Source organism: Halorubrum sp. T3 (assembly GCF_000296615.1).
GTDB classification, from domain to species: Archaea; Halobacteriota; Halobacteria; order Halobacteriales; family Haloferacaceae; genus Halorubrum; species Halorubrum ruber.
This window is the reverse complement of sequence record NZ_JH815330.1, coordinates 632,202-745,044: the sequence shown is the minus strand read 5'-3', so window position 1 is coordinate 745,044 and position 112,843 is coordinate 632,202. Positions and strand designations below refer to the sequence as shown.

The 112,843-nt window shown below is 68.9% G+C and carries 107 protein-coding genes, 1 tRNA gene and 2 pseudogenes (2 of these 110 only partly in view); 57 read left to right on the top strand and 53 right to left on the bottom strand.

Features of this window, described 5'->3' with window-relative positions:
- A protein-coding gene (locus tag B378_RS0112805) for a hypothetical protein (RefSeq protein ID WP_017344171.1) crosses the window boundary here: on the top strand, positions 1 to 207 show its final stretch. The gene continues 231 nt to the left of window position 1, outside the view; 207 of the gene's 438 nt are visible here — the last part of the coding sequence; its start codon lies beyond the left edge, outside the window; the stop codon is at positions 205 to 207.
- 37 nt (positions 208 to 244) lie between these two features.
- Here the strand turns inward: B378_RS0112805 and B378_RS0112800 are convergent, their stop codons facing one another.
- A complete protein-coding gene (locus tag B378_RS0112800; RefSeq protein ID WP_017344170.1) occupies positions 245 to 796 on the bottom strand; it encodes a hypothetical protein in 552 nt (183 codons plus the stop codon).
- A gap of 134 nt (positions 797 to 930) precedes the next feature.
- Here B378_RS0112800 and B378_RS0112795 point away from each other — a divergent pair, with 134 nt between their 5' ends.
- Complete coding sequence (locus tag B378_RS0112795) at positions 931 to 3,705, top strand: AAA domain-containing protein (protein ID WP_017344169.1); 2,775 nt, start codon at positions 931 to 933, stop codon at positions 3,703 to 3,705.
- Between the two features lie 69 nt (positions 3,706 to 3,774).
- On the top strand, positions 3,775 to 4,332 hold the full coding sequence (locus B378_RS0112790) for a diadenylate cyclase (protein WP_017344168.1): 558 nt from the start codon (positions 3,775 to 3,777) through the stop codon (positions 4,330 to 4,332).
- Between the two features lie 26 nt (positions 4,333 to 4,358).
- Here the strand turns inward: B378_RS0112790 and B378_RS0112785 are convergent, their stop codons facing one another.
- On the bottom strand, positions 4,359 to 5,063 hold the full coding sequence (locus tag B378_RS0112785) for a DUF47 domain-containing protein (protein WP_017344167.1): 705 nt from the start codon (positions 5,061 to 5,063) through the stop codon (positions 4,359 to 4,361).
- A 97-nt stretch (positions 5,064 to 5,160) separates the two neighbouring features.
- Entirely contained in the window at positions 5,161 to 6,207 is a 1,047-nt protein-coding gene (locus B378_RS0112780; protein ID WP_017344166.1) for a phosphoribosylaminoimidazolesuccinocarboxamide synthase, read from the bottom strand.
- 168 nt (positions 6,208 to 6,375) lie between these two features.
- Here B378_RS0112780 and B378_RS0112775 point away from each other — a divergent pair, with 168 nt between their 5' ends.
- Entirely contained in the window at positions 6,376 to 7,017 is a 642-nt protein-coding gene (locus B378_RS0112775) for a tRNA (cytidine(56)-2'-O)-methyltransferase (RefSeq protein WP_017344165.1), read from the top strand.
- 6 nt (positions 7,018 to 7,023) lie between these two features.
- Here B378_RS0112775 and B378_RS0112770 read toward each other — a convergent pair whose 3' ends face one another.
- Positions 7,024 to 8,511 (bottom strand): ATPase domain-containing protein, encoded by a 1,488-nt coding sequence (locus tag B378_RS0112770; protein ID WP_017344164.1) that lies wholly within the window; start codon positions 8,509 to 8,511, stop codon positions 7,024 to 7,026.
- Positions 8,512 to 8,583: 72 nt separating this feature from the next.
- On the opposite strand from B378_RS0112770, the gene B378_RS0112765 reads away from it, so the two are divergent.
- Positions 8,584 to 10,104, top strand: coding sequence for an ATP-binding protein (locus B378_RS0112765; RefSeq protein WP_017344163.1), 1,521 nt, complete (start codon positions 8,584 to 8,586; stop codon positions 10,102 to 10,104).
- Between the two features lie 28 nt (positions 10,105 to 10,132).
- Here the strand turns inward: B378_RS0112765 and B378_RS0112760 are convergent, their stop codons facing one another.
- Complete coding sequence (locus B378_RS0112760) at positions 10,133 to 11,098, bottom strand: hypothetical protein (protein ID WP_017344162.1); 966 nt, start codon at positions 11,096 to 11,098, stop codon at positions 10,133 to 10,135.
- Between the two features lie 148 nt (positions 11,099 to 11,246).
- On the opposite strand from B378_RS0112760, the gene B378_RS0112755 reads away from it, so the two are divergent.
- The 5 genes from B378_RS0112755 to B378_RS0112730 all read left to right on the top strand — a co-directional run bounded on the left by B378_RS0112755 (position 11,247) and on the right by B378_RS0112730 (position 15,462).
- Positions 11,247 to 11,771 (top strand): transcription factor, encoded by a 525-nt coding sequence (locus B378_RS0112755; RefSeq protein WP_017344161.1) that lies wholly within the window; start codon positions 11,247 to 11,249, stop codon positions 11,769 to 11,771.
- Positions 11,771 to 12,466, top strand: coding sequence for a DUF2110 family protein (locus B378_RS0112750; RefSeq protein ID WP_017344160.1), 696 nt, complete (start codon positions 11,771 to 11,773; stop codon positions 12,464 to 12,466). The genes B378_RS0112755 and B378_RS0112750 overlap by 1 nt, the downstream gene beginning before the upstream one ends.
- Before the next feature lie 15 nt (positions 12,467 to 12,481).
- Complete coding sequence (locus B378_RS0112745; protein ID WP_017344159.1) at positions 12,482 to 13,261, top strand: DUF5803 family protein; 780 nt, start codon at positions 12,482 to 12,484, stop codon at positions 13,259 to 13,261.
- Between the two features lie 75 nt (positions 13,262 to 13,336).
- Positions 13,337 to 14,035, top strand: a complete 699-nt coding sequence (locus tag B378_RS0112740) for a molybdopterin-binding protein (protein ID WP_017344158.1) — start codon at positions 13,337 to 13,339, stop codon at positions 14,033 to 14,035.
- 272 nt (positions 14,036 to 14,307) lie between these two features.
- Entirely contained in the window at positions 14,308 to 15,462 is a 1,155-nt protein-coding gene (locus tag B378_RS0112730; protein WP_017344157.1) for an ATP-NAD kinase family protein, read from the top strand.
- 228 nt (positions 15,463 to 15,690) lie between these two features.
- On the opposite strand, the gene B378_RS0112725 is transcribed toward B378_RS0112730, so the two are convergent.
- Together B378_RS0112725 and B378_RS0112720 are read right to left on the bottom strand one after the other, a co-directional pair.
- Entirely contained in the window at positions 15,691 to 17,382 is a 1,692-nt protein-coding gene (locus B378_RS0112725; protein WP_026046285.1) for a Na+/H+ antiporter NhaC family protein, read from the bottom strand.
- A 255-nt stretch (positions 17,383 to 17,637) separates the two neighbouring features.
- Positions 17,638 to 18,288 carry a LysE family translocator gene (locus B378_RS0112720; protein ID WP_017344155.1) on the bottom strand — a complete coding sequence of 217 codons (651 nt, stop codon included), beginning with the start codon at positions 18,286 to 18,288 and terminating at the stop codon, positions 17,638 to 17,640.
- A 421-nt stretch (positions 18,289 to 18,709) separates the two neighbouring features.
- Between B378_RS0112720 and B378_RS0112710 the strand changes: the two genes are divergently transcribed.
- Complete coding sequence (locus B378_RS0112710; protein WP_017344153.1) at positions 18,710 to 19,273, top strand: maltose acetyltransferase domain-containing protein; 564 nt, start codon at positions 18,710 to 18,712, stop codon at positions 19,271 to 19,273.
- Positions 19,274 to 19,276: 3 nt separating this feature from the next.
- On the opposite strand, the gene prs is transcribed toward B378_RS0112710, so the two are convergent.
- Positions 19,277 to 20,137 carry a ribose-phosphate diphosphokinase gene (gene prs, locus B378_RS0112705; protein WP_017344152.1) on the bottom strand — a complete coding sequence of 287 codons (861 nt, stop codon included), beginning with the start codon at positions 20,135 to 20,137 and terminating at the stop codon, positions 19,277 to 19,279.
- Between the two features lie 158 nt (positions 20,138 to 20,295).
- Here prs and B378_RS0112700 point away from each other — a divergent pair, with 158 nt between their 5' ends.
- A complete protein-coding gene (locus B378_RS0112700; RefSeq protein WP_017344151.1) occupies positions 20,296 to 20,952 on the top strand; it encodes an HVO_0476 family zinc finger protein in 657 nt (218 codons plus the stop codon).
- A 665-nt stretch (positions 20,953 to 21,617) separates the two neighbouring features.
- Here the strand turns inward: B378_RS0112700 and B378_RS0112695 are convergent.
- Complete coding sequence (locus tag B378_RS0112695) at positions 21,618 to 21,827, bottom strand: DUF1328 domain-containing protein (protein WP_017344150.1); 210 nt, start codon at positions 21,825 to 21,827, stop codon at positions 21,618 to 21,620.
- An 87-nt stretch (positions 21,828 to 21,914) separates the two neighbouring features.
- On the opposite strand from B378_RS0112695, the gene B378_RS0112690 reads away from it, so the two are divergent.
- The 4 genes from B378_RS0112690 (at position 21,915) to B378_RS0112675 (ending at position 25,884) form a co-directional block, all read left to right on the top strand.
- Entirely contained in the window at positions 21,915 to 22,118 is a 204-nt protein-coding gene (locus tag B378_RS0112690) for a hypothetical protein (RefSeq protein WP_017344149.1), read from the top strand.
- Between the two features lie 119 nt (positions 22,119 to 22,237).
- A complete protein-coding gene (locus B378_RS0112685) occupies positions 22,238 to 22,543 on the top strand; it encodes a putative quinol monooxygenase (RefSeq protein ID WP_017344148.1) in 306 nt (101 codons plus the stop codon).
- Positions 22,544 to 22,643: 100 nt separating this feature from the next.
- The gene (locus tag B378_RS0112680; protein ID WP_017344147.1) at positions 22,644 to 24,302 is read left to right on the top strand and encodes a gamma-glutamyltransferase family protein; all 1,659 of its coding nucleotides are present in this window, start codon (positions 22,644 to 22,646) and stop codon (positions 24,300 to 24,302) included.
- 208 nt (positions 24,303 to 24,510) lie between these two features.
- Entirely contained in the window at positions 24,511 to 25,884 is a 1,374-nt protein-coding gene (locus B378_RS0112675) for an ABC transporter substrate-binding protein (RefSeq protein ID WP_017344146.1), read from the top strand.
- Positions 25,885 to 26,020: 136 nt separating this feature from the next.
- On the opposite strand, the gene B378_RS0112670 is transcribed toward B378_RS0112675, so the two are convergent.
- The 3 genes from B378_RS0112670 to B378_RS0112660 are packed head-to-tail and all read right to left on the bottom strand — an operon-like array spanning position 26,021 to position 27,957.
- Entirely contained in the window at positions 26,021 to 26,431 is a 411-nt protein-coding gene (locus tag B378_RS0112670) for a DoxX family protein (RefSeq protein WP_017344145.1), read from the bottom strand.
- 60 nt (positions 26,432 to 26,491) lie between these two features.
- A complete protein-coding gene (locus B378_RS0112665; RefSeq protein ID WP_017344144.1) occupies positions 26,492 to 27,349 on the bottom strand; it encodes a hypothetical protein in 858 nt (285 codons plus the stop codon).
- A 14-nt stretch (positions 27,350 to 27,363) separates the two neighbouring features.
- A complete protein-coding gene (locus B378_RS0112660) occupies positions 27,364 to 27,957 on the bottom strand; it encodes a DJ-1/PfpI family protein (RefSeq protein ID WP_017344143.1) in 594 nt (197 codons plus the stop codon).
- A gap of 283 nt (positions 27,958 to 28,240) precedes the next feature.
- Here B378_RS0112660 and B378_RS17545 point away from each other — a divergent pair.
- Positions 28,241 to 29,131 (top strand): annotated as a pseudogene (locus B378_RS17545) (AAA family ATPase); the annotation flags it as partial.
- A gap of 442 nt (positions 29,132 to 29,573) precedes the next feature.
- On the opposite strand, the gene B378_RS0112650 reads toward B378_RS17545, so the two are convergent.
- From B378_RS0112650 to B378_RS0112640, 3 genes are read right to left on the bottom strand one after another with little or no spacing between them, the layout of a single operon-like run.
- On the bottom strand, positions 29,574 to 31,298 hold the full coding sequence (locus B378_RS0112650) for a carboxypeptidase-like regulatory domain-containing protein (RefSeq protein ID WP_017344142.1): 1,725 nt from the start codon (positions 31,296 to 31,298) through the stop codon (positions 29,574 to 29,576).
- A 6-nt stretch (positions 31,299 to 31,304) separates the two neighbouring features.
- A complete protein-coding gene (locus B378_RS0112645) occupies positions 31,305 to 32,747 on the bottom strand; it encodes a hypothetical protein (RefSeq protein WP_017344141.1) in 1,443 nt (480 codons plus the stop codon).
- Between the two features lie 5 nt (positions 32,748 to 32,752).
- On the bottom strand, positions 32,753 to 35,905 hold the full coding sequence (locus tag B378_RS0112640; protein ID WP_017344140.1) for a tubulin-like doman-containing protein: 3,153 nt from the start codon (positions 35,903 to 35,905) through the stop codon (positions 32,753 to 32,755).
- A gap of 658 nt (positions 35,906 to 36,563) precedes the next feature.
- On the opposite strand from B378_RS0112640, the gene B378_RS0112635 reads away from it, so the two are divergent.
- Positions 36,564 to 37,454: a hypothetical protein gene (locus tag B378_RS0112635; RefSeq protein WP_017344139.1), complete on the top strand. Its 891-nt coding sequence runs from the start codon at positions 36,564 to 36,566 to the stop codon at positions 37,452 to 37,454.
- A gap of 32 nt (positions 37,455 to 37,486) precedes the next feature.
- Here the strand turns inward: B378_RS0112635 and B378_RS0112630 are convergent, their stop codons facing one another.
- Complete coding sequence (locus B378_RS0112630) at positions 37,487 to 38,389, bottom strand: acyltransferase (RefSeq protein ID WP_017344138.1); 903 nt, start codon at positions 38,387 to 38,389, stop codon at positions 37,487 to 37,489.
- Between the two features lie 63 nt (positions 38,390 to 38,452).
- Positions 38,453 to 38,641: a hypothetical protein gene (locus B378_RS0112625; RefSeq protein WP_017344137.1), complete on the bottom strand. Its 189-nt coding sequence runs from the start codon at positions 38,639 to 38,641 to the stop codon at positions 38,453 to 38,455.
- Positions 38,642 to 38,786: 145 nt separating this feature from the next.
- Here B378_RS0112625 and B378_RS0112620 point away from each other — a divergent pair, with 145 nt between their 5' ends.
- Positions 38,787 to 39,860, top strand: a complete 1,074-nt coding sequence (locus B378_RS0112620; protein WP_017344136.1) for an aldo/keto reductase — start codon at positions 38,787 to 38,789, stop codon at positions 39,858 to 39,860.
- A 772-nt stretch (positions 39,861 to 40,632) separates the two neighbouring features.
- Here the strand turns inward: B378_RS0112620 and B378_RS15920 are convergent.
- Positions 40,633 to 41,931, bottom strand: a pseudogene (locus tag B378_RS15920) (RNA-guided endonuclease InsQ/TnpB family protein).
- Between the two features lie 353 nt (positions 41,932 to 42,284).
- Between B378_RS15920 and B378_RS0112610 the strand changes: the two are divergent.
- Both B378_RS0112610 and B378_RS0112605 read left to right on the top strand, forming a co-directional pair.
- A complete protein-coding gene (locus B378_RS0112610) occupies positions 42,285 to 43,025 on the top strand; it encodes a helix-turn-helix domain-containing protein (protein ID WP_017344133.1) in 741 nt (246 codons plus the stop codon).
- A gap of 47 nt (positions 43,026 to 43,072) precedes the next feature.
- Positions 43,073 to 43,264 (top strand): hypothetical protein, encoded by a 192-nt coding sequence (locus tag B378_RS0112605; protein ID WP_017344132.1) that lies wholly within the window; start codon positions 43,073 to 43,075, stop codon positions 43,262 to 43,264.
- Between the two features lie 65 nt (positions 43,265 to 43,329).
- Here B378_RS0112605 and B378_RS0112600 read toward each other — a convergent pair whose 3' ends face one another.
- The 3 genes from B378_RS0112600 to B378_RS0112590 form a co-directional block, all read right to left on the bottom strand.
- The gene (locus B378_RS0112600) at positions 43,330 to 44,724 is read right to left on the bottom strand and encodes a M28 family peptidase (protein WP_017344131.1); all 1,395 of its coding nucleotides are present in this window, start codon (positions 44,722 to 44,724) and stop codon (positions 43,330 to 43,332) included.
- Between the two features lie 54 nt (positions 44,725 to 44,778).
- Complete coding sequence (locus B378_RS0112595; RefSeq protein WP_017344130.1) at positions 44,779 to 45,486, bottom strand: DUF2270 domain-containing protein; 708 nt, start codon at positions 45,484 to 45,486, stop codon at positions 44,779 to 44,781.
- 69 nt (positions 45,487 to 45,555) lie between these two features.
- Entirely contained in the window at positions 45,556 to 45,891 is a 336-nt protein-coding gene (locus tag B378_RS0112590) for a hypothetical protein (protein WP_017344129.1), read from the bottom strand.
- A 104-nt stretch (positions 45,892 to 45,995) separates the two neighbouring features.
- Here B378_RS0112590 and B378_RS0112585 point away from each other — a divergent pair, with 104 nt between their 5' ends.
- Positions 45,996 to 47,900 (top strand): ATP-binding protein, encoded by a 1,905-nt coding sequence (locus tag B378_RS0112585; RefSeq protein ID WP_017344128.1) that lies wholly within the window; start codon positions 45,996 to 45,998, stop codon positions 47,898 to 47,900.
- Between the two features lie 103 nt (positions 47,901 to 48,003).
- Positions 48,004 to 48,459, top strand: coding sequence for a universal stress protein (locus tag B378_RS0112580; RefSeq protein WP_017344127.1), 456 nt, complete (start codon positions 48,004 to 48,006; stop codon positions 48,457 to 48,459).
- A gap of 30 nt (positions 48,460 to 48,489) precedes the next feature.
- Here the strand turns inward: B378_RS0112580 and B378_RS0112575 are convergent, their stop codons facing one another.
- Positions 48,490 to 48,777, bottom strand: coding sequence for a hypothetical protein (locus B378_RS0112575; RefSeq protein ID WP_017344126.1), 288 nt, complete (start codon positions 48,775 to 48,777; stop codon positions 48,490 to 48,492).
- 107 nt (positions 48,778 to 48,884) lie between these two features.
- On the opposite strand from B378_RS0112575, the gene B378_RS0112570 reads away from it, so the two are divergent.
- Complete coding sequence (locus B378_RS0112570; RefSeq protein ID WP_017344125.1) at positions 48,885 to 49,616, top strand: DUF4013 domain-containing protein; 732 nt, start codon at positions 48,885 to 48,887, stop codon at positions 49,614 to 49,616.
- A gap of 109 nt (positions 49,617 to 49,725) precedes the next feature.
- Here B378_RS0112570 and B378_RS0112565 read toward each other — a convergent pair whose 3' ends face one another.
- From B378_RS0112565 to B378_RS0112550, 5 genes are all read right to left on the bottom strand, one after another.
- Positions 49,726 to 50,202: a 50S ribosomal protein L11 gene (locus tag B378_RS0112565; RefSeq protein WP_004596863.1), complete on the bottom strand. Its 477-nt coding sequence runs from the start codon at positions 50,200 to 50,202 to the stop codon at positions 49,726 to 49,728.
- A 134-nt stretch (positions 50,203 to 50,336) separates the two neighbouring features.
- The gene (locus B378_RS16510) at positions 50,337 to 50,540 is read right to left on the bottom strand and encodes a hypothetical protein (RefSeq protein WP_082224274.1); all 204 of its coding nucleotides are present in this window, start codon (positions 50,538 to 50,540) and stop codon (positions 50,337 to 50,339) included.
- A gap of 296 nt (positions 50,541 to 50,836) precedes the next feature.
- Positions 50,837 to 52,213, bottom strand: a complete 1,377-nt coding sequence (locus tag B378_RS0112560; protein WP_017344124.1) for an MFS transporter — start codon at positions 52,211 to 52,213, stop codon at positions 50,837 to 50,839.
- A complete protein-coding gene (locus tag B378_RS0112555) occupies positions 52,210 to 52,926 on the bottom strand; it encodes a TetR/AcrR family transcriptional regulator (RefSeq protein WP_017344123.1) in 717 nt (238 codons plus the stop codon). The genes B378_RS0112560 and B378_RS0112555 overlap by 4 nt, the downstream gene beginning before the upstream one ends.
- A gap of 172 nt (positions 52,927 to 53,098) precedes the next feature.
- A complete protein-coding gene (locus B378_RS0112550; RefSeq protein WP_004596869.1) occupies positions 53,099 to 53,293 on the bottom strand; it encodes a cold-shock protein in 195 nt (64 codons plus the stop codon).
- Positions 53,294 to 53,496: 203 nt separating this feature from the next.
- Here B378_RS0112550 and sdhC point away from each other — a divergent pair, with 203 nt between their 5' ends.
- From sdhC to B378_RS0112520, 6 genes are all read left to right on the top strand, one after another.
- Entirely contained in the window at positions 53,497 to 53,922 is a 426-nt protein-coding gene (gene sdhC / locus B378_RS0112545; RefSeq protein ID WP_017344122.1) for a succinate dehydrogenase, cytochrome b556 subunit, read from the top strand.
- Position 53,923: 1 nt separating this feature from the next.
- Entirely contained in the window at positions 53,924 to 54,295 is a 372-nt protein-coding gene (locus B378_RS0112540) for a succinate dehydrogenase hydrophobic membrane anchor subunit (RefSeq protein WP_004596874.1), read from the top strand.
- A 7-nt stretch (positions 54,296 to 54,302) separates the two neighbouring features.
- Complete coding sequence (locus B378_RS0112535; protein WP_017344121.1) at positions 54,303 to 55,187, top strand: succinate dehydrogenase/fumarate reductase iron-sulfur subunit; 885 nt, start codon at positions 54,303 to 54,305, stop codon at positions 55,185 to 55,187.
- Positions 55,188 to 55,240: 53 nt separating this feature from the next.
- Positions 55,241 to 57,070: an FAD-binding protein gene (locus B378_RS0112530; RefSeq protein ID WP_017344120.1), complete on the top strand. Its 1,830-nt coding sequence runs from the start codon at positions 55,241 to 55,243 to the stop codon at positions 57,068 to 57,070.
- Positions 57,071 to 57,371: 301 nt separating this feature from the next.
- On the top strand, positions 57,372 to 57,599 hold the full coding sequence (locus B378_RS0112525) for a hypothetical protein (protein ID WP_007345225.1): 228 nt from the start codon (positions 57,372 to 57,374) through the stop codon (positions 57,597 to 57,599).
- Between the two features lie 68 nt (positions 57,600 to 57,667).
- Entirely contained in the window at positions 57,668 to 58,303 is a 636-nt protein-coding gene (locus B378_RS0112520) for a uracil-DNA glycosylase family protein (protein ID WP_017344119.1), read from the top strand.
- A 27-nt stretch (positions 58,304 to 58,330) separates the two neighbouring features.
- On the opposite strand, the gene B378_RS0112515 is transcribed toward B378_RS0112520, so the two are convergent.
- Positions 58,331 to 59,506 (bottom strand): NAD-binding protein, encoded by a 1,176-nt coding sequence (locus B378_RS0112515; RefSeq protein ID WP_017344118.1) that lies wholly within the window; start codon positions 59,504 to 59,506, stop codon positions 58,331 to 58,333.
- A 139-nt stretch (positions 59,507 to 59,645) separates the two neighbouring features.
- On the opposite strand from B378_RS0112515, the gene B378_RS0112510 reads away from it, so the two are divergent.
- The 4 genes from B378_RS0112510 (at position 59,646) to B378_RS0112495 (ending at position 63,816) form a co-directional block, all read left to right on the top strand.
- On the top strand, positions 59,646 to 60,914 hold the full coding sequence (locus B378_RS0112510; RefSeq protein ID WP_017344117.1) for a potassium channel family protein: 1,269 nt from the start codon (positions 59,646 to 59,648) through the stop codon (positions 60,912 to 60,914).
- Complete coding sequence (locus B378_RS0112505; RefSeq protein ID WP_017344116.1) at positions 60,911 to 62,335, top strand: hypothetical protein; 1,425 nt, start codon at positions 60,911 to 60,913, stop codon at positions 62,333 to 62,335. The genes B378_RS0112510 and B378_RS0112505 overlap by 4 nt, the downstream gene beginning before the upstream one ends.
- A gap of 22 nt (positions 62,336 to 62,357) precedes the next feature.
- Complete coding sequence (locus B378_RS0112500; RefSeq protein WP_017344115.1) at positions 62,358 to 62,630, top strand: ubiquitin-like small modifier protein 1; 273 nt, start codon at positions 62,358 to 62,360, stop codon at positions 62,628 to 62,630.
- Between the two features lie 73 nt (positions 62,631 to 62,703).
- A complete protein-coding gene (locus B378_RS0112495; RefSeq protein ID WP_017344114.1) occupies positions 62,704 to 63,816 on the top strand; it encodes a deoxyhypusine synthase in 1,113 nt (370 codons plus the stop codon).
- A 492-nt stretch (positions 63,817 to 64,308) separates the two neighbouring features.
- Here B378_RS0112495 and B378_RS0112490 read toward each other — a convergent pair whose 3' ends face one another.
- The 5 genes from B378_RS0112490 to B378_RS0112470 all read right to left on the bottom strand — a co-directional run bounded on the left by B378_RS0112490 (position 64,309) and on the right by B378_RS0112470 (position 68,220).
- On the bottom strand, positions 64,309 to 65,343 hold the full coding sequence (locus B378_RS0112490; RefSeq protein ID WP_017344113.1) for an LLM class flavin-dependent oxidoreductase: 1,035 nt from the start codon (positions 65,341 to 65,343) through the stop codon (positions 64,309 to 64,311).
- Positions 65,344 to 65,769: 426 nt separating this feature from the next.
- A complete protein-coding gene (locus tag B378_RS0112485; RefSeq protein ID WP_017344112.1) occupies positions 65,770 to 65,946 on the bottom strand; it encodes a 50S ribosomal protein L37e in 177 nt (58 codons plus the stop codon).
- On the bottom strand, positions 65,943 to 66,185 hold the full coding sequence (locus B378_RS0112480; RefSeq protein WP_017344111.1) for an LSM domain-containing protein: 243 nt from the start codon (positions 66,183 to 66,185) through the stop codon (positions 65,943 to 65,945). Before B378_RS0112480 ends, B378_RS0112485 begins: the two co-directional genes overlap by 4 nt.
- 74 nt (positions 66,186 to 66,259) lie before the next feature.
- On the bottom strand, positions 66,260 to 67,573 hold the full coding sequence (locus B378_RS0112475; RefSeq protein WP_026046284.1) for a hypothetical protein: 1,314 nt from the start codon (positions 67,571 to 67,573) through the stop codon (positions 66,260 to 66,262).
- Positions 67,570 to 68,220, bottom strand: a complete 651-nt coding sequence (locus B378_RS0112470; RefSeq protein ID WP_017344110.1) for a hypothetical protein — start codon at positions 68,218 to 68,220, stop codon at positions 67,570 to 67,572. Before B378_RS0112470 ends, B378_RS0112475 begins: the two co-directional genes overlap by 4 nt.
- 285 nt (positions 68,221 to 68,505) lie before the next feature.
- On the opposite strand from B378_RS0112470, the gene B378_RS0112465 reads away from it, so the two are divergent.
- Genes B378_RS0112465 through B378_RS0112455 form a run of 3 tightly spaced genes read left to right on the top strand, consistent with a single transcriptional unit; the run spans position 68,506 to position 71,861 of the window.
- Entirely contained in the window at positions 68,506 to 69,858 is a 1,353-nt protein-coding gene (locus tag B378_RS0112465; protein WP_026046283.1) for a ribonuclease J, read from the top strand.
- Positions 69,855 to 70,901, top strand: a complete 1,047-nt coding sequence (idsA3, locus tag B378_RS0112460) for a geranylfarnesyl diphosphate synthase (protein WP_017344108.1) — start codon at positions 69,855 to 69,857, stop codon at positions 70,899 to 70,901. Before B378_RS0112465 ends, idsA3 begins: the two co-directional genes overlap by 4 nt.
- A gap of 45 nt (positions 70,902 to 70,946) precedes the next feature.
- The gene (locus tag B378_RS0112455) at positions 70,947 to 71,861 is read left to right on the top strand and encodes a DMT family transporter (RefSeq protein WP_017344107.1); all 915 of its coding nucleotides are present in this window, start codon (positions 70,947 to 70,949) and stop codon (positions 71,859 to 71,861) included.
- A 63-nt stretch (positions 71,862 to 71,924) separates the two neighbouring features.
- On the opposite strand, the gene B378_RS0112450 is transcribed toward B378_RS0112455, so the two are convergent.
- The 4 genes from B378_RS0112450 to B378_RS0112435 all read right to left on the bottom strand — a co-directional run bounded on the left by B378_RS0112450 (position 71,925) and on the right by B378_RS0112435 (position 76,042).
- A complete protein-coding gene (locus B378_RS0112450) occupies positions 71,925 to 72,998 on the bottom strand; it encodes a hypothetical protein (protein ID WP_017344106.1) in 1,074 nt (357 codons plus the stop codon).
- The gene (locus B378_RS0112445; protein WP_017344105.1) at positions 72,995 to 74,176 is read right to left on the bottom strand and encodes a S49 family peptidase; all 1,182 of its coding nucleotides are present in this window, start codon (positions 74,174 to 74,176) and stop codon (positions 72,995 to 72,997) included. Before B378_RS0112445 ends, B378_RS0112450 begins: the two co-directional genes overlap by 4 nt.
- 121 nt (positions 74,177 to 74,297) lie before the next feature.
- Positions 74,298 to 75,491 carry a hypothetical protein gene (locus tag B378_RS0112440; protein WP_017344104.1) on the bottom strand — a complete coding sequence of 398 codons (1,194 nt, stop codon included), beginning with the start codon at positions 75,489 to 75,491 and terminating at the stop codon, positions 74,298 to 74,300.
- 83 nt (positions 75,492 to 75,574) lie between these two features.
- Positions 75,575 to 76,042, bottom strand: coding sequence for a peroxiredoxin (locus tag B378_RS0112435; RefSeq protein WP_017344103.1), 468 nt, complete (start codon positions 76,040 to 76,042; stop codon positions 75,575 to 75,577).
- A 74-nt stretch (positions 76,043 to 76,116) separates the two neighbouring features.
- Between B378_RS0112435 and B378_RS0112430 the strand changes: the two genes are divergently transcribed.
- Positions 76,117 to 78,168 (top strand): histidine kinase N-terminal 7TM domain-containing protein, encoded by a 2,052-nt coding sequence (locus B378_RS0112430; RefSeq protein ID WP_020480114.1) that lies wholly within the window; start codon positions 76,117 to 76,119, stop codon positions 78,166 to 78,168.
- 6 nt (positions 78,169 to 78,174) lie between these two features.
- On the opposite strand, the gene B378_RS0112425 is transcribed toward B378_RS0112430, so the two are convergent.
- Entirely contained in the window at positions 78,175 to 78,501 is a 327-nt protein-coding gene (locus B378_RS0112425; RefSeq protein WP_020480113.1) for a CGCGG family rSAM-modified RiPP protein, read from the bottom strand.
- 119 nt (positions 78,502 to 78,620) lie between these two features.
- Between B378_RS0112425 and map the strand changes: the two genes are divergently transcribed.
- Together map and B378_RS0112415 are read left to right on the top strand one after the other, a co-directional pair.
- Positions 78,621 to 79,529, top strand: coding sequence for a type II methionyl aminopeptidase (gene map, locus B378_RS0112420; RefSeq protein WP_017344102.1), 909 nt, complete (start codon positions 78,621 to 78,623; stop codon positions 79,527 to 79,529).
- The gene (locus B378_RS0112415; RefSeq protein WP_017344101.1) at positions 79,529 to 80,080 is read left to right on the top strand and encodes an HIT domain-containing protein; all 552 of its coding nucleotides are present in this window, start codon (positions 79,529 to 79,531) and stop codon (positions 80,078 to 80,080) included. The genes map and B378_RS0112415 overlap by 1 nt, the downstream gene beginning before the upstream one ends.
- Positions 80,081 to 80,559: 479 nt before the next feature.
- On the opposite strand, the gene B378_RS0112410 is transcribed toward B378_RS0112415, so the two are convergent.
- From B378_RS0112410 to B378_RS0112400, 3 genes are all read right to left on the bottom strand, one after another.
- Positions 80,560 to 81,312 carry a phosphate ABC transporter ATP-binding protein gene (locus B378_RS0112410; RefSeq protein WP_017344100.1) on the bottom strand — a complete coding sequence of 251 codons (753 nt, stop codon included), beginning with the start codon at positions 81,310 to 81,312 and terminating at the stop codon, positions 80,560 to 80,562.
- The gene (locus B378_RS0112405; RefSeq protein WP_026046282.1) at positions 81,312 to 82,025 is read right to left on the bottom strand and encodes an ABC transporter permease; all 714 of its coding nucleotides are present in this window, start codon (positions 82,023 to 82,025) and stop codon (positions 81,312 to 81,314) included. Before B378_RS0112405 ends, B378_RS0112410 begins: the two co-directional genes overlap by 1 nt.
- 71 nt (positions 82,026 to 82,096) lie before the next feature.
- The gene (locus tag B378_RS0112400; protein ID WP_017344098.1) at positions 82,097 to 83,092 is read right to left on the bottom strand and encodes a substrate-binding domain-containing protein; all 996 of its coding nucleotides are present in this window, start codon (positions 83,090 to 83,092) and stop codon (positions 82,097 to 82,099) included.
- 104 nt (positions 83,093 to 83,196) lie between these two features.
- Between B378_RS0112400 and B378_RS0112395 the strand changes: the two genes are divergently transcribed.
- Positions 83,197 to 84,006 (top strand): hypothetical protein, encoded by an 810-nt coding sequence (locus B378_RS0112395; RefSeq protein ID WP_017344097.1) that lies wholly within the window; start codon positions 83,197 to 83,199, stop codon positions 84,004 to 84,006.
- 92 nt (positions 84,007 to 84,098) lie between these two features.
- Positions 84,099 to 85,775 (top strand): tryptophan--tRNA ligase, encoded by a 1,677-nt coding sequence (locus B378_RS0112390; protein ID WP_017344096.1) that lies wholly within the window; start codon positions 84,099 to 84,101, stop codon positions 85,773 to 85,775.
- A gap of 366 nt (positions 85,776 to 86,141) precedes the next feature.
- Here B378_RS0112390 and B378_RS0112385 read toward each other — a convergent pair whose 3' ends face one another.
- Positions 86,142 to 86,504 (bottom strand): DUF5518 domain-containing protein, encoded by a 363-nt coding sequence (locus B378_RS0112385; protein WP_017344095.1) that lies wholly within the window; start codon positions 86,502 to 86,504, stop codon positions 86,142 to 86,144.
- 168 nt (positions 86,505 to 86,672) lie between these two features.
- On the opposite strand from B378_RS0112385, the gene B378_RS0112380 reads away from it, so the two are divergent.
- The gene (locus B378_RS0112380; protein ID WP_017344094.1) at positions 86,673 to 88,712 is read left to right on the top strand and encodes an ATP-binding protein; all 2,040 of its coding nucleotides are present in this window, start codon (positions 86,673 to 86,675) and stop codon (positions 88,710 to 88,712) included.
- Between the two features lie 6 nt (positions 88,713 to 88,718).
- Here the strand turns inward: B378_RS0112380 and B378_RS0112375 are convergent, their stop codons facing one another.
- The 3 genes from B378_RS0112375 to B378_RS0112365 all read right to left on the bottom strand — a co-directional run bounded on the left by B378_RS0112375 (position 88,719) and on the right by B378_RS0112365 (position 90,960).
- Positions 88,719 to 89,654 carry an acetamidase/formamidase family protein gene (locus B378_RS0112375; RefSeq protein ID WP_017344093.1) on the bottom strand — a complete coding sequence of 312 codons (936 nt, stop codon included), beginning with the start codon at positions 89,652 to 89,654 and terminating at the stop codon, positions 88,719 to 88,721.
- A gap of 97 nt (positions 89,655 to 89,751) precedes the next feature.
- Positions 89,752 to 90,600: a universal stress protein gene (locus B378_RS0112370; protein WP_017344092.1), complete on the bottom strand. Its 849-nt coding sequence runs from the start codon at positions 90,598 to 90,600 to the stop codon at positions 89,752 to 89,754.
- A gap of 63 nt (positions 90,601 to 90,663) precedes the next feature.
- Positions 90,664 to 90,960 (bottom strand): hypothetical protein, encoded by a 297-nt coding sequence (locus B378_RS0112365; RefSeq protein ID WP_026046281.1) that lies wholly within the window; start codon positions 90,958 to 90,960, stop codon positions 90,664 to 90,666.
- Between the two features lie 122 nt (positions 90,961 to 91,082).
- Between B378_RS0112365 and B378_RS0112360 the strand changes: the two genes are divergently transcribed.
- Entirely contained in the window at positions 91,083 to 91,328 is a 246-nt protein-coding gene (locus B378_RS0112360) for a sulfurtransferase TusA family protein (protein ID WP_004596950.1), read from the top strand.
- Between the two features lie 2 nt (positions 91,329 to 91,330).
- Entirely contained in the window at positions 91,331 to 91,714 is a 384-nt protein-coding gene (locus B378_RS0112355; protein WP_004596952.1) for a DsrE family protein, read from the top strand.
- Positions 91,715 to 92,052: 338 nt separating this feature from the next.
- Here B378_RS0112355 and B378_RS0112350 read toward each other — a convergent pair whose 3' ends face one another.
- Entirely contained in the window at positions 92,053 to 92,451 is a 399-nt protein-coding gene (locus tag B378_RS0112350) for a helix-turn-helix domain-containing protein (protein ID WP_017344090.1), read from the bottom strand.
- Positions 92,452 to 92,569: 118 nt separating this feature from the next.
- Positions 92,570 to 93,367, bottom strand: coding sequence for an archaeal proteasome endopeptidase complex subunit alpha (gene psmA / locus B378_RS0112345; RefSeq protein ID WP_026046280.1), 798 nt, complete (start codon positions 93,365 to 93,367; stop codon positions 92,570 to 92,572).
- 232 nt (positions 93,368 to 93,599) lie between these two features.
- Between psmA and B378_RS0112340 the strand changes: the two genes are divergently transcribed.
- The 5 genes from B378_RS0112340 to B378_RS0112320 all read left to right on the top strand — a co-directional run bounded on the left by B378_RS0112340 (position 93,600) and on the right by B378_RS0112320 (position 98,437).
- Positions 93,600 to 95,063 (top strand): hypothetical protein, encoded by a 1,464-nt coding sequence (locus B378_RS0112340; RefSeq protein ID WP_017344088.1) that lies wholly within the window; start codon positions 93,600 to 93,602, stop codon positions 95,061 to 95,063.
- Positions 95,060 to 95,839, top strand: a complete 780-nt coding sequence (locus B378_RS0112335; protein WP_017344087.1) for an ABC transporter ATP-binding protein — start codon at positions 95,060 to 95,062, stop codon at positions 95,837 to 95,839. The genes B378_RS0112340 and B378_RS0112335 overlap by 4 nt, the downstream gene beginning before the upstream one ends.
- Positions 95,836 to 97,008, top strand: coding sequence for an ABC transporter permease (locus B378_RS0112330; RefSeq protein WP_017344086.1), 1,173 nt, complete (start codon positions 95,836 to 95,838; stop codon positions 97,006 to 97,008). The genes B378_RS0112335 and B378_RS0112330 overlap by 4 nt, the downstream gene beginning before the upstream one ends.
- Positions 97,009 to 97,455: 447 nt before the next feature.
- Positions 97,456 to 97,863, top strand: a complete 408-nt coding sequence (locus B378_RS0112325; RefSeq protein WP_026046279.1) for a hypothetical protein — start codon at positions 97,456 to 97,458, stop codon at positions 97,861 to 97,863.
- Positions 97,864 to 97,960: 97 nt separating this feature from the next.
- Entirely contained in the window at positions 97,961 to 98,437 is a 477-nt protein-coding gene (locus tag B378_RS0112320; protein WP_017344084.1) for a hypothetical protein, read from the top strand.
- Positions 98,438 to 98,792: 355 nt separating this feature from the next.
- Here the strand turns inward: B378_RS0112320 and pdxS are convergent, their stop codons facing one another.
- Entirely contained in the window at positions 98,793 to 99,701 is a 909-nt protein-coding gene (gene pdxS / locus B378_RS0112315) for a pyridoxal 5'-phosphate synthase lyase subunit PdxS (protein ID WP_008367482.1), read from the bottom strand.
- A gap of 139 nt (positions 99,702 to 99,840) precedes the next feature.
- Between pdxS and B378_RS0112310 the strand changes: the two genes are divergently transcribed.
- Positions 99,841 to 100,527, top strand: a complete 687-nt coding sequence (locus B378_RS0112310) for a molybdenum cofactor guanylyltransferase (RefSeq protein WP_017344083.1) — start codon at positions 99,841 to 99,843, stop codon at positions 100,525 to 100,527.
- Positions 100,528 to 100,554: 27 nt separating this feature from the next.
- On the opposite strand, the gene B378_RS0112305 is transcribed toward B378_RS0112310, so the two are convergent.
- On the bottom strand, positions 100,555 to 101,112 hold the full coding sequence (locus B378_RS0112305) for a DnaJ domain-containing protein (RefSeq protein WP_017344082.1): 558 nt from the start codon (positions 101,110 to 101,112) through the stop codon (positions 100,555 to 100,557).
- 109 nt (positions 101,113 to 101,221) lie between these two features.
- Between B378_RS0112305 and mutS the strand changes: the two genes are divergently transcribed.
- From mutS to B378_RS0112290, 3 genes are all read left to right on the top strand, one after another.
- Positions 101,222 to 104,125 carry a DNA mismatch repair protein MutS gene (mutS, locus tag B378_RS0112300; RefSeq protein ID WP_017344081.1) on the top strand — a complete coding sequence of 968 codons (2,904 nt, stop codon included), beginning with the start codon at positions 101,222 to 101,224 and terminating at the stop codon, positions 104,123 to 104,125.
- A complete protein-coding gene (gene mutL / locus B378_RS0112295) occupies positions 104,115 to 105,944 on the top strand; it encodes a DNA mismatch repair endonuclease MutL (RefSeq protein WP_017344080.1) in 1,830 nt (609 codons plus the stop codon). Before mutS ends, mutL begins: the two co-directional genes overlap by 11 nt.
- A 104-nt stretch (positions 105,945 to 106,048) precedes the next feature.
- Positions 106,049 to 106,570, top strand: coding sequence for a hypothetical protein (locus tag B378_RS0112290; RefSeq protein WP_017344079.1), 522 nt, complete (start codon positions 106,049 to 106,051; stop codon positions 106,568 to 106,570).
- A gap of 38 nt (positions 106,571 to 106,608) precedes the next feature.
- On the opposite strand, the gene B378_RS0112285 is transcribed toward B378_RS0112290, so the two are convergent.
- Together B378_RS0112285 and B378_RS0112280 are read right to left on the bottom strand one after the other, a co-directional pair.
- Positions 106,609 to 107,844, bottom strand: a complete 1,236-nt coding sequence (locus B378_RS0112285; RefSeq protein ID WP_017344078.1) for a mechanosensitive ion channel family protein — start codon at positions 107,842 to 107,844, stop codon at positions 106,609 to 106,611.
- 106 nt (positions 107,845 to 107,950) lie between these two features.
- On the bottom strand, positions 107,951 to 109,339 hold the full coding sequence (locus tag B378_RS0112280) for a hypothetical protein (protein ID WP_017344077.1): 1,389 nt from the start codon (positions 109,337 to 109,339) through the stop codon (positions 107,951 to 107,953).
- 194 nt (positions 109,340 to 109,533) lie between these two features.
- On the opposite strand from B378_RS0112280, the gene B378_RS16840 reads away from it, so the two are divergent.
- The 3 genes from B378_RS16840 (at position 109,534) to B378_RS16835 (ending at position 110,735) form a co-directional block, all read left to right on the top strand.
- A tRNA-Met gene (locus tag B378_RS16840) sits at positions 109,534 to 109,687 on the top strand.
- Positions 109,688 to 109,889: 202 nt separating this feature from the next.
- The gene (locus B378_RS17540) at positions 109,890 to 110,108 is read left to right on the top strand and encodes a UPF0175 family protein (RefSeq protein WP_082224272.1); all 219 of its coding nucleotides are present in this window, start codon (positions 109,890 to 109,892) and stop codon (positions 110,106 to 110,108) included.
- 6 nt (positions 110,109 to 110,114) lie between these two features.
- Positions 110,115 to 110,735 carry a hypothetical protein gene (locus B378_RS16835; RefSeq protein ID WP_155118216.1) on the top strand — a complete coding sequence of 207 codons (621 nt, stop codon included), beginning with the start codon at positions 110,115 to 110,117 and terminating at the stop codon, positions 110,733 to 110,735.
- Between the two features lie 255 nt (positions 110,736 to 110,990).
- Here the strand turns inward: B378_RS16835 and B378_RS0112265 are convergent, their stop codons facing one another.
- A complete protein-coding gene (locus tag B378_RS0112265; protein WP_017344075.1) occupies positions 110,991 to 112,631 on the bottom strand; it encodes a hypothetical protein in 1,641 nt (546 codons plus the stop codon).
- A gap of 125 nt (positions 112,632 to 112,756) precedes the next feature.
- A protein-coding gene (locus B378_RS0112260) for a metal-dependent hydrolase (RefSeq protein WP_026046278.1) crosses the window boundary here: on the bottom strand, positions 112,757 to 112,843 show its 3' end. It continues 408 nt past the right edge of the window; only the last 87 of its 495 coding nucleotides appear in the window; the start codon falls outside the window, past its right edge; the stop codon is at positions 112,757 to 112,759.

Below are 112,843 nucleotides of genomic sequence, written 5' to 3'. Positions count from 1 at the left end.
TCGATCCACTACGTCGAAGACCGGAGTGACGACCGTTGGGAGTGTCGGTGGGATCGCCACCCGAACGCCCACGACGCTCGGGTCCACTTCCACGAGCCGCCGACCGGCGCCGAGGTGTCCGGCCTTGACCTGCCGTCGCTCCACCCCCTCGAAGTGTACTCGACGGCGTTCGACGCGATCGAACGGCGCGTCGAATCGCTGTGGTGAGGGGGTCGCTCGGACCGACTTTCCGACTGCGCCGGCCTCAGTGGAACCCGCGGTCGACGTCGTCGTCCTCGATCAGGTCGTCGAGCTCCGAGGTGAGCAGCTCCTCGGCCTCGTCGAAGGTGTCGGAGAGCTCGTCGAGCTCGTCGGGGCGGCCGTCGAACTCGTACTCCATCGGACCAAACGCGGGCGATTCGACCGCCTCCATCACGTCCTCGAAGAGGTGGTCGGGGTCGGTCGGCGCCTCGGCGTGGACCCGCAGCGCCTCCGTGAGCCGCGTCGCCATCTCCTCGGCGTGCTCCTCGTCCTCGGGCGCCGACTGAACCGCGAACCGGCCGTCGCTGTCGGCGTCCGGGAGGAGCGGGTCGAGCTCGTCGTCGACCTTGCGAGCGACCTGTGCGCCCACGCCGCGGAGGTCGCGCGGGTTCTTCGCGTACGTCTTCAGGTGGTAGAGGCCGACGCTCGGGTGGCCGAAGTAGAGGTCCTCGCCGAGGCCGCCCTCGCGGGAGCCGGCGACCGCCCGCCAGCCGTCGGGGTCGGTCGAGTCGCTCGCGACGTCCGCGAGGATGTCGTCCCAGTCTCGTACGCGCATGTCGGTCGACTCATCGGTCGCGCGAGCGCAAGAGCGTGTCGGTGCCGGCGGATCGGGACGGACGGAGTCGCGCGCGGTCGACGGCCGACCGCCCCCACCGACAGCGTTTTTCGGGGCCGCCGCCGAGCGGGGACGTGAACGTTCGCGGGCCGATCGTCTCCGTCGGGGAGGCGCGGACGGTGTCGACGTCGTACGGCGAGCGCGACCTCCGCGAGCTGCGGGTCCGGCCCGACCGCGGCGCGGGCGATCCGGTCGACGTGACGCTGTGGGGGAAGTGGACGGAGACGGCCGAGCACGCTGAACCGGGGATGGAACTGCTCGTCACCGACCCGGAAGAAGACGAGTACCGCGGCGAGACGGGATACGCGACGACCGACGAGTCGTGGGTCGTCCTCCAGCCCGACTTCCTCGTCGACGTGACCGGGATCCGGTCGTGGGTCCAGTGCCCGCGGATGTACTATTTAAATAAGCTCTCCGGGGTCCCGCTCAACTACCCGGTCGTCAAGGGGACGATCGTCCACGAGGTGTTCGGGGACCTGCTCCGAGGCGTGGAGCTGGAGGAGTCGATCGAGGACCGCGTCGCGGAGGCCGGCCTCGAACTCGGCCTCCTCGGCTACGAGACGGAGGAGGTCGAAGATGAGGTGCGCCGCAACGCCGCCGCCGTCGAGGGGTGGCTCGCGCAGGGCACCCTGAGCGACGAGGACACGTGGCGCTCGGAGTTCACGCTCATCTCGCCCACGTTCGGTTTAAAAGGGCGGGCGGACGCGCTCCGACGCGGCACCCCCGTCGAGCTGAAGACCGGGAAGAACACCAAGCGGGAGCCGCGGTTCCACGACAAGGTTCAGGCGGCCTGCTACGCGCTCATGCTCGACGAGCGCGGCGTCGATCCGGACATCGGGACGCTGCTGTACACGAAGAACACCGCCCTCGACCGCAACGAGGAGTCGGGCGACCTCGCGCCCGCCAAGGAGTTCACCGTCGGGCGGGGCTTCCTGGAGTTCGTCGTGCGCGAGCGCAACGCCCTCGCCGCGATGGAGTGGCGCGCGCTCAACGACCCCGGCGAGCGCCCCACCGTCCCGACGGGGTACGAGGCGGACGCGACGTGCAGCTACTGCTTCGAGCAGGACACGTGTATGGTCGTCTCCGGCCGCCTCGATCAGGAGTCGAAGGCAGGGCAGGTCGGGACGCCCGTGCCCGACGCGGAGCGCGACTACTTCGACCGCTTCTACGTCGCCTTGGAGGAGGAGCGCCGCGAGACTCACGCCGAGTACCGGAAGCTGTGGGAGCAGACCCCGGAGGAGCGGGCGGCCGACGACCGCGCGCTGATCGACCTCGAACCGGTCGCGCAGACGGAGATCGACGACGCGCGCTGGGAGCTCCGCGCCCGGAAGCCCGGCGACGCCGTCTCGAAGCTCCGCGAGGGCGACGTGGCGCTCGCGAGCGACGGCGACCCAGTCTCCGGCCACGCCGAACTCGGGCGGATCACCGAACTCGGGAAAGACGAGGTCGTCGTCGAGACGGACGAGCCGGTCGAGCTGCGCCGGCTCGACGTCTACCCCTCCGAGATCTCCGTCGACCGATCGCTCACCGCGCTCCACGACGCCGTGCTGAAGGGCGACCCCGACCGCAAGGACGTGATCTTCGGCCGGCGCGAACCGGAGTTCCGGGACCCGGCCGAGCGCCCGCCGGGCAGTCCCGGGAGCGGCGACGCGGACGGCCCGGACGCGCCCGAGGCGTACATCGACAACAACGCGTCCCAGAACGAGGCGGTCGAACTCGCGGTCGACGCCGAGGACCTGGCGCTGATCCACGGGCCGCCGGGCACCGGGAAGACGTACACCATCGCGCGGACGATCCGGGCGCTCGTGGCGGAGGGGAACCGGGTGCTGCTGTCGGCGTTCACGAACCGCGCGGTCGACAACGCCCTCGAAGCGCTGCGCGACCAGGGGTTCGAGGACTGGGTCGCGTCTTCGCGACCAGATGGAGCCGGTGAAACCGGCGGAATCCTGCGCGTCGGCACCGAGACCGGCGTCCGCGGTGACATGCAGGACGTGCGGCTCGTCCAGCGCGGTGAGCCGAACGCGAAGGCGGCCGAGCTGCGGGACGCACCGGTCGTCGCCGCAACGACCGCTGCCTGCGGCTCCCGGGTCATGCGCGAGTGCGAGTTCGACGTGGCGCTCGTCGACGAGGCCTCCCAGCTCACGGAGCCCGGAACCCACGCCGCGATCAACCGCGCGGACCGGTTCGTCCTCGTCGGCGACCACGAGCAGCTCCCGCCGGTCGTCCGCGCCGAGAACGACCTCCAGACCTCCCTCTTCCAGCGCCTCATCGAAGAGTATCCGGACGCGAGCGTGATGCTCGACCGCCAGTACCGGATGAGCCAGCGCATCCAGGCGTTCGCCTCCGCGGAGTTCTACGACGGCGCGCTCCGGCCCGCCACGCCCGAAGTGGCCGGGCAGACGCTCGCGGATCTCGGCGTCGACCCCGACGCGCTCGCGCCCGAGCTGACGGGCGGCGTGGGGTTCGTCGACCCCGACGGCGAGCGCGACGGCAACCGGAACGTCCGCGAGGCCGAGCGCGTCGCCGCGGTCGTCGACGCCTACGTCGCCGCCGGCGTCGATCCGGACGACATCGGCGTCATCGCCCCGTTCCGCGCGCAGGTCGCGGAGATCGGTCGCCGGACCGACGTGACCGTCGACACCGTCGACCGCTTCCAGGGCTCCTCGAAGGAGGTCATCCTCGTCTCCTTCGTCGCGACCGGCGACCTCGACGGCCCCATCTTCGAGGACCACCGCCGGATAAACGTCGCGCTCACCCGGGCGAAAAAGCAGCTGACGCTCGTCGGCGACGCCGACGCGCTCGGCTCCGACCCATTCTACGAGCGGGTGCTCGACTGGGCGCGGCGGTGAGGCGAGCGGCGGCGAATTCGACCCCACGAGCGTTTAACACGCCTCCGCCCCTATCGACGGTAGAGCCGAATGGAAGAACTCGATCAGGTGTTGAAGAAGTACGCCACCAGTCAGGATCTCATGGACCAGATCCGATACGTGGCCGAGGCGTTGAGCATGGAGTTCGACAAGTGGGACGACCAGTACGTGAGCGGTCCGAGCCTGTACTTCCTCGTCGTCGCCGAGACCGACTTCGAGTCGTACACCGACCCGCTGGGAGAGAACGTCTGGCCGACCGACCGGTGTAAGATCGTGCTCGACTCGCCGGAGGCGTTTCGGCGGGTCGCCGAGGACGTCGGGTTCAGCCGCGACGGCGCGATCGTCGTGACGGGCGACGGGACGATCCAGCGACAGATGGTCCGAGTCCGAAGCCCTCACCACGCGGAGGTACCGGGAGTCGCGGAGCTCGAGTACCCCGACTGGATGGGAACCAAACACATGAGCGCCCTGGAGACGTCGCTCCGGCAGAACGTCCTGTGGGCGATCACGCTCAGCGAGGAAGACGGCCGCGTCACCACGTACCTCGACGGCACGTATCAGGACTACCCCCGCGAGGAGATCGGCGGTCGGTGGCGGCCCGGGGGGTAGCTGCGCCGCGGCCGACGCGCCGCGCGCTACTCGCCGTCCGTCTCGGTCACGATCCCCGGCTCCTTGCTCGCGATAACGACGATCCGGTCGGTGAGGTCCTCGATCGTGTTCGCCAGCTCGTCCAACAGGACCGCGAGCTCGCGGTAGACGAGCGGCTGGTCGATAGAGCCGTCGGCGAACGCCGTCTCGATGGCGTCGTTGCGGAGCTCGTCGCACTCGCTTTCGAGCGCGCGAATCGACGCTATCCCCTCGGCGAGCGTCTCCGTGGCGTCGGCGCGGGCGAGTCCCCTGACGAACCCCTCGACGACGTCGGCGAGGACGACCGTCATCTCGGCGATCCGGTCGGCCATCTCGCGCATGTCGTCGAACGGTTCGACGCCGGCCGCGGGGCGCATCATCGCCACCTCTTGGACGATCCGCTCGGTGTGGTTCGCGACCACGTCGAGCTCGTTGTAGAAGTCGAGCAGCGCGGACTCGTTGAAGTTGATCCGCGTGTTCAACAGGCCGATGTCGTCCGGTCCGGCGTCGGTGATGAGCGCCCTGATCTCGCGGACGAGCTCGTCACACTCGCTTTCGACCGCGGCGATCTCGTCGACCGTCTCGTCGAACGCGCCCTCGGTCGCGTACGCATCGAGCGCTCGCGGGAGGAGCGCGACGCAGTCGTCGATTCGGTCGAGATACGCGACCGTCCGGTTCTCGAGCCGTTCCCCGAAGTCGGCGTCGGTGGTCATGCGCGGAACCACGCGCGTCGGCGGTAAAGAGGTTCCCTCGCGTTTCGTCGATCGTGAGGGTTTGACGGCGACTCGCAGCGGATTTGCCGCCCCCGGCCTACAGCGCGTCGACCGCGTCGAGCGCCGCCTCGATGTCGGGTACGTCGAACCACTCGCGGTCGGTGTACGCGTTCGTCCCGGCCGCGTACATCTCGGAGACGGCCGCGACGACCGCGGGCGGCAGCGGGTCGGGCGACTCGTCGCAGAGCTCGCGCCAGTCGTCGATGTCGCGGCCCGCCACCGACTCCTTCGCCTCCTTCACGGCCGCGACCCAGTCGGGGTCGTTCGCCTTGTACCACTGGCGGACGACCTCCTTCGAGATCCCGCGCCCGCCGTAGGAGAACCGGTTCTCGTCGAACGTGCCGACCACGTCGGCGACCCGGAGCTCGCCGTCGACGTAGAGGCACTCGATCTTCCCGTCCTCGTGGACGAAGCCGGCCGCCTCGGCGCGCTCGGTGACGACGCGGTTCACCTCTCGCGCGAGGGACTCGAGGGCGTCGACGTCGGCGACGCCCGCGACCGCGTCGGCCTCCGCGCGGGTCAGGTAGCGGTCCTGTTGCTCGTACTTCGTCGAGAACTCCACGACCGGCTCGGGGAGGTCGACCGGCTCGTCGGGCCACTCGCCGTCGCCCCCCGCGAGGTCGTCAAGGCCGAAATCCGCGGGCTCCCTGCGGCGCCGGAGGCTGGAGCCGACGGGGACGCGGTTGCGGAACACCACTTCGAGGGGGACGAGGTAGTTCTCGCCGCCCGCGGCGTGGAAGGCGTCGTAGTCGTAGCCGGCGTGCGGCCCCTCGTACGGGAGGTCGGGGACCTGCGTCAGGTCGATGGCCATCTCCGTCGGCGGCGCGCTCGCCTCGTCGAGCGGGACGACATCGCCGGAGTCGGCGTCCGCGACCCCTCGGTAGTGGGTCGGGACCCCCTCGCGCTCCAGCAGTTCGAAGTTGAACGCGCCCATCGCGCAGAGGCTCGCGCCCTTGTCCGGGATCGCGTCGGGCATCTGCCCCCAGTCGAACACCGAGTAGGCGTCCGTGAAGACGAACCGCCCACGGCCGAGCCCGTCGGCGGTCGCCGGCTCGTCGACGCGGAACTCCTTGACGCTCGTCATGCCGCATACCGCGACCGCCTCCCACAAGAAGGTTTCAGTTACGTGGTCACCTCGTCGTATTTCTCTCCGCTTCGATCCACGTCTGCGGATCAGACTGAGCGCAGCGAGGCTCGTCGCCGGCGCGCTTGCATCGAAAGCGACACCCGACTCGCCCGCGCAGGCGGTAGCATGAACGATGCGCGCGAGGTCGTCGTCCTCCGGTACGGTCACCGGCCGGGGCGCGACGACCGCATGACGACGCACGTCGGGCTCACGGCGCGGGCGCTCGGCGCCGACCGGGTGATACTCCCCGACAACGCGGGGCAGTCCGCGGAGACCGTCCGGGACATCACCGACCGCTTCGGCGGGCCGTTCGCGGTCGAACTGCGCGACGACCAGAAGGCATTCGTCGGGAACTTCGACGGGGTCGTCGTCCACCTCACGATGTACGGCGAGCGCGTCCAGGACGTGGAGGACGACGTTCGCGAGGCGGTCGGTCTCGACCGGCCCGAGGTCGTCGAGGAGGCGTCGCCGCCGCGCGACCTCCTCGTCGTGGTCGGCGGCGAGAAGGTCCCGTGGGCGCTGTACGAGCGCGCCGACTTCAACGTGGGCGTGACGAACCAGCCCCACTCGGAGGTCGCCGGGCTCGCCGTCTTCCTCGACCGCCTGTTCGACGGCGCGGAGCTGGACCGCGAGTGGGCGGACGCCGACCGCCGCGTCGTCCCGGAGGCGACCGCGAAGACCGTGGTCGACGCGGAATCCGGAGCCGCCGAGGACGACACCGGGGAGTCTCCGGACGGCGACGGGTCCGACGCCGCCGACCCGAGCTGATCCGCGCTACTCGCCGCGGCGGTCCGCGTCCCGTTCGGACCCGCGCTCGACGACCTCGGGCGTGCCGCTCAGGATGCCGCGAAGTCCCGACATCGGCTCGCCGACGGTGATCCCGTGTTCCGTGATCCTGAACTCGCGGATCGTGCGCTCGAAGTCGCTCGTCCGCTTTTTTAAGACGCCGATCGCCTTCCGGATCTCGCCGTCGACCTCCAGGTGACGGAGGAACACGATGTTGTCGGCGAGGTAGCTGACGTTCTCCATCGTCGCGCGGAACTGACCGGTGACGTTCCGCGTCTCGTCGATGAACACGCCCGTCACCCCGGCGTTCTTCAGGTAGCGGCCGAGCGCGTGCATCTGCTGGAGCATCTGGTCGTCGCCGCCGCGGAGCGTCAGCCGGTAGCCGGAGATGCCGTCGATCATGACGATGTCGGCGTCCCGCCCCTCGACCTCGTCGCGGACCATCCGCGCGAACTCCTGTGGCGACCGCTCTAACGCTTCCACTTCGACCACCTCAAGGGTCCCCTTCTCCATCATCTGGTCCACCGGGATGTTGACCGCCCGCGACCGGGCGAGGAACGTCCCCCTCGTCTCCTCGAACAGGTAGATGACGGAGCGTTCGCCCCGGCCCGCGGCCTCCTTCATGAACTGCGTGCTGAGGGTCGTCTTCCCCACGCCGGTCGGCCCGCTCACGATGCTGACGGTGCCGCGCTCGATGCCGCCGTGGAGCAGCTCGTCGACCTCCGGAATGCCGGAAGAGATCTGCTCGAACCGGCCGTCGCCCGCGTTGCGCACACCGGGCTGGAGCGCCGGATACACCTCGATCCCCGAGTCGGTGACCCGGTAGGCGTGGTCGCCGCCCTGCGTCGCCGAGCCGCGGAACTTCGGGACGCTCACCGTCTTGCCGTACGACGCGGCGTCCAGTCGGATCGTCCCGTCCGTGATGAACTCCAAGTCGTCCGTCGGCAGCGACTCGGTGTTCTGGACGGTGAACAGCACCGTCGCCCCGCGGTCCTTTAAAAACCGCATGAACCCGACCACCTGCTTCCGGAACTGGTAGTCGTCGGACAGCAGGAAGCGGAGCTGGGTCAGCGGGTCGACGACGACGCGGTCCGGGTCGACCGCGGTGACGCCCTCGACGATGCGGTCGGTCAGCGGCTCGCGTTCGACCTCCGCCGGCTCGAACACCTCGTACGACTCGTCCTCGACGAACGCGTCGGCGCCCGGACTCAGATCGAGGAACTCGATCGCGTCGGTGTCGAAGCCGAGCGCGGCCGCGTTCGCCTTCAGGTCGCGGAGGTCCTCCTCGAGGTTGACGAACAGCGCCGTCTCCCCCTCGTCGACGCCCTGCTGGAGGAAGTGGAGGCTCAAGATCGTCTTCCCGCTCCCGGCCTGCCCGCGGATCATGTAACTCCGTTCGGGAACGAGGCCGCCGGACAGAATCTCATCGAGCCCGGCGATGCCGGTCGACGCTCGCTCGGCCGTTGGCGATGTCATACCACCCCGGTCGGCCGCGACCGCCATATATATGGGTAGTTCTTAGTGCGTTCCCTGCCTCGTTGAAACGAGATGGATTCGGAGTCGGGTCCGACTGTCGCTGGTGTCGACAGCGACGGGTCCGACCCCGGCGAGGCGGTCGGCGACAACGTCCGAACCGCCGATCGCGTGCGCGGGGAGACGCCGACCGCGGGCGGCGACGCGACGGTCCTTCTCCTGATGGACGCCGACCGCGACCGCGACCTGCTCGCCGAGGCGCTGGGCGAGCGCTATCGGATCCGGACCGGGAGCGACCCGTCCGCGCTCGACGGCGAGTTCGACTGCTGCGTCCTCGACGCGAAGGCCTTCGACGCCGCCGGCGACGCGCTGGACTCCCGGCGCGAGCGCGCAGATCCCGCGTTCCTTCCGTTCGTGCTGTTGGTGAGCGAGGGGTCTCGGGGGCGGCCGGCCGACCGCGCGTGGGATCGCGTCGACGACGTCATCGAGCTGCCGGTCGGCCGACGGGCGCTCCTCACGCGGGTCTCGAACCTGATCGAGCGCCGGACCACCTCGCTCCGCCTCAGGCGGACCGTCGCGGAGCTGCGGCTCACGGAGCGAGCGATGGACGAGGCCCCCGTAGGAATCACCCTCGCGCGGGCGACGGACGGCGACGACAACCCGCTCGCGTACCTCAACGAGGAGTTCGAGGCGCTGACCGGCTACGGCGAGGAGCGGCTCGGCGAGGACTGCCGATTCCTCCAAGGTCCCGACACGGCCGACGAGACGACCGACGAGATCCGGGCAGGACTCGACGAGGAGCGGTCGGTCGACGTGGACATCCTCAACTACCGAGCGAACGGACAGAAGTTCTGGAACCGGCTCCAGATCGAGCCCCTACAAAACGAGGCGGGCGAGACCACGCACTTCGTCGGGTTCCAGACGGACATCACCGAACGGAAGATCCGCGAGCGGCGCCTGGAGGTGATGGCCCGGGTGCTCAACCACAACCTCCGGAACAAGATGAACCTCATCACGGGGTACGCGGGCCTGCTCCGAAACGGTCCCGACGAGGAGTCGCAACGCCGGGCGCTCGACGTGATCTCCGAGACGGCTGCGGACCTCACGGGGATCGCGGAGGCGGTTCAGAAAGTCGACGAGACGGTCTCGGCGCCCGCGCTCGACGCCCCGATCGACCTCCGCGACGAGCTGATCGAACTCCGGAACCGGATGCGGAGCCGCTACCCGGACGCCGAGGTGAGCCTGACGCTCCCGGACGACGACCCGATAGAGGCGACGGTCGTCGGCCTCCCGGTCGCCGTGGCGGAGGCGGTCGAGAACGCCGTGAAGCACAACGACGCGCCGTCGCCGTCGGTCGAGGTGCGCGTCGAGCGCAGTCCGCCGGGGTGGGTCGCGATCGAGGTCGAGGACGACGGCCCCGGGATCCCGGACCACGAGACGCAGGTGTTAGTGGCGGGCGAGACGTCGCTGACCCACGCCGACCGGCTCGGCATCTGGCTCATGTACTGGGTCGTGGCGAAGGCGGGCGGCGAGTTCGACGTCGACACCACGGAGAGCGGGACGACGATCCGGATCGAAGTGCCGGTCGATCCCTGATCGGGGGGCGAGCCCGCCGCGCGGCCGCCTACAGCGCCCGCTTCGAGCGGAGCCGCGCGAGCCGCGTCCGCGCCTCCTGGCGGCTCGTCCCGCGCACGCGACCCGTCTCGGCGTCGGCCATGGAGACGAAGGAGAGCCGGTCGAGGAGCGGCGGCCAGTCGCCGGCGCCCGCGGCGTCGCCGGCGAACGCGACCGCGTTGCCGAGCCCGTTCCGCTCCTCGCTCCCGGCCCGCGCGACCAGCGCGTCCGCGGCGCGCCGCCCGCCGGCGACAGCGAGTCGATCGCCGACCGTCGCGGGGATCCACGCCGGGAGGAGCAAGAGCCAGCAGCAGACCCCGGCGGCCGCGTACGCCCACGACGGGACGCGCTCGCGGTCCGGCTCGTAGCCGTGGATCCGGTTGACGCGCCGGTCCGCGGCGGTGCGGTCTCCGCGCCGTCCCACGAGCAGCGTCGCGAGCAGCGCCGCGGTCTCGACGGCCGCCAGCGCCGGGAGCGTCGCGGTCGTGAGCAGCGCCTGCCGCGTCCGGATCCGCACCAGCGCGTGGCGCAGCGCGGCGTCGCGGTCGGCCTTCGGGAGGGCGAGCAGCCGCGTCGAGACCACGAGCCGCGACCCGCGGTAGCCGTCCGTCGCAGCGACGTTCGCGGCGTCGGCGCGGACCGCGGTCACCTCGGGCGCGTCGACGCCGACCTCGGCCGCGAGCGTCTCGACGCGGTCGGCGACGAAGTCGGCGCGGCGGTCGTCGAGGTCGGCGGCGGGGAGCCGCGCGATCCGCCTGTCGACGAGGACCGGGCCGAGCATCGCCGAAGCAGCGGGACCGACGACGACCGCGGCGAGCAGTCCCCCGGGCGCGCCGAGTGGGACGAGCCCGAGCCCGCCGGGGCCGAGCAGCGCGGCGAGCGGGACCAGCGGGACCGCCGCCAGCACCGCCGGGACCGCGAGGAGCGCGAGGGCCCCGAGCGCGCGTCGCCCCCGTCCGTCCACCGAGTCTGCCATACGGGCGAGTGTGAGCCACGGCCCGTAAAGCTCTGCCGGACCCGCGGGTCGGCCGCGGGGTCCGAAGGGTGATCGCTCCGGGATCGTGCGAGGAGCGCGACCGCGCCTTTCGGAGGTTTTAACCGGATTCCACCACCAGTTTCCCGTAATGGCTTTTGAGGATCTACTGAACGACCCCGTCATCCAGAAGTACCTCCACGAGCTGGTGGGGCCGACGGGGATGCCGGTCGCGGCCGCGCCGCCCGACGGCGAGGTCACCGACGAGGAGCTGGCCGAGGAGTTAGGCTTAGAGCTCAACGACGTGCGGCGCGCGCTGTTCATCCTGTACGAGAACGACCTGGCGACGTACCGGCGCGTCCGCGACGAGGACTCCGGGTGGCTCACGTACCTGTGGACGTTCCACTACGACAACATCCCGGAGAACCTCCAGGAGGAGATGTACCGACTGCTCGAGGCCTTAGAGGAGCGCGAGGAGTACGAGCGCACCCACGAGTTCTACCTCTGTGAGGTGTGTTCGATCCGCTTCGAGTTCGGCGAGGCGATGGACTTCGGCTTCGAGTGCCCCGAGTGCGGCTCGCCGCTCGAAGCGATGGACAACGACCGGCTCCGCGACGCGATGGACCAGCGCATCGAGGCGCTGCGCGACGAGCTCAACGTGGACGTGACCGGCTGATGGTCGTCCTCGCAACCAAGTGCTACGTCGAGGGCGACGCCCGCGAGCGCGCCCTCGACGGCATGAACTCGCTCGTCGCCAACGACGTGGGCGAGCTCGACGTCGACTGGCAGGTGGGCGTCCGCGACGACGACTTCGTCCAGATCGACGTGACGGGCGAGGACGCGCCGGTCGCGCGCAACGTCCTCGCGGAGACGTGGGGCGAGATCGTCGCCCACGACGGCGGCCTCGAAGCGGGCGAGGAGTACGTCGGGACGCTCGAGTCGTGGGACGACGTCGGGTTCACGCTCGACGCCGGCGTCGACGTGTTCGTCCCGGCCGACGAGCTCGGGCTCGGCGTCGGCTCGCCGGAGCAGGTCGTCGAGCGGTTTGGCCTCGTCCAGCACCTCCCGATGCGGTTCGTTTACGGCGGCGACGCCGGTGACCCGGACGCGGAGCCGAGTCGGCTCGCCGACGCGGAGCGCGACCGCCTGTACGACTGGCAGCGCGGCGACGGCCGGGTGAACGTCAACTCGGCGACGCGCGGCGAGACGCGCGCGACGGTGAACCGCGCGGGCCACGCGCAGGACATCGTCACCGTCGAGCGGCTCGGCCTCCTCGAACAGAGCATCGTCTGCGCGGAAGGCACCGACCCGCCGGGACTGCTGGCCGCCATCGGCTCGTACCTCCCGGCCGAGATGCGCTGTGTGGTCTAACCAGATCCGAGAACCGTGAACAGACGCTTCGCGCTCGCGGCGGCGGCGATCGCCCTCCTCGCGGTCAGCGCCGGCTGCCTCGGCTACGCGACCGGCGGCGGCGAGGTGACGAACGAGACGCTCGACGCCGAGCCGCCCCGCGAGTACGAGTTCGACACGGACCGCGACGCCGCGTTCACCCTCTCGACGGACGCGAGGTACACCGCCGTGTACGCGGTCGGCGACCGGGAGGAGATCCGGCTGTACGAGCAGACGCCGTACGCGGGCGACCAGCCCCTGGAGTTCGAGGCGTTCCGGTATCGGTACCCCGACGGCGAGGTGATCACGGGCAGCGAGTTCCGCGCCCGCGGCGGCGAGATCGAGCGGACGACCGACGAGACGTGGATCCGGTTCGCGGACGACATGGCCGGCGGGGAGGCGGCGTTCTCGGGCGCCGGGTCGCCGCGCCGGTTCACGATGCGCGCCTACGTCGAGGGGTCGTACGCCGTGACGCTCCCGCCGGGCTTCACCACGGAGTTCCCGATCGTCGGCCACGTGTCGCCGCGTGACCACTCCGTCGAGGCGGTCGGCGACCGCGACCGGATCGTCTGGGACGGGGTGTCGGGCGGCTCGATCGTCGTCCAGTCGTACCGCGAGGGCGACTTAGTGGTGTTCGGCGTCATCCTCGTGATCGGAGCGGTCGCCGCGGTCGCCGGGACGGTCTACTTCCGGCGACAGCTGGAGGCGCTCCGCGAGCGCCGCCGCGACCTCGGTTTGGGCGTCTACGACGACGATGACGACGACGGCTTGCTCTGACGGCCGCGGACGCGTCGATCCCCGAACGCCGCCCGCGCCGCGGTCCTTTTCTACCGCGCGGCGCTTGCGTTCGGTATGAACGCCGCCGTCGTCACCGTCGGGGACGAGCTCCTCGTCGGGGACACCGAGAACACGAACGCCACCTGGCTCTGCGACCGTCTCGACGCGCGGGGCGTCGCCGTCCGGCGCGTGACAGTCGTGCCGGACGAGGTGAGCGAAATCGCGCGCGTCGTCAACGAGTACCACGCCGAGTACGACGCGGTGATCGTCACCGGCGGTCTCGGGCCGACGCACGACGACGTGACGATGGAGGCGGTCGCGGCCGCGTTCGGCCGCGACCTCGTCGAGAACGAGGAGGCGGCCGCGTGGCTCGCCGAGCGCGGGTACAGCGGGAGCGACCTCGCGGCGGAGACGACGCACCTCCCCGCCGACTGCCGGCCGCTGCCGAACGAGGCCGGAGTCGCGCCGGGCGCGGTCGTCGAGTCCGTCTACGTCCTGCCCGGCGTCCCGACGGAGATGAAGGCGATGTTCGAGCTGGTCGCAGACGAGTTCGCGGGGACGCGAACCCACGTTCTCACGGTCGACGTCGACGAGCCGGAGAGCGAGCTGCTCGACCGGTTCGCGTCGCTGCGAGAGCGGTTCGACGTGCGCGTCGGCTCCTACCCGGGCGAGGTCGTGACCGTGAAGATCACCGCCGAGAGCGAGGCGGAGGCCGAACTCGCCGCGGCGTGGATCCGCGAGCACACGGACGCGGTCGAGGAAGAGTCCGCCTGACGGTACAGGTGCGAGCGCTCTGCCTAGCGGTACAGGTACGCGACCCACACGGCGACGAGCGCGAGGCTCGCGAGCAGGACCGCGCCCGCGGTCGCGCTGATCGGCAGCGGCTCCGTCACGGCGGCTTCGAGGATCATGTGCCGGGATTGTCTTGGGGGCGTCTTAAGCGTTGATTCTCGCGCGACCCGTTCGTCCGCAGTCGGCCCCGCCGTCGGCGACCCGCGGCTTCCGGACGCGTCCCGTTTAAGAGTCCAGCGCGGTGAACGTCGGGTATGCACGTGGGGATCGTCGTGAATCCGGTCGCCGGCATGGGCGGCCGCGTCGGACTGAAGGGGACCGACGGGAAGGTGGCGGAGGCGGTCGAGCGCGGCGCGGAGCCCCGGGCGCCGGACCGAGCGAAGCGCATGCTCGACCGGCTGGCCGCGGTCGCCCCCGAGACGGAAGTCTCCGTCGCCGCGGACCCGATGGGCGAGTCGATCGTCCGCGAGGCGGGCTTCGGTCCCGTCCGCGTCGTCGACCCCTTCGACGGCGAGGGCTCGGAGTCGACTGTGCCCCCCGAGCCGACGGGGACGACCGCGGCCCACACCGCCGCGGTCGTGCGGGCGTTCGCGGGGAACGACGGGGACGGAGCGGCCGCGGCCGAGACCGAAGCGAGCGGCGGCGACCCCGTGGACCTCGTTCTGTTCGTCGGAGGCGACGGCACCGCCGCGGACGTCGCGGCCGCGCTGGAGGGGACGGACGTGCCGATGCTCGGCGTTCCCGCGGGCGTGAAGGTGTACTCCTCCGTCTTCGCCGTCTCGCCGGAGGACGCCGCCGAGGTCGCGGCGTCGTTCTCGCGGACCGAGCGCCGCGAGGTGATGGACATCGACGAGGACGCCTACCGCGAGGGGGAGGTCAACCCGACGCTCCGCGGGGTGGCGCACGTCCCGGTCGCCGAGGATCTCCAGTCGTCGAAACAGACGGCGAGCGGCACCGTCGAGTCGCTGGCAGAGGGCGTGGCGGCCGACATCCGCGGTCGCGACGGCGACGGCGTCACCTTCGTTCTCGGCCCGGGGTCGACAGTGGGGGCGATCAAAGACGAGCTCGGCTTCGAGCCGTCGCCGATCGGCGTCGACGTGTGGCGCGACGGCGAGGTGATCGTCCGCGACGCGACGGAGGCGGCGATCCTCGACGCGCTCGGCGAGGAGAACGTGGTCGTCGTCTCGCCCATCGGCGGGCAGGGGTTCGTCTTCGGCCGCGGCAACCCCCAGATCTCGCCGGCCGTGATCCGGCGCTGCGACCTCCGGATCGTCGCCTCGCGCGCCAAGCTCGACGACGTGCGCGCGCTCCGCGTCGACACCGACGAGCCAGACCTCGACGACGAGCTCGCGGGCTGGGTCCGCGTCCGCGTCGGGAAGTTCGAGACGCGGATGATGAAGATCGTCTGACCGGGCCATGCCGCCTCCCGTCGGAGCCGCTTCGAGCGGACAACGCACCGGGACGGCTGTGCGGCGGGCAGGCGGACGGAAGGCTTCGCCGAGAGGGTAGTTCGTCCGACTTGTGACCGCAGCGAGGACGCATCTGCCGGACCATCGCTCGGTAATCGAAGACGTGGACGCGAAGCCGGTGCTGGAAGGCAGCCGGAACGCGGAAAACGGTCAGTGGTCGAGCTCGGTTCAGGTGCCTATCGCGGCGAACGTGAACACGAGCGCGAGGTACGCGGCGACGATGACGACCGCCAACACCGGGACCAGTGAGAAGTGGTTGTGGCTCCCGTTATTGCCGTCGACCTCACCGCGCTCGACGGCGTCAACGTCGACTTCGCCGGATTCGATGGCGTCGGCAGATGGCATTACCTCGGGGAGTCCCTTGCGTCTGGCGTCGAACTTATTGAGGACGAGCACTGCGGCCGCCGTCAGAACGAGCGCTAGTGGCAAGGCGACGTAGGCTGTCTGGAGGCCCAGACCGTATAGTATGAGCACGAACACCGTGACCACCGCGGCAGTTCCCGCGAACGGTATCTGGGTATTGACGTGGTCGATGTGATCAGAGCCCGAGAAGATCGACGACATGACCGTCGTGTCACTGATTGGCGAGCTGTGATCGCCGTAGATGGCGCCGCCGAACAGCACCCCAACGAGCACGGGGAGAATAGAGGGGCCGACCAGTTCATACCCCAGCGGGATTGCCAGGGGGGTCAGAATGGCCATCGTTCCCCAGGAGGTACCGGTCGTGAAGGCTACGAACATCGCCGCGAGGAAGATGATCACCGGGAGGAAGGTCCCGGGAATGCCGCTGCCGACCATCGCGTCGACGATGACCTGCGCGGTGCCGACCCTCTCGGCGGCTAAGCCGATCGACCACGCCAGCACGATAATCGCGATGGCGATGTTCATCGTTTTGAATCCCTGGATGATGGTGTCGCTGGCCGTTTCGAGGTCCATCGTCCGGTAGCCGAGCGCGCCGATAAAGCCGGACACCATGAACGCGAAGGAACCGTACAGCAGACCGAGGGCCACGTCGGTCTCCTGGAACGCCTCCGAGATGCTGACGCCAGGGTTGTGGCCACCACCGAGCCACCACATCGAGACCAGGCTAACGACGAGCAACACCAAGATAGGGCCGAAGAAATTCACGAGCGTCGGATTCTTATCGCTGGGTTCGCCGACGTCCTGCGAGACGTCCGACAGCGGCGTCGCGTCCTCCCGAATGGTCCGACCGGTGGAACGCGCCCGCCACTCGGCGTCGAGCATCGGACCGAAGAACCGCTGGGTGATCGCGATGAACCCGACCATGAAGAACGCCATGAAACAGTAGATGTTCCACGGGATGCTCTGGAGGAACAGTCCGAATGGCGTCATCCCGAGTTCCGAGGCAGTGATCGTGGCAGCCTCGAAGCCGGCGATAATCATCGATACCTGATACCCGATCCAAGACGACACCGGCCCGAACGTCGCCACGGGCGAGGTCGTCGAGTCGAGCGCGTAGGCGTGCATCTCTCGGGAGGAGCGGTTCTCCTGAGCGAGATCCCGCGTGGCGTTGCCCGTGACAATCGTGCTGGTGTATGAGCTGAAGAAGATGAACACCCCGATGAGCCAGGTGAGGATCTGCGACTCGCGGGCGCTGTCGACTCGGTCGCCGATCCACTGCTCCAGTGCCAGAATGCCCCCAGAGCGGTGAATGAACGCCGCGCCCGCCCCCATGAACATGATGAGGATGATGAACTTCGTGTTGAACGGCGACCGAAACACCTCAACGAGCCAGTCCATAGTGAGTGCTGTCGCGGCGATAGGATTCCACCCGGCCACGATCATCGCACCGATCCAGACGCCGGCGAACAGGGACACTAACACCTGCCGTGTCGTCATCGCCAGTACGATTGCGAGAAGTGGCGGTGCCAACGCCAACAGACCGTAAGTTGTGGTGGTCACAGACAGGATTGAATATTGGTCCATGAAAAATATTCGTATATATCTACAACGGCTTCCGTGAGATACCGGAATATCCTGAACGCTCCTCGGTCGAAATACATCATAATTCGAGTTCGCTCTGGCCGTGCGAGAGACTGAGCGAGGGTCTCGCGCGCTGAGGCCGTGCGAATAGGATTGTCAAGAGTTTCGGGGTTACGTTCCGGGCTGCTTCTCGGTTAGCAGTTTCAGCCCGAACCCGATCAGTACGCTACCGCTCGCGTACTGGATGAATCTAGAAACCGTCTCGGAGTCAACGATAATGTGCCGTACCCGACTGGCGAACGCGACCACGATCAGGAGGTACAGGACGCTGAGAGTGGCGTAGGTCAGCCCCAGAATCGACATCTGGAGAGATACGCTTGCGGTCCGAGAGATGAACTGCGGGAAGAACGCGAGGACGAAGACGGCAACCTTCGGATTGGAGACGTTGATCGTCACTGCTTGCCTGTATGAGCGTCTAAGCGAGGAGTTCGTTTCTGAGATGGTATTCCGAATCTCGAACTCCTCGTCGTGTCGGAACGCCTGAACGCCCAGGTAGACGAGATAGGCGACGCCGAGGTACTTCACGACGGTGTATGTAAGCGCCGAGGTTCGGAGGATCGCGGCTAATCCGAGTACCGCTGCCGTCGTGTGAACGAGGATTCCTGTGGCCGTTCCGCACGCGGCGGCCGCCCCGGCATAGCGCCCGCGACGGAGACTCTCCGTCAAGGTGTATATCGTATCCGGGCCGGGAGAAAGAATGACCACTATCGCCGCCGAAACAAACGTGACAAGGGTTGTGTGGTCAAAAACGAGTACGTTCATTTAAAAGAGGCCACTACGGGATTTTCAGCCCGACAATACGGGATGATTTCCTGTCAAAACCGTCAACGCGGAGTGGGGATCTGTATTCAGCACAGATATGCTATCGGCTACTGCAGATTTCAACGAAGCCGAATAAAAAGCGTTTGATCCTCCCACGACCTCGGGGAGCAGTCTGCTCTGTTGATTCCGAGGACGACACGGCTACCGCAGTATCTGAGGGAGTGATTGTTCGTGTCTCGGTCGACGAAGCGTAGATCGATCAGTTCGGTAGCCCCGAACTTCGTACCTCCCTGCTGAGACTCCGTCACGAGATAGCGGTAGACCATAGCCGTCGGCCGGCGACACGCGACTCGATTTATAAATGCCGACCGTTGACGCCGCCGACAGACAGGCCTTTGTCGCTCGCAGCGCCGGGAGTCGTATGGGACGCGAGAAGGAGCGGATGCTCGCCGGTGAGGCGTACGACCCGTCGGCCCCCGAACTGGTCGCCGACCGGCGGCGCGCACGGGACCGCTGCCGCCGGTACAACGACACCGCGCCGACGGAGACCGACCGCCGGGATCGCCTGCTCAGCGAGCTGTTCGGCGACGTCGGAGACGACGCGACGATCCTACCGCCGTTCCGCTGCGACTACGGGTACAACGTCGGCGTCGGCGACGGCTTCTTCGCGAACTACGGCTGCGTCTTCTTAGACGTCGCACCGGTCGCGTTCGGCGAGAACTGTCAGCTCGGGCCGGGCGTCCACGTCTACACCGCGACGCACCCGATCGACCCCGAGGAGCGCGCGGCCGGGCTGGAGTTCGGCGACCCCGTCACGGTCGGCGACGACGTCTGGATCGGGGGCCGGGCGGTGCTCACGCCCGGGGTCGAGGTCGGCGACGGCGCGGTCGTCGCGGCCGGCGCCGTGGTGGTGGACGACGTGCCGGCGCGGACGGTGGTCGGCGGCAACCCGGCCGAGACGATCCGAGAAATCGACGACGAGTGACCTCTACCGCGAGTCCAGCGCGTCGGCCACCGCGGGCGCGACGCTGACGACGCTACAGCCGCGCTCGACGGTGTCGGTGCCCACGATCCGGTCGACGCCGGCGGCGCGGAGCTTCGTCACCGCGTTGGCCGCGAGGACCGGGTGGACGCAGGCGGTCAGCACCCGCGCGGCGCCGCGGTCGGTGAGGACGGCGACCGACTCGCTCATCGTGGAACCGGTCGCGATGATGTCGTCGACGACGACCACGTCGCGGTCGGCGACCGGCGCGTCGGAGGGCGACACCGCGACGGCGCCCGTCTCGCGGTCGCGGTGCTTCTCGAAGTAGTCCGTCTCGCCGGCGCCGTAGGCGTCGCGGACGGTGGCGGCCGCGTCGATCGCCCCTTCGTCCGGCGCGAGGAAGAGCGGGTCGTCGAGGTCGGCCGGGAGCGGAGCCGCGAGGACGCCCGCGGCGTCGACCGCCTCGGCGGGGACGTCGAAGAAGTCGGCGACGGTCGTCTCGTGGGGGTTGACGAGGACGACGCGGTCGGTCCCGGTCGAGATCGCCCGCGCCATCGCGCGGGCCGAGACCGGCTCGCCGTCGCCGAAGGAGTCGTCCTGGCGGGCGTACCCCATATAGGGGACAACGGTCGTCACGTCCGCGGCGCCGGCCTCGCGGACGGCGTCCTGGAGCTGGAGCAGTTCGACCCACGCCTCGTCGGAGTCGGTCGCGGCGACGATCACGGCCTCGTCGGCGTCGAAGTCGGGCACCGCGGCGAGCCCCTCCCCGTCCGGGAACCGGTCGTATGTCGGGGTGGCGAGCGCCCGGCCCGTCTCCGCGGCGAGCGCGGCCGCGAGCTGCTGCGAGCTGGACCCGGGTACGATCATGGGCGACCGTTCCGCGGACTCCGGTAAACCAGTTTCCTTACCGCGCGGCCGCCCCGCGCTCCCTCGCCCGCCACCGAGACGCCGCGCGCCACGCGAGCGCGACCCACACCGGCCCCACAGGGGCGGATATTTACGGGCGCGGCGGGTACGAGCGCCCAATGAGCGACACCGAAGCCGGCGCGCGCGTCGGACTCCCCTGTCCGTCGTGTTCGCCCGACGAGCCGACCGTCCACGAGGTCCTCAGCCCGGGCGGGCAGGCCACCGTTCGCTGTACCGAGTGCGACCACACCCACAAAACCGAGATTCCGGAGGAGGAGACCGTCGCCGTCACGATCGTCGTCTCGCAGGACGGCGACTCGTTCACGACGACGATGGACGTGCCCGCCGAGGGCGACGTCGGCACCGGCGAGGAGTTCGTCGTCGACACGGACGAGGCGCTGATGCAGGTGCGGATCACCGGGATCGAACTCGGCCCGGAGAACCGCGTCGAGGAGGCCGACATCACCGACGTGGAGACGCTGTGGACCCGCGCGGTCGACAACGTCGCGGTCCCCGTCACGCTCCACCCGAAGGACGGCGAGGCGGACCAGACCCGCTCGCTGCGGGTGAACGTCCCTGGCGACTACGAGTTCACCGTCGACGAGACCGTCGAGTTCGGCGAGGAGGAGTTCACCGTCGAGGGGCTCCAGATCCGCGAGGACGCCCCCGAGTACCGCCACGAGAAGCTCGACCACCCGGGCGACCTCGCCTACGCGAAGGACCTCAAGCGGGTGTACGCCCGCGACGAGACGCTCACCGCGTGGTCGGCCTGGTAGGCGCGGCGCGCTCGCCGCGGTCGACCTGGTCACCTCGACCCGGCCGGCGAAAGCTCGTACCAACATAAACAATTATGAAGGATACGCTCGTTAGTCGAGTCGTGCCACCCGTAGTACACGACTGACGCACGCTCGACGGCGGGGACGACGGCCGGTCCCGGCGGTCCGAGCACGCGCGAGGCGACCGAGACCGAACCGACGACCGACCGATCGGGTCCATCGACGAACCCGGGCGACGACGGTGCGACCGACGCCGACGACGGGACCGACGACCTGCCGACCGCCGCCGAGGCGGTCGCCAAGTGTGCGGGGACGTTCGACCCGTCCGACACCCGGCGGATCGCGAACGGAACCGACCGCTGGAACGAGTACGCCGGCTCGTCGCACTGACCGCGCGGCCGGATCCTTTTATTCGGCGGCGCGACTACCGACGAGCGGCCGATGACGAACCACCGCTCCGAGCCGGACTCGGCACCCGGCGACGACGAGCCCTATGAGTGCCGAGGCCACACCTTCTGAACCGACGCCGAGTGAGCGGCGGCTACGCGAGCCTCGGTAGCATTTTCACGGTCCGAGAGCGGCGAAAATCCGGGCGCTTCGACGGAAATCGCCGTCTCAGACGAGGGGCGAAACCGCCCCGACCGCCGGTCGCGTCGGGCGACCGATCAGAGGACGAACGAGACGACCGCGAGCACGACGAAGATGATGACGAGCCACTTGGCGATGGTCATGCTCAGGCCGGCGACCCCGCTGGCGCCGGCGATCGCCGCGACGATCGCGAGGACCAGGAAGGCGATCGCCAGTCCGATCAGGTCCCCGCCGAACTGTAGGGGGGCGAGCACGGCACCGTCGTGAACCACTTGGGCCGGGTTCATACGCTATCGACCGCCGCCACCCGGTTAGTTATTCGAGGGCTATCGCGCGGACGAATTGTTTTCACGCCCGTGTGCGAGTCGGCACCCATGAGTCACCGCTGCCCAGACTGCGCCGTCACGATGGAGGAAGTCAGGTTCGGAATGGGCGACGCCTGGAACGCCTACGTCGAGACGGGCGAGAAGCGGGCGGGGCTGCTCGGCAAGCTCGGCGTGAACGAACACAAGGGCCTGACGACGGTGATGTGTCCCGAGTGCGGACTGGTGCGGCACTACGTCGAGTTCGAGGGGTGACGCGGGGGCGTCGCACCGGTCGACGTGTGCCCCCAGCCCGTCGATGGTAGCTCAGGCTTCGCGTCCGGATACCCGGTGTCACGGGTGTTTTACGCGTCGCAGCCCTCCGATCTACAGGAATGTCCGACTCCGAGTACGCGCTCCAGGCGCGGCTGGAAGCCAAACCCGAGAAGGCCGGCGAGGTGGCCGAGTTCCTCGAGTCCGCGCTGCCCGCGGCCGAGGCCGAGGAGCAGACGACGACGTGGTTCGCGCTGCGGCTCGACGAGACCACGTTCGGCATCTTCGACACGTTCCCGAACGAGGAGGGCCGGCAGGCGCACCTCGACGGCGAGATCGCGGCGGAGCTGTTCGAACGCGCCGACGAGCTGTTCGCCGAGGAGCCGCAGGTCGACGAGATCGACGTGCTGGCGGCCAAACACTCCTAAGCAGTCCGCGGTCGCAGCCGCGTGTCCCGCCGACCGCGGCGGACCGACACCGGACACATCCGGTCGGGGCTTTATTCACTCGCGCGCCGGACGAGTTCGTATGGAGCCAGACTTAGACCGATTCACGTCGCGCCGGTCGACCGTGTACGGCCAGCGCGGCGTGGTGGCGACCAGTCAGCCGCTCGCGAGCGAGGCGGGGATCGAAGTCCTCCGCGAGGGGGGGAACGCGTTCGACGCCGCGGTCGCGACCGCCGCCGCGCTCAACGTCGTCGAGCCCACCTCGACCGGGCTCGGGGGCGACGTGTTCGCACTGTATCGGACCGCCGACGGCGAGGTCGGCGCGATGCGCTCGTGCGGCGGGGCGCCCGCGGACGCGACGATCGAGAACGTCAAGGCGGCGCTCGCCGAGGACGACGACGCCGATTCCTATTACCCCGACGACGGCGGCTACGCGGTCGACGACGCGGGCGAGGCTGGGATGCCCTTTTACGGCCCGCACGCGGTCACGGTCCCCGGGACGGCGCGCGGCTGGGAGGCGACCGTCGAGGAGCTGGGCCGGCTCAGCCTCGCGGACGCGCTCGCGCCGGCCATCCGCTACGCGACGGAGGGGTACCCGGTGTCCGAGGTCATCGCCTCCTACTGGGCGAGCGCCGACGCGCTGTTCACCGACGACCACGCCCGCGAGGCGTTCCTGTTCGACGGCGAGCCGCCGGACGTCGGGCAGACGGTGACGCTCCCGCGGCTCGGCGAGTCCATGCGGAAGATCGCCGAGGAGGGCGCCGATGTCGTCTACGAGGGCGAGATCGCCGAGGCGATCGCCGACGAGGTCCAGTCGCAGGGCGGGTTCATGACCGTCGACGACCTCGCCGACTTCGAGGTCGAGTGGCCGGATCCGGTGTCGACCACCTACAACGGCGCCGAGGTGTACGAGCTCCCGCCGAACAACCAGGGGCTCATCGCCTTAGAGGCGCTCAACGTCGCCGCCGAACTCGGTGCGGGCGAGTACGACTACGACTCGCCGGAGCGCGTCCACTACTTCGCCGAGGCATTGAAGAGAGCCTTCCACGACGGCCACCGCTACATCACCGACCCCGAGTACGAGGAGGTCCCGCCGCTCGCGTCGAGCGAGTGGGCCGCCGAGCGCGCCGCCGGCGTCGGCGAGACCGCCTCGCACGACGTCTCCTTCGGCGTGCCGAACGCGAACGCCGAGGACGCCGACACCGTCCTCCTCACCGTCGCCGACGACGCGGGCAACGTCGTCTCCTACATCAACTCGCGGTTCGCCGGCTTCGGCTCCGGCCTGGTCGCCGGCGACACCGGCATCGCCCTCCAGAACCGCGGCGCGTCCTTCTCGCTCGACCCGGAGCACCCGAACAGTCTCGAACCCGGCAAGCGCCCCTTCCACACGCTCATCCCGGGCGTCGTTCGGTTCGACGAGGACGACTGGGCCGCCTTCGGCGTGATGGGCGGCTACATGCAGCCGCAGGGCCACGTCCAGGTGATCTCGAACATCGTCGACTACGACATGCCGCTCCAGCGTGCGCTCGACGAGCCGCGGTGGCGCTACCGCGAGAGCGGCGAACTGGGGCTCGAACCGCACTTCGACGACGACGCCGCGGCGAAGCTCGTCCGGAAGGACCACGACGTGCGGACGCTCTCGCCGGTCATGTTCGGCGGCGCGCAGATCGCCCGGAACCGGGACGGGGTCCTGTCGGCCGCCACCGAGCCCCGGAAAGACGGGAACGCGCAGGGGTACTGAGTTCGGGCGAGCGCGGCCGCGGCACCGATCGATTTCTTATCAGCGTACGAGAATGAGGGTCGTTTTCGCGCTCGGGAGTCGATCGGCGAACGGTTGGTAGAGCGCACCTGTACGGGACAGAACCGGCCTGATGCGTCCGAGTTCCGCCGGGGTCGTATTTGTGGCCGTGGATACACTTATAATGACTCGTATGGTATACGCTCACAGAATGACGCGAAGAATCCAGCGACGCGACGTACTCAGGGGCGCCGGAGCGGTCGGAATCGCGGGGCTCGCCGGCTGTTCGACGGAGAGCGGCGACGGGAGCGACGGCTCTGACGGCGGCGACGGCGGTGACGGCTCCGACGGAAGCGACGGCGGCGACGGCGGTGACGGCTCCGACGTCCCCGACGCCGTGATGGTGGTCGGCTTCCCGCAGTCCGGCATTCAGCTGTTCCGCGACTTCTACTCGGAGTTCGCCGACAGCGCGCCGGACCTCGACATCATCGTCCCCGACGGGCTGATCGACGCCGACCTCCCCGGCGAGGTCGACAACGACATGAACAACGTCATCGGCACCGCGCCCTCCGCGGGCGGCCCCGGCGCGGAGTTCTTCGCGGAGTCGTATCAGGAGGAGTACGGCGAGGAACCGGGCGTGTTCACCTCGCAGGCGTTCGACGCGATGGCGGTGGAGATCCTCGCGGCGACCGCCGCGGGCGAGAACGACGGGGCGGCGATCCGCGACCGTGTCCGGACCGTCGCCAACCCCGGCGGCGAGGAGTTCGGTCCCGCGGACCTCCCCGAGGCCGTCGAGACGGTCGCCGCCGGCGACCCTGTCCAGTACGTGGGCGCGTCCTCCAGCGTCAACTTCGATGTCAACGGCGACATGGCCACCGCCGCCTACGACATCATCGACTTCCAAGACGGCGAGCTCGTCACCCTGGACACCGTCGAGTTCGGGAACGACCTCACCGAGGAGGACCGGAACGCGACCGCGGCCGAGCCCGTCGGCGTGGACTCATTCACGGCTCGCATCGGCGTGCTGATGCCGGAGACGGGCGACCTCGGGCCGCTCGGCGGTCCGATCCGCGACGGGGCGCTGCTGGCCGCGACGCAGGTCAACGACGCCGGCCTCAACGTCGATGTCGAGACGCGGGTTGAGGACACCCAGACCAACCCGCAGGCCGGTATCTCCGGCGCGAACGCCCTCGTCAACGCCGGCTTCGCCGCCGTCGTCGGCCCGGCCTCCTCGAACGTCAACCTCCAGGTCGCGGACGAGGTGTTCATCCCGAACGGCGTCGTCGGTATCTCCCCGTCCTCGACCGACCCGAACGTGACGGACTTAGACGACAACGACTACATCTTCCGGACCGCGCCCTCGGACCTGCTCCAGGGGCCCGCGATGGCGGACCTCGCCGTGGGCGACAACGTCGGCGCCGAGAGCTCAGGGACGTTGTACCTCAACGACGCCTACGGGCAGTCGCTCGAGGAGGCGTACGTGAACGCGTTCCAGGAGCGCGACGGGACGATCACTCAGCGCGTCTCCTTCGAGCCGAACCAGCCGACGTACACCAGCCAGTGGTCGAGCGTGCTGAACGAGTAGGAGTCTGCCCGAGCCGTTCGCCGATTTTTCGCGACTTGTGAGCCGCCGCGCTCGTCGACGAGCGGTGGAGCTGTGGAGGTCGATCCCGAGAGTGATTTATAAGTCGACTCGGCGGCGCGTCGTGCCTCGCCGCCGGTCACTTCTTGTACGCCTCGCGAAGGAACACCAGGGCCCCGCCCAGCATCGCGAGGTTGCCGAAGAAGGCGAGCCGCTCGCCGCTCTTGTCGCCCTCGTCGGCGTTCCAGAAGTCGTGCATCGTCGCGGTCACGACGGTCAGGAACGCGACCGCCGCGCCGGTCGCAATCCGGGGGACGCGCCAGAGCGCGATACCGAGGCCGGCGACCACCATCATACCGGAAGCGAACGGCGCGGCGACGTCCGGCATCGGGACCCCCGCCGACTCGGCGTACTCGATCGTGTCGTCCATGTCGCGGAAGTCCTCCGAGGCCTGCGCGGCGAGGCCGACGCCGAGCAGGACGCGGCCGAGCCGCGACGGCGCGCCGCGGTCTGCCGCCTCGTCGCTCGTCTCTGGGTCTTCGTCGCTCATACCTCCCGCAACGGCGCCGCGCCTCATAAATCGCGGTGGCGACGGGAGCGGTACGCTTCGTCAGATCCCGTCGATCCGCGCCAGCACCCGGCTCGTCGCCGGCGCGTCGAAGGCCATCGGGCGTCGCCACCAGGGGCCCTTCCCGGAGTCGCTCGACAGGTCGGTGATGGTCGGGTTCGCTTCGCTCCCGGCGTCGGGCGCGCTCAGCGGGACGACGCGGTCGAAGAGCCCGGACGCGTCGGGGTCGCCGACCGCGACCACGCGGGCGTCGAACGGGTCCCGCTTCAGGTGCGCGTTCGTCGGCGCGGCCGCCACCGCGGCCGCGCGGTCGACGACACCGTCGTCGCCCTCGTCGTCGTCCGTCGCCGAGAGCACGCGATCGACCCGCATCCCGGCGAAGAGGTACGCGCCCCAGTCGGGCGCGAGGTCGGCATCGACGGCGACTCCTCGCTCGCGGAGCCACGCGCCGTCGCGCTCGTCGGCGTCCGCGTCGCCGTCGCGCTCGTCGGCGTCCGCAGCCTCGGGGCGGTCGTCCCCCGGGCCCTTCCACCCGTGCGGTCGCAGCGTGAGCGTCGCGTAGAAGAGGAGCCAGTCGCCGGGGACGAGGTCAGCGATCCGGCCTGCCTTCACGCCGTACGGGTCGCCGTAGGTCGCCCGTTCGCGGCCGTGAACCCCCGGGAACTCGGGGTCCGCGTGGACGGGGGTCTCACGCAGCCCCTCGGGGACCGCGAAGGGGAGGTTGAGGTCGCCGTACGTCGGGAGCGGCTCGTCGACCGGGAACCCTTCGCGGGCCAGCGTCGACGCCGACTCCGGGATCGGGACGTACGTGAACGAGCCGTCGGGGTAGACGGGGCCGCGGAACCCCGGTTCGTTCGTGTTGGCGGCGACGTTGACGGCGAGTGCGCGGGGGTCGGACACGAAAAGCGAAGAGTTCAGTCGGCCGTCGCCGCGGCCCCTTCGTGTTCGATCTCGGTCCCGAGGAGGTCGAGGAACTGCGCGATCCACTCGGGGTGGTCGGGCCACGCCTGCCCGGTGACGAGGTTGCCGTCGGTCGTCACGCCGTCGACCCACGAGCAGCCGGCGGCCTCGACCTCGGGCCTGACGGCCGGGTACGCCGTCATCTCGTAGCCGTCGAGCACGCCCGCCGCCGCGAGGATCTGCGGGCCGTGACAGATCGACGCGACGGGCTTGTCGGCCTCGAAGAAGTGCCGCACCACGTCGAGCACCTCGTCGTAGCCGCGGAGGTATTCGGGGGCGCGTCCGCCGGGGACGACCAGGGCGTCGTAGTCGCTCGGATCCACGTCGTCGAACCCGTGCGTGAGCTCGAAGTCGTGGCCGCGGGTTTCCAAGTACGTCTGGTCGCCACGGAAGTCGTGTATCGCGGTCTTGACCGTCTCGCCGCTCTCCTTGTCCGGACAGACGGCGTGGACCTCGTGGCCCACCGCCTGAAGCGCCTGAAACGGGACCATGATTTCGTAGTCCTCGCCGAAGTCGCCGACGATCAGCAGGATCTGTTGTCCTGTCATATGTGTAACACCGCGCGGACGTAGGCGCCGCTCGCAGATAACGATACTGGCACGCGGTAACATACGTCGCTTTACACGGCGCGTTTCCCCGAACCGCGTCCCGAGGGGGTGCTGACGCACGGAGTCCCGCGGCCGCTACGTCCGAGAGTCGGTCCACGGTCGGCGCCGATTCCGAGTTTGGCACCTGTGTTGAGATGTTGGATGGATAAAATAGGGTGCCCGGGAGGGAGACGTATGGTTGTCGGTGACGCAGCAGCGGGTACGGTGATGGCATCGACACGATATCGGACGTCGCCTTGTCGGCCGGTCGGTCATCAAAACCGTCCTCACCGGCGTGTTGTCCCGGGAGCACGTGCTCTTGGAGGACGTCTCCGGCACCGGAAAAATCCCCACGGCGTAGAGCTTTGCGACGGTGCTCGGACTCTTCTTCAACCGGCCAGTTCACGCCGGACCTGCTACCGTCGAATATTACCGAATCGCATATCTACCGCGAGGAGGCCGGCGAGTTCGCGTTCGCGGAGGGACCCGATCTTCGCGAACGTCGTGCTGGCCGACGGGATCAACTGCGCACCGCCGAAGACGCAGGCGGCCCTGCTCGAGGCGATGTTGGAAGGGCAGGTCTCGGCGGACGGCACCACCTACCAGCTCCAAGACCCGTTCTTCGTCATCGAGACGCGGAATCCGGTCGAACAGGAGGAAACGTTCGCCCTTCCGGAGGCGCAGCGCGGCCGGTTCATCATGAAGGCGACACTCGGATCCCCCGACGGCGAGGGGATACGAACGGTCCTCGACCGGTGGGACGACCGCACGGCTCGGGCTCCGGAGCTGAATCGGGTCATCGACGGCGAGACCGTCCCGCGCTTTCAGGACGTTCCGGAGCGCGTGACCGTCGGCGGGTCGCTCCGCGACTATATGATCACGCTCGGCGAGGCGACCCGCGCTGACGGTCGGGTTGAGGTCGGGGTGTCGCCGCGCGGCATCCAAGCGCCTCTTCGAGGCCAGCCGGGCGCGGGCGCTCGTGAACGGCCGGGAGTACGTCCCGCTCGACGACGTCAAGGCCGTCGTTGCGGACGCGTTCGTCAACCGGCTCGCGTTGACTTCGAAGGCGACGGTCCAAGACACCTCGCCTACGACCGTGGTGAACGACATCGTCGAGCGGATCGAGGTCCCCGCGGCGCCGCGCGGAGCACCGCGACCGGCCGCCGACCGCCAGCGAAGACGGCCACAACGAGCCGATTTACGCCGCCGCTCCCCTACATCAGGAACACCACGGCGGTCGTGAAGGTAGCGTTCAACTTCGCATGGATCAGCTTATCTGAACGCTACCGACGAGACAGGGGTTGACCGGAGTAATCTGGATACTGAAGTCCGTGTATTCATCAGCGGACGTCACGGTGAGCAACGGATATGTCGTGTTTTAATCGAGTCTCCTGTGGATCTAGTTCCCGAAGACGACGCATCCAAATAGCAGATAGGGGCGCTAGGAGGTGAGAACCAGTGAAGCGTCAGCGGCATGTTGACGGAGCTTACAACATACGCTGAGATCGTGTCGGAACAATATGGTTGTCATCGTTGGTCGAAAACGCACACAGGAGTTGTAGTTATCTACCGTGAACTCAACAATTAGCCGCCGTGCACTGGACGGTGACCTCTGTTTGGTAAGTCTCTCCTGGGGTCAACGTAATATCGATGCTCTTATTTTCGTATCCGCTCCGTTCAGACAACTCAAGAGTATACTGACCGGGATCGACATTGCTGTTGTTGTACCAAGCACTGCCGCCTTTTGTTGTATTGTCGATCTCAGCACCGGTCTCTCTGTCGATCAGGCGTACGCGGCCGTCAGTCAGCGACTCATTAGTGTTCGACGCGATATAACGGACGGACAGCGAGGCCTGAGGTGGTATCGTGAGGTTATCGAGTTGCGTTTCGGGGCTGTTCACGCTGATACTGCGGTTGTCCGACGCCACGTAGCCGGTGGCACTCGCCGAAAGCGTGTACTCACCGTACGTGATGTTTTCAAACGAGTATGTCCCCCCGCTCTCCGTGGTGGCCTCCCTGGTCCCACCGTCGCTATTGGTGAGTACGACGGTGGCGCCGGCGACACCCTCGCTGGTGTTTGAGTCGATCACGGCGCCCTCAACACGGGAGCGTTCGGAAGAATCGTCGGCAGGTGGGGTCGGATCCAGGGAGATATTCCCTCCGAGACGGTCCTCAGAAATATTCAGCCGCTGCTCCTCGTAGCCGTCTGCGGTGGCGACCAGAGTGGCGTTCGCTATCAGCGTCTCGTTGACACTGAAATTATACGTCGGCTGGTCAGTCGTGTTCAGCAAGCCGTTTTCGTTGCGGAGAATAACCGAGATGTTCCCGGTCGAACTGTTGAGTTGCTGGCCAGTCGTATTATCGATAAGCGCACCGGACACGGTCGATTGGTCGCCCGCGTCACCGGAATCGAGGCCCAACAGCGAAGGGCCAAAAGTAACCGCAGCGAACAGGACGAGCAACACGACGGCCCCGATGGCGATGTACAGCCCTACTTCCGGAGAAAGCAGCGAATCGTCGTCCGACTGGGTCCCTCGTGACCCGAGGTTAGAGCTGGTCGCAGGGGGTTTGAGCGCCGGCACGCTACTCTGGACGCGCTTTCGAATTTCGCCGTTTGACAGGCCATAGTCTCGCGAAAGCGTCTCGACCGACTCGCGGATCGACGCGATTTCCTGTTTGATATGCTTGTCGCGGAGGGACCGAGACGTCGACTCCCACCGCTCTTCCGTCGCGCCGAGCGGCGTGATACCGCGGTGGTCACCCGGCGTGACGACGAGGTCGAACGTCGAGAGTACGTCCGCATCCATCGAGTCGGCGACTGCTGCTTGGTCGTACTGCCCGAGGTACTCGCTGAGTAGGCCGATGGCGTTGCGTTCGTCCGACACACCCACTGTCACCGAACTCCGGGACGTGATGAGCTCGGCGAGGATATCCTGTTCCGTACTGTCGCCAGGGACGGCCGTGTTCCCGCGTTTCAGTTCGCGGTACACCTGCATCTCGTCCGAGGACTCGTCAATCGTGTACCCCCACTCGGACTCGATACGCGTCGTGAGATCGCTGATGAGGTCTTGAAGCGGCGCCGCGGAGTTGTCCACGGAGTAGACGGCGTAGAACTGTTCAGTGCGCGCGTTGCGGGACTCACGCGCACGGAAGAACAGACTGATCTCCTGTCTGTGGTCCGACCGAATCGCCAGCCGAACGCCGCCGTAAAACAGCTCTTTGATCTGCTCGTTGGATCCCGTCGCGGTACCATCAGGGGAGTAGGCGTTCCCCTTCGTGTCGTAGATGCGTAGCGTTGACATGCGTGATCACCCCAGTTTCTCTAACAGCTCCTCGAAGCCGACCGTCATCACGTTCCCATTGCGGTCGCGCATCGGCACGCGTTCGCCGTCGTCGTTCACCGTCGTCTCGTAGTACACCGGGTGGATCTCCGCGCCGGAGGTGTCCTGGACGAGCGTCCGAACGGCTTGGTTGTTCTCGATTAGCGTGTCGTTCACGTACTGCCGGAAGTCCTCGAAGTACTGGTGCGGGTCCAGCGCCTGCTCGTCTTCGAACTGCTGGGCCAAGATATCGGACTTCGTCGCGACGAGGAGCACGTCCTTGTTGTCGGCCGTATCGAGGATGTCGAAGTACGGCTCGATCCCCAGCGGCTCGTTGTTGTGATACCGCTCGACGTCGATCACCAGAATCAGCGTGTTCGCCGCGCGCACGCGGTCTGACAGCAGCTGGACCGTGGAGTTGTCGATCTCCGAGTCGGGGCTCATCAGCGCGCCCGGAAGCTCCTCGAGATACTCGCCGGCGTAATCGAGGCTCGACAGCTCGATGTTTTTCGGGAAGACCCGCCCGTTGACGAACCGGAACTGAAGATCTTCGACCTCGGTCGCACCCGTCGAGTCGAGCTCCCAACCGGCGTTTTGGGTCGCGGCGTCGAGCCGGCCGACGAGCTCCATCAGGTCGCCGCTCGGGTTCAGCGGCGTGTCGCTTTTCCGATCGACCGCGTCGTCGAGCGCGGCGAGATACTTCCCGACGAGGAACAGCGATTTGCCCGACCCCGGCGGCCCGAGAACGAAGAAGTTCTCCGAGGAGTCGTACGTGACGAACCGCCGGAGCGTGACGACGAAGACGCCCGCCATCAGCACGTTCGTGGTGATCCCACCCCACGCGACCGAGACCGTCGGCTCCGGCGCGATGATCTCGACAGTGCCGCCTGAGGGGTCGACGAACTGCGGGAAGTTGACGTGGAATTCGACGAGGCCGACGAGGACGATGGCGGTTATCAGGTAGAACAGAATGCTCGCGGACCGACGGAACTCGAGCGCGGAGGTGGTCCGGACCTCCATCAGCTGTTTGCCGCCGCCGACGATCGTGCCGCCGACGAGGCCGGCCCCGAGCCAGGCGATGTTCGCGACGAAATCAATATTCGGGATGAACAGGCCGATCGAAAGCAGGCCGATGAGCGCGGAGCCGGTGCCGAGCCAGAGCAAGGCCCCCTGAACACGCTTTTTCGGGTCGACCGTCATCAGCGCGAGCAGGCCGAGGTAGATCCCGAACACCATGGCGGAGAACTGCTCGAGCGACACCGACAACAGCGGGTTCAACGAGAGTATCAGTGGCCGGAACACGTCGGACGCGATCCACGCCTCACCGAGCGTCAGGAAGAGCGGCCCGGCGACGACGATCATGATGAGGAAGTACACGCCGAGGAAGAACTTCTCGCCGTGGTCCTCGAGGAACGCGACTGGAGAGTCCATCGCTGTTACTCCTCCCCCTCCTCCCCGTCAGCGGGAGCGACGAAGTCGGTTCGACTGATGTGGTTCTCGAGCAGATCGGCTTTGATCTCGCCTTCGTCTCTGAGGAAGAACTCCACGTCGTCGGGATGCTCGAGGTTCAACACGGAGTCGCGCTTCACGAAGTACCCCTCGTCGAGGCCGTACGCGTGGTGGACGAGAATGTCGGTCTCGTCGGACTGTTTCCGTGACTCGTATCCATTCCGGTAGCCGTCGGCCTCGATCTCCGCCCGGAGGTTATCCAGGAAGATCCCGTCGATGAAGATCCCCAGGCCGACATCCCAGCTGCCACCCGCGCTCACCGGGAACGAGGCGTAGTTTTCGCCGCCCGCACCGAGGTTGTACGCCCCCTGGAACTCGGATTTGAGGTCGGCAACGTCGTTGATCTGGTCGATCGCCCGGCTCATCACGCCGACGACGACGTTCATCTCGTTGTACCGCGCGCGGTCACCGCTGATCCGGCGGCGCCGAATGCCGGTGTAGCGGGGGTTGTGGGCGTTCCGAGCGAGCTCCTCGAGCGAGCCGCGCAGCCGCTGACGTTCGGTCTCGTCGTCGAAGATCTTGCTGTCGGCGATGTCGGTGTCGTCGCGGAGCTGGAGGATGTCGTTCGGCTGGATCGTCTTCACGTAGCTGTACTCCTCCGTTTCGGTCGCGACCGAGGAGTCCTGCTCGGCGTTGTACTCCTCGCGGAGCCGCTGATACGTCTCTTGGGAGCTCAGGAACGAGTCCCGGGGGCCGTTCAGCTCCTCGAACAGGGTGACGGTCGCGTCGTACAGATCCGCCTCCGTCTCCGCGGTTTCGAGATCCGATTCGAGGTCGTCACGCCGCCGTTCGATGTCGGCGGTCTCGACGATCTCGTCGCGGACGAGCTCCTCGAACTGGCGCGTGAGCTGGTCGAATCCGATCCCCGATTCGAGGTCACGCTCCAGCTCGTCGAGCGCCGCCCGGTGTTCCTCGTCGAGTTCCGACCGGGTCCGCGACACGATCTCCTGTTGCTGCTCGTCGATTTCGGCCTCGATGAGGTGTTTCAGATCGGTGACGGTGAACTCAACCTCGATCGACAGGTTGCTGCCCGCCCGCGACATCTTGAACACCTCCGCGTCGTCAAGCTGACTCCGCTTCCGGCGGTAGTTCTTTTCCGCCTTCTTGCGTTCCTCCTCGCTCGAGGAGTCCCACGGGAGGATGGACTCGATCGTCCCCTCCTCCTCGTTCATCGTGAGGAACGACTTCTTGGCGTCCGCCAGGTCCGCGAGCGAGGAGTTGATCCGCCGCTCGATGTCGGTCGTGTCGACGCCGACCGTGTCGAACTCGGTGCTGATGTCGTCGAGCGCCGTCCGGACGGTGCTGTCGTTGACGGCCTCCACCTGGTCCGGGTCCTCGGCGTTCTCGACGGCGCGCGCGAAGGATTCGAGCCCGTTCCGGAGGTCGCCGACCAGCTCGTCGACGGCCATCGACTGACAGTCGGTGTACTCTCGATACAGCGGCTCGACCGCGTTCTTCCACGTGGCGACCCGGCGGTCCACCTCGTCCTGCTGTTCGCGCTTGCGGGTGTCGAGCTCGGCTTCGGCCTCTTTGAGCTCGGACTGGAGGCGGTCCCGCCGCTCGGTCACCTCGTCCCGTTTCGCTTCTAAGCGGTTGATGCGCACCCCGGCGTTGATCCCCTCGTCTTCGACGGCGAGGAGGTAGCTGATCGTCCCCTCGACGCGGTTGTTGTCGATCGACCGGAGCCGGACGAGCAGGTCCTTGCGGTGGGCGATCCGGTTGAGCTCCGTGTCGATGATATCGGCCAGCTGCTTGTCGATGCTATCGACGTACTGTTCGTTGTCGCCGATGCGGGCGGTGCCCGCCCGAATCGAGCCCGCGATAACGTCGATCTGGTCGAGGATGTCGTCGGTCTCGGCCTCCGCTTCCGACATGATCTCGCGGTAGGCGGAGACGGACTCGTACTCGAGTTCGGTGAAGATATCGAGCTCGGTGAGCGACCACACGTTGTCGAGCCGCGTCTCGAGATCCGTCCGGTCGGAGTCGTGGAGCTCACCTTCCATCTCGTCGGGGCTCCACTCCCGCGAGAGGAACCGGTCGACGCCCGTGTAGATGTCCTCCTCCGCTTCCAGCGCGTCCTGTTTCGCGTTGAGTATCTCTTTGGTGACCGTCTTCGCGTCTTGGATGGCGTCGACGTTGTACCGGAGGACCTGCGGGATCCCCATGATGAACGGCGCGTACGAGGGGGTGTCCGCGAACGGGTCCTCCATGTCCATCATGTTGTAGTACGACGTGATGAGGTAGATCGCCGCCCGGTCGAACTCGACGAGCGCGTCGGAACTTTGGATGAGGTTCCCCTTTTTCCCGCCGAACCCGGTCGGGTCGATCGGGATGAGCACCCGGTCTTTGAACAGGTTCTCACCCTGAAGGCTCATGTACTCCAGCTCGGAGAGGACGGCGTGGGCGTTCGCGCTCTCGGCGTCACCCTCCTCGTCGTTGGGCAACACCCCGAACAGCGTGATCTCGGCGGTCCGTTTCGTCCGCTTGAGGTGTCGGACCAAGTCGATGAAGATCCCGGAGCCGGAGCCACCACCCAGGCCGGCGATCACGGCGACCTTTCCGCGGTCCGGCAGGTCGATCGACGTGCGGACGCTGTCGTCTTCGGCGTAGGACTTGTAGTAGAGTCCCTTGCCGAGGCCGCGTTTCCTGACGACACCCGTTGCGAAATCGAGGTTCTCGTTGATGAACTCGGGCTTGAGCCACCAGTTCTCCTCGTCGATACCGGCGCCGGCCGCGATGCGCGGCACCGCCTCCGCGCCGATCAGGTCGTTCTGATCGTGGAGCTGGATGTTCCGCGTCAGCGGCAGGTAATCGATGTTGATCTCGCCGAGTCGACCCTCGTGGTCGTCGGATTCGCGGAGCCGGTTTTTTGTCTCCTGAATCGAATCGTTGATCGACTGGATTCGCTCGAGATCTCTGTTCTCCTCTTCTTCGGCCGTGTCGATCACGGTCACCGTCAGCGACCGCGGGTTTCGTCGCGGCTGGAGCACCGACTCTTGGACCCAGTCTGCCTCCAGCAGCTCGTAGGTGATCGCCTTGCCGGCGCCACCCACCGCGAAGATCCGACTTGGTAGATTCATCTGGACACACACACAGATGAAATATCGTTCAATAAACTATTCGGTCTTGTCCATACTAACTGATAACTCCAGCCCGGAGTGAATCGGGAGGTAAGCTCGGATTACGTGTGGTTTTGAATAATAGAAGCCGAACTGCTCAACAGCGACTCGGCCCGACTGGCCGGGCGGTGAGTGGGTAGAGAGACCCTAACCGACAGTATCTCGCGTTGAGGGCAGTAGGTTCGCTTCGCAACGAGTTCGGGTACGTCTCGACTTTATTACATACATACTCAGGCGCGATCGTATAGCGAGAAAGCAGTCAGATGAGTTTGATCTCAACGGAGCGATCCGACGGATGCCCATAGCCTAACGACAAGGGATCGCCCCACGAACCGCAGTTTGTTCGCCCGAAGACAGCGTCGCAAACGCGATCGGATTCGTCATGCGAGTACGCGTTGAGCGATGCCGCCCTCACTTGCTCACCCAAACTTGCGCATCAACGGATGTCTCGTACTACGTACCACGACGTTTGGGGTCCAGCAACACCTATGGTGAGCAGTGGGGTTAGCTCACGGGATCAACCGCCAGAACGAGGCGCACACGGCACACACGGCCTGTCTGAAACCACTAATGTTGTCAAACAAACAGTTTGATATGGAGAGACAACCCACCTCGACCCGTGTTTCAGAGTACGTACGCGGTGTGGCTTGTCGGGGTTGTGCTGGGCATGCTCCTATTCGCCCTTGCGCTGCTCTGGATCATCGGAGCGACCGGCACTGGCGACGGGCAGGCTGCCACCGATCCCACGCGACATGAGCCACGATCCGAAATCACGACCGGCTCGGTCGAGGAGTTGCGAGCTGACGCCGACGAGGCGCTTGACACAGCTGCGACCGCCAGAGAGAACAACCGCCTCGACGACGCGATCGACGCCTACAACGCGGCGATCACCCAGTATGAGGCTGCCGGCGATGCTCTCGACGCTGGTGCTACGGAAACACGCGCCGAGATCGACCGCCAACTCAAGACGACACGTCAGTCGTTAGCGACGGTCGAGACGCGCGCCAAACAACGAGCGACGGTCACAGAGGCACTGAACGCAGCCGAACACAGTTTCCGGGTGGCGATCATCGCGTACACGCAGGGGAGCCAGACGCTTGCGCGCATCCGGTTCCGCCAGGCGCGAGACTCGTTCACCGAGGCCAATGAACTCCTCGAGACCGCTGACGGGGATCTGCTCACCCCGCCGGTGGAGGTGCGTGTCCAGCCGGATCGAAACCTACCGTCGCACACGCTCAGCGAGCTGCCGGCGGTCCCAGAGCCGGTAGCGACGGTACTCGCCGACGCCGGTGTCGACACCGTGTCCGAACTCGAGAGCAGTGACGGCCCGCCTTGGCAACCGGCGGTCGTCGACACGGCGGTGGCAGAACTGAGCGTGGACGACGACGTGGCGACGACGCTGACACTGCTGTCTTGGCTCAACGACACCAAAACCTACGCGTTTGCCACCCCGTACGCAGTTACACGCCGCCGTGACCAAGCCGCGTACGGCTTCACCCAGAGCACGTAGCCGGCGTCGACCCCGTTCCGCGCGACGGGCGCTCAGTTCGGCGGCTGGAGGTCTCGCTGAAACTCGTCGAACTGTTCGAGGTCCTCGGGGAGCTCGTACTCGATCTCGCGGTCGTCCTGGTTGTCGGGGAGCCGCCCGTCTTCGAGCTCCTCGGCGGCCTCCTCCCAGCCGGGCTTCACGCGGACGCTGCGCGCGGGCGACCCGACGACGACGTGATGTGGCGGGACATCGCCCTGAACGACGGAGCGCGCGCCGACGACGCTGTTCTCGCCGACCCGGCAGCCCGCCCTGACCATCGCGTCGTAGGTGACGCGGGCGTCCGCCTCGACGGTCGTGTGGAAGTTCCGCACCTCGGTCTGGTCGACGATGTCGTGGTCGTGGCTGTACAGGTGGACGCCGTCAGAGATGGAGGCGCGGTCGCCGATCGTCAGCTTCCCGCGGTCGTCGAGGTGGACGTCGTCGTGGATCACGACGTTGTCGCCCACCTCGATGTTGTGGCCGTAGGTGACGGAGATTCCCTTGAAGAAGCGGCAGTTCTCCCCGCACTCGGCGAAGAGGTGGTTCCCGAGCATCTGCCGGAAGCGGAGCGCGAACTCGACGTTGTCGGCCATCGGGGTGGCGTCGAACTGGCGCCAGAGCCACTGGAGGTGTTTCGAGCGCTGGAAGCGGTCCTCGTCCTTCTCGGCGTAGTACTCCGACTCCAGCGTCGCGTTACACGGGTCGTACCCCTGGAGGCGGACGCGCTCGGCGCGCGACACGGACTCGCCGCTCTGCCACGCCTCCCACGCCTCGCGGTCGCCGTGGAGGTCGATCAGCACGTCGCGGACGACCTCGCAGGTGTCCTCGTCCGAGGAGAGCCGCTCGTCCACCTCGTCGATGAACCCTCGGACCCCGGCCTCCGCGCCGTCGGGCAGGGACACGTGTCGCTTTGTCATCGGCCCTCCTTCGTCGCCGTCACTCAAAGGGATTCGGTTGTGCGAAGGCGGTGCCCGATCCGGTCAGTACAGTTCGGCGTCGACGAAGATGCCGATGACCGTGCCCACGAAGGCGATCAAGAAGGCGATAGCGATGAACGGAGCGATCGCGGCCCCGTCGAACGAAAGCAACAGCGCGGTGACCGCGGCGGCGGCGATGACTGCGAGCAGGGCGACGACGGCGTCGAGTCGACGGCGGAGTGCGTCGTCCATGGGCGGTCGATCGGCGGCGGCCAACTAATGTCTGTAGGCGCGACGCGCGCCCGGTGGCCGTCGCCGGCCGCGACCGCGGCCCGCCGATTCCACCGGCGCGGGAGCGACCGCGTCCGATAAGTGTCCCCACCGCCAATCTGCGGGCATGCAACACCGCGAACTCGGTAACTCGGGCGTCGAGGTCTCGGAGATCGGCTTCGGCGCGTGGGTCGTCGGCACCGACTGGTGGGGCGACCGCTCGGACGAGCAGGCGGTCGGGATGGTCGAGGAGGCGCTCGACGCGGGCGTCACCTACGTCGACACCGGCGACGTGTACGGTCACGGCGACAGCGAGGAGATCATCGGGGAGGCGATCGACGGCCGCCGCGACGAGGTGACGCTGTCGACGAAGATCGGCTACGACTTCTACGACAACCCGCAGGCCGGCCACGGCGAGCTCCCGAAGGAGCTCAACGAGGAGTACCTCACCGAGGCGTTCGAGGCCTCGCTGGACCGCCTCGACACCGACTACGTCGACGTGCTCCAGCTCCACAACGCCGACGTCGACGAGGTGACGCCCGAGGTGCGCGACCTCCTCGCCGAGTGGAAGGCGGACGGCCGCGTCCGTGCGCTCGGCTGGGCGCTCGGCCCCTCGATCGGCTGGCTCGCCGAGGGCGACGCCGCCGTCGAGTACGAGGAGTTCGACGCGGTCCAGACCGTCTTCAACCTCTTCGAGCAGGAGCCGGGCCGCCACTTCGTTGAGACGATCCGCGAGAGCGGCTCGGACACCTCCGTCATCGCCCGCGTCCCGCACTCCTCCGGCCTCCTCAACGAGCAGGTGACGCCCGACACGGTCCTCGAAGACGGCGACCACCGCTCGCACCGCCCGAAGGAGTGGTACGAGACGGGCTGGGAGAAGGTCGACGCGATCCGCTTCCTCGAGGACCCGGACCACAGCGAGGGGACCCGCACGATGGCGCAGGCCGCGATCCGCTGGCTGCTCGCGCACGACGAGGTCGCCTCCGTCACGCCCACCTTCCGCGACGGCGACGACATCGCCGAGTGGAGCGCCGCCGCGGACGTGCCGCCGGTCTCCGACGCCGAGTACGACCGCCTCGAAGCGCTGTACGCCCGCAACTTCGATATCGACCGCGACGACGGCATGGACGTCCTCCGCACCTCCGTCGACGGCGAGGACATCGAGGCCGCCGGCCTCGACAAGCGCGCGGCCTCGTACTGAGCGGCGGGCCCGCCGCCCGCTTCGACGCCGCCCGTTTCGACGCTGCCGTTCGACCCGCCTTTTTCGCCTCGAAACCGCACGACTGCGAGCGGTTAGGGCGTGTGTGAAACACTTTCACCACGCTCCCGACGCCGCCGCGACCGGCGACCGCGTCGCTGGCGGCGGTAGGAACGGTGGCTCGGTGGAAACCCGTCGTCACAGGGGGCTCAGTGGGGGAGGGGCGAGAACTATTAGTAGATTTCTCGGTGGGATCAGCGAGAGTTGTTACTCAGAGCGTCGAAGTGGTGGCTCGGTAGGAAGTCTTCATCATAAGGGGCTCGAGAGGGGGTAACGGATCGTCATGGCCACCACGGTCCGACGTACTCGCTCACGATTATAAACTGATTGCGATAGAAGATGCTTTCATTGATAGATAGGTAGGTAACCAGATTCATTACATTCCTTCTGAAGAAGAGAGAGCAACGTCATTTCTTCATCATGACTTATAATATGACTGTATCTGTGTAAATGAGTCTACTAAACCGAACTTCACAAGTCTAACTTAATTAAAAGCCTCAATTGTAATATATTCTTGGAACTGTGCGAAGTACAAATTGGAACGGCCAAACCTCTTCTCTAACCTAGGTCGGATTCCACTGTAGCAGCTGATTGTATCGCTGCATTCTACTTGTCAATTAACATCTACTAATAAGAATCGACTCACGTAGGGGTAACCGACTCTTGACATCCCCCCACCCGTTCAGGAGTGGGATTCCTCCGGTGAGGATGTTGGCTATGCTGTCCCCACAGAGGCAACTTTCCCGTCCCCGGTACTCCGGTTTGTGCGCTCCTCGTTGGGACTGGCCCTCTCGGGAGAGTGTGATAGCTCCGACCAGGTGTGGTCGTCCCACTTGAGGCGCACGGGCCGTGCCATCGACCTAACGGCTTCGCCAGCCTGCTCGTCGAGGAACGTGCGAGACGCGCACAGGTCGGCGTGGGCTTCGTGACCGCACGGACACCGGAACACGTCGCCGTCCCGGTCGGTGTCGTCCTGCTCGCCACACGCTGGGCACGTTCGCGTTGTGTCGGCTTCTGACCGTACTTCGACCGTGATACCGTATTCTTCGGCGGTGTGGGACAGCCGCTCGATGAACGCCCGGAACGCCCAGAAGTGGTGCGTCTTTGCGTTCACCTCAGCACACCAATGCGTCGAAAGAACGTCCGTGAGGTCGCCCACGTACACCGTTGCGACCCCTTCGGCATAGAGCCGTTCCATCAGGTCTCGAACCAGCGCGTCCTGTGCGTGGTTGCGCCGTCGCGTCCGTGTGCGATACAGCCGCCGAATCCGCTAACTGCTGTATCGTCCCTCGTGGAGTTTGGACTGTAACCGGGCAATCTCCTCGGTGGTTTCCCGGAAGCAGTCGAACAGGTCGCGGCCTTCGTAGAGGTACTGCTGGCCGGTCGTGGTGGTACAGGCGACGAGATTGTTTGCGCCCACGTCCAGCGCGGCTTCGTGAGAAGCCAGTGGTGAATCCTGCCGAGAATCAGGTACGGTGACAGGCTGAAAGGCCCTGAACGTGTCGTCTGTCTCGTCGTACTGTATCTCCAATCGGCCCTGTTCGCCGTCCCATTTCGGAGCGCCACACACTTCGAGGCGAAGGCGGTCGTGATACCCAAGCCCGTACTCGTCTTTCAGGGCTTGACCGACTGGTATCTCGATTCGTGACCGCTCGCCGGTTTCCAGCGTGTACTGGTCGTTGCGGATAAACGTGCGGAGTTCTCTACCGTCGTCCTCGTTGCCCCAGTAGCCCGGCGGTGCGGTGTCCTCGCCGTTCCCGTGGGTGGCGAAAAACGACTGCCACGCCGATTTGTTCTTCCGAATGACCTGCTGTGCAGTGGCAGAGCCGAGAACATCGATATACTGTTTCCGGTAGTCGGCGGTGTCCCACACGCTTTTGCCGTCGAAGAACTGCTGGCGGCGCTCGTAGTTCAACTCGTTCCACAGGCTCGCAGAGGCGTCCAACAGGTCCCGCAGTAGCCGCTTGTCGTTGTCGGAGAGCGGGCGTATCGCGAACGTGTTGGTTCGCCTCACGACACCAATTAATATAGTCTTGTGGTCCTAAAGTCTTGTCACTGATGCGTCCAAACGTGGATATTCCGTGGTCGCTCCACGGACAGGTGAAAGAGTGGGCCGAAGAAACTGACCGAACCCTCACCGAAGCGTATATCGAGTTAGTCAACACTGGACTCGCTAACGTGGAACATCCAGACGAGTCGTAGCGTGTGGTTTACTACGGAATGATATCGCTCAGACCCACCCCTGAAGGGGTGGGCTTCCGCTCGCTACATGTCATCGCCACCACGCCGATCGTTGCGCGGTCGCGGGTATAAATGGCTCGCGACGGTCCGGAACCCGTTTGAACCTCGGACGCCTCAGACGCCACCATGCGGGAAGTGACGTTCCGGATCCACCACGCGGGGGAGCCGGAGTGCGAGGTGAGCGCGCGCCACCCGGAGGTGCGCTACCGGTCTGTCTCCTCGATGACCGGCAGCGGCCCCGAGCACAAGCGGATCGCCGAGCTCACCGGGCCGTCGGCGGAGATCGAGGCGTTCGTCGAGGAGTTCCGCGAGTTCGACCTGATCGTCTCCGCGGAGCCGCTGGCGCCGATCGAGGGGACGCACGCCTACGTCGCCCTGACGATCGACGTCGACGCCGCCGACTGGGACGGGATCGGCGACCGGTTCTCGCGGATGGGGATCCACTACCGGACGGGGACGACCATCTCCGGCGGCGTCGAGCGCTGGACGGCGTACTTGGAGGACGACGACGACCTCTCGGCGGTGATGCGCGAACTCGAACGCGGCGGCAACGAGGTGGAGCTGGCGCGCAACGTCGAGCTGGCGTCGATCGAGCGCTCGCCGCAGCTCCCGGCGTCCGGCCTCCTCGACGGGCTCACCGACCGGCAGCGGGAGGTCCTCGCGACCGCGATCGCCGCGGGCTACTACGACCACGGCGGGGGCGTCGGCGTCGAGGAGGTCGCCGCGGAGCTGGGTCTCGGCTCGACGACGGTGTGGGAACACCTCTCACGAGCGGAGTCGACGGTGATGAACGCGCTGTTCGACCGGTTCGCGGAGGGCGAGCCGGTCGGCGCCGTCCGCGAGGCGGACCGGTCGGATTCACCGTGAGCGGGGCCAGACCAACGCTTTTGTAGCTTCGGGACGGAGCGCCGCGTATGGACGATGGAACTGTCTCCGTGCCGGACGAGCAGTACGAGCGCCTCGCGGCCCTCGCCGCCGCCCGCGGCGTGAGCCCCGAGACGCAGTTGGCCCGGCTCATCGACGACGCGTACGCCGGCCTCGACGGCGACGGCGACGTCCCCGAATCGCTCCCGCTCGGCGTCTGCGACGACTCCGACGAGGAGTGAGTCGGACGGCGGATCGGCGAGGGATCCGTGAGCCGCCGCGCTATCCTCGATTTTCCCCACCGTAGTCACTCGTCGTAGGGCCACCGCCCGCCCGTCTTCAGCTCCTCGACGTACCCCTCGTCGATGGCGTCGCGGATCGACTCCCGCGACCGGTGTTCGGCCTCGACGTCGCCCGTCGCGAACCGGTAGACGGCCGCGGCCACGAGCGTCGCCATCTCGCGGAGGTCCCGCGAGTCGAGCTTGTCGAGGGTGTCGGCGTGGGTGTGGCCCCACCCGCGCCCGGACTGGTCGCTCGTCGTCGAGGCCATCACGGCCGGGATCCCCTCCTGAACGAACGCCCACTGGTCGCCGTGCGGCGAGATCGTTTCGCCGGTCGTCAGGGGCGCGTCGAACGCGTCCGCGACCGCCTCGAACGTCGAGCGCATCCCCGCGAACCCGTTCGTCCCGACGCGGAGATTCCGAGAGCTACAGGCGCCGTCGAGGTTGACCACGCAGGCGATCTTCTCCTCCGGCGTCGTCTCCGCGGTGTGATACGCCCCCCACAGCCCGATCTCCTCCGAGCCGAAGGTGACGAGGCGCACCCGCGTGTCGAGGTCGTCCTCGACGGTCGCGAGCAGGCGGCCGACCTCCGCGACGAGCGCCGACCCGGCGCCGTTGTCGTTCGCGCCGTCGCTCACGTCGTGGGCGTCGACGTGGGCGGTGAGGTACACCGCCTCCTCGGTGTCCGGCCCGACGTCCGCGACGGCGTTCACCGAGGTCGTCGGCTCGTTCCGGCAGTCGACGTCGAGCGAGACCGTCGGGCGGTCGTCTTCCGCGGCGCCGCTTCCCGACCCGTCGCCGTCGCCTTCGGCCGCCTCGGCGAGCCGCGAGAGTCGGTCGCCGACCTCCTTCGAGACGCCGACCGCGGGGATCGGGCCGGGCCGGTTGTGGTAGCCGATCTCGCCGGTCGGCGGGAGCGCCCCCTCGATGTGGTTCCGGAAGACGAACCCGACGGCGCCGCGCTCGGCCGCCGCGACGTACTTCTCCATCCGGTGGATCCACCGGTCTCGGTTCTCCGGCGTGCGCGAGGAGGCCATGGCGATCGCACCCTCCAGCGCGTCGCCCGCGGCCGCGAACTCCTCGTCGGTGCCGTCGCCGACGTCGACGAGCGGAGCCGTCGCCTCACCGCTCGGCGTGCCCGGTAACGCGATCACCTCGTGGGAGTTCGCGTGGTGTCGCTCGACCGCGCCCGACACCGCGAGCGACGACTCGCCGCGCCACCAGCCGGGAATCTCGAACTCGTCGAGGCCGGCGTTCCGGAGCCCGGCGTCCTCGAACGCCTCGACGACGCGCTCGGCGCCGCGGCGCTCGCCCGCAGAGCCGGCCATCCGGTTCCCGATGTCGGTCAGGTCCGTGAGGAGGCTCCACCCGAAGTCGCTCGTCCGCGCGTCGCCGACGACGCGGTCCGGTAGCTCGGTCATACGGTCCGGTTGGGCCGCGGGCGAAAAGGGGTTCGGGATGCGGAGCCCGCGGACTCACTTCCACTCGTCGCCGTTCCCGGCGGTCTGCATCTCGCCTTTGGCCCGCCGCGGGGCCCGCCGCAGCGTCAGCGCCAGCACGACGAGGTAGAAACAGGCGACGGCGGCGAGGACGAGCGCGCCCGGGAGCGCGCCGACCGCGGCCGTCTCGACGACGCCGCTCCCCGACGGCGTGAACACGGTGAGTCTGACGACCCACGCGGCGATGAGGACGGAGAAGAGCGGCGCGTACACGCGCCGGAGCCGCCGGGACACCGCCTCGACGGTCGGCATCTTGATCGTCGGCTCGCGGAGGTCCTCACTCAGGAGCCGCCGCCAGTTGGACTCCTCGACGCCCTCCGGGTCGAGCGCGTTCGCGAACACGTTCTCCTCTAAGAGGCGGACGCGAGACCGCCAGACGTCGAAGGTACGGTACCGGCGCGTCTCGATGCCGAGGAAGACGCTGAGCATGACGAGCCCGATGAGGAGCACGTAGTGCGGCCGCGACTCGTTCGAGAAGGTCCACGTGAGCAGCGACGCGGTCACCACCACCGCCCAGTTGGTCGTGCGGTCGATTCGAGTCCGCCAGGAACTGGTCCGCCCGAGCTCGCCGCGGTAGGTGTGGGCCATCAGTGAGAGGAAGTCGGACCGGTCGGTCGCTGCCTCGGCGGCGACCTCGCGCTCCTCGCGCGACTCGGGATCGAAGTCCTCCGGTGGGTCGGACATACCGGCCGTACCGAGGGCGCACGGGTAAAACCACCAACCGAAAGCGAGAGACGGAACTCTCCGACGGTCTCAGGCCGGGTCCGCCGCGGATACTTCGACCTCGACGTCGGCGGGGTCGACGCCGATCCGCGCGAACTGCGTGCGGACGTGGTCGCGAGCTGCCTCGACGGCCTGCTCGCGGGTGTCGAACCCGCGGGGCATCGGCTCCTCGAAGGCGACCCGGATCTCCTCGCCGTCGACGACGAGCGGCGAGCCGCCGCTCTCGACCTCGTAGAAGGCGTCGCACACCCACACGTACGGGGCGTCCTCGTTCGGCGCGCCCTTGTACGCGGGCGGCTCCTCGCCGCGCTCGAACACCGTGCCGGTGAGGTCCGTCCCGCCGCCGCTGCCGCGAACGAGTATCATGCCACAGGTACGGGGTCAAGCGGGATAAGGGCGCCGCGGGAGGGATTCCCCTCCCTCGCGACGCGAGGGCAAACGCTTTCGGCCCGGCGGCCGGTGGATCCGCCATGACGCTGGAGGATTTCACCGAGTTCAGCGGTGACGACGACGCCGACGGCCGCGCGGACGAGGCCGACTCCGCGGCCGACGGCGGAAGCGCCGTTGACGCCGCCGACGGCGCCGACGCCGCCGACGCGCCCGGGGACGCCCCGCGGGCGGACGCCTCGTCTGGCGGGTCCGAGTCCGACGCGGGCGACGACCGCGAGGACGACGCGTTCGCCGACTACGACGCGACGCCGGCCGGCACCGATTCGGGGCTGGGCGTCGTGTCGGTGTCACAGGGGCTCCGGGTCGCCGAGGAGGAAGAGGAGACGTCGCTGAAGGCGTTCGTCACGACCGGGAACCGCGAGTCCGTGCGGCTCGGGAAGTACCTCCTGATCCCGTACCCGGACGGAGAGCGGCTGTTCTGCCGGATCACGGGGTTGGAGTACGCGCAGGAGTTCCAGTCGGACGACGCGACCGAGATCCACGCGCGCCGGCAGATGCGCCGCGACGAGTTCGCCGAGCGCGACTACAAGTTCGTCGCCGACCTCGAACCGATGTCCGTCGTCTACGGCGAGGGCGACTCGATGAAGCGGCGGATGACGGACCGCGTGCCCAAGCCGGGCGCCGTCGTCGAGGAGGCGGCCGACGACGCCGAGATCAAGACGGGGCTGAAGATCCCCGACGACGGCGTCTTCCTCGGCCACCTCTCGGTCGGCGGCGAGAAGGTCCGGACCGCGGCCGAACCCCCCACGGTCGACTACCGCGTGAAGGACGACTACACCGACGGCGACCCGCTCGCGTTCCGGCACACGCTCGTCGCCGGCGGCACCGGGTCGGGGAAGACCCACGCCTCGAAGAACGTCCTCCGGCAGTACCTCGATTCGGACCGGACCTATCCGATGGGCGACGGCCGCGAGTCGCAGATGGCGGTCGTCCAGTTCGACCCGCAGGACGAGTACGCGCAGATGCACGACGACAACCCCGACCTCGACGACGCGTTCGCGCGACGCTTAGAGCGCGAGGGGATCGCCCACGGCGGCCACGACGACACCGTCGCCCTCGTGCCGCGCGTCGCGAACGCGACGTACCCCGGCGAGGGGCACCGCGCCGAGCGCGTCGAGTTCACGATCCCCTTCTCGCTGGCGGACGACATGCCGTGGCTCGTCGCGGGGTCCGGGCTCAACGACAACCAGTACCCCGCGCTGTTGACGCTTCTCAACCGTTTCTTCGACAACTACGGGGACTCGGGAACCTACAGCCAGTTCCTCTCGTACCTCGACGACCCGGCGCTCAAAGAGGAGCTCCACGAGAGCGGTCGGGTCCACGAGGCGACGTTCGATGCCGTCAAGCGTCGGGTGCGGGGCGTCCCGAGCGGCGTGTTCGATCAGGACGCAAAGCCAATCACGGAGCTTGACCACACGCTCGTGCGCCCCGGCGGGCTCTCGGTCGTCCCCACCTACCACCTGCCGACCTCCCGGCAGAAGGAGATCGTCGTCCTCGCGGTCGCGGGACTGCTCGTCGACGACAAGCTCTCGAACGACCCGGCGAGCGACCGGATCAAGGAGACGCCGCTGCTGGTCGGCATGGACGAGGCACACAACTTCCTCGCCGACGCCGACAACGTCCAGGCGGAGAAGGTCGTCCAGAAGTTCACGGAGGCCGCGAAGCAGGGCCGAAAGGAGCGGTTGGGCCTCTTTCTGATCACGCAGGACCCGCAGGACGTGGCGGAGTCGGTGTTTAAACAGGTCAACACGAAGATCGTGTTGAACCTCGGCGACGAGGACGCGATCTCCAGCGTCAACATCCCGACGAACCTCGCCGGGAAGGTGCCGTACATGGAGAAGGGGCAGATGGTCGTTTACTCCCCGGACAACTCCGAGCCCGTCGAGCTGATCGGCCTCTCGGAGTGCGTGACGCGGCACGACTGACGAGACGTATCCGCGCCCCTCTGCGCGACGCGGCGCGCCCCGGATTGCCGCCCCGTCGGAGTCGCCGCCGCCCTTTATTGCCGGAGCGGGCGAACCGCCGCGTATGAGCAAACGCATCCTCGTCGCGGTCGACGGGTCGGAGGAGGCGGCCGAAGCGCTGCGGTTCGCGGCCGGCGAGTGGCCCGACGCCGACCTCACGGCGCTCCACGTGATCAACCCCGCAGACTCGGCGACGGGCGCCGAGGGGGGGTTCCCGGGAGCCTCCGACCAGTGGTACGCCAGCGCCAAGCAGCGCGGCGAGCGGATCCTCTCCGAAGCGGCGGAGGCGGTCGATCAGGGGATCGACACGCGGCTGGAGGTCGGGCGCCCGACGAAGACGATCCTCGAGGTGGCCGGCGGCGAGAAGCCCGTCGGCGAGGACGACGACGCTCCCGGCGAACCGTTCGACCACGTGGTGTTGGCGAGCCGCGGGCGGACCGGGCTCTCGCGGGTCCTCCTCGGCAGCGTCGCGGAGGGCGTGGTGCGCCGCGCCGAGGTGCCCGTGACGGTCGTTCGCTGAGTCGGGCTCCGCGGGCGACCCGCCGTCCCCTCACTCCTCGGCGCGCTCGGCCGCGACCACCTCGCCGACCATCGACCACCCCTCCTCGTCGGACCCGGAGCGACCGAGCAGAATGCGCTCGTAGTCGTCGGAGCTGATCAGCCGGAAGTCGGCGTCGCGGTCGTCGTCGGTCCGGACGCCCTCGCCGCGGAACTCCCGCTGGAAGAACTCCGTCGATGAGAACTCGAAGACGCCGCTGTCGCCGGTGTCGAGTTCGAGCCGCACCGGCCGGGGCTGGACGTTGTGGATCCGCTTCGCGATCGGGTGTAGATCCGGCATACCGACGAGTCGGGTCGGGTCGGATAAAATCCGTCGGCTCCGGTGGCCGCTGAACGCCGCCGTACTAGGTTAATACCTCGCGGCGCGTTAGAAGTGTGAGAATCATCATGATAGAAGCATCGCTCACCTACCTTCGCGACGGCGACGACGCCGTCACCACCGCCGTCATCGGCGGGCTTCTGCTGCTGGCGAGCCCGCTCGTCATCCCCTCGATCCTCGTCCTCGGCTACCTGACGCGGGTCCTGCGGCGCACCGCCGACGGCGACGGCGAGCCGCCGGTTTTCGGGGAGTGGGGGGAGCTCTTCGTCGACGGGCTGAAGGCGTTCGCGGTCGCGTTCGTTTACTCGCTGCTCCCGCTCGCGGTCGTCGCGGCCGCCGTGGCCGTGAGTCTCAGCGCGTTCGTCGTGGTTCCGGGGGCCGGCGACGGCGGCGCCGGGACGTTCCTCGGCACGTTCGTCGTCGGAATCGTCGTCCTCGTCGCGGGGCTCGTCGCTCTCGGACTGTCGCTCGTCGGGCTCTACGTGACGCCGGCGGCGCTGGCCGCGGTCGCGGACTCGGGACGGGTCGGCGACGGGTTCGCCGTCGGGACGCTCTGGGGCGTCGTGACGAAGCGGGCGTACGCGACCGGCTGGCTCACGGCGGCGGTCGTCGTCCTCGCCGGCGCGCTCGCGATCGGCGTGCTCTCCGTGGTTCCGGTCCTCGGGACGATCGCCGGCGTGTTCGTCCAGTTCTACGCGCTCGTCGCCGCGGCCGCGATCGTCGGCTGGACGTGGGCCGACGTGCGGCCGGTCGCGACCGAACCGCCCGAGCCGGAGCCCGCGGAGCGGCCCGTGGTGTAGCCGGTCCACGGTGTAGCCGGTCCGCAGTGTAACGGGTCGGAACGGCCCGCGGTGTAACGGGTCGGAATCGAAAGCGGCGCCGAAAGTCGGAGAGTCGCGAAAAGGGGCGTTACTCGTCGAGGACGTCGTCGTACTCGCCGGCGTCGACGCGGTCGTCGAACGTCCGGGCGTCCTCGCCCTCGATGGTGACGCCGAGGGAGGCGCAGGTGCCGCCGACCTCCTTGGCGGCGGCCTTCGTGTCGTACGCGAGCAGGTCGCTCGACTTCTGCTCGGCGACCGTCTTCACCTGCTCGATCGACATGTCGGCGACGAAGTTCTCCTGGGGCTCGCCGGAGCCAGTCTCGAAACCGGCCTCGTCCTTGATGAGCTCCGCGGTGGGCGGCACGCCGACCTCGATGGTGAAGGAGCCGTCGTCGTCGTATTCGACGGTGACGGGCACCTCCATGCCGTCGAAGGCAGCGGTCTCGTCGTTGATCTCCGCGACGACGTCCTGGACGTCCACCGGCGTCGGTCCGAGCTCGGGACCGAGCGGCGGGCCGGGGTTGGCCTGCCCGCCGGGGACGAGCGCTTCGATAGTTCCAGCCATGTCCGTACGAACCCGTCGCCGACTTTTAACGGTTGTTCTTTCGGGCAGGGGGAGTCAGCGGTTCGCACACCATATATATCGGGTAACTGGCGGTGAACCACCCATTCGGCGAGCGACGCTGGTCCAGTGCGTGTTTATAAAAGATCGAGCGATACCGAGTGGAACGCTAGCGAATCTCTAGCCGCCCGTTTATAAATAGTCGATGCCGGAGCGACCGTGACCACCTCCAAAGCCCCAGCCGCTCGTTTATAAACAGTTGACAGCGAATCGGCCGCAAACACCTCCAAAGCCCCAGCCGCTCGTTTATAAACAGTTGACAGCGAATCGGCCGCAAACACCTCCAAAGCCCCAGCCGGGAGGCGGCCGTACGCTCGCTGCGCTCCTCACTCGGTCGCTACCGCTCCCTCGTTGCGGTGCTTGCGTCGCCTACGGCCGCCTCCCGGCTGCCCCTTTGAACCCCGCCCCCGCACAGCGCCGCACGGCACCTCACACCTCCCCAGCCTCGCGGTTCGCGCTCTTCGAGCGCTCACCGCTCCCTCGCGCGTGCTGCTCGCGGCCAAGGGCCGCTCGCAGGCACGCGCCACCGCCTCGTTCGTTTATAAACCGTAGCTGCGCTGGTCGAAGGCCCCCTCGACTACGAGTCGACGACCTTCGACGGGTCGCTCGAACCCGCCTCGTCCGCGACGCGGCCGGGGAGGAACGTCCCGGTCTCCCGGCGGACGCCGAGGAGGAGGACGCCCCCGGCGAGCAGCGGCAGAGCGGCGCAGGCGGCGTAGATGGGGGTGAACCCGACCGCCTCGATGAGGGGAAGCGACACCATGGGTCCGAGGCCGCCGCCGACGTCGCCGAGGACGTTGTTCGTCCCCGAGGCGCGCCCCATCCGCTCGTCGGGGGTGAGGTCCGCGAGGAGGGCCATCATCGGGCCGCTCGTCCCGCCCTGTCCGGCGCCGATGAAGACGCAGGCGAGGCCTAAAGAGAGGACCGACCCGGCCCGCGCGAGCAGCAGGAACCCGACGAACGAGACGGCGAGGAACGCCAGCAGGATCGGCGTCCGGGAGTCCCGGGTGTCGGAGACCCGCCCGCCGACGAGCATGAAGAACGCGGCCGAGACGACCGTGCCGGCCATGAACAGCCCGGAAGTGCCCTGCGGGGCGAGGCCGAACAGCGAGATGTCCTCGGCGCCGAGGAACAAGACGAGCGTGGAGAACAGCGCGCCGATGTACGCGAACATCAGCCCGAAGTTGACTAAGCCGACCGTCACGGCCGGGATCGCGGTGTCGACCTCCCACGGCTTGATCGAATCTCCCGAGCGGTCGCCGGTGACGTGCGTCTCCGGGACGTAGCGGTACGCGACCACGCTGGCCGTGAGCGCGAACGCGGCGGCGACGGTGAAGGCGGCGACGTTGCCCGCGAGCGCGGAGACGATCCCGCCGAGCACGAGGCCGGCCGGGAACCCCATCGTGATCCCGCCGCGGACGATCCCCATGTTCGTCCCGCGCGAGCCGCTGTCGGAGAGGTCGGCCGCGATGGTGTAGGCGGTCGCGAACACCGCGGCGGAGCCGAGCCCCCAGAGGATCCGCGCGAGCAGGAACCACGTCTCGGGCGCGACGGCGACGTCGATCGGGGCGAACCACTCCTCCGCGCCGACGACCAGCGGGCCGGCCGCGAACCTCGGCAGCGAGGCCGCGAGCGGGCGGAGCGACTCGGCGGGGGGCATCGCGAGCGCGACGACGTAGCCGAGCGTGGCGACCCCCTCGACGAACAGCCCGATGACGAACGGCGTGCGCGTCCCGTACCGGTCGACGAGGGCGCCAGCCGGCGCGTTCGCGACGAGCCGCACCCACCGGTTCGCGGAGAGGATCGCGCCCACCATGAACGCCGAGATACCGAGGACCGCGCCGAGGTTCGGTAAGATCGGGAAGACGACGCCGCCGCCGAAGCCGACGAAGAACGTGCTCGCGATCACCGCGAGCAGGACCGGCGGCGGCCGCTCGAACCCGAAGCGAGTCATTCGGGGTCGTCCGCTGGCTCGTCGGCTTCCTGACTCTCGTTCTCAGAATCGTTTGAATCGCGCCGCAGCTCGTCGATCGCGTCGTCGAGCGGCGGCAGGTCGACCCCGTCGGCGAGCAGCGGCCCGACGATCCGTCGGAGCGCCGCCTCCGCGACCTCGCGGGTGTAGCCGTCGCCCTCGTCGCCGCGCTCGGCGCCGGCGAGCGTGATCTGCCGGGTCCGCGCGCCGTCGAGGGTCGCCACGAGCAGGGCCGCCGTCTCCTCGACGTCGACGTCGCGGAAGACGCCTTCCTCGATGCCGTCCGCGAGGATGTCGGCGACGGTCCCGCGGAGCAGCCGGTCGCTGCGCGCCAGCTGCTCGCGGATCCGCTCGTTGAACGGCCCCTGCGTGCGAAGCTCCAAGAGGGCGATGTGGAACGCCTCGCGGTCGGCCTCGTCGGGCGCGAAGACGAACCAGCCGACGAACTGGACTAACCGGTCGACCGGCGGGTCGTCCGCGCGGGCAGCGATCCGCTCCTCGGAGTCGGAGATGATGTACTCCAAGAAGGCGACGAGGAGGTCCTCCTTCGTGTCGTAGTGGTAGTGGAGCAGCGACTTGCTCTTCGAACACTCGTCGGCGATGTCCTGCATCGTCAGGTCGGCGTAGCCGTGAGCGCGGAGGGCGCTGTACACCCCGTCCATGATCTCCGCTGCCGCGCTCGGCGAGTCGCTCATTGACTGACCGGTCAGTCAGCGAGCGGTAAATCCCTATCGGTCGGGGCCGTCCGGTGGCGAGTTCGACCGCCGCCGGCGCGGCCCGTCGCCCGCGGCGAAACGCGCGTCGGCGCCGCCGCTGTGGGGACGAGAACAGTCGAAAAGCCGATTCGCCTCGGGTGTCGTCGCCGACTTACAGACGGGTGACGTTCGACGCGCGCGGACCCTTGTCCGCCTCCTCGATGTCGAACTCGACTTCCTGACCCTCTTCGAGGTCCGGGCCGCCGACGTCTTCCATGTGGAAGAACACGTCCTCGTCCGCGTCGTCAGTCGAAATGAAACCGTAGCCGCCAGTGTCGTTGAAGAAGTCAACTTCGCCTTTCGCCATTGCGACCGAAGAAGCGGGACTGGGACATATAAGGCTTCCGCGACGGATCGCCGCGTGGAACGATGTCGCACGGAAACGTCACCGAACGGGCTCCGGTCGGGGATGCCCGCCCCGCCCGCGAGAGGCGGCCGAGTTCCGGGACGCGGGAGCGAGCAACGCCGTGTTAGTAACTACTATACGACCCCGGTTCAGAACCGTTAGGTATGAGTCAGTCGTACAATCGAGGCCTCATCGAGGACTTCGGCCGCTGGCGGGAGTTCGAGGCGGGGATGTGGGCGTGGATCTTCCACAAGTTCACGGGATGGGTGCTCATCGGGTACCTGTTCACGCACATCGCCGTGTTGAGTACGGGGATTCCGGCGGCCGGCGCCGGCGAGGCGGCGATCGCAGCGGGCACCGACGTGTACACGCAGACCATCGTCTCCTTAGAGGGGCTGCTGCTCGTGCGGCTCCTGGAGGTCGGCCTGCTCGCGGTGGCGGTGTTCCACATGCTCAACGGCACCCGACTCCTCCTCACGGACCTCGGAATCGGGCTGGACGCACAGGACAAGAGCTTCTACGCGTCGCTGATCCTCACCGGAGCGATCACCGTCGCGTCCGTCCCGACGTTCATCGCGGGGGCGTTCTGAGATGGCAGAGCGCTACTCCTCGTTCCAGTCGGGCGGCCGGATGTGGTTCCTCCAGCGGGTCACGGCGGTCTTCCTGCTGGTGGTGTTGGCGTTCCACTTCTTCCTGCTCCACTTCGTCCACCACGCCGACGAGGTGTCGTTCCTCGCCAGTTCGGCTCGGATGGAGCAGCTGAGCTACTACTCGCTGATGATCCTCTTCCTCGTGACCGCGACGTTCCACGGGGTCAACGGCGTCTACAACGCCTTGGTGAACCAGGGGCTCACCGGCACGAAACGCACCGTGATCAAGTGGACGCTCGTCGCCGCGAGCGTCGTGTTGATCGCCCAGGGAATCCGCACCGCGAACGCGTGGGCGGGCATCGGACTCTACTGAACCGACCATGAGCACGCAAATTCCGAAGCAGACCGAGGAATCGACCGAGACCGAGACGGAGCCCGCCTCGAAGGGCGACGAGCGCCGCGCCGAGAAGCGGCGCCGCGCGGCCGAGCGCCGCGAGCAGCGACAGGAGGAGGAGGCCGAGAAGGCGGCCGCCGACGAGAGCACGGTCGAGCTGAAGGTGTTCCGCTACGACCCGCAGGTCGAGGGGAAACAGGAGCCGCGGTTCGACACGTTCCACGTCCCGTTCACGAAGGGGATGACCGTCCTCGACGCGCTGATGTACGCGCGCGACACGTACGACTCCTCGCTCACGTTCCGCCACTCCTGCCGACAGGCGGTGTGCGGCTCCGACGCCATGTTCGTCAACGGCGGCCAGAAGCTGGCGTGTAAGACGCAGATCTCCGACCTCGACGAGCCCGTCCGCGTCGAGCCGCTCCCGCACGCCGAGGTGACGAAGGACCTCGTCGTCGACATGGAGCACTTCTACGACCAGATGGAGGCCGTCGAGCCGTACTTCCAGACGAACGAGTACCCGGACGGCGAGCTCGAAGAGCAGCGGCAGGACCGGGAGAACCGCGAGAAGATCAAGATGTCCACGCGCTGCATCTGGTGTGGCGCGTGCATGTCCTCGTGCAACATCGCCGCGGGCGACAACGAGTACCTCGGGCCCGCCGCGATCAACAAGGCGTACCGGTTCGCGATGGACGAGCGCGAGGGCGAGGAGATGAAACAGAAGCGCCTGGAGATCATCGAGCAGGAGCACGGCGTCTGGCGGTGTCAGACGCAGTTCTCCTGTACGGAGGTGTGCCCGAAGGACATCCCCCTCACCGAGCACATCCAGGAGCTGAAGCGCGAGGCGGTCAAAAACAATCTGAAATTCTGGTAATCCCGACAGACAGTATCAAGGGACTCCGGAACCTACGAAATTACATACCAACAATGCACGAACACGACGTCGTCGTCGTCGGGGCCGGCGGGGCGGGACTCCGGGCGGCGATCGCGGCACAGGAAGCGGGCGCGGACGTGGCGATGGTGTCGAAGCTCCATCCCGTCCGGTCGCACACGGGCGCGGCGGAGGGCGGAATCAACGCGGCGCTGCGCGACGCCGACTCCTGGCAGGACCACGCGTACGACACGATGAAGGGGTCCGACTACCTCGGCGACGCGCCGGCGGTCGAGGCCCTCTGTCAGGAGAGCCCCGAGGAGGTCATCCGCCTCGAACACTGGGGGATGCCGTTCTCCCGCGAGGACGACGGGCGCGTCTCCCAGCGGCCGTTCGGCGGCCTCTCGTTCCCGCGCACGACGTACGCGGGCGCCGAGACCGGCCACCAGATGCTCCACACGATGTACGAGCAGGTGGTCAAACGCGGCATTACGGTGTACGACGAGTGGCACGTGATGGATCTCGCGGTCACCGACGAGGACGACCCCGCGGAGCGGACCTGCCACGGCGTGGTCGCCTACGACATCCAGAGCGGCGAGATCAGCGGCTTCCGCGCCAAGGACGGCGTCATCCTCGCGACGGGCGGGATGGGGCAGGTGTTCGACCACACCACCAACGCGGTGGCGAACACCGGCGACGGCGTCGCGATGGCGTACCGCGCGGGCGTGCCGATGGAAGACATGGAGTTCATCCAGTTCCACCCGACGACGCTGCCGTCGACCGGCGTCCTCATCTCCGAGGGCGTCCGCGGCGAGGGGGGCATCCTCTACAACGAGGACGGCGAGCGGTTCATGTTCGAACACGGCTACGCAAACAACGACGGCGAGCTCGCCTCCCGCGACGTCGTCTCCCGCGCCGAGCTCACCGAGGTCAACGAGGGGCGCGGCATCGAGGACGAGTACGTCCACCTCGACATGCGGCACCTCGGGGAGGAGCGCATCCTCGACCGCTTGGAGAACATCCTCCACCTCGCGGAGGACTTCGAGGGTGCCGACGGGCTCACGGAGCCGATGCCGGTCAAGCCCGGCCAGCACTACGCGATGGGCGGCATCGAGACGAACGAGTTCGGCGAGACCGTCATCGACGGGCTGTACGCGGCCGGCGAGTGCGCCTGTGCCTCCGTCCACGGCGCGAACCGCCTCGGCGGCAACGCGCTGCCGGAGCTCATCGTCTTCGGCAAGCGCGCCGGGCGCCACGCCGCCGGCGAGGAGATGGGCGAGGCCGAGGTCACGACGGGCCGGTCCAGCGACTGGGAGCCGGCCGACTACGAGTTCGGCGTCGAGGTCGGCGAGACGGACGGCTCGGACCCCGCCGCAGCCGACGGCGGCGCCGTGGCGACCGACGCCGAGAGTGTCGTCGGGGGCGCCGTCGACCGCGCGCAGGAGCGCGTCGACGAGCTGCTCTCGCGGAAGGGTCGCAACCACGCGGAGATCCGCTCGGCGGTCCAGGAGACGATGACGGCGAACGTCAACGTGTTCCGCGAGGAGGGCCGGTTAGAGGAGACGCTCGCGGACCTCCGCGAGGCCCGCGAGGCGTACAAGGACGTCGCGGTGTCTGACCCCTCGCGGACGTTCAACACCGACCTCATCCACACGATCGAGACGCGGAACATCCTCGACATCGCCGAGGCGCTGACGATGGGCGCGCTCGCCCGCGAGGAGTTCCGGGGCGCCCACTGGCGCAAGGAACACCAGGAGCGCAAAGACGAGGAGTGGCTGAAGCACACGCTCATCTCGTGGAACGACGGCGAGCCGGAGCTGTGGTACAAGCCGGTCGTCCTCGAGGGCGAGAACAAGACGTACGAGCCGAAGAGCCGCTCGTACTGAGCCGGCCGCCGGCGCTCGGCCGCTGCGACGCGGGGGTCCCGGCGCGGACCCCGCCGGGCGCCGTCGCGCCCCGTCACGCCCCGCCGCGTCTCGCCTGATCGATCCGGATCGTTCACGGTTTGCTATCCGTCGACGATCGAAACTGACCGTCGATACGCGTCGATTAAGCGTTCGTCGATCGACGTACTTCGCTCGAATGTGCCGTATTCGCCGGATTCAAACGCTTTCGAGTGCCTTCCGAGCGTTTCGACGAATGTTGAAATGGGGGTTTATTATCGTCGAACTCAACGGATCGGACAAGATGCTCGAAACGGAGACTGCGTCCGCGACGGCCCCGTCGCTCCCCCGGGAGCTCCAGTCGCCTCGCGCCAAGCTCGTGTACCTCTACCTGACCACGAACGGCGACGCCACCGTTTCCGAGATGGGCGAGTCGCTCGGGATGAAGAAGCTCTCCTTATACAGCATCCTGAAGACCCTCCGCAGCGAGGGGCTCGTCGACTGCGACGGCGACTGTTACGTGCCGAACTGACGCGGCGTCTTTTCGCCGCGTCGCGCCCGCGCCGGAGCGTTTAGGGACGCGGAGCGCGCAGGGCCACCGTGGACGCGAACCAGACGGAGTTCGAGAACCCGTTCGCGATGGACACCGACTGCGAGAACTGCGAGGAACTGTGCGGCGCCCGCGACCGCGTCGTCCACGGCTACGGCGACGTGGGCGCCGAGTTCCTCGTGGTCGGGACGGGGCCGACGGCGGCCGCCGAGCGCAACGGCGTCCCCTTCACCGGCGAGGGCGGCGGCGAGCGCGTCCAGTCGATCTTCGGCGACCTCGGGTTCGTCCGCTCGGAGCCGGACGCCGCGGAGCCCGACGTCCAGAACATTTTCTTCACGAACCTGACGCGGTGTCGACACCCCGACCGCGGGCCCACGGACCGGGAGGTCGGCACCTGTGAACCGTTCCTCAACGCGGAGATCCGGATGATAAACCCCCAGATCATCGTGCCGGTCGGCGAGCGACCGCTTCACGAGCTGGCGGTCGAGTACACGACGCGCCGGCCTGACTCCTTCGACGTCGACGCCGAACACGCGACGACCATCCGCGGGCGCGGATTCGAGCTGGTGCCGATGAAGGAGCCGGCGGAGATGACCGACGACGAGGCCGACGCCTTCCGCGATCACATGCGCGAGAACGTGTTGAGCCGGGACTACCGGCAGACGAAGGGGCGACAGAGCCGCTGATCGGCCGGGTCGGTCCCGCCGGGACGCTCAGTCCTCGAGGTCGATGTCGTCGAGGATTCCCTCGGTCGCCTCCTTGCTGTCGGCGCCGAACGCGCAGTCGACGATGATGTGCCCGCCGAGCGTCGTCGGCGAGATCACCTGGTCGGCGCCGGCGCGGCGGAGCTTGTCGACGTTCTCACGTTGAGTCACCGCCGCGACGATCCGAACGTCCGGATTGAGCTGCCGAGCGGTGAGGATGGCGAGCGCGTCGCGCGCGTCGTCCTCGGTGGCGGCGACGACCGCGCGGGCGCCGGCGAGGTTCACCCGTTCGAGCGGGTCGACGTCGCTCGGGTCCGCGGTAAACACCGGAATGTCGCGCTCGGCGAGCCGCCTCGCGGCGGTCTCGTCGGGCGTCACGACGGCGTACTCGACGCCGTCGCGGGCGGCGAGCTCTTCGAGAATCGGTTCCGTCAGGTCCCCGTAGCCGAGCACGAGGACGTGGTCGTCGAGGAGGTCGATCTGTCTGTCGGTCATTTTTCCGAGCGCCTTGGAGAGCTGCGCCTCGATGGCGGGCGTGAGGAGGACCCCGAGCGCCACCGCGAAGGCGGCGACGTTCATCACGAGCGAGGAGAGCACGAACAGCTGGGCGATGTCTGACTCCGGCCCGGTCGCCGGGATCACGTCTCCGTATCCGACCGTGGAGGCGGTGACGACGGTGAAGTAGAACGCGTCGACGATGGTCTCGACCCCGTTGAACTGGTCGCGGAGCGCGTACGTCCCGACCGTCCCGTAGGAGACCGCGGTCACGAGCGCCGCGCCCGCGGCCAGTTGCGTCGGTGAGGGCGAGAACTTCCTGTCGAACCGCCGTCGGTTGTACGCCAGCGCGGGCACCGACACGACCGACAGCGCGACCAGCGGGAACGAAAGCACCGACGCCTGCATCAGTCCCTGTATCGCGGTCAGCGGGAGCAGGACGGCCGTGGAGTACCAGCCAACCCGGTAGCCGTTCTTCAGCGCGAAGCCGCTCCCGAGCATCGAGAACCCCGTGATCGTTCCCGTGAAGCCGACGGTCTGGCGGATGAAGTCTGGGACCAGCGGGGCGAGCGGCCCGGAGACTCCTACCCCCCCGATCTGAGCGAGCCCGGCGAGGATCGACAGCACCGCGACCGCGAACGTCAGGAGGATCGACGCTCGGACGGTCACCCAGTCCCGGGTCAGCTCCATACCTCCGCGTCGCCGAGACCGGACTTAAACCCCGCGAGGCCGGAGCGCTTCCTCTGCGAGTTCGCGTGCGTCCGCTCCCGCCTCTCGCGACGCGATCCGCGCCGACACACGTTTAACCGCCCCGCCGGTTGAGGGGCGTATGTCGCTGCCCGTCGAGATCGTCTTCGGCGTCTACCTCGGCGTCATCACCGGGATCGTCCCCGCGCTGGTGGCCGGGACCCTCGGGTTCGTGTTCAAGTACGTGACGGACGTGACGATCCCCGGGCTCGGAGTCGTCGTGTTATCGCTCGCGATCGCCGGGATCAACGGCGGGCTGCTCGCGCTCAACGACGAGACGATCCGCTCGTCGGAGCGCGCGCCGGCGATCCTCACGGCGATCGTCGTGGTGTTGATGCTCTCGATGTACGCCCACGCGCAGGGTGACCGGCTCGGCGCCAGCGTCCCCAAGCGAATCTCGCTCAAGCAGCTCCGCGACCGGACGCTCTCGACCGACGTGATCGAGCTCGTCGGCGGCCGGGGGCGCGTCTCCGTCGAGGTCGCCGGCGAGGTGAACGACATGGAGGGGTACCCGCCGCTGCCGGCGGACACGCGGACGGCGATCCTCGACGGCGACTGGACGTTCCCCGCCGACCTGCCGCTCGCCGAGCTCGAAGACCGCTTCGCGGAGCGGCTCCGGACCGAGCTCGACCTCGCCGACGTGGCGGTCCGGATCGACGAGCAGGCGCGCGCGACCGTGGCCGCCGCGCCGCCGACCGGCGCGCTCTCGAAGCGCGTGCCCGCGGGGAAGCGCGCCGTGTCGGTGTCGGCGCTCGTCCCGACTGGAATCGCCCGCGGCGACGTCGTCCGCGTGATCACCCCCGACCTCGACGCCGAGGGCGCCGTGATCGCCGCCCGGTCGAGCGGGAAGCCGGAGCCGGGGGGCGGCGCGGCGCCGAAACCCGCTCCCGCCGCGGGCGACGGCCCAGACCCGGACGACGACGCGCGGACCGACGGCGGCGAGGACGCCGTCGCCTCCCCGCCGGCGGCGACCGCCCCGACCACGACCGGCGGCGAGGGACGCGTGACGCTCGCGCTCGACCGCTCCGAGGCGGCGGCCCTCCTCCGCGCCGACCGCGGGCGCGTGCTGGTGCTGTCGCGAGGCACCCGCCGCGAGTACGAGCTCACGGCCCTGCTGCGCCGGGCCGGGAAGCGGTTCCGGAAGGTCTCGGTCGTCGCCGGCGGACCGCTCGACGGCCACACGATCGGCGAGGCCGAGATTCGCGAGGCGTACGACGTGGCCGTCCTCGCGGCCCGCCACGAGTCGTGGATCATCGCGCCCGACGGCTCGCAGTCGCTGTCGGCCGGCGACGACCTGTTCGTCGTCGGGAGCCGCGACGCGATCGACCGGTTCGCGGAGGTGGCCGCGTGAGCCCCTCGCTCGTCCCGCTTACCGCCCTCGCCGCGGTCGACGTGGGGTTCGCGCGGCCGCGACAGGCGGCGGTCACGCTCGTCACGTTCGCGGTCGTCGCCACGCTCGTGGCCGGGGGCGCGGCGCTGGCCTACCGCTGGTACTTCCGCGCGGAGATCCCCGAGGGGGTGACCGGCCTGCTCGGCGTCTCGGTCGTCGCCTTATACCTCAACACGACCTCGCTGGGGTCGGTCGCGATCGGCGACAATCCCGCCCTCCTGGCGCCCGAGAGCGTGTTCTTCAACCTCGTCTCTCTCGGCGTCGCGGCGGTGACCGCCCCCGTCGGCCGGTACGCGGGCGACCGGCTCGCGGTCGACGTGTTCGCGCTCTCCGGCGCCAAGCAGCTCGAAGGGGAGCTGAGCGGAATGGTCCGCGCAGTCGGGCGGTTCACCGCGGTGACGCTCCCGCCGGCCGACGAGATCCGCGACATGGACACGTACGACCCCGCCTCGCCGGAGAAGAAGGCCGAGCTCGCGGAGACGACCCTGCTGTTCCCGCGGAAGATCTCGGAGGCGGAGCTCCGCGACCGGCTCGTTTCCCGGCTCAAAGACGAGTACAGCGTCGGCTACGTCGACGTCGACCTCGACGCCGACGGGAGCGTCGAGTTCTTCGCGGTCGGCTCCCGGGCCGCGGGGCTCGGCCCGACGCTCGCGCCGGGGTCGGCGGCGGTCGCGGTCGCGGCGGACCCGCCGAACAACGCGACCGTCGGCGACACGGTCCAGCTGTGGCGCGACGACCCGGAGCCGAAGCGCGTCGCGACCGGCGAGCTGCGCGGCGTCGCCGGCGACGTCGTCACCGTCGCGCTCGACGAGTCGGACGCCGAACGCCTGACCGAGGAGGGCGACTACCGCCTCGTGACCCTCCCCGCGGAGCCGCAGGCGGACCGCGAGTTCGCCTCCCTGCTGCGCACCGCCGACGAGACGATGGCCTCGGTCGCGGTGGGCGTCGGGAGCGACCTCGACGGGAGCACCGTCGGCGAGGTCGGGGCCGTCGTCGCCGCGGTCCGCCCGGCGGAGGGGCCCGTCCAGCCGATCCCGCCGCGCGCGTACGCCTTCGGCGCCGGGGACTTAGTGTACCTCGTCGGTCGGCCGGACGCAATCCGTCGGTTCGAGACGGCCGCCGCGTCGCCGCCCGATGCGGACGGGGAAGCCGGAGGGGCCGAGACGGCGTCCGCGGCCGCGCGCGACGCCGAACTCGACGACATCGATGAGGGGACCGACTTCGACGCGGAGGCCAAGGTCGACGAGGAAACCGGTTCCGACGACGCGGGCGGGAGCGAAGACGGCACGGCGGGTGGCGACGACGGCACGGCGGGTGGCGACGACGCGAACCGGAGCGACGCCGACACCGCGGCCGATCCCGACGGGACGCAACGCTCTTGAGTCGCCCGCGCGGGGATCCGCCATGGAGTGGAAGCTGTTCGCCGACCTCGCGGAGATCGCGGGCGACCGCGCGGTGACCGTCGACGCGGAGCCGGGCGACACGGTCGGCGACGCGCTCGACGCGCTGCTGGACGCGCATCCCGACCTCCGGGACCGCGTCATCGAGGACGGGACCGTGGCCGACCACATCAACGTCCTCCGGAACGGGCGGAGCGTCCACCACGACGAGGGGCTCGACGCGACGCTGGAGGCGGGCGACGAACTCGCGCTGTTCCCGCCCGTAAGCGGCGGGTAGCCGCTCCGTGAGGCCGCGGGCGGCCCGCGCTCGGATCGGGCGTTTCAAACGCGCGCCGGCCCCACCCGGAGCTATGACCGACAGCGACGAGGGAACGCGAGACGACGCGGCGGGTGCCGAGGGCGACCACGGCGACGGCGACGAACACGGCGGCCACCACCCGCACCGCGAGGAGTTTCACGAGGACCCGGTCGGCCACACGCGCGCGACCGCCGGGATGACGGTGAGCGAGCTCGTCGACGGCTACGGGGACGCGGGGATCGGCGCCGCCGCCGTCAACGAGGCGGGCGACGTGCTCGCGGAGATGTTCGACGACGAGGACTGTACCGTGTTCCTCTCGCTCGCGGGCGCGATGGTCCCCGCGGGGATGCGCCGGATCGTCGCCGACCTCATCCGCGACGGCTACGTCGACGCCCTCGTCACGACCGGCGCGAATCTCACCCACGATTCCATCGAGGCCATCGGCGGGAAACACCACCACGGGCGCACCCACGACCCCGAGAAGACCCCCCGCGAGCACGACGAGGAGCTCCGCGACGAGGGGGTCGACCGCATCTACAACGTCTACCTCCCGCAGGAGCACTTCGCCGACTTCGAGGGGCACCTCCGTGAGGAGGTGTTCCCGGCGCTGGAGGCCGACTCCGACATCGAAGAGGCGAGCGGAGCGGGCGACGGCGCCGTCTCCATCGCCGACCTCACGCGCGAACTCGGCCGCGCCAACGCCGAGGTGAACGAGCGCGACGACGTCCCGGAGGGGCCGGGCGTCGCGGCCGCCGCCTACGAGTGCGACGTGCCGATCTACTGCCCCGCGGTCCAAGACTCCGTGTTAGGGCTTCAGGCGTGGATGTACGCCCAGACCGCGGAGTTCACGCTCGACGCGCTCGCGGACATGACGGAGCTGACCGACCTCGCCTTCGACGCCGACGACGCGGGCTGCCTGCTCGTCGGCGGCGGCGTCCCGAAGAACTTCACGCTCCAGACGATGCTCGTCACGCCGCGCGCCTACGACTACGCCGTCCAGATCACGATGGACCCCGAGGCGACCGGCGGGCTCTCGGGCGCGAGCCTCGACGAGGCGCGCTCGTGGGGCAAGTTAGAGAAGGACGCGCGCAACGCCTCCGTCTACGGCGACGCGACGGTGATGCTTCCGATGCTTATCGCCGCCGCCCGCGAGCGCGTGGAATAGGAACGCGACCGCGATTCTGACCGCGTCATCGTTTATAAATCGATCCGCGGTGGCGCGTGCCTGCGAGCGGCCGGCGCGAAGCGGAGGCCGCGAGGAGCACGCGCGAGGGAGTCAGTCGCCGGAGCGAAGCGGAGGCGACTGACGAGGCTGGGGAGGCGTGAGGTGCGGTTGCGGTGCTGTGCGGGGCGGGACTCAAAGGGGCAGCCGCGAGGGCGAAGCACGGCGACGCAAGGACCGCAGGAGTGAGCGGAGCGAACGACGAGGACCGCAGCGAGCCGCGCGAGCCCTCGCGGCTGGGGCTTTGACGGTGTTCGCCGTCGATCCGTCAGCAGCCGTTTATAAGTAAGCAGCTGGGGCTTTGGCGGTATCCGTCACCGATCCGCCAGCGGCCATTTATAAGTAAGCGGCTGGGGCTTTGGCTGCGTCCGTCACCGCCGATCGGCTTCCCCACCAAACTGAGCGGTCGAGAACGTCCACCACCTCGGATCCGGATTATTCGCGCCCGTCCAGATCCATCGCCTCGGCGAGGAGCGCGTGCGAGTCGAGCGCGTCCTCGTGGTCCGGCACGGTGTGCTGGATCATCACCTCGTCGACGCCGACGCGGTCGGCCAGCTGCTCCAACAGCCCCGAAATCGTCTCCGGACTCCCGGAGATCGACCGCGGCCACTCGTCGTCGTCCAGCGTCGCGGGCGTCGGGTCGGGCGCCCCGCCGAGCTCGTCGACCGCCTCCTCGACCGTGGGCGTCTCGTCGCCCAGCTCGCCGCGCTGCATCCGCCGGAACGTCGCCTCTGCGGGCGCTCGTCGCCGGGCCGCGGCCTCGTCCGTCTCGGCCGCGACAGCGTTGACCGCCACCATCCCCCGCGGCTCGTCGAGCCCGCCGGGCGTCCCGTCGGGGTCGAACGCCTCCCGGTACGCCGCGAACGCGCGCTCGGCGAACCCCGGGCGGATGAAGCCGGCGAAGCAGTAGCGGAGCCCGAGCTCCCCCGCTATCTCGCCGCTCGACGGGCTCGACCCCAGCACCCACGGGACGGCCGGTCCCGAGTCGGACCCCGGCACCGAGAGGTCGCTGTACGGATGCTCGGCGGGGTAGTCGCCGCGAAGGTGGTTCACGACCGCGGTGATCCGCTCGCGGTGGTCCTCGTTCGGGTTCTCGACGCGCCGGTCGGTGCCGAGCGCGCGGTCGGACGCGGGCGAGCCGTTCGCGCGCCCCATGCCGAGGTCGACGCGGCCGGGCGCGAGCCCGTCGAGGACGCCGAACGACTCGGCCACCTTGAACGGGCTGTAGTGGTTCATGAGGACGGCCCCGCTCCCGATCCGGATCGACTCCGTGGCGCCCGCGAGCCGCCCGAGCAGCACCTCGGGCGTGGTGCCCGCGAGGCGGTCGCCCATCCCGTGGTGTTCGGCGACCCAGAACCGCTCATAGCCCAGTCGCTCGGCGTGTTTCGCGGCGTCGACGGTGTTCTCGAACGCGTCCGCCGCGGTGCCGCCGCGGGGGACCGGCGAGAGGTCGACGACTGAGAGGTCCATGTCCCGACTCGGCCATCGCCGCGGGAAACGGTTTGGGTCCCGGCGGCGTCGTGGCGAACCGCAAGTATGGATGCTGTGCGGTGGCGCGTGCCTCCGAACGCCCGCAGGGCGTGAGGAGCACGCGCGAGGGACGCGGCGACCGAAGCGAAGCGGAGGGAGCCGCGAGGCTGGGGAGGCGTGAGGCGCGGTTGCCGTGTGGGGCGGGGTGGGACTCAAAGGGGCAGCCGGGAGGCGGGCGCAGACGACGCAAGCACCGCAGGGAGCGAGCAACGCGAGCGACCGAGGAGCACAGCGAGTGTGCGCCCGCCTCCCGGCTGGGGCTTTGGAGGTGTTCGCGGTCGATCCATACTCATTATTTATAAATAAACGACCGTCACACGCGTAGCTACGCGAGTAAAAGCGAGAAGAAACCGAAGAAATCGCGGCTCAGTTGTCGCCGGTCTTCGACTGCCAGGCGTAGTCGCGCCGGGAGGCGGACTCGCCGAAGCCGCAGGAGGCACAGCGCTCCTTCTTGACGTGGTAGGACTTCTCGCCGCAGCGTCGACACTTCACGTGAACCGTCTTGTTCTTTTTCCCCTGAGAGGGCGTACCTGCGCCGGTCATGCTTTGATGGTGACGACGTTATCGCCGCGTATAATCGTTGTGTCTTCGATCGCGACCGCGAACTCGCCGTCGAGGTCGTCGTCGACGCGGTCGTCCACGTCGGCCTCCGGCTCGATGACGACGTTCATGTGCTGGTCGTAACCGCCGAGGACGCCGTAGTAGGTCGTACCGTCCTTCAGATGTACCGTCACGGGCTCCTCGAGCGACGCTTCGAGCACGTCGAGGGGTCGTCCACTCATTGTCCGTATCGCCGCCCCTCGCGGTAATAAAAATACCGGGACGGAGTCCCCGACGCCGGTCGGTTTGACACGAATCAGGGGTCCAACCGCTCGCGCACGAACTCCGCCGCCGCCGGGACCGCGCTCGCGTACAGGTCGACGTACGCCAGTTCCGCCTGACTCCGCCGCACCGAACTGTACCCCTCCTCGATCCGGTCGTCGACGTATCCGATCGCCTCCAGCGCGGGTCGGACGAACCGAGTCGCCAGCGGGTCACCGTCGTCGACGACCTCGCCTATCGCCGCCCGCGCTCGCTTCGCGGCCGACCGCACGGACGACTCGGAGGGGACCGCTCGGTGTCCGCCGTCGCGGATCTCGCCGACCGCCCGCCGGTACGCCTCCATCTCGGCCAGCGCGGTGCCGGCCTCGACGGCGACGGTCGCGTACTCGTCGGCGTCGGCCGCCCGGTCGACGTCGTCGACCGCCGACTCGACCCGGCGCTCGCTCACGGCCAGCAGCTCCTGTGCCACCGTGCGGCTCAGGTCCTCGTCGGCGAGCGGCTCCTCGCCGCCGACCCGCTCCCGGACGGTCGAGCGCGTCCGGCTCACCGATCCCCGCAGCGTCTCGGCGGCCGCGACCAGCGGCTCCCAGCGCGGCGCCGCCCCGTCGCGCCCGTCGAGGAACGCCTCGCGAAGTCCCGCGGCGTCGGCGACGGCCGCGCCCGCGCGCTCGACGCGGGCGACCGTCTCGCCCGCCCGGAAGGGGTCGGCGACCGGGTCCGCCGGGTACGACACGCGCGGGGGAACGTACCCGGCGCACTCCGCCAGCAGCGACTCGACGGGCTCGTACGCCAACACCGCCGCCGTCGGCGACTCGGCGCGATACTCCAGGTCGGCCGCGAGCGCCCCGCGGTCGCCGCGCACCGCGCGGCGCCGGGCGGCGAGGTCGGCCCCGTCGTCGGTCCCGGTGGCCGCGCGGTGCGCCGCGCGGACCGCCGCGGCGTCCTCTCGACGCCGACGCCACGCGGAGAGGGCGTCGACCGGCCACTCGCCGGGAACGTCGGCCTCCACGCGCCGCATCGCCTGCTCGCGGTCGTCGCCGATGGCCCTCGCGACCGCCGCGTTGGGGAGGTCCGGCTCGGCCGGCACGTCGTCGAGCAGCTCGCGGGCCCGCGACTCGTGGGCGTCCGCGAGCGACGCCGGAACGGCCGCGGGGAACGGCGACGCCGGCCACGAAACCGTCCCGACGACGTCCGACGGGAGCGACGCGGGCGGCTCCCGACGCTCCTCGCCGCCGGCGAACGGGAGGTTGGCACAGCCGGCGACCGCCGCCGAGCTCGCCGTCGCGACCCCGGCGAGGAAGCGACGCCGCGAGCTCCACGCCCGACCCGAACTCGAATCGCGGGTCACGCGTCGTCACCCCCCGCACCGGACGACGACGCGTTGAACACGGCCGGCGGCTCCCGCCGCAGGCAGGAGCCGCTCATCCCGCTCCCGCTGCCGGTCGATCGGTCGGCGGCGACGGGGATCCGGATCGCGAACCCGACCGTGTGGAACTCGTCGGCGTTACAGTCGACGTCCGCCGGACGGTACGCCTGACAGAAGTCGGCGTGGGGGTGGAGGTCGTCGTCCGCGAGCTCGTCCGGCTCGACCGACACCGACCGGAACCGGATCTCCCGACACGCCCGCACGGGCATCGCGAGGAGGTACGCCGCCGACGACTCGAAGTCGGTGGCGGCGAGGAACGTCCGGAGCCGTTCGCCCGCGCCCGTCCCGGCGAAGGTGAGCTCGTCGATGTCCGCCGTCGCGACCAACACGCGGCGCGTCTGGCGGCGTTGCGGCGCCCGCTCGTCGGCGGACAGCGACGGCAGTTCGTCGCCCGAAGCGACCAGCGCGCCGCCGCGCTCGTCGCGCGCCTTCTCCAGTTCGTAGTCGTCTATCGGCCGGTTGCTGCTCGGGTAGCTGTTCGACGCCGTCTCGCTGCCGGCGCAGCCGGCCAGGGCGGCGATCCCTGACGCGGCCGCGAGGAGGGCTCGGCGGCGGGGAACCTCGGACATCGGCGGCGATTCGGCCGATAGCGTGAAACGCTTTGTGGGACGCGGCCCTCCCGCGCCGGGCCGCCGAGGCCCCGCTCGGACGCGAACCGTCGCCGCGGGGCCGAACCCGGGAGTTTTTAACGTGGGCGAGAGTACGCCGAGGTACCACACTCCCGCGGGACACGGTGAGTCGCGACGACTCGGCCGTAGCGGGGCCTCAACGACGCGCGGTACGACGGTGCGCCGACGGCTCCTTGCGGGGTTTCAGTGACCGGCGCCGACCACGGCGTCAGACACGAACACACCATGGAAATCGAAATTGCGACACTCGGCGGTTACGAAGAGGTCGGTCGACAGATGACGGCGGTCCGGGCGGGCGAGGACATCGTCATCTTCGACATGGGCCTGAACCTCAGTAAGGTCCTCATCCACGACAACGTGGAGACCGAGAGCATGCACAGCCTCGACCTGATCGACATGGGCGCCATCCCGGACGACCGGGTCATGAGCGAACTGGAGGGCGACGTTCAGGCGATCGTCCCCACCCACGGCCACCTCGACCACATCGCGGGGATCCCGAAGCTCGCCCACCGCTACGACGCGCCGATCGTCTCGGCGCCGTACACGATCGAGCTGGTCCGCCAGCAGATCGAAGACGAGGGGAAGTTCCAGGTCGACAACGACCTCGTGAAGATGAAGCCGGGCGCCACGATGGCGATCGGCGACTCCGAGCAGGTCGAGATGGAGTTCGTCAACGTCACCCACTCGATCATCGACGCGATCAACCCGGTCCTCCACACGCCCGAGGGCGCGGTCGTCTACGGACTCGACAAGCGTCTGGACCACGACCCCGTCATCGGCGACCCGATCGACATGGAGCGGTTCCGCGAGATCGGCCGCCAGGACGAGGGCGTCCTCGCGTACATCGAGGACTGTACCAACGCCGGCCAGAAGGGCCGGACCCCCTCCGAGTCGTACGCGAAGAAGCACGTTGAGGACACGCTCAAATCGATGGAGGACTACACCGGCGGCATCATCGCCACCACGTTCTCCTCGCACATCGCCCGCGTGAAGACGCTGGTCGAGTACGCCCGCGAGATCGGCCGCCAGCCGGTCCTCCTCGGGCGCTCGATGGAGAAATACTCCGGCACGGCCGAGCGGCTCGACTTCGTCGACTTCCAGGGCGACGTCGGCATGTACGGCCACCGGAAGTCCGTCGACCGCGCGTTCAAGCGGATCATGAAGGAGGGGAAGGGGAACTTCCTCCCCATCGTCACTGGCCACCAGGGCGAGCCGCGCGCGATGCTCACGCGGATGGGCCGCGGCGAGACGCCGTACGAAATCGACGACGGCGACAAGGTCGTCTTCAGCGCGAGCGTCATCCCGGAGCCCACCAACGAGGGCCAGCGCTACCAGTCCGAACAGCTGCTCCGGATGCAGGGCGCGCGCCTCTACGACGACATCCACGTCTCCGGCCACCTCCGCGAGGAGGGCCACTACGAGATGCTACAGGCGCTCCAGCCGCAGCACCTCATCCCCGGCCACCAGACGCTGAAGGGCCGCTCGCCGTACGTCGACCTCGCGACGTCGCAGGGGTACAAGCTCGGACGTGACGTCCACGTCACGCAGAACGGGTCCACCATCCAGCTCGTCGAATGACGAGCGAGACGAAGGAGGCGCGGGTGCTGGAGGCCATCCGCGAGCGGCGTGAGCTCGTCAACGCCGCTATCGACGAGGAGCTGCCGGTTCAGGAGCCCGAGCGGCTGTACGAGGCCACCCGCTACATCCTCGAAGCGGGCGGGAAGCGGCTCCGCCCGACGGTGACGACGCTGGCCGCGGAGGCGGTCACCGGGACCGAACCGATGGGCGCCGACTTCCGCGCGTTCCCGTCGCTCGATGGGGACGACGTCGACGTGATGCGGGCCGCGGTCGCCATCGAGGTGATCCAGTCGTTCACGCTGATCCACGACGACATCATGGACGAGGACGACCTGCGGCGGGGCGTCCCCGCGGTCCACGAGGCGTACGACGTCTCGACGGCGATCCTCGCGGGCGACACGCTCTACTCGAAGGCGTTCGAGTTCATGACCGAGACGGGCGCGGACCCCCAACACGGGCTCGAAGCGATGCGGATGCTCGCGTCGACCTGCACCGAGATCTGCGAGGGCCAGGCGCTCGACGTCGCCTTCGAGAGCCGCGACGACATCCTCCCCGACGAGTACTTGGAGATGGTCGAGCTGAAGACCGCCGTCCTCTACGGCGCGTCAGCGGCGACGCCCGCCCTCCTGCTCGGCGCCGACGATGAGGTCGTCGACGCCCTCTACCAGTACGGAATCGACTCCGGGCGCGCGTTCCAGATCCAAGACGACGTGCTCGACCTGACCGTCCCCTCGGAGGAGCTCGGCAAGCAGCGCGGCTCCGACCTCGTGGAGGGGAAAGAGACGCTCATCACCCTCCACGCCCGCCAGCAGGGGGTCGACGTCGACGGCCTCGTCGACGCCGACACGCCCGCCGAGGTGACAGAGGCGGCCATCGACGACGCGGTCGCAGCCTTAGAGGAGGTCGGCTCCATCGAGTACGCCCGCGACACCGCCGCGGACCTCACCGAGCGCTCGAAGGAACACCTCGAACTGCTCCCCGAGAGCGGCTCCCGGAGCCTGCTCGAGGACCTCGCGGACTACCTCATCGTCCGCGGCTACTGAGAGCGAACGAACACCGCTTTACCCCCGGCGCGCGTTCGGTCGACCGTGTCACGGTACCGAGACGTCGCGCTGTTTTTCACGCTCGCCCTGCTGTGGGGCGGCTCCTTCGTCGCCATCGAAGTCGGCCTCGACTACTATCCGCCCGTGCTGTACGCCGCCTACCGATTCGACGTGGCCGCGCTGGCGCTGATCTCGTACGTGCTGCTCACGCAGAGCGACCCGTTCCCGCGGACCCGCGGCGACCTCGCCGCGATCGGGTTCAGCGGCGGGCTCTCGGTGGCCGCGAACAACTCCCTGTTGTTCGTCGGCCAGCAGTACACGACGAGCGGCATCGCCTCGATCACGTACAGCCTCGTCCCCATCGCGACCGCGGCGGTCGCGGCCGTCTGGATCGGCGGCGCGGACCTCGATCGTCGCGGCGCGGTCGGGGTCGTCCTCGCGTTCCTCGGCGTGGGGCTCGTCGCGCAGCCGGACCCCGCGAACCTCGGCGGCGGCGTCGCGGTCGGCGTCGGGCTGATCGCGATCGGGGTCATCGCCGTCGCGGTCGGCAGCGTCGGGCTCCGGACCGTCGAGACCTCGTTCTCCAGCGTCGCGCTCACCGGGTGGGCGATGGGGTTCGGCGCGCTCGCCATCCACGCGCTCAGCCTCGGGATCGGCGAGAGCCAGCGGCTCCCGGCCGTCGCGCCGCGCGCGCTCGTCGCGCTGGCGTTCCTCGGACTGCTCTCGTCGGCCGTCGCGTACACCATCTACTTCACTCTGCTCGACCGGCTCGGCCCCTTCGAGATCAACCTCGTCTCGTACGTGGTTCCGATCGTGGCGACCGTCGCGGGCGCCCTGCTGCTCGCCGAGCCGGTCACGCCGTTCACCGTCGCCGGCTTCGCCGTCATCGTCCTCGGATTCGGACTGTTGAAACGGCGCGAAATCGCCGACGCGGCGGCCGGGATCCGGTTCCCGGGATAAAAGAAGGGCGTCACGGCCGCAGTCCGTCGCGTTACGCCGCACGGAACCGGGAGCCCGCGACGGCTACGCGGTCGCGTTCCCGGACGGATCGCTCCCGTTGCCCGATGGGTCGGTCGGCTCGGGGGGCGGCGTCGTTCCGCCCGGCGGGACCGCGCCGCCCGGCGGAACGCCGCCGGGGCCGGTCGGGCCGAACGACACGTCGGGCGCCTCGCCCGTCACGAGGAAGTCCGCGACGTTGCCGATCAGGACGCCGTTGTCGGCGCGGCCGGCGTTCTCCGGTTCGAGGAAGCTGGAGTCGCCCACCACCGCGAGCGAGTCGCTGCGGACCGCGACGCCGTAGGCGCCGGCCTCGCGGGTCGTCGACAGTCGCGACGTCTCCGCGGTGGCCAGCGTCGCCGGTCCGTCGGCGACGCCGACGGGCGCGGCGCCGCGGAGGACGACCTCCTCGACGCCCTCCGTCAGCGCCCCCGGCCCGGTCGGCTCGACGAGCACGCTGAGGTAGTTCGCGTCGTTGTTCTCCATGTCGTACACGTAGCCCGCCTCGCCGTAGACGCCGAACGGCGAGCCGAAGTCGGTGAGTACGCCGGCGCCGCCCGGATCGCTCGTCACGAGCGTCCGGCCGCCGGCGTCGACGAACGACTCAACCGCGTCGGCGTCGGTCGCCGACAGCGCGCCGGGGCTCGTGGTGACGAACGCGTCCGCGTCCGAGAGCATCGACGGCAGCGTCTCACCGCTCGCGATCCCGCCGTAGAAGCGGACCTCGTGGCCGTTCTCGACGAGCGCCGCGGTCAGCGGTGCGACGCCGCGCCGGACGCCGCCGAGCGAGCCGATGTCCGCCTCCGCGGGCGAGTCGCCGTCTTCGATCGGCAGGATGGAGGTCCCGCCGCCGAGCCCGGCACCGCCGCTACCGAGGTGGACGACGACGGTGTTCGACGGCTCGGTGCTCTCCATCTCGACCTCGCCGCCCTCGCTGACGGTCTCGGGTTCGACCGCGTCCAGCTGCCAGTGATCGTCCGCGACAGACGCCGTCTCGGGCGGCGCGTCGTCGAGGACGACGCCCCCGACGGCGGCGACGCCGATCACGGCGAGGAAGACCAGCGCGAAGGCGCCGACCGTCGTTCGCAGGTCGACGCTCACGCGCCGACACCTCCGTTCGCCGCGACCGCGGCGTCGATCGCCGCGGCGGAGTCGTCGCCCGTTGCGGCCGACTCGTCGTCGTTCGTCGCGGCCGCGCCGCTCGTCGCCGCGTCGGCCTCACCGCCGTCCGCCGGCAGCCGCGCGGTGTAGCTCGTCATGATCACGTCGTCGCCGACGGTCTCGTCCCACGCCGCCGGCGCGACCGCGAGGATGAGCCCGTCGCCGAGCTCGTCGTCCGGGTCCTCGGCGACGACGACCGTCCCGTCGTCGCGCTCGAGGAGCGAGAGGCCGCCGGGGATGCGGCTCTCGGTGCGGCGGGTGTCGACCGCGTAGTCGTCGATCCCCGCCTCCGCGGCGGCGTCGGCGACCGCGCCGTCGACGAAGCCGAACCGGTCCGCGAAGCCGTTCTCGACCGCCTCGGTTCCGAGGTACGCGTCGGCGTGGGCGATCGCCTCGCGGTCGAGCTCGATCTCCTCGCCGCGCTGCTCGATCACGTTTTCGATGAAGAGGTTCGCGAGCGTCTGGCGGCGCTCGCGCTGGGTGTCCGGGTCGCTGCCGGCCTTGTCCGGGCCGGTCGTCCCCGCGTTCGGCCCGCTCGGGGCCGGCGCGGTGCCGGCGACGCCGACGCTCCCGACCGCCTGCGCGGAGGGCGCGACGTAGATCCGGTCGGCGGGCGCGATCGCGAGGTAGGCGCCGGACGCGCCCAGCGTGTCGACGGCCGCGTACACCGGCATCACCGACGCGGTGCGGTCGACGGCCGCGTACATCCGCTCGCTCTGCGCGGGCAGGCCGCCCCCGCTGTCGACCTCCAAGACGACCGCCTCGATCGACTCGTTCGTACGGGCGTCCCGGAGGTTGTCCTCGACGTGTTGGGCCGTCCCCGAGTCGATCGTGCCGTCGATCTCGATCACGGCGACCGTCCCGTCGGGCCCCGTCACGGCGCCGTACACGCCGGGCGCGACGAGCAGCCCCGCGGCCACCGCGAGGATCGCCGCGACCCCCACCGCGTGTCGGGTCTCGATCCGGTCGAGGAGCGACCCGGACGCGTCGTCCGCGCTCAGCCGCTCAGTCGTCGTCCGCGGGCGGTCGGTCGCCGTCGGCGAGCGATCCGGGCTCGCCGTCTCCGCGTCGTCCGCCGGTTCGTCGGGAGTCCTCGAAGGTGAGTCCTCGGAACTCATCGACTCGTCCCCGTTCGATACCGCTGTCGTACCGCGTTGTCTCTCGTCGTCATCGTGGGTTCGCTCGTGCGTCTGTCACTGGTCGATACGGCTGCGGCGCTCTCGCGATCGACTCCGTCGCTCACGCGTCGGCCACCTCGATCGGGTCGCCGACGGTCCCGTCGAACAGCGAGGCGTGGGCGGCGAAGAGGTCGCTCTCGGCCGCGGCGTCGACGATCACGGTCCGCCCGTGCCGGGTGACGCTCGCGTCCGCGAGCGAGGTCTCGCCCTCGCGGGCGGCCCGCGCTATCGCCTCGGCGGTCTCCCTGTCGAGGCGTCGGGGGTCCGCGACCGCGCCGTACCGCAGCGCGACGGTCGGCTCACCCGGGTCCGCGCCTCCGGTAGCGGATTCCCCGTCGGTCACGCGGAGCGAGGCCCCGACCGCGCCCGACGCGTCGACCGCGGTGCGGAGTTCGTCGGGCGCGTCGGCGAGCAGGTCGTGGAGGTGATCGCGGGCGTCCGGCCCGAGGTTGACGCACACCGTCGCGTCGCCCCCAAGCAGGGATGGGAGGGGACCGTAGCTCGCGGTCGCGCTCGCTCGTCGCCGCGCTCCGCCGTCGACGGTCCCTCCGTCGACGCTCCCGCTGTCGACGCTCCCTCCGTTGACGCCTCCACCGATTCCGGCATCGCGGTGCGCCGCGGCGACGCCGGCGGTCGGGCCGTACGCGGCCACGAGTTCACCGGGGCCCACGCCGACCGCCGACCCGAGGCTCGGCGCTCGGAACCGGGCGAATCCCGAGTCGTCGTCCGCCTCGCGAGCCACCTCGGGGTCGGCATCGAGCTCGGCGCTCAGCGCGGCCGCGTCGACGTCGCCGACCGCGACGGCGCACCCCTCCGGCCCGTCCGCGGTGAGCGCGGCGCCGCCGGTCGCCTGCCGCACGGCGGCGAGCGACACGCTTTCGTATCGGTCGAGCAGTCGCCGGAGTCGGCTCCCGACCCCGCCCGGCAGGCCGGTCGCCGTCAGGACCGCGGGATCGACCCGTCCGGTCACGACGGTATCAACGGCGTTCGACGCCGCCGCGGCCGGGTCGTAGGTTCCGGCCGCGACCGCCGATTGCGGTCCGTCGGCGCCGGCGCCGGCGCCGTCGCGGCCGCTCGTCGCGTCGCCGTCTACCGGTTCGCCGCCGCTCGCTCCGGCGCCGGTTGCGGCCGATCCGACCGCGAGGGTCGCGTCGGGCGGCGGTTCCGAGGTCAGTGCGTCGATCGGTCCGCCGACTCCCAGCCCGGTCGCCGCGAGCGCAGCTAAGCGCTTCGCGAACGTTCGCTTGGAGGGCATCGTTTCACGTGACTCGTGACACGTAATAATACTACCGGGAGACGGCCGTCGGCGGATTCCTCTCGGCGACGGCCGGTCTGCCTTCAGCCGTCGAGCGCCTCGATGTCGTCGAGAATCTCGACGGCGTGGTCCTCGGGGGAGACGCCCTCGTAGGCCAAGACGACGGTCCCCTCGTCGTCGAGGACGTACGTGTTCCGGAACACGCCGTCGAAGGTGTTCCCGAACATCTGTTTTTCGCCGTAGGAGTCATACGCGCTCGACACTGCGCCGTCGGGGTCCGAGAGGAGGGTGAAGGGGAGGTCGTACTCGGCGGCGAACGGCCGGAGGTCCTCGACGGGGTCGTCGCTGATCCCGACGACGGCGACGTCGGCCGACTCGAACGCGTCCCACTCGTCGCGGAAGCTACACGCCTCGGCGGTACAGCCGGGCGTATCGGCGCGGGGATAGAAGTACACGACCGTATGACTGGCCGCGGCCGGGTCGACAGTGACCGTCTCGCCGCGGTGGTCGGTGAGCGTGATCTCGGGTGCGGAGTCGCCCGGTTCGAGCATACGAACCTACTCTTCTCAAACGGGTTAGGGGATTCGGTCCCTTTTTACCGGGCTCTCGCATCCTATCGGTATCGATGGCGTGGCAACCGACGCCGTACACGGTTCCGTTGCTCGTCGCGGCCGTCGCGTCCTTCGCGTTCGCCGCGTACGCGGTCGGGAACCGTTCGCGCGGCGGCCACGCCCTCCTGCGGAGTTTCGTCGGCGTCGCGGGCACCGCCGGCGTCTGGTCGCTGGCGTACGCGGCCCAGCTGTCGGCGACGTCGCTCGATCTCACGCTGTTTTTCAACCGCTTCGTCTGGCTCGGCTCCGCCGGCTTAGCGGTCGCGTGGCCCGCCTTCGTCCTCTCGTACGTCGACCGAACCGCGTGGCTCGACCGGCGCCGCTTCGCGCTCTTCTGGGTCGTCCCCGTCGCCTTCGCCGTCGCCGTCTGGACGGTCGGCGTCGACCCGCTGTTCTACGTCGATCCGGTCCTCGTCGACGCCGGCGGCTTCCGGGTCCTGGAGTACGCGCCGACGCCCGCGCTGCTCGGGTTCGTCGGCTACACCTACGCGGTCAACCTGTTCACCTACGCCGTCCTCGGCTACGCCGCGGTCTCCCGCGACGGCGTGTTCCGCCGGCAGGCCGCCGTCCTCTTCGTCGCCGGCGTCGCGCCACTGGCGCTCGGCGCGGCCGGCATCGCCGGGCTCGTCGGGCCGGAGAACGGGGTCGTCGACTTCACGCCGATCGCCTTCAGCGGGACCTCGGCGCTCCTGGCGTGGGTCGTGTTCCGGTACCGGCTGCTCGACGTCTCCCCCATCGCTCGCGACGCGGTGTTCGCGAACCTCTCCGACGGCGTCGTCGTCTGCGACGCCCACGGCCGGGTGGTCGACAACAACGACCCGGCCAAGGCGCTATTCCCGGACGCGGAGCTCGGCGTCCACGCCGACGAGGCGTTCGCGGACGTCCCGTCGGTCGCCGACGCGGTGGCGGAGGCGGCGTCCGACGACGAGTTCCGGGTGACGGTCGACGGCGACGGCGCGCCGCGGTTCCTGACGGTCGACGTCCACGACATCACGGGGCCGGGGACGACCCGCGGCGGGACGGTCCTGCTGTTCCGCGACGTGACCGAGCGGGAGACGCTCCAGCGGCGCTATCGCGCGCTTATCGAGAAGTCGCCGAACGTGATCGCGGTCTGCGGCGAGGACGGGCTGGTCCGGTACGTGAGCCCGTCGATAGAGCGACTGATCGGCCACCGGCCGAACGAGATCGAGGGACGCCCGGTCATCGACCTGGTCCATCCCGAGGACCGGCGCGAGGCGCAGCAGGCCTTCGAGCGCGCCTTCGAAGGCGCCGAACCGCAGTCGCTCACGCATCGGATCGCGTGCGCCGACGGCAGCTGGCGCCGGTTCGAGACGGTGATCGAGCGACTGTTCGCCGACACGCGCGAGGTCGTCATCACCGCAACCGACGTCACGGACGCCCGGCGGTACGAACAGCGGCTTCAGGTGTTGAACCGGGTGCTGCGACACGACCTGAAAAACGACACCAACGTCATCGGCGGGTACGCCGACCTGCTCCGCGACCACGTCGACGAGGAGGGCGACCCCTACCTCGACATCATCGACCGGAAGGTGCGGACCCTGACCCACCTCAGCGACCAGGCCCGCGAGATCGACGTCGCGCTCCACAGCGACGCCGGACGGACCGAGATCGACCTCGCCGAGCTGGTCGACCGCCTCTGCGAGTCGCTCGAGTCGTCGTTCCCGGAGGCGACGGTGACCGTCACCATCCCCGACTCGGCCGTTGTCTCCGCGGACGAACTGCTCGAGTCGGCGGTCCGGAACGTGTTGGAGAACGCCGTCGTCCACAACGACGGCGACGACCCGCACGTGGAGGCGACGGTCGTCGCCGACGGCGACCGGTTCCGAATCGACGTGGCCGACGACGGCCCGGGGATCCCGCCGGTCGAGCGGACGGTGTTCTCCGAGGCGCGGGAGACGGCGCTCGAACACGCGAGCGGCCTCGGCCTCTGGCTCGTACACTGGATCGTCACGGAGTCCGGCGGCGACCTCGAGATCGACACCCGCGAGCCGACCGGGACGGTGGTGCGGATGTGGCTTCCGCGGGCGGACAGCGAAAGCGGATAGGTCGGACTATACGTGGACGCGAACGACGTGCCCGCCGCAGCCGCACTGCTCTACGTACTCCCAGTCGACGTCTTCGTCGCCGAACGCGACGTCGAGCGCCGGGAAGAGGTACTCCTCGGGGTGACCGTGGTCGCCGTGGGTGACGAGGTTGACGTGGTTGCCCGCGGCCGTGTGTTCGACCGCCTCGATCGCCTGTCGCACGAGGAGGTCGCGGTCGTCCGCGTGTTTGGGGCCTTCGAGGTTCGCGGACCACGAGTTCTCGTGGACGTGGTCGGTCACCGGGTCGGTGTCGTGGTCGTGATTGTCGCCGTGGTCCGAGGGTGTACTCGACATGGACGACCGTACGCGCCCGAGCCTTCTCCCTCTTCGAGCGAACATGTTCGAACGTATCGCCAGCGCTCGGATGATCGCTCTCCGCAACCTCTTTGCGCGCGGTCGCCGAACCCGGAGCCATGAGTCACGGACCTCTGGACGAGGACGCGGTCGAGAGCTACCGCGAGGCGGGCGCGGTGCTGGTCGAGGCGGTGAACGAGGCCCGCGAGATGGTCGAACCGGGCCGGACCCACCTCGAGGTCGCCGAGTGGACGGAGGACTTCGTCCGCGAGCAGGGGGCCGGCCTCGCGTTCCCGGTGAACATCAGCGTCGACCCGGAGGCGTCGCACGCGACGCCCGGCCGCGACGACGAGACGGAGTTCGGCGAGGAGATGGTGTGTCTCGACGTCGGGGTCCACGTCGACGGCTATATCGCGGACGCCGCGGTGACGGTCGATCACAGCGGGAACCCGGAGCTCGTCGAGGCCGCCGAAATGGCCTTGGAGGCCGCGCTCGACGAGGCCGGCCCCGGCGTCGAGGTCGGCGTCGTGGGGCAGGCGATCGAGGACGTGATCCGCGGGTACGGCTACACGCCCGTTCTCAACCTCTCGGGCCACGGCGTCGAGCGGTACGACGCCCACACAGGTCCGACGGTGCCGAACCGGGGCGTCGACCGGTCGGTGGAACTGGAGCCGGGACAGGCGGTCGCCATCGAGCCGTTCGCCACCGACGGCCGCGGGAAGGTCGGCGAGGGGACCGTCGAGGAGATCTTCGAACAGCAGGGCTCCGCGAGCGTGCGCGACCGGCGGGCGCGGCAGGCGCTCGAAGAGATCGAGGCGTTCGACGACCTCCCGTTCGCGGCGCGGTGGTTAGAGACGGACCGCGCGGAGATGGCGCTCCGCCGGCTCAAGCAGGCGAACGCGATCAAGGGCTACCCGGTCCTGAAGGAGGACGACGACGCCTTAGTGAGCCAGGCGGAGCACACCCTGCTCGTCACCGAGGACGGCGTCGAGGTGACGACGGCGGGCATCCACGGCTTCGACGACTGATGGACCGGATCTTCGCGCCGTGGCGGATCGAGTGGGTCGAGCGCGACGCCGACCCGATCGACGGCTGTCCGTTCTGCGTCCTGCCGGAGCGCGAGGACGCCCGCGAGGCCCGGATCGTCGCGCGAAGCGACCGCAACTACGTCCTGCTCAACAACGCGCCGTACAACCCCGGCCACGCGATGATCATCCCGGACGAGCACGTCGAGGATCCGACCGACCTCGACGACGCGGCGCTCCTCGACCACGCGAAGCTGAAGGCGGCGACGCTCGACGCGCTGGGCCGCGACATGAACCCCGACGGCGTCAACACCGGACAGAACCTCGGCGGCGACGCCGCCGGCGGCTCGGTCGACCACCTCCACACGCACGTCGTCCCGCGGTGGAGCGGCGACACGAACTTCATGCCCGTCACCGGCGACACGAAGGTGATCGTGGAGGCGATAGAGCGCACCTACGACCACCTCCACGACGGGTTCGCGGCCGACGACGCGGTCGTCGATTCGGGCGACGCCGACGCGGGCGATGCGGTCGAACTCGACTTCGACGTCTGAAGCGGCGGTGTCGATCGCTTATAAATAACCGGCGCGGTGGCGCGTGCCTCCGAGTGGCCGCCGAAGGCGGCCGCGAGGAGCACGCGCGAGGGAGTCGCTGGCTCCCGGAGCGGAGCGGAGGGTGCCAGCGACGAGGCTGGGGAGGCGTGAGGTGCTGTGCGGTTGCGGTCGGGTGGGGCTCAAAGGGGCAGTCGCGAGGGCGAAGGCGGCCGCAGCAAGCACCGCAGCGAACGAAGTGAGCGAGGAGCGCAGCAAGGCCCCCGAGTCCTCGCGACTGCCCCTTTGACGGTGTTCTCCGCCGATCCATAGTCAATCATTTATAAACGAGTGAATGGGACTTTGGCGGTGTTCACGGTCGATCCATAGTCAGTCATTTATAAGTGAACGGCCGTGGCTCTGGAGGTATTCGCCGCAGCGTCGTCGATCACCTATCTCAGATCGCCGGATCCGACTCGGCTCCCGTCACTCCTCGATATTTATTAGTACACCAGTTCGCCCGAGATGAACTTCCGGGTGCGCTCGTTCTCGGGATCCTCGAAGATGGACTCCGTCGGCCCGATCTCCGAGATGCCGTCGTCCAACAGCACTGCGACGCGATCCGCGACGCGCTCAGCCTGGTGCATGTCGTGGGTCGCCACGACGACGCCGATCCCCCTGTCTCTCGCCTCGCCGATCGCCTCCTCGATGACGGCCGTGTTCCGCGGGTCGAGGTCCGACGTGGGCTCGTCGAGCAGCAGGGCGTCCGGCTCGTACGCCAGCGCGCGGGCGAACGACACGCGCTGGGCCTCGCCGCCAGAGAGCGAGTCGGCCGGCTGGTCGGTCTTGTCCGCCAGCCCGACGACCTCCAGGGACTCGTGGACCGCGTCGGCGGCGCCGTTCAGCCGGAGCACCGAGGCGAGCCGGTCGCTCCACGAGCGCCGGACCCGAAGCCCGTACTCGACGTTTCGCGCGACCGTCCCGTCGAAGAGGCTCGCCTCCTGGAACACCATCCCGACGCGGCGGCGCAGCGCGAGTCGCTCGGCCTCGTCGACCGCCCACGCGTCGGTCCCGTCGAGCGTCACGGCACCCTCGTCGGGTTCGAGCGCGAGCGCGAGCGTCCGGAGCAGCGTCGTCTTGCCGACGCCGGAGGGGCCGATGACAGCGACGACCTCACCCTCGCCGACCTCGATCGAGAGGTCGCGGAACACGGCCTCCTCGTCGTACGACAGGGACACGTCCGTCGCGCGGAGCATCAGCCGGTCACCCCCCGGTCGCCGAAGCGGACGACAATCGCGTTGACGGTCAACACGAGGGTGACCAACACGGCGCCAAGAACCATGGCCGTCTCGTACTGGCCCTGCCGCGCTTCGAGCTGGATGGCCGTCGTCAGCGTCCGGGTCTTCGAGATGCCGGACGCGCTCGTGATGTTCCCGCCGACGATGAGCACCGACCCGACCTCGCTGATCGCCCGGCCGAAGCCGGCGAGCACCGCGGTCGCGATCCCGTACCGCGCCTCCTTGACGACGACCAGCGCCACGTCGACGCGCGTGCCGCCGAGGACGCGGGCGGCGTCGCGGACCCCGTCGTCCACGCCGCCCACGGCCGCGAGGCTGATCGCCGTGATCGGGGGCGTGGCGAGGACGAACTGCGACATGATCATTGCCTCGCGAGTGAAGATCAGTTCGAGAGACCCGAGCGGCCCCTGGTTGGAGACCGCGAACAGCACGACTAACCCCACGACCACGCTGGGAAATCCCATTCCGGTGTTGACCACCGACTTCACGAACCCCTTCCCGGGGAAGTCGGCGAGTCCGATCGCGACGGCGGCCGGGACGCTGACGAGCGTACTCAGCGCCACCGCGGTGAGGCTCACGTACAGCGAGACGGCGATGACGCTCCCGACGTACCCGTCCCTGAACGAGACGTCGAGCAGCGCCGGCGCGAGGCGCGCGGTCGATTCGAGCAGGGCGAACGCCGGGCGCGCGGTCGATTCGAACAGCGTCGGTCCGAGCTGTGCGGTCGCTGCGGATGGCACGGCTACTCGTCCGAGTCGTCGCTACTCCAACCCTCCGGAACGTACTGCTGGAAGTCCGGGTCCTCGGAGACCGCCCTGGGGAAGAACAGCTGCTCGCCGTTCACCTGGTACTCCGAGATGGACTCCTGGACCTCCGGACTGGTGATCCAGCCGATGTACGCCATCGCGAGGTCGTAGTTGGCGTTGTCGTGGACGCCGGGGTTGACCGCCATGATCCCGTACGGGTTCGCGAGGATCTCCGGGCCGTCCTCGATCGGCCCCTGAACGAGGATCGTCAGGTCGATCTCCGAGCGCTGCGAGATGTAGGTCCCGCGGTCCGAGAGCGTGTACGCACCCTGCTGGTTGGCGATGTTCAGCGCCTCGCCCATCCCGGTGCCGGTCTCCTGATACCAGTCGCCGCCGGGCTCGGTCCCCGCGGCCTCCCAGAGGTTCAGCTCCTTCGTGTGCGTGCCGGAGTTGTCGCCGCGGGAGACGAACTGCGCCTGCGCCTCGGCGATGGCGGTGAGCGCGTCGGTCGCGGAGCCCATCCCCTCGATCCCGGCCGGATCGTCCTCGGGGCCGACGATCACGAAGTCGTTGAACATCAGATCCCGGCGGTTGATCCCGTAGCCATTCCGCATGAACTCGTCTTCGAGCCCGCGGGCGTGGACCATCACGATGTCCGAGTCGCCGTTGCGGGCGGTCTCCAACGCCGCGCCGGTCCCCTGCGCGACGGCGTCGACGGTGACGCCGTACATCTCCTCGAAGTCCGTGTGGATCTCGTTTAAGAGCCCGGTGTCGTACGTGCTCGTCGTCGTCGTGAGCGTCAGCGTCTCGCCGGCGACGCCGATCGACTCCTCGGGGCTTTCGCCGCCGTCGGTTCCGTTACCCCCGCTTCCGTCGCCGCTCCCCCCGTCGCCTCCGTCCCCGTTGCCGCCGTCCGTCGACGAACAGCCGGCCGTACTCGCGACCGCTCCGGCGCCCAGCGCCGCCACGAACTTCCGTCGTTGTATCAGCATAGATACAACGGTGGTGCGGTCCCACATATAAGTTGCGTGCCGCGGCAAGCGAGGGGTCCCGGCCGGTCGAAAACGCCATCACGGCCCGGCCGCAACCGCGGGACATGGGAGAGCCGACCGAATCCGATCCGGACGCGGCGGCGGGTCGCGGCCGCGCCGCGCTCATCGAGGACGGCGTCGAGTTCGACGGTCGGGACGCGGCGCTGCTGCGCGCGGTCGACGCGGCGGGGTCCGTCGCGGGCGCGGCCGCGGACCTCGGACGCTCCCGGGCCCGAGCGCTCTCGCGGATCGAGGACTTAGAGGAGGCCTATGGGACGCTCGTCGAGCGGCGCCGCGGCGGCGAGGGCGGCGGCGGGAGCCGGCTCGCGGCGTCCGGCCGCGCGCTGCTCGACCGCTACGACCGGCTCCAGGCCGTCCTCGCTGCGACCGCGGCGGTGCCGGAGACGGTACTCGACGGCACCGTGACCGCCGTCGACGGAGAGCTCGCGGTCGTCGACACCCCGGTCGGCGAGCTCTCCGGGCTCCACGGTGGAGGCGGTGAGGCCGACGACTCCGGCGACGACCGCGGGACGGTGGCCGTCGGCGACGCGGTCCAGGTCCGGATCGGCGCCGACGCGGTCACGGTCAACGACGCGGCCGACGCGGTCGACCCGGACGCGACGAGCGCGCGGAACCGCCTCAACGGGCGAATCTCCGCCGTCGACCCCGGCGAGACGGTGTCGACGCTTCGGATCGCGGTAGGGGCGGCGGCGGACTCGGGCGAGGCGGACGACGCCGAGGGGGGCTCGGACGGGGTCGCGGTCGCCGCGCTGATCACGGCCGAGAGCATCGAGCGGCTCGGCCTCGCCCGCGGCGACCCGGTCTCGATCCGGTGGAAGGCGACCGCGACGCGACTGGTGCCGCAGGCGGAGTGACCCGACGCGGGGGACAGCCGCCCCCGCCCGACGCGTGCCAACCGCTCCCGCGCAAGCGAACGGTTTTTGCGTCGACCGACGGGAGAGGTGGTATGGACGAGGACACCTCCGAGGGGGCGACGCCGGGCGGCGACGGACGCGAGTCCGCCGCCGCCGGCGGGCCGCCGACGCCCCCCCGGACCGACGGCGGGACCGAGCGCGCGGACGAGCCGACCGAGGACGTCGCGCTCGACCCGTGGGGGTCGGCGTCGGTCGGCGACTACGCCGACCTGTTCGCGGAGTTCGGCATCGAGGCGTTCGACGACGTCGCCGACGACGTGCCGGACCCGCACTACCTGATGCGCCGGGGCGTCATCTTCGGGCACCGCGAGTACGACGCGGTCGCGGAGGCGATGGCGAACGACGAGCCGTTCGCGGCGCTCTCCGGGTTCATGCCCACGGGCGACCCGCACATCGGCCACAAGCTCGTGTTCGACGAGATCATCTGGCACCAACAGCAGGGCGGCGACGCGTTCGGCCTCATCGCCGACCTGGAGGCACACTCCGCGCGGGGGATGTCGTGGGACGAGATCGACGAGCACGCCCGCAACTACCTCCTGAGCCTCCTCGCGCTCGGCTTCGACGCCGAGGAGGGCGAGCTGTACCGCCAGTCGGACAACCGCGCGGTCCAGGACCTCGGCTTCGAGCTCGGCTCGAAGGCGAACTTCTCGGAGTTCGAGGCGATCTACGGCTTCGACGGCGAGACGAACATCTCGCACATGCAGAGCGTCATCACTCAGACCGCGGACATCCTCTACCCCCAGCTCGTCGACGAGCCGAAGCCCACCGTCATCCCGGTCGGCCCCGACCAGGACCCGCACGTCCGGCTCACCCGCGACCTGGCGACCCGCGTGCGCTACTTCAAGGTGACCGAGGCGTTCGCCTCCTTCGAGCTCGACGACGACGAGCGACGGCTGGTCCGGGCCGCGTACGACGCGCTCGCGGCGGGGAACGCCGCGGACGACGCCGACGGCGACGCGGACGTGCGCTGCGAGGACGCCGCCGCGTGGCTCGCCGACTACGAGCCGCCAGAGAGCGACCGGGAGAGCGTCGACCTCGCGGCCGCGAAGTCGACCGCGCTCGACAAGCTCGAAGCCGGCGGGAAGGAACCCCTTCGCCCCCGCGTGCGCTTCTTCGACCGCAACGCGACCGACGAGGCGTTCGAGGCGCTGATCGAGGCTGTAGAGGGCGAGAAACGGGTCTTCGAGGGGCACGTCGACGCGTTCGACCTCACCCGCGGCGAAGCCGAGTCGGTCGCCCGCGAGGTCGAGATCGACCACGACGGGTTCGGCTTCCGGCAGCCCTCCTCGATCTACCACCGCTTCATGACGGGGCTCACCGGCGGGAAGATGTCCTCGTCGATTCCCGCGAGCCACATCTCCCTGCTCGACGACCCCGAGGACGGCTACGACAAGGTGAAGGCGGCGACCACGGGCGGCCGGGACACCGCCGAGGAGCAGCGCGAGCTCGGCGGCGAGGCCGACGAGTGCCCCGTCTACGAGCTGTACGCCTACCTGCTCGCGGGCGACGACGACGAACTCACCAAGACCGTCTACTCCGAGTGCGTCAACGGCGAGCGCCTCTGTGGCGGCTGTAAGGAGCAGGCCGCGGAGCTCATGCGCGAGTTCCTCGAAGACCATCAGGAGAAGCGCGCGGAGGCCGAGGAACTCCTCGACGATCTCGACATCGACCTCGACTCCGACCGGCGCGGCACCGGCGGCGAGCACTGAGGCGGCTCCGCTCGGCGTCGCGGGCGGATTCTGTATATGGCTGTTTATAAATGAATAGCGCGGTGGCGCGTGCCCGTGAGCGGCCGCCACCGGCGGCCGCGAACGGCACCGCGCGAGGGAGTCGGGCGCTCCGAGGGCGACCGAAGGGAGCCCGAAGGAAGCGCCCGACGAGGCTGGGGAGGCGTGAGGTTGCGGTGCTGGGCGGGACTCAAAGGGGCAGTCGCGAGGCCGCAGTAGGCGACGTAAGCACCGCAGCGAGCGGAGCGAGCGAGGAGCGCAACGAGCGTACTGCGGCCTCGCGACTGGGGCTTTGGAGGTGTTCGCCGCCGATCTACAATACATTCTTTATAAGTACCAGCGGCCGACTTACAGCTCGTTTTTCACGTACACGCCCAGCAGTCCGCCGAGCGCGCTCAACACCACGGAGTAGGCGACGCCGCCCAACACGATGACGACCGCGACGAGGGCGATCCCCCCGGCCGCGAGGCCGAGTTCGAGCGGGAACCCGAAGACTCCGAGGAACGGAAGGATCACCAGCGCGAGCAGCAGCAGCCCGACGATCGGGATCGACGCGATCGCGCCGGAGAGCGCGCCGACCCGCAGCCCGTCGTCGCCGTTTAAATACCCGGCGACCGCGCCGCCGAGGAGGGGTGAGATACCGGTAAACGAGAGGACGGCCGACGCGATAGCGCCGACCACCGCGTTGAGGAGGGTGTTTTCGGTGTCCATGCGCGGTCAGACTCCCGGCGGCGGCATACGTCTTGCGGACCGCGGAACGCGGCGCGGGCGGCTGCGGTCTCGCTCCGCTCGCGGTCTCCTCGCGCTCACCTCGCGGCCGGCACCACCGCGCGACGAGCGAGGCGATAGTTTATGAGGCGGGCGCCACCTCTCACGGGTATGAGCGAGGAGGAGACGATCCACGTCGCGGACGTCAGCGAGGGGATCGGCGGCGACGCGACGGCGGAACCCGGCTCTCCGGTCGAACTCCCGGTCGTCGACGTGCTCACCGGCCGGTCCTTCATCACGGGCAAGAGCGGGTCCGGCAAGAGCAACACCGCGTCCGTCGTGATCGAGAACCTGCTCGACAGCGGCTTTCCGGTTCTCATCGTCGACACGGACGGCGAGTATTACGGCCTGAAGGAGGAGTACGAGATCCTCCACGCCGGCGCCGACGACGAGTGCGACATCGTCGTCTCCCCCGAACACGCCGAGAAGCTCGCGAACCTCGCCTTAGAGCAGAACGTTCCGATCATCCTCGACGTCTCCGGGTACCTCGAAGAGGAGACGGCGAACGAGCTCCTCTTAGAGGTCGTCAAACAGCTGTTCGCGAAGGAGAAGCGGATGAAGAAGCCCTTCCTGCTCGTCATCGAGGAGTGCCACGAGTACATCCCCGAGGGCGGCGGGATGGACGAGACGGGGAAGATGCTGATCAAGGTGGGCAAGCGCGGCCGGAAACACGGCCTCGGCATCGTCGGGATCAGTCAGCGCCCGGCCGACGTGAAAAAGGACTTCATCACCCAGTGCGACTGGCTCTGCTGGCACCGGCTCACCTGGGACAACGACACGAAGGTCGTCGGGCGCATCCTCGGCTCGAAGTACGCGAGCGCGGTCGAGGACCTCGGCGACGGCGAGGCCTTTTTGATGACCGACTGGGACGAGTCGATCCGCCGGATCCAGTTCCACCGCAAGGAGACGTTCGACGCGGGCGCGACCCCCGGGCTCGACGACTTCGAGCGCCCCGAGCTGAAGTCGGTCTCCAGCGACCTCGTCGGCGAGCTCGAATCCATCTCCGACGAGAAGGAGCGCCGCGAGTCCGAGATCGCGGACCTCAAACAGGAGTTAGAGAAGAAGGACCGGCGGATCGCCGACCTCGAACGCGAGCTGGAGGAGGCCCGCGACCTGAGCGACATGGCCGACCAGTTCGCGCAGGCGCTGCTGGGCAAGGCAGAGGCGCCGTACCGCGGCGGCGGCGGTCGGGCCGCGGGCATCCCTGAGCGAGCCGACGCCGCCCGCGACGGTGACGACGACCAGTCCGTACTCAAGTCGTACGACGAGGCGGTCGCCGCGACCGAGAAGCGCGCGCAGGAGGCGGACGAATCGGAGGCCGAGACCGCAACCGAATCGAGCGCCTCGGCCGCCGACGGCGGCGCCGAGGTCGACGACAGCGGCGCCGCGGACACCAACGATTCGAACGGTGGCGCCGCGGACGCCGACGCCACGAATGCTGACGCCGCGGACGCCGGCGCCGCGGGGCCCGCCCCGGAATCCGAGTCGAGCACGCCCGACGACGTCGACCCGGTCACCCGCGACGACGTCGCCGAGAGCGCGCTCCGGTTCGACGACGCGATCGAACTCGGCACCCGAGAGGCCGTCATCGAGGAGCTCCGGTCGCGGATCGAGGCGCTCCCGGAGCTCTCGCGCGGGATGCTCCGCCACTACCGCCGAGAGGGCGCGAGCGACCCCGTCGCGGCCCACATCGACGCCGGCGGCGACGGCGACTCCGGCCACGCGTACAGCCGCCACCGGCCGATCCGGCGCGTGGGGCTCATCCGCCACGCCGGCCGTGGCAGCTACGCCTACGCGGTCCCGGACCTCGTCCGCGAGGCGTACGCCGACCGCCTCGACGAGGACCAGGTCGCCGAGATCGTCCGCGCCGTCGAGCGCGTCTTCGTCCCGCCCGCCGAGCTGAACTACCCGCCGGACGCCGACCCGTCCGAAGTCGGGGACCGACCCGATGACGGTGTGGGACTCGACGCCGACGACGCGGACGCCGACGTCACCGCCGACGGCGGGAGCGCCGACGGCGGGAGCGCCGACCCCGGTACCGACGCGCCGGACGCCGACATCGACGAGGTCGAAAGCGACGAGAGCGAGACGGCGACCGACGCCGGCCTGAGCGACGCCGCGCGGCGGTTCGCCGAGCGGTCGGAGCGCTGAACTCGATCAGAACGGCAGCGAGAGGTACTCGCTCGGCACCGCGTTCCGCGCCGTCACCTGCGGGTCGACCACCTGACTGATCTCTAAGCCGCCGACGAGACTGGAGAAGAGGTACGCCTCGGTGCGCGAGAAGCCGTGGTGGTGCGCCAGCAGATCCAGCATGTCGCCGTTCGCTAATTCGACAGCCTCCTCCATCGTCTCGGCGCTCGCGAGCGTCTTCACCGCGTCGCCGGTGTCGAGAAGTGGGCGGTTCGGCGAGACGGCGGGATCCTCGATCACCGAGAGCGTCGCGTCGACCTCGACCGCGATCTCGGCGCCGGTCCCGCACATTTCCCCGTCGGCCATCGCGGCCTTCGCGTCGCCCAGCGCCAGCATGGCGCCCTCCTGAAAGACGGGGAAGTAGACGGTCGTCCCGCCGGTCACGTCGGTCGTGTCGAGGTTGCCGCCGTGGTCGTCGGGCGTGAGCGTCGAGACCGTCTCGCCGCCCGTGGCGACGCCGATCGTCCCGATCACGGGCTCGATCGGCACGTCGATCCCCTCGAAGTCGATCGTTCCCGCCTCGTCCGCGGCGCCGCTCGCGTCGCCGCCGTCGACCTCAGTGATCCGCGTCGCGGGGTGGTCGATATCGGGGTCGTCCTGAAGCAGGCCGAATCCGGGCGCGGTGAGCACGCGGCCGCGGTCCTCGGCGACGCGCACGTCCTCGATCTCGACCGCGAGAACGTCACCGGGGCTCGCGCCCGCCACCGCGATCGGTCCCGTCGCGGCGTTGACCTCCTCCGGGATCGCGTCGAGCAGGTCGTCGTCCGCCTGAATCTCGCCGTTCAGACTGTCCACCGTCTCGACCGTCAGCGACTCGCCGTCGGCGGCCTCGTACACCGGGTCCATCTCGGGTCCGAACTCGTACACGTGGCCGTCGCGGTGCGTGATCGTCTCGCGTGTCATCACGTCGTCTTGGACGCGCCGTTGCCAAAAACCTCGGCCGCCGGCATCGCACCGAGTCACTGCGGCAACGTCACCGCACCGAGTCACTGCGGCAACGTCACCGCGACGGCGTCGCTTCGGGCGGGACGAGCAGGACGTTGTTCGTCCCGCGCGCGACGATCGACTCAGCGGTGCTGCCGAGGAGGAGGCGCCGGAGTCGACTCGTCCCGCGCGCGCCGATGAGCGTCGTCGTCGCGCCCACGCGCTCCTCTTCGGCCGTGATCTCCTCGACGGGGTTCCCCGACCGAACGCTGGTTTCGACGTCGATCCCCATCTGATCGCGGAGGTCGCTCGCCAGTTCGTCCAGCCGCTCCTCGGCGTCCCGCATCGACGCCGAGTCCTCCCGACCGCCGACGTGGAGCAGGGACGCCCGCTCGGTCGCGCCCGTCAGCGCCGGGAAGAAGTCGAACGCGCGCGCCGCGTTCTCGGAGAAGTCGGTCGCATACAGCACGTTCTGGAACAGGTGTTCCTTCCTGACCGCGTGGCCGTCGGGCGTCTCCTCGATTCGCTCGACGAGCAGGGGTCTGACTGCCGTCCGCGCGACGTTGCGGACGGTTCCGCCGATGAGTCGGTTCCGAAGCGGGGCCTCGCCGCGCGACCCGACGACGATCATGTCGGCGTCGAGGCGCTCGGCCAAGCCGTTGATGCGCCGGTGCGGGGTCCCGCGGGCGACGTGCGTCTCCACGTCGAACCCCGCGCGCTCGAACACGCGGCGCTGCGGGGCGAGCGCCTCGCGGGCGTCGGTGGCGGCGTCCATCCCCGGCAGCCCGCTGGAGACGTTGTCCGGGACGACCGTCAGCAGATGAACCTCCGTGACGCCGATGTTGTCGAGGCAGTCGAGACAGGTCCGTGACTCGATCGCCGCCTCGTTCGCGTCCGAGAGGTCCGTCGCGAATACGATACGCATACCTACCCCTTCGTCCCCGACGGTAATATTGTTTTTGTTGTACAATACACACGACAAGCGGACTCAGTCGCTCGGGTCCGAGGCGGCGGACGGGTCGTGATCGAGCAGCGGCGAGTCGGAGTTCGCACACCCCTCTCGGCCGCAGACGCCGGCGTCGTCGCCCGCGCGCTCGACCCCGGAAGAGAGTCCGCCGATCTCCCAGTCGACGGCGTGGCTCGTCGCGCGTTCGTGCTCGTCGAGCGCGGTCCGCGCCCGGCGGAGCGAGTCGAACGACTCCTCGTACGCGCAGTCGGTGCAGCGAACCCGAACGGTCGTCGCCATGGGACCCGCTTCGGCCCCGACGACCGTAAGTGCCGCCATCGGCACCGGGTCCGACCGATCCGACGTCGGTCGTCGCGGCGGTTCTACCTAGTATTGATTTAGATGCGCAAGATTAAAACCATCACAGAGAGTATTGTCTGTTGCGTACAAACAACTGACCCATGAGCACAGAACTCGACATCGCGGAGACCCTGGACGTGAAAGGACTGAGCTGCCCGATGCCCATCGTGAAGACGAAGGGCGCGATAGACGACCTCGCCCCCGGTGAGGTGTTGGAGGTCGTCGCGACCGACCCCGGCAGCGTGAGCGACATCGACGGATGGGCGACCGGCACCGACGGCGTCACGCTCCTCGAACAGGAGGAGGGCGACGACGTGTACACCCACTACGTCCGCAAGGAGGAGTGAGCATGGACGAAATCGGCATCATCATCTCCGACGACGACCCGAAGAACCTCGCGATGGCGACCAACCTCGGCCACGTCGCGCTGACGATGGACACGGACGTGTTCCTCTACTTCACCTTCGACGGGCTGACGCACCTGCTGGAGGGCGAGAAGGACCTCTCTTCGGTCCAGCCGCTCCTCGACGAGGGGATGCCGAACCCCTACGACATGCTCGACCAGCTGATCGCCGACGGCGGTGAGGCGGTCACCTCGGTCGCGTGTACGACCACGCTGGACATGCTCCAGTGGGAGCAGGACGCCATCGACGACGACCTGACGACGCAGTTCGCCGGCGCGGTCACGTTCCTCGAAGCGGCCGACGAGGCCGACCACGTGTTCACGTTCTGAGCGTCGGCGCCGCGTCACTCCCCTCCCCCGGTTTTCCCCGTCACACTCGTCTTCGAAAGCTGTGGGTAAACCGCACACGCGCCCGCTGAAGAGATCTGTCCGGACCGCGAGGAACCGCTCGAAGCGGTACAGCGACCGGAAACGGAGAGCCGCGCGCGACGCCGTCCGAATCGCACCGACCGCCGGAACAAGAATCTGACCGCGAGCCGACTGCTCCACCGAAGAAACGACACGATACCGACACCGACCGCTCGCACGCCGAGTTCCGCGCGTCGGGCCGCGTCACGACCGAATGGTCGGCCGCTGGGGTAGCTCGGTCGGCCGCTGCGGAAGCTCGGTCAGTTCTTGACGGTAGCGCGCTCGGGCTGCTCGTACTTGTCCTCGAACTCGCCGATGAGCTGTCCCATCTTCGCGTACCAGTCGTTGAGCAGCCGCTGCATGTCGTCCGCGATCTGCGACGGGTCCGTCGGCATGTACACGTGGTAGTAGCCACCCTGCTCGTAGTTGATCTGTTCTTTCTGGATGAAGCCGGCCTTGAGGAGCCGCTGAACCGCACGGTAGGCGGTGGAGCGTTCCCGGTCGACGCGCTCGGCGACCTCGTCGATCGTGAGCGCCTCGTCGGCTGATACGAGCGTCTGGTAGCAGTCCTTGTCTAACTGCTTCAGGCCGTGGAAACACTCGAGTAACCCCTCGCACTCCATGTCCCGTTGGAGCTGTTCGGACATCGAATCGGGCATTTTACAGTGTACGTATGGCGTCCCGGCGCTAAAAGTGTTGTGTGTGAGGTATACAATTCCGCGCACTCGGCCGACGAACGCCGACCGTTAGCCGGTCGAGGGCGTCTGGGCGGAGCCGCTACTCGCCGGCGCCCGCGTCGGTGTCGTCCGCGTCGGTGTCGTCCGCGTCGGTCTCATCGTCCTCCTCGTCGTCGACGTCGAGGCCCGCCGCCTCGAACGCGGCCTCGACCTCCTCGACCGGGACCGTCCGGAAGCCGTCGGCCTCGGTCACGGTCGCGACCGCGAGGTCCGAGGGCTCGAACTCGTCGTCGTGGGCGGCCAGCGCCGCGACCGCGAGCTCGATGCCGTCCGAAAGCGAGAGGTCGTCGGTCCACTCGTCTTCGAGGTGGCCCTGAATCTCCTGCCGGCCGCCGCCGATGACGGTCGCCTTCCACTCGTTGGGCGTGCCCGAGGGGTCGGCGGCGAACAGGCGCGGCTCGCCGTCGTCGATGCCGCCGATGAGGAGCGCGGCGCCGTAGGGGCGCGTGCCGCCGCGCTGCGTGTTCTCTTGGATGTGGTCGGTGACGAACTTCGTCAGCGTCTCGACGCCGACGGGCTCGCCGTAGCGCAGGCGGTTCCCCTGCGACTGGCGGCGCGCGAGGTCGATCAGCTGGCGGGCGTCGGCGACGTGGCCCGCGCTCGCGGTGCCGACGTGGTCGTCGAGCTTGTGGAGCTTCTCGATGCTCTCGGCCTCCATCAGCGACGAGGAGGGGCGAGACATCGCGACGAAGACGACGCCGTCCGTCGTCCGGACGCCGACGCTCGGCGCGCCGCGCGAGACCGCCTCGCGGGCGTACTCGACCTGGTAGATGCGCCCGTCGGGCGAGAACAGCGACGTGCCGCGGTCGTACGCCTGCTGGTCGTTGTTCCCCATCATCGCCCATCACCCGCTCGCGCGGTGTCGCGTTCGCTCATTACCCTTCCTTACGTCGGGCCGTTGAAAAAGGGTCCGTAACCGGTACGTCTCGGAGGCCGCCGAAACCCCGAAGTCCGGCTGGTCGCCGGTCGTGAGGGGCCCCGCGCGGACCGCCGTCGCGTCCACCGCAAAGCGGCGCCACGGGCCCGCTTCCGTCGCCGACGGATATATCCACGGCGGTCGCTTAGGAGATATGACATTGACGCACACAAGAACTACAGCCGCGCTGCTGGCCGCGCTGGCGCTGCTCGCGGCCGTCGGCGGGGCCTTCGCGGTCGGGGGCGCGGCGGCGGTACCGGACGCGCGGATCACCGTCGGCGAGGTCGGGGCGTCGCCGAGCGACCCGACCGTCGGCGAGCGGACGGCGCTGAACGTCACCGTCTCGAACTCCGGGGGCAGCGACGCGGCGGCGAACGTCACCGAGGTCCGCGTTCGGAACGCGGACGGCGACGTGCTCGACAGCGTCTCCGGCGTCGGCGCCCTCTCGGCTGGCGACTCCCTCGACGCGACGCTGTGGACGGCGTTCGACGAGCCGGGCGCGAAGCGGCTCACCGTCGAGGCAGTGGCGAACCAGTCGACGAGCGGCGAGTTCGTGACCGTCAGCCGCGAGACGGTGATCGAGGTGCGGCCGACGCAGGTCGCGCTCGACCTCCGGACTCGCGCGCTCGACCCCGAGGACCTCCGGACCGACGAGGGGAGCGACGGCTCGGCCGGCGACCTCGGCGTCGGCGGCATTCAGGGCATCTTCGGCGGCGGCGGCGGGCTCGACACGGGCGACGCCGGCGGCCAAGGCGAGTCGCCGCCGATCGCCGACTCGCCCGTTGAGGTGACCGTGGTCAACACCGGTACGACGACCGCCGACCGGGTCAGCCTCCGAGCGGTCGGGACCGCGGTCGACGGCGCGGGCGGCGCGGACGGGTCTGGCGACGGTGCGGAAGGATCCGGCGACGGCGGCGACGGCGCGGAGACGGTCGACGTCGGCCCGTTCGTCGTCGAGGACGTCGCGCCCGGCGAGGAGCGGCGGGTGATCGTCGACCTCGGGCCGCTCGACCGGCGGTCGGACGTGACGGTCACCGCGGCGTTCCGCGCCGACACGGACCAGCGGAACGAGCGCGGCGCCGACCGGGCCGCGGAGTCGACGGTGACGTACCCGGTCCGCGAGGCGACGCCGACCGTGACGGACGCGACGGTGCGGGAGACCGCGGACGGCGCGGTCGTCGTCGACGCGAACCTCGGCAACGCGGGGAGCGGCGAGATGACGGGCGCGGTGGTCTCGGTCGGCGACGCGCCCGGCGTCGAGCCGACGCCGGCGGGCGGCGAGTACTTCGTCGGGACGCTCGGCGCGAGCGACTTCGTCGGGTTCGACCTGTCGACCGCGGTGAACGCCTCGGTCGCCGACGAGATCCCGATCCGCGTCGCCTACACCGAGCGCGGCGTCCGGTACACGGAGACGCTGACGGTGGCGGCGCCCGAACCCGACGACGACGGGGAGGCTGGGGGCACGCTCGGCCGGATCGGCGTCGGCGGCGTGGGCGCCGCGGGCGCGGTCGCGAGCGGGATCGCGCTCGTCGGCCTCGCCGGCGCGGTCGGCCTCGCGGTCAGGACCGGACGGATCGGCGGGTCGACGGGGCGGCGACGCGACGGGTCGGCGCCGTGAGCGGCGACGCAGTCCCGGAGACGAAAGCCGCGGCCGACCGCACGACAGACGCCGAAGCGGGGGGCGACTACGCCGTCGAACTCCGGGGCGTCGTCAAGCGCTACCCGAGCGGCGGCGGCGAGCCGGTCGTCGCGCTCGACGCCGTCGACTTCGCGGTCCGGCCCGGCGAGTTCGTCGCCGTGGTCGGCCCCAGCGGCTCGGGGAAGTCGACGCTACTGAACGTGCTCGGGCTGCTCGACGACCCGACCGAGGGGCAGCGACTGCTCGACGGCGTCGACGTGACGAACCTCTCCGTCGCGGAGCGGACCCGGGCGCGCAAGGAGTCGATCGGGTTCGTCTTCCAGGACTTCCACCTGCTGCCGACGCTGACCGCCGTCGAGAACGTCGCGATGCCGACCGCGTTCGACGCCGGCGACGCGAGCGGCCGGGCCGCCGACCTGCTCGCCCGGTTCGGGCTCGGCGATCGGCTCGACCACGAGCCGAGCGAGCTCTCCGGCGGACAGAAGCAGCGCGTCGCCATCGCCCGCGCGCTGATCAACGAGCCGGCCGTGCTGCTCGCGGACGAGCCGACTGGGAACCTCGACACGGAGACCGGCGAGTCGATCCTCGCGGAGTTCGAGCGCGTGAAGTCGGAGGGCGTCGCCGTCATCGCGGTCACCCACGACCCGCTGGTCGAGGAGTACGCCGACCGCGTCGTCGACCTCACCGACGGCGTGATGACCGGCGGACTGCCGACCGACGGGCCGCCGGAGGGCGAGACGGGGGACGACCGATGAGCGACGGCGACGCGAGCGGGACGGGACCCGCCGGCTGGCTGCGCGGCTGGCGGCCCGCGGTGTCGATGGCCTCGCGGAACCTGCGCCGGAACCGCGTGCGGACGGTGCTGGCGGTGCTGGGCGTCTGTATCGGCGTGCTCGCGGTCGCGGCGCTCGGCATCTTCGGGAACGTGCTTGCGCTGGGCGCCGACGACGCCATCGGCGACATCGGCACGCAGGTCGTCGTCTCGCCGAACAACGACGCGGGCGTGGAGTCGCTGTCGGACGCGGACATCGCCTCGATCCGGCGCGCGGTCGGCGAGCCCGCCGTCGTCCCGCTGTACTCCGACAGCGCCACGGTCGCGCGGCAGGGCGACCAGACGTTCGCGACGGTGTACGGGATCGAGGAGCCGGCTCTGGCGTACGAGGCCGCCGAGGGCCGGCTCCCCGAGCGCCACCGGCAGGGCGCGATCTTAGGGGCGGGCATCGCCGAGGACCTCGGCGCCGGCGCGGGCGACACCGTCGAGATCGCGGGCTCGCAGGTGCGGGTGATCGCGGTGTTGGTCGAGAGCCAGACGTTCAGCCCGGTGGCGCCCGACGACGCCGTCTTCCTGCCGGAATCCGCGTTCTCGGCCGACGGCTACGCGCAGGCGCTCGTGATCTCCGACTCGGGCGCGGAGGCGCGGGCGGCCGCCGACGCGATCCGCGAGCAGGTGAACGCCCGGCAGGAGCGCGTGGACCTGTTCGAGCTGGCCGCCTTGGTCGACGAGATCAACGAGTTCTTCGACCTGCTCTCGACGTTCCTGCTCGGGCTCGGCGCCATCTCCCTCGTCGTCGCCGGCGTCTCGATCCTCAACGTGATGCTGATGAGCACCGTCGAGCGCCGGCAGGAGATCGGCGTGATGCGCGCGGTGGGCGTCGCGCGCCGCGACGTCCTCCGCGTCCTGCTCGCGGAGGCCGGGCTGATCGGCGCGGCCGGCGCCGCGGCCGGCACGCTGCTCACCGTGCTGCTCGTCGCCGGCCTCGTCGTCGCGACGCCCGCCGTCGACGCCGCGCTCGTGATCGACCCGACGAACGGCTACTACCTCCTCCTCGCGCTCGTGTTCGGCGTCGGCGTGGGGATCGTCAGCGGCGCGTACCCCGCGTGGAAGGCGGCCAACGAGCGCCCGGTCGAGGCGCTGCGGAACTGAGGTGGAAGGAATCGGACCGGTAGTACTCTCGTCTCAGTTATAAACAGACCGGCGCGCCGGCGAGCGCCCGGAGGGCGCGAGCCGACCGCGAGGGAGTCGATGGCCCGGAGCGAAGCGGAGGGCCACCGACGAGGCTGGGGAGGCGTGAGGTGCGGTGCGGAGCGGTGCGGGGTGGGGACTCAAAGGGGCAGTCGCGAGGCGGTCGCAGGCGACGTAAGCACCGCAACGAGGGAGAGAACGAAGTGAGCGACCGAGTGAGGAGCGCAGCGAGCGTGCGCCCGCCTCGCGACTGGGGCTTTGGAGGTGTCCGCCGCCGATCTACAGTCGGTTATTTATAAGTGAGCGGCTGGGGCTTTGGTGGTGTCCGCCGTCGATTCACTGTCAGCTATTTATAAAAGACGATAGCCCAGCCAAACGCCTATGTATCGCCGCGACGCGGCCCTGTCTATGTCCCCCAAGCGGCGGGCCGTCATCCTCCTCGGTGCGGGCGCGGTCGGGTTCGGCGCCCTCGGGTACCGCGAACTGACGGACTGCGAGGAGTTCGCCTGCTTCGCGTTCGAGTACCAGGGCGCGGACGACGCGCCGAACCGACTGACCATCGAACACACCGGCGGGACGGAGCGGCTCCGCGCGGGAGACGTGTTCGTGACCAACGTCAGCACCGACTACGAGGCGGGCGAGTCCGACACCCTCGCGTGGGCCGAGTTGGACGACGACCTCGACCCGGACGACGCGATCGACGGGGAAGCGGTACAGATTTCGATCCGGTTCCCGGACGTCGTGACGGTCCGCTGGCGTCGCGACGGCGACGAGGAGGTCGTCGGGGCGTGGGTGTACGACGACGACGAGCGGTGAGCCGCTCCCGTCGACTTCATCGACCGCCCTCGCTGTGGTCCGACTGACTCCTGAGCCCCCCAAACGGCTTTTGCGCGCGGCGACGCACCTGCCGGGCATGGTCCTCGAAAATGTGCGCACCTCACCGCACCTCGTCGGCGCCTCCCCGGCGAGGGGACTGCTTGCGCTGGCGGTGGTTGGCCTCCTCCTGCTCGCTTCCCTCGGATTTGCGCTCGGGTTGGACGTCGGGCTCTCCCTCGGCTGGATCGCGCTGGCGCTCGGGATCGCTATCGCGGCGGGGTTCGCGGGTGCGGGTCTGGTCCCGGCCGTCGGCTCGCTGTGGCTCGTCGGACTCTGGTGGTTCGCGTTCCCGCCGCTCGTCGGCTCCCTCACCGGTCGCTGGGCGGAGTCGACGCGGTACAACCACCCGCGAATGCTGGGCTACGGGTACGAGTCAGCACGCGCGGAGTTGCTCGGCGGGATCGAGTACGGGTTTAAATACGGACTGCTGTTCGCGGTCGTGATCGGGCTCGTCGGGTATGCGGCCGGGGTGGCTGTTAGTCGACTCTCGACGCGAACGAGCGCATCTCGATGAGCGTGGTTTCTCGTTTATAAACCGTTGACTGCGTATCGACGGGGGACGCCTCCAAAGCCCCAGGCGTGAGGACTCGCGCGCCTTGTTGCGCGCCTCGCTCAGTCGCTCGCTTCGCTCGCTCCCTCGCTGCGGTGCTTACTGCGGCGTGCTTCGTCCTCACGCCTGCCCCTTTGAGTCCCACCCCGCACCGCACAGCGACCGCGCCTCACACCTCCCCAGCCTCGTCGGTGGCCCTCCGCTTCGCTCCGGGCCACCGACTCCCTCGCGCGTGCTGTTCGGCCGCGGGGCGGCCTCACAGGCACGCGCCACCGCAGTTCCATTTATAAGAAGTCGCCGCGCTGCCGAAAAGACCTATTTAAACGCCGCGGCCCTGAAGCTTCTCCTCTTCTTCCATGTCCTCGTTGGACTGGCCCTTCATCCCCTTGCCCGTGCCGCTCGCGATGCGCGCGAGCTCGTCCGGGTCGTCCCAGTTGTTGACGGCCTCGACGATGGCGGTGCCCATCGCCTCGGGGTCCTCCGCGCCGAAGATGCCGGAGCCGACGAAGATGCCGTCGCAGCCGTGGTACATCATCAGCGCGGCGTCGGCGGGCGTCGCGATGCCGCCCGCAGCGAAGTTGACGACCGGGAGCCGCTCGGCCTCGGCGGTCTCGTGGACGAGGTCGCGCGGGGCGCCGTGTTCGCGGGCCCACTTCTCGCGCTCCTCGTAGTTGAGACCGGTGAGGGTGCGGATCTGGTTTTTGATGGTGCGCTGGTGTTTGACGGCCTGGTTCACGTCGCCGGTCCCGGCCTCGCCCTTCGTCCGGATCATCGCCGCGCCCTCCCGGATCCGGCGGAGCGCCTCGGGGAGGTTCCGGGCGCCGCAGACGAACGGCGAGGTAAAGTCGCGCTTGTCGGTGTGGTACTCGTCGTCGGCGGGCGTCAGCACCTCGGACTCGTCGATCATGTCGACGCCGAGCGACTCCAATATCTCCGCCTCCTTGCGGTGGCCGATCCGCGACTTGCCCATCACCGGGATCGACACCTCGTCGATGATCTCCGGGACGCGCTCGGGGTCGGGCATCCGCGCGACGCCGCCGCGCTTGCGGATGTCCGCCGGGACGTGTTCGAGCACCATCACCGCGACCGCGCCGGCGTCCTCCGCGATGCGTGCCTGCTCGCGGTTGACGACGTCCATGATCACGCCGCCCTTCTGCATCTGCGCGAAGCCGCGCTTGACCAGCTCGGTCCCCCGCTTCAGCTCCTCCAGATCCGTTGCCTCTGGCATGAATATCGGTTGGGTCGCCGGCCACTTAACGGGTCGCTTTCGGGCGGATAGACGGGCGAGAGCGTCGTTCGCGGCCCGTCCGCTCGCCGCGCGCGGCGCCACCGCAACCGCGAAGTCCCCCGCCGTCCAAGCCGCGGGCGTGACCACCGGAGCCATCCTCGCGGGCGGCCGCTCGACGCGCTTCGGCGACGCCGACAAGGCGGTCGCGCCGATCGCCGGCGTCCCGATGATCCGCCGCGTCGCGGACCGGCTCGCCGGGACCGACGACCCGGTCCCGCCCGGCGCCGACCGCGCGAGCGGCGGTGACCCCCTCGTCGACGAGCTCGTCGTCAACTGCCGCCCCGACCAACGGAATGCGATCACGGAGGCCCTGTCGGGTCTCCCACTCCCCGTCCGCTGGGCGCTCGACGAGGAACCGGACCTCGGACCGCTCGCCGGGATCCGGAACGCCTGCCGGGCCGCGACCGACGCCTACGCCGCCGTCGTCGCCTGCGACATGCCGTTCGTCGACCCGTCGTTCCTCGCCTCCCTGCGCGAGATGGCCGCGGAGCCGGGAGTCGAGGCCGCGGTCCCGCGGCTCGACGACCGCTGGTACCAGACGACGCAGGCCGTCTACGCGACCGAACCCGCCGCGACCGCCTGCGACCGCGCGCTCGACCGGGGTGACCGGAAGGTGCTCGCGATGGTGGACCAACTGGACGAGGTCGTCGTCGACGACAAGGCGATCCGGTCGCTGACGACCGAGCGCACCTTCACGAACGTCAACACGCAGTCCGAACTCGACGAGGCCGAGCGGGCGGTCGCCGACGCCGTCGAGGCGAAGTGAGAGCCGGCGACAGGCAGCGAACCTCGGTCAGTTCTTCAAGACCTCGTACGCCTCGTTGAGCCGCTTGAACCCCTCCTCGTCGCCGTCTTCCCCGTCCGGGTGGAGCCGCTTCGCGCGCTCGCGGTACCGCCGGCGGACCGCCTCGCTGTCGGCCGTCCGATCGAGCCCGAGCGTCTCGTACGCCTCCCGCTCGCTCATCCGGTCGGCCGCCGGCGCGCGGTCGCGCGGGTCTCGGGCCCCGGTTCCGCCGGGACCGCGAGCGCCGCGCTGCCCCGTCCCCGGACCCGCATTCGGACCGCGACCGCCGTCCGTGCCGGCGGCGCGGTAGGCGCGCTCCCTGTTGGCCTCGGCGCGAGCGCGCTGTCTGGCGCGTTCGCGCTCCGTCGGGCCCGCCGCCTCGGCCGACCGCCGCGCCTGGTCGTGGAGGCGCCCGCTGGCGTGGTACCAGAGGAAGTAAGAGACGGCGCCGAACGGCACCGCGAGCGCCAGCGCGATCGGGTGGAGGACGACCCCGCCGATCAGGAGCAGCGCCGTCATGCCGACGAACGCTCCGGCGAGCCCCACGACGATCGTTCGGTTCGTCACGGCCGTATTCGGGGGCGGAGGACCGTAAGGCTCTCGGCGCCCCACGAGGCTCACGCTACTTCCCGCCGCCTCCGTACCGTTTATGCCCGCGGCCGCCCGGGTACGGGGTATGGAACCGGCGGACCGAGAGACGGCGACCGGACTGCCGCCCGGGATCGCGGCCGCCCGCGAGGAGCTCACGCCGATGCTCTCGCAGTACGCCGACCTCTGTGCCGCCCACGAGGACGCCTTGGTGCTGTTCCAGGTCGGCGACTTCTACGAGGCGTTCTGCGAGGCGGCCGAGACCGTCGCCCGCATCTGCGAGGTGACGCTGACGGAGCGCTCCGACTCGACCGGCGACTACCCGATGGCGGGCATCCCGATCGACAACGCCGCGCCGTACCTCGAATCGCTGCTCGACGCGGGCTACCGCGTCGCGCTCGGCGACCAGGTCGAGGACGCCGAGCAGGCGTCCGGCCTCGTCGACCGCGCCGTCACCGAGGTTATCACGCCCGGCACCGTCGTCGAGGACGACCTCCTCGAAGCCGGGACGACGAACTACGTGGCGGCGGTCGCGGCCGAGGGCGACGGCGACTCCCCGCAGGCGACCGTCGGCCTCGCCGCCGTCGACGTCTCCACCGGCGAGTGCCTCGTCACGTCCGGCGACCGGGACGCGGTCGCGGGCGAACTGGACCGGATCGCCCCGGCGGAACTCATCTCCGGCCCCGACGCGCCCGAGTTCGACCCGCCGGACGCGGAGCGGGGCTGGACGACCCACGACTACGACGCGGGCGCCTTCGACCGGCGGACCGCAACCGAGCGGCTGGAGCCGTACCTCCCGGCGCCCGACCGGCGGTTCGATTCCGACGCGGAGCTGCGTGCGGCCGGCGCGGTGCTGGCGTACGCCGAGTACACGCAGGGCGACGACGGCCCGCTGTCGTACGTCACCAGAATTCGGCGGTACGACCCCCGCGACCGGCTCCGGCTCGACGCGGCCGCCCAGCGGAGCCTGGAGCTGTTCGAGAACCGCGGGTTGGGCGCGAGCGACACGCTGTTCGACGTCCTCGACGAGACGAGCTGTGCGCTCGGCCGGCGATGCCTGGAGCGCTGGCTCCGGCGCCCGCTCGTCGACGCGGACGCGATCCGGAGCCGCCACGACGCGGTCGGCGAGCTCGCGGACCGGAGCCTCGCCCGGGAGGCGGTCGCCGACGCGCTCGCGACCGCCTACGACCTCGAACGCCTGGTGAGCCGCGTCTCGCGGGGGCGCGCCGACGCCCGCGACCTGCGCTCGCTCCATCAGACGCTCGCGGTCGTCCCCGAGCTGAAGGCGACGCTGGCGGGGGCGGACGGGGCGGGCGGGGCGGGCGGCGACCGCACCGATGCGACGGACGCCGCCGACGAGGGCGGCCCCGCGCTCCCCCGGACCGATCACCTCCGCGACCTCCGCGACCGGCTCGACGAGCTGACCGCGGTCCGCGAGCTGATCGACGGCGCGATCGCGACCGACCCGCCGCAGGAGATCACCGAGGGCGGGGTGATCTGCGAGGGGTTCGACGACGACCTCGACGACCTGCGCACCACCGAGCGCGAGGGTCGCGAGTGGGTCGCGGAGTTGGAGGCGAGCGAGCGCGAGCGAACAGGGATCGACTCGCTGTCGGTCGGTCACAACCAGGTCCACGGCTACTACATCGAGGTGACCGACGCGAACCTCGACCGAGTCCCCGACGACTACCGGCGCCGACAGACGCTGAAGAACAGCGAGCGCTACGTCACCCCGGAGCTGAAGGAGCGCGAGGAGGAGATCGTCGGCGCCGCCGAGCGCGCGGACGCCATGGAGTACGAGCTGTTCGTCGACGTCCGCGAGCGCGTCGCGGCCGAGACCGAGAGAATCCAGGACCTCGCCGACGCGCTCGCCGAGCTCGACGCGCTCGCGTCGCTCGCCGCGGTCGCGGTCGAACGCGACTACGTCCGGCCGGAGCTGCGCGAGGACGCCGCGCACGCGGGCGACGGCGAATCCGCCACCGCCGGGGACCCCGCCGCCGGCATCGAGATCGAGGGCGGCAGACACCCGGTCGTCGAGCGGGCCGAGGAGTCGTTCGTCCCGAACGACGCGGACCTCCCGCGCGGCTCGGTTGCCGTGATCACGGGGCCGAACATGAGCGGGAAGTCGACGTACATGCGGTCGGTCGCGCTCGCCGTCGTGCTCGCACAGACCGGCTCGTTCGTCCCCGCGCAGGCCGCCACGGTCCCCGTCTTCGACCGGCTGTTCACCCGGGTCGGCGCCTCCGACGACATCGCGGGCGGGCAGTCGACGTTCATGCGCGAGATGAGCGAGCTGACGGAGATCCTCCACGACGCGGGCGCCGACTCGCTCGTCCTGCTCGACGAGGTCGGCCGAGGGACCGCGACGACCGACGGCCGTGCCATCGCCCGCGCGGCCGCCGAGTTCCTCCACGACGAGCTCGGCGCGACGGCCCTCTTCGCGACCCACTACCACGGGCTCACGGACCTCGCCGACGAGCGCGAGCGCGTCTTCAACCTCCATTTCACCGCCACCCGCGAGGACGGCGACGTGACGTTCCTCCACCGGGTCGTCCCCGGCGCCTCCTCGTCGTCGTACGGCGTCGAGGTCGCGGAGCTCGCGGGGGTCCCCGCCCCGGTGGTCGACCGCGCTCGCGACCTCGTCGCCGCGGAGGAGGCGGACAGGGACCGGAAGGCGGACCGGACCGAGACCGGTGCGGAGGGAACGACGGATAAGGGAGATCCGGAGGACGACGCGGACCGCGACGGCGACGCGTCCTTGGAGGAGTTCCTCGCGGAGGAGGCGTCGGACGAGCAGGACCGGGCCGGACCGGGGACGGGCGACGGCTCGACCGAGACGGATCCGCCGACGAGCGACGCCGAAAGGGAAGCCGCCGGCGCGCCCCCCGATCTCGCCGCGGAACTCCGCGACCTCGACCTCGCCCGGATGACGCCGATCGAGGCGCTGAACGCCCTCCACGACCTCCAATCCCGAGTCGACGATGACGGGTGAGCGAGAGAGCGGTCGCGGCGCGTCCGGCTCCGGAGACGCCGCCGAATCCCGGGATGATTCGGCCGACGACGAGGGTCGCGTCCGCCGGCTCGACCGGGAGACCGTCGACCGCATCGCGGCCGGCGAAGTCGTCACGCGGCCGGCGCGGGTCGTCGGCGAGCTCGTCGACAACGCGCTCGACGCGGGCGCCTCCCGGGTCGAGGTCGCCGTCGACGGCGACGGCACCGACTGGATCCGGGTCGCGGACGACGGCCGAGGGATGGCTCGCGCGGACGCGGCCCGCGCCGTCGAGCGGCACGCGACGAGCAAGTTGGCGCCCGACGGCGACCCGGTCGGGGTCGACTCGCTCGGCTTCCGCGGCGAGGCGCTCGCGGCGATCGCGGAGGCCGCCCGCCTCGAACTCGTGACGAGTCCCGGCGACGGAGTCGGCACCCGGGTCGTCGTCGATGGGACCGCGGGAGACACAGAGCGCGCGGAGCAGTCCGGCGGGGGGCAGGACGTCACAGTCGAGCCCGCGGGCCGCGCCCGGGGAACGACGGTCGTCGTCGAGGACCTGTTCGCGACCCGGCCGGCACGCCGGGAGTCGCTCGCCGGCGCGGCCGCCGAGTTCGCGCGGATCTCCGCGCTCGTCGCCGACTACGCGCTGGCGAACCCGTCCGTCGCGTTCTCGCTCGACCACGACGGGTCGGCGACGCTGTCGACGCCCGGGACCGACCGCACGGACGCCCTCCTCGGCGTGTACGACCGCGACACGGCGAGCCGGTCGACGACCGTCGACGCGAGCGTCGACCTCGGAGTCGACGGCGGGGACGCGGCGGGCGCGCGCGACGCGGACCCAGTCTCCGTCGATGTCGCCGGCGCGCTGGCGTACCCCTCTGTCACCCGCTCCACCCGCGACCACGTCCGCGTCTCCGTGAACGGGCGTCCGGTCCGGAACGACCGGCTCGCGGCCGCGGTCCGCGACGGCTACGGTCGCCTCCTCCCCGACGGCCGCGAGCCGGTCGCCGCGGTCGACGTCTCTCTCCCGCCCGCCCGCGTCGACCCGAACGTCCACCCGGCGAAGCGGGAGGTGGGGCTCCGCGACGCCGACGCGGTCGCGGACGCGGTCTCGTCGGTCGTCGAGGACGCGCTCACGGGCGCCGACCTCCGGCGCGCCGCGGACGTCGACACCGACCTCGAAAGCGCGCTCGAACCGGTGGGCGAGGGCGACGGCTCGCGGGCAGGGGCGTTCGCGGACACCGAGCCGATCGGCGTTTTCCGCGACCTCTACGTTCTTGTCGAGGCCGATAACGAACTGCTCGTGATCGACGGCCACGCCGCTCACGAGCGGGTGAACTACGAGCGGCTGGCGCGGGCGTTCGACGGCGACCCGGTGTCGACCGCGACGCTCGACCCGCCGGCGACGCTCTCGCTGTCGACCGACGAGGCCGCGGCCGCTCGGGCGCACGCGGACGACCTCGCCGCGCTCGGCTTCGAGACCGAGGCGTTCGGCGGCGGCACGCGCCGCCTGCGGACCGTCCCCGCGCCGTTCGGCCGGACGGCGGACGCGAACGCGTTCCGCGACGCGCTTGCGGCGCTCTCGGGCGCGGAAAGGGGTCGCGGCGCCTCGCGGGACGCGCGCGAGGACCTGCTCGCGGACCTCGCGTGTCACCCGTCGCTGAAGCGCGGCGACTTCTCAGAACTCGGGGACGAGGACCTCCGAGACCTGCTCGACCGCCTCGGGGAGTGCGACCGCCCGTACGCCTGCCCGCACGGACGCCCGACCGTCCTCGCCGTCGACGAGGCGACGTTCGCGGCGGGGTTCGGCCGAGACCGGTGAGTCGCGGGTCGGCGGCCCTCTGTCCGGGAATCGGGGGCTTGGCGGCGAAACGGGTGAGGACCCCGACCGGTATCTATTAACACGATGAGGACGGGGGTTCTCGCATGGGAGAGCGGACCGAAGTGACGCGGGGGTCGCTGCCGGCGGAGCGGTCGGCCGGCCGGTTCTCCGGCCCCGATGGCCTCCGCGACGTTGTCGAGCGGATCCTCGCGTGGCTTCGGGAGCGGCGCGGGTCCGGCCTGAAGGGCGTCTCGACGGCGACGACCATGCGGAACGTCGTCGACACGGACGCGCTCGCCGAGGAGACGCCGGAGAAGTGGAGCGTCCTCCACGACGTGGTCACCTACGGCGCGGACTCGCTCACCGACGTCCTCGTCTTCCGGCACGACCCCAGCAGACAGGACCTCGTGGTGATGCCGGAGCGGAACACGGAGCCGGAAGGCGAGATCAGCTTCTATCACGCCGACCGCACGAAGGGCGCGCGCCACCTGCTGTCCATCGGCGCAGACTCGCTCACGGCGGCGCTGAGCTACGTGTTAGAACGAATCGAGCGATTCGAGCGGCTGTTCACCGGCCGCGGCTCGGAGCTCCCGAGCGGGTACACGGGACCGTCCGAGGGTCTATAAGCGCGTCCGGATCGCGGTCCGAGGAACGCCGGAGAGTTTCAGACCGAGCCGTCGCTCGGGCGGCCGTCGACCGGCTCGTCGGCCCGTTCGACGCGCTCGACGGTCTCGTCCGCTTCCGCCGTCTCGGGCGGGTACGTGACGGTCCGCTGCGGGTAGGGGATCGAGATGCCGGCGTCGGCGAAGCGGTCCTGTATCTCCTCGACCGCGGTCGCCTTCGAGCGCCACCGCGCCTGCGGGGTCGGGGGATCGATCCAGAACCGGAGGTCGAGGAGGATCGCGGAGTCACCGAACCCGGACGGGATCGCGTACGGCTCGGGGTTGTTCGCGATCGTGTCGATCCCGGAGAGGACGTCCTCCGCGATCCCGGCCGCCTCGTCGGGGTCGTCGTCGTACCCGATCCCCACCTCCATATGGATCCGGAGGCGCCCCTCGCGGCTCCGGTTCGTGATCGCCTGGTTGCCGACGATGTCGTTGGGCACCACGACGTACTCCCCGTCGAAGTTCCGCATGTGGGTGTTCATGATCGTGATGTCGGTGACGAACCCCTCCTCGTCGCCGATCTCCACCCAGTCGCCGATCTCGAACGGCCGCGAGAACATCAACACGAAGCCGGCGAGCATCGAGCCCAGCGTCTGCCGGGCCGCCATCCCGAGGACGATCCCGAGGAAGCCGGCGCCGACGAGGAGGCCGCCGAGGTTCACGCCCCAGACCCCGAGGACGGTGATGCCGGCAAGTACGAGCAGGCCGACCTGCGCGAGCCGGGTGAGGAGCTGTTCCTGGTGGGCGGTGATCCGGTCGCTGTCGGCCGACAGGTCGGCGACGTACGCCTCGATCACGTCGCTGACGACGTAGGCGCCGCCGAGCAACACCGCCGAGACGACGACCTGCGCGCCGACCGTGAGGGCGTCCTCGGCGACGGGTAACACCGCGATCACGAGTCCGAACTGTCCCCACAGCGTCAGTACTGCGACGCCCGCGAGCGCGAACAGCGCGATCTGTAGGATTCCGACCGCGAGCCGCAGGAGGAACGACGACGGGACGCCGTCGCGGAACGTCTCGATGGCGCCCTCGGTCGACTCCGCCAGGCGATCGTCGACGAGCCGCTCGACCCAGCCCGAGGCCGTCCGCTCGCCGGCGCGGACAGCCTTCGGTAACAGTAGCCACCCGACCGCGAGCGTCCCGAGGGCGATGGCGGCGGTGACCGCCAGTCGCCCCTCCGTGCTCGAGACGTCGCTCAACACCGCGCCGACCCGGGCGCCCAGTCCGCTGATCACGGTCGAGGGTTCGCCGCCGGCCGGATAACGGATCCGACGCGAGTCTCAGCCGAGAGAATCGGGGCGGCCGCTCCCGGGGATCGGGCCGCGGAGGTAAAGCGGTCCGTCACCGACCCCGGCGAAGCTCCTCGATCAGCTGTTCGATGAGCGCCGACTGCCGGTCGAGCCGCTCGGACTGCGCCTCGACGGTGCGCCGCAGCGCGGCGACCTCGCTCGCGAGGTCAGCGTCCTCGACGCCGGCGCTCTCGAACGGCGACCCGTCGAACGCGTCGTCCCCGGGAACGGGACCGTCGGCGTCGGCGTCGGGCGCGACGACCTCGGAGTCGGTGACTGGGTCTCCGGTCGCCGACTCGGCGCCGGCGGCGTCCGTCGAGAGCGCCTCAGCGTTGACCGCGGACGCGGACTCGTCTCCGGCCTCCTGTTCGATCCCCTCGGCGGCCGACGCGGGCTCGGTCGCGTCCGCGTCGAGCGGGTCCGTCGCGTCCGCGTCCGGAGACTCCGTCGCGGTCGGGTCGTCGAGGGGGTCCGCCGTCGCGTCGTCGACGCTCGCGTCCGTTGCGAGGGGGTCCGCGCCCAGCGGATCGTCGTCGTTGGCTTCCGACGACTCGGAAACCGACTCGACAGCCGACTCGGCCGACTGCGACGCCGCGGCGCCCGGGTCGGCGGCGTCGTCGGTCGCGGAGCTGGGAGCGGACTCGGCGGTCGGATCGGCGGCGCCGGTCGCGCCGTCCAGTTCCGTTTCGGGCCCGTCGGCGTCGGCCTCCGCGTCGGCGGCGGGGGACGCCGAGAGGGGATCAGGCCCCTCCCCGAAGTCGGTCGTTCCGCTTGCCTCCGCGTCCGGCGCCGACTCCTCGGTCTCCGCGGCGGCGACGCGGAACTCCTCTAAGCTGTCGACGCCGTGGAACGAACACACCGCGTCGGCGAGCGTCTCCCGGACCGCGCGGGCGGACTCGTTCGGGGCCTTGAACCGCTCCGAGCGGCCGTCGTGGACGAGGACGACCGCGGTGGCGACGGTCCCCTCCTCGAAGTCGAGGCCGGTGAGGTCCTCGTAGTGGAACTCCTCGAACTCGGCGTCCCAGACGGCAGAGCCGACGTGTTTGACCAGCCGCTCGCTGGTGACGATGAGGGTGAGCTCCGAGAAGCGGAAGGTGCGCACGACCGTCTCACCGGGGCCGGTGACGCCGCTCGCCGAGAGGACGCCCGCGAGAATCGGGTGGAGGACGTCGTCGACGCGCTTCGAGGGGACCGAGAGCGTCTCGTCGCCGTCGAGGCCGTACCCGAGGGTGATCTTCGCCTTGCGGCGGCCCGTTGAGACCTCGATCCGCTCGACGTCGTGGCCGTACTCGTCGACGGACTCGTCGGAGAGGAGGCCGTCGCCGCGGAAGACGAGGGTCCGGGTGGGCGTGACCGCGAGTCGATCGTCGCCGCCCAGCGGCACCTCGGCGACGACGTCCTCGTCGCCGACGGTCGCCGCGAGCAGTTCGGGGAGGCTCATACGCCCGGGATACGCCGCGCCCGGCATAAATCCGCTGGGTCGGCCGCGAGCGCGCGGCGAAACCGGTCGCGACGCTGCGGCTTCCGCGACACGGAACCGCTTCGGAAGCGGCCGCCCGCGGCGATCTGCGATCGGTTCACAACCTCCCGACGGATGGGAAGGTTAAAGGGTCTCATCGCGGTACGAAAAGGTGAGGCCGGGTGGCTTAGCTGGACATAGCGCCGCACTCATAGGGTTCGGAGATTCGGTGCGGTGACGCCTTGGAAGCGTCCGCGTCCTTCCCGTGGCTCCGCCGAGCCTCGGACCTGGGACATGCGGAGATCGTGGGTTCGGAGCCCACCCCGGCCATCTAACATAATATTCACATGTTGAGTGATAACCCTCCGTAGAGGGGCTGGACAGTCTTAACAAGGTTCACGTTCTGTCAAGAATGTACACGAAGCGGTCGGGTCGATCCAGTAATCGTAATTCACATCGGATAAAATATACGTCAGATAACGGAACCTCCGGTAGAGTAAAATAGTGGCACAAGTAATATCACGATAACAAGATGAGCCATCCAGAGATGGCAGAAGGGGATTCTGATCTCGCGCTAGCTGTAGGACTGTATGTCCTCGGCGAAATGACTCTGGGTGAGGCAGCAGAATTCGCAGAGATCTCTCGCCAGCGATTTAGAGATGTACTATCTGAGAGTGCTGTGAACTGCCGACTGGGTCCTAGTAATCTTGAGGATGCTGAGTATGAAGTTCAGACTGCCTTAGATATCTAATTCTGAATGTCAGATTTTGAGATTATATTGGATACAACCGTTATTTCTAATTTTTCAAAAACTGAATCGATGTCAGAGCTTTGCGAAAGTTTTGATGAGCCACCAGCAGTCACAAAAGCAGTAATAATTGAGACTGAGAGGGGAGAACGGGAAGGATACGAGTTTTTAGATGACGCAATTGACCTAATGCCATCGCCAAGGCGTTCAAACACTGAAAATACAAGTTATTTAATAAAATGTTCCTCCTTTTCTGAGATGGCACACAATAATAACAATATCGACAAAGGAATCAATCATTTATTACTCTCTGCTGAAATGAATCAAGTTGATATAGATACAGAAACCGGTGTTGATTTTGTCACCGAGTGTATGTCTCGCTTGGACTGGGGAGAAGCTACAGCTGTACATGCCTCTTTTGCTCACGGGGTTCCAGTTGCCACTGATGACGGCGATGCTCGCGATTTTGCAGACAAGTATGATATTGAATACACTGGATCCCTTGGATTACTAGCCAGATGCGTCTCAAAGGATATTGTTGAAATAGAAACTGCAAATGACTGGTTATCCGCTTGGATTAGCGAAAATGGATATTACTCACCTGTGTCTGACATAACTGAAATTCTATGATGAATTGAGAATATTTTCACACATTAATACAAAGCACACGTGTGTTTCGATAACGTTCTCCACCTACTTTATTTGATCAGGTGGGTGTTGTCAAGCGCTGCTACCGTTCTCACCAACCGCCAATATCGTGCGCTCGGCGTTGACTCTCACAGTACGCTGCATGAGCAGTAAATGTCGGCGATGCTGCGTCAGATCGGACTTTTTATTTCACCGTATATCTGTTACTTAACATATACAGTACAGTCATCAACTAGACTATGAGAACTCCAGTTCGAGCAACCTAGCGGCTCTATCAACGTCGAAGAACTCCGAGCCGAAGAAGACGGACAACGGTAACTCTCGGTTGGTATCCGCGTACTCCTCTTTCCAGAGTTGCGCGAGCTCCTTCAGATCCGCTGCGCGAACCAGTCGGATGTCCTTCCCGACTTGCATTTCGAGTTGCTCGGCGTTCATCGCCGCCTGCTCTGTGAAGTCCGGTGCGATGATCAGGAACCACTCGACATCGTGCTGTTTGTCTTTTGTGTCGATGTAGTTCTTGATTTTACTCCGGGTGTCGCTTCCCAGTTTGAACTTCTCTCGACGGCGCTTGTTGTCCCACAGAAGCCAATTCCCGTCCTGCTCAATCTCGCCGTCAGCGACCATCCCGGTCGCCTTCTGACCGAGTTGGTTCACTCCCTCTAGGTTGAACGCCTCGCGGAAGATCTCTCCCGTGGCCTCCTCGAAGAGGATATCGAGCTTCTCTTCGGCGTTATCAGCATCAATTAGATCTTGGAGTTGAGGAGGGACCTGATTAACAGCCCCGTCGGCGATATCCTCGTACGCATCGAGGTAGAGATCGACTGCCGGCTCTCCTTGCTCGACCGACTTCTGTGACTGCTCGAAGTACTCGATAATCGCAGAGACCATATCGTCCGTCTTCCGCTTGTGGGCGTCGAGCCCGTAGCGGTCGACGATCTTTTTTAATTCGTCTTTATCGACGACTTCTCTCAGAAGTTCGCTCGGGAATATTCCTGCCTTAGCGATATTCTCGCGGCGGTTTTCGTTCCGGCCGTAGTTCTTCCCTTCTACCCCGAAGCGCTCGCGAGCATCGATCAAGACTGATTGTCGGTCGAATACATCGAGCGTTTCGAGCATCGCTAGCAGGTTCTCCTCCGACATCTCGTAGTACAGCCAGTCTCGAACAACCTCGATATAGTCCTCCGGGATTCCGACGAGTTCCTTTGTCGACTCGTCGTTTACCTCATACACGAGGGCTTGCTCCTGAAGCGACCAGAGTCCTTTTTCAATCGTGTCGAGGGCGTGCTCGGGGCTGTCCGATCGAGAGACCTTCGGGAAGCGTCCGAACGACGAGAGACGTTTGAAGAAGTCCAGCCACGTGTAGTACTCGTGTTTACTATCCTGTGCCCGATTGTGGAGCTCGAAGTAGCTGTACACCATGTGTAACTCCGAGTCATCGATCTGGTTTTGGTAGTCGACAGCAGCCTGCGCGAGATGGAGGAGATCGTCCGTCTCTTCGAACGAGTCTTCGTCGTACGCCTCGATAAACGAGCGCTGCCAGTTTTGAACCGCATCCAGCAGATCGCCTTTCGCCATACTGTAGTCCGGTTGTTGAATGAGTTGACGGAGAATTCCGTACCTAATGACGAGGGATTGGTACGGTGAGTCGTTGATCGCCGTGAGTCGAGGTGGGGTAAAATCGTTCAACTCAGTTCGGATGCGGTCCGGATCCGCCAACGCAGGGACGTACGTCTCTAGATACTTTTCCCGGTCATCGAACCCATCGTGTTTGAACGACTCCGGATCAAAATCGTCCGTTTTTGCTTTCGTGTCATCCCTGATGAACCGTTTTTGCTCGTAACTGTTCCAGTCTTTGTCCGCGAGGTCCCGCAATCGCATTGGTTAAATCACGATTATTGTCACTCTACTTGAATCTGTGTGACAATGTCTCATGTATGAATACCAGCCTAACAACTCGTCTCGTGGCTGATTTCACTCCGCGACGGCAGGTGGATGTAGGTTTTCTACACCGGCACTGCGTCGCCCGTGACCAGCGCGACCGCGGCGACGACGCCGCCCATCCCCAACAGCGCGTAGTTCGCGAGCGGGTT

Coding starts and splice junctions, on each gene's coding strand:
- B378_RS0112630 (WP_017344138.1), bottom strand. CDS start 38,389: ATGACAAAGCGACACGTGTCCCTGCCCGACGGCGCGGAGGCCGGGGTC.
- B378_RS0112740 (WP_017344158.1), top strand. CDS start 13,337: ATGAACGCCGCCGTCGTCACCGTCGGGGACGAGCTCCTCGTCGGGGAC.
- B378_RS0112535 (WP_017344121.1), top strand. CDS start 54,303: ATGAGCACGCAAATTCCGAAGCAGACCGAGGAATCGACCGAGACCGAG.
- B378_RS0112370 (WP_017344092.1), bottom strand. CDS start 90,600: ATGCGTATCGTATTCGCGACGGACCTCTCGGACGCGAACGAGGCGGCG.
- psmA (WP_026046280.1), bottom strand. CDS start 93,367: ATGATGGGGAACAACGACCAGCAGGCGTACGACCGCGGCACGTCGCTG.
- B378_RS0112395 (WP_017344097.1), top strand. CDS start 83,197: ATGGGAGAGCCGACCGAATCCGATCCGGACGCGGCGGCGGGTCGCGGC.
- B378_RS17540 (WP_082224272.1), top strand. CDS start 109,890: ATGAGCCATCCAGAGATGGCAGAAGGGGATTCTGATCTCGCGCTAGCT.
- B378_RS0112610 (WP_017344133.1), top strand. CDS start 42,285: ATGCGGGAAGTGACGTTCCGGATCCACCACGCGGGGGAGCCGGAGTGC.
- B378_RS0112590 (WP_017344129.1), bottom strand. CDS start 45,891: ATGATACTCGTTCGCGGCAGCGGCGGCGGGACGGACCTCACCGGCACG.
- B378_RS0112770 (WP_017344164.1), bottom strand. CDS start 8,511: ATGACATCGCCAACGGCCGAGCGAGCGTCGACCGGCATCGCCGGGCTC.
- B378_RS0112350 (WP_017344090.1), bottom strand. CDS start 92,451: ATGCCCGATTCGATGTCCGAACAGCTCCAACGGGACATGGAGTGCGAG.
- B378_RS0112320 (WP_017344084.1), top strand. CDS start 97,961: ATGGTCCTCGAAAATGTGCGCACCTCACCGCACCTCGTCGGCGCCTCC.
- mutS (WP_017344081.1), top strand. CDS start 101,222: ATGGAACCGGCGGACCGAGAGACGGCGACCGGACTGCCGCCCGGGATC.
- B378_RS0112490 (WP_017344113.1), bottom strand. CDS start 65,343: ATGGACCTCTCAGTCGTCGACCTCTCGCCGGTCCCCCGCGGCGGCACC.
- map (WP_017344102.1), top strand. CDS start 78,621: ATGAGTCACGGACCTCTGGACGAGGACGCGGTCGAGAGCTACCGCGAG.
- B378_RS0112780 (WP_017344166.1), bottom strand. CDS start 6,207: ATGACGAGCGTCAAGGAGTTCCGCGTCGACGAGCCGGCGACCGCCGAC.
- B378_RS0112720 (WP_017344155.1), bottom strand. CDS start 18,288: ATGAACGTACTCGTTTTTGACCACACAACCCTTGTCACGTTTGTTTCG.
- B378_RS0112340 (WP_017344088.1), top strand. CDS start 93,600: ATGACATTGACGCACACAAGAACTACAGCCGCGCTGCTGGCCGCGCTG.
- B378_RS0112725 (WP_026046285.1), bottom strand. CDS start 17,382: ATGACGACACGGCAGGTGTTAGTGTCCCTGTTCGCCGGCGTCTGGATC.
- B378_RS0112510 (WP_017344117.1), top strand. CDS start 59,646: ATGTCGCTGCCCGTCGAGATCGTCTTCGGCGTCTACCTCGGCGTCATC.
- B378_RS0112785 (WP_017344167.1), bottom strand. CDS start 5,063: ATGACCACCGACGCCGACTTCGGGGAACGGCTCGAGAACCGGACGGTC.
- B378_RS0112500 (WP_017344115.1), top strand. CDS start 62,358: ATGGAGTGGAAGCTGTTCGCCGACCTCGCGGAGATCGCGGGCGACCGC.
- B378_RS0112480 (WP_017344111.1), bottom strand. CDS start 66,185: ATGAGTGGACGACCCCTCGACGTGCTCGAAGCGTCGCTCGAGGAGCCC.
- B378_RS0112440 (WP_017344104.1), bottom strand. CDS start 75,491: ATGCCCTCCAAGCGAACGTTCGCGAAGCGCTTAGCTGCGCTCGCGGCG.
- B378_RS0112570 (WP_017344125.1), top strand. CDS start 48,885: ATGATAGAAGCATCGCTCACCTACCTTCGCGACGGCGACGACGCCGTC.
- prs (WP_017344152.1), bottom strand. CDS start 20,137: ATGATCGTACCCGGGTCCAGCTCGCAGCAGCTCGCGGCCGCGCTCGCC.
- B378_RS0112470 (WP_017344110.1), bottom strand. CDS start 68,220: ATGTCCGAGGTTCCCCGCCGCCGAGCCCTCCTCGCGGCCGCGTCAGGG.
- B378_RS0112645 (WP_017344141.1), bottom strand. CDS start 32,747: ATGGACTCTCCAGTCGCGTTCCTCGAGGACCACGGCGAGAAGTTCTTC.
- B378_RS0112650 (WP_017344142.1), bottom strand. CDS start 31,298: ATGTCAACGCTACGCATCTACGACACGAAGGGGAACGCCTACTCCCCT.
- B378_RS0112445 (WP_017344105.1), bottom strand. CDS start 74,176: ATGAGTTCCGAGGACTCACCTTCGAGGACTCCCGACGAACCGGCGGAC.
- B378_RS0112280 (WP_017344077.1), bottom strand. CDS start 109,339: ATGAGCCTCCCCGAACTGCTCGCGGCGACCGTCGGCGACGAGGACGTC.
- B378_RS0112595 (WP_017344130.1), bottom strand. CDS start 45,486: ATGTCCGACCCACCGGAGGACTTCGATCCCGAGTCGCGCGAGGAGCGC.
- B378_RS0112435 (WP_017344103.1), bottom strand. CDS start 76,042: ATGCTCGAACCGGGCGACTCCGCACCCGAGATCACGCTCACCGACCAC.
- B378_RS0112600 (WP_017344131.1), bottom strand. CDS start 44,724: ATGACCGAGCTACCGGACCGCGTCGTCGGCGACGCGCGGACGAGCGAC.
- B378_RS0112695 (WP_017344150.1), bottom strand. CDS start 21,827: ATGAACCCGGCCCAAGTGGTTCACGACGGTGCCGTGCTCGCCCCCCTA.
- B378_RS0112750 (WP_017344160.1), top strand. CDS start 11,771: ATGGTCGTCCTCGCAACCAAGTGCTACGTCGAGGGCGACGCCCGCGAG.
- B378_RS0112565 (WP_004596863.1), bottom strand. CDS start 50,202: ATGGCTGGAACTATCGAAGCGCTCGTCCCCGGCGGGCAGGCCAACCCC.
- B378_RS0112580 (WP_017344127.1), top strand. CDS start 48,004: ATGAGCAAACGCATCCTCGTCGCGGTCGACGGGTCGGAGGAGGCGGCC.
- B378_RS0112680 (WP_017344147.1), top strand. CDS start 22,644: ATGGAGCCAGACTTAGACCGATTCACGTCGCGCCGGTCGACCGTGTAC.
- B378_RS0112550 (WP_004596869.1), bottom strand. CDS start 53,293: ATGGCGAAAGGCGAAGTTGACTTCTTCAACGACACTGGCGGCTACGGT.
- B378_RS0112760 (WP_017344162.1), bottom strand. CDS start 11,098: ATGGCAGACTCGGTGGACGGACGGGGGCGACGCGCGCTCGGGGCCCTC.
- B378_RS0112790 (WP_017344168.1), top strand. CDS start 3,775: ATGGAAGAACTCGATCAGGTGTTGAAGAAGTACGCCACCAGTCAGGAT.
- B378_RS0112800 (WP_017344170.1), bottom strand. CDS start 796: ATGCGCGTACGAGACTGGGACGACATCCTCGCGGACGTCGCGAGCGAC.
- B378_RS0112430 (WP_020480114.1), top strand. CDS start 76,117: ATGGCGTGGCAACCGACGCCGTACACGGTTCCGTTGCTCGTCGCGGCC.
- B378_RS0112265 (WP_017344075.1), bottom strand. CDS start 112,631: ATGCGATTGCGGGACCTCGCGGACAAAGACTGGAACAGTTACGAGCAA.
- B378_RS0112670 (WP_017344145.1), bottom strand. CDS start 26,431: ATGAGCGACGAAGACCCAGAGACGAGCGACGAGGCGGCAGACCGCGGC.
- idsA3 (WP_017344108.1), top strand. CDS start 69,855: ATGACGAGCGAGACGAAGGAGGCGCGGGTGCTGGAGGCCATCCGCGAG.
- B378_RS0112400 (WP_017344098.1), bottom strand. CDS start 83,092: ATGCTGATACAACGACGGAAGTTCGTGGCGGCGCTGGGCGCCGGAGCG.
- B378_RS0112410 (WP_017344100.1), bottom strand. CDS start 81,312: ATGCTCCGCGCGACGGACGTGTCCCTGTCGTACGACGAGGAGGCCGTG.
- B378_RS0112325 (WP_026046279.1), top strand. CDS start 97,456: ATGTCCCCCAAGCGGCGGGCCGTCATCCTCCTCGGTGCGGGCGCGGTC.
- B378_RS0112555 (WP_017344123.1), bottom strand. CDS start 52,926: ATGAGCGACTCGCCGAGCGCGGCAGCGGAGATCATGGACGGGGTGTAC.
- B378_RS0112425 (WP_020480113.1), bottom strand. CDS start 78,501: ATGTCGAGTACACCCTCGGACCACGGCGACAATCACGACCACGACACC.
- B378_RS0112390 (WP_017344096.1), top strand. CDS start 84,099: ATGGACGAGGACACCTCCGAGGGGGCGACGCCGGGCGGCGACGGACGC.
- B378_RS0112330 (WP_017344086.1), top strand. CDS start 95,836: ATGAGCGACGGCGACGCGAGCGGGACGGGACCCGCCGGCTGGCTGCGC.
- B378_RS0112775 (WP_017344165.1), top strand. CDS start 6,376: ATGAACGATGCGCGCGAGGTCGTCGTCCTCCGGTACGGTCACCGGCCG.
- B378_RS0112375 (WP_017344093.1), bottom strand. CDS start 89,654: ATGACACGCGAGACGATCACGCACCGCGACGGCCACGTGTACGAGTTC.
- B378_RS0112675 (WP_017344146.1), top strand. CDS start 24,511: ATGACGCGAAGAATCCAGCGACGCGACGTACTCAGGGGCGCCGGAGCG.
- B378_RS0112660 (WP_017344143.1), bottom strand. CDS start 27,957: ATGACAGGACAACAGATCCTGCTGATCGTCGGCGACTTCGGCGAGGAC.
- B378_RS0112625 (WP_017344137.1), bottom strand. CDS start 38,641: ATGGACGACGCACTCCGCCGTCGACTCGACGCCGTCGTCGCCCTGCTC.
- mutL (WP_017344080.1), top strand. CDS start 104,115: ATGACGGGTGAGCGAGAGAGCGGTCGCGGCGCGTCCGGCTCCGGAGAC.
- B378_RS0112605 (WP_017344132.1), top strand. CDS start 43,073: ATGGACGATGGAACTGTCTCCGTGCCGGACGAGCAGTACGAGCGCCTC.
- B378_RS0112485 (WP_017344112.1), bottom strand. CDS start 65,946: ATGACCGGCGCAGGTACGCCCTCTCAGGGGAAAAAGAACAAGACGGTT.
- B378_RS0112560 (WP_017344124.1), bottom strand. CDS start 52,213: ATGACTCGCTTCGGGTTCGAGCGGCCGCCGCCGGTCCTGCTCGCGGTG.
- B378_RS0112465 (WP_026046283.1), top strand. CDS start 68,506: ATGGAAATCGAAATTGCGACACTCGGCGGTTACGAAGAGGTCGGTCGA.
- B378_RS0112640 (WP_017344140.1), bottom strand. CDS start 35,905: ATGAATCTACCAAGTCGGATCTTCGCGGTGGGTGGCGCCGGCAAGGCG.
- B378_RS0112525 (WP_007345225.1), top strand. CDS start 57,372: ATGCTCGAAACGGAGACTGCGTCCGCGACGGCCCCGTCGCTCCCCCGG.
- B378_RS0112730 (WP_017344157.1), top strand. CDS start 14,308: ATGCACGTGGGGATCGTCGTGAATCCGGTCGCCGGCATGGGCGGCCGC.
- B378_RS0112620 (WP_017344136.1), top strand. CDS start 38,787: ATGCAACACCGCGAACTCGGTAACTCGGGCGTCGAGGTCTCGGAGATC.
- B378_RS0112290 (WP_017344079.1), top strand. CDS start 106,049: ATGGGAGAGCGGACCGAAGTGACGCGGGGGTCGCTGCCGGCGGAGCGG.
- pdxS (WP_008367482.1), bottom strand. CDS start 99,701: ATGCCAGAGGCAACGGATCTGGAGGAGCTGAAGCGGGGGACCGAGCTG.
- B378_RS0112360 (WP_004596950.1), top strand. CDS start 91,083: ATGAGCACAGAACTCGACATCGCGGAGACCCTGGACGTGAAAGGACTG.
- B378_RS0112415 (WP_017344101.1), top strand. CDS start 79,529: ATGGACCGGATCTTCGCGCCGTGGCGGATCGAGTGGGTCGAGCGCGAC.
- B378_RS0112690 (WP_017344149.1), top strand. CDS start 21,915: ATGAGTCACCGCTGCCCAGACTGCGCCGTCACGATGGAGGAAGTCAGG.
- B378_RS0112755 (WP_017344161.1), top strand. CDS start 11,247: ATGGCTTTTGAGGATCTACTGAACGACCCCGTCATCCAGAAGTACCTC.
- B378_RS0112365 (WP_026046281.1), bottom strand. CDS start 90,960: ATGGCGGCACTTACGGTCGTCGGGGCCGAAGCGGGTCCCATGGCGACG.
- B378_RS0112685 (WP_017344148.1), top strand. CDS start 22,238: ATGTCCGACTCCGAGTACGCGCTCCAGGCGCGGCTGGAAGCCAAACCC.
- B378_RS0112515 (WP_017344118.1), bottom strand. CDS start 59,506: ATGGAGCTGACCCGGGACTGGGTGACCGTCCGAGCGTCGATCCTCCTG.
- B378_RS16835 (WP_155118216.1), top strand. CDS start 110,115: ATGTCAGATTTTGAGATTATATTGGATACAACCGTTATTTCTAATTTT.
- B378_RS0112495 (WP_017344114.1), top strand. CDS start 62,704: ATGACCGACAGCGACGAGGGAACGCGAGACGACGCGGCGGGTGCCGAG.
- sdhC (WP_017344122.1), top strand. CDS start 53,497: ATGAGTCAGTCGTACAATCGAGGCCTCATCGAGGACTTCGGCCGCTGG.
- B378_RS0112765 (WP_017344163.1), top strand. CDS start 8,584: ATGGATTCGGAGTCGGGTCCGACTGTCGCTGGTGTCGACAGCGACGGG.
- B378_RS0112530 (WP_017344120.1), top strand. CDS start 55,241: ATGCACGAACACGACGTCGTCGTCGTCGGGGCCGGCGGGGCGGGACTC.
- B378_RS0112385 (WP_017344095.1), bottom strand. CDS start 86,504: ATGGACACCGAAAACACCCTCCTCAACGCGGTGGTCGGCGCTATCGCG.
- B378_RS0112710 (WP_017344153.1), top strand. CDS start 18,710: ATGGGACGCGAGAAGGAGCGGATGCTCGCCGGTGAGGCGTACGACCCG.
- B378_RS0112540 (WP_004596874.1), top strand. CDS start 53,924: ATGGCAGAGCGCTACTCCTCGTTCCAGTCGGGCGGCCGGATGTGGTTC.
- B378_RS0112585 (WP_017344128.1), top strand. CDS start 45,996: ATGACGCTGGAGGATTTCACCGAGTTCAGCGGTGACGACGACGCCGAC.
- B378_RS0112700 (WP_017344151.1), top strand. CDS start 20,296: ATGAGCGACACCGAAGCCGGCGCGCGCGTCGGACTCCCCTGTCCGTCG.
- B378_RS0112355 (WP_004596952.1), top strand. CDS start 91,331: ATGGACGAAATCGGCATCATCATCTCCGACGACGACCCGAAGAACCTC.
- B378_RS0112380 (WP_017344094.1), top strand. CDS start 86,673: ATGAGCGAGGAGGAGACGATCCACGTCGCGGACGTCAGCGAGGGGATC.
- B378_RS0112575 (WP_017344126.1), bottom strand. CDS start 48,777: ATGCCGGATCTACACCCGATCGCGAAGCGGATCCACAACGTCCAGCCC.